The 115,343-nt window shown below is 55.1% G+C and carries 91 protein-coding genes (2 of these 91 running past the window's edge); 39 read left to right on the forward strand and 52 right to left on the reverse strand.

Going from position 1 to position 115,343, the window contains the following annotated elements; all coding sequences use genetic code 11:
- Window positions 1–414, forward strand: partial view of a hypothetical protein gene (locus tag EYC82_RS06950; protein ID WP_279248814.1) — the 3' portion only. Its footprint begins 27 nt before the window's first position; 414 of the gene's 441 nt are visible here — the last part of the coding sequence; its start codon lies off the left edge, out of view; it ends in the stop codon at window positions 412–414.
- A 272-nt stretch (window positions 415–686) separates the two neighbouring features.
- On the opposite strand, the gene EYC82_RS06955 is transcribed toward EYC82_RS06950, so the two are convergent.
- From EYC82_RS06955 to EYC82_RS07000, 10 genes are all read right to left on the reverse strand, one after another.
- On the reverse strand, window positions 687–1,901 hold the full coding sequence (locus tag EYC82_RS06955; protein WP_279248815.1) for an acyl-CoA dehydrogenase family protein: 1,215 nt from the start codon (window positions 1,899–1,901) through the stop codon (window positions 687–689).
- An 11-nt stretch (window positions 1,902–1,912) separates the two neighbouring features.
- Window positions 1,913–2,860, reverse strand: a complete 948-nt coding sequence (locus EYC82_RS06960; protein ID WP_279248816.1) for an NAD(P)H-dependent flavin oxidoreductase — start codon at window positions 2,858–2,860, stop codon at window positions 1,913–1,915.
- 27 nt (window positions 2,861–2,887) lie between these two features.
- Entirely contained in the window at window positions 2,888–3,931 is a 1,044-nt protein-coding gene (locus tag EYC82_RS06965; RefSeq protein ID WP_279248817.1) for a glutathione S-transferase family protein, read from the reverse strand.
- A gap of 12 nt (window positions 3,932–3,943) precedes the next feature.
- Complete coding sequence (locus EYC82_RS06970; protein ID WP_279248818.1) at window positions 3,944–4,546, reverse strand: hypothetical protein; 603 nt, start codon at window positions 4,544–4,546, stop codon at window positions 3,944–3,946.
- 13 nt (window positions 4,547–4,559) lie between these two features.
- On the reverse strand, window positions 4,560–6,236 hold the full coding sequence (locus EYC82_RS06975) for a sulfatase (protein WP_279248819.1): 1,677 nt from the start codon (window positions 6,234–6,236) through the stop codon (window positions 4,560–4,562).
- Entirely contained in the window at window positions 6,233–6,670 is a 438-nt protein-coding gene (locus tag EYC82_RS06980; RefSeq protein ID WP_279248820.1) for a DUF1330 domain-containing protein, read from the reverse strand. Before EYC82_RS06980 ends, EYC82_RS06975 begins: the two co-directional genes overlap by 4 nt.
- Window positions 6,671–6,903: 233 nt before the next feature.
- The gene (locus tag EYC82_RS06985) at window positions 6,904–7,980 is read right to left on the reverse strand and encodes a DUF2855 family protein (protein WP_279248821.1); all 1,077 of its coding nucleotides are present in this window, start codon (window positions 7,978–7,980) and stop codon (window positions 6,904–6,906) included.
- Window positions 7,981–8,034: 54 nt separating this feature from the next.
- On the reverse strand, window positions 8,035–8,691 hold the full coding sequence (locus tag EYC82_RS06990; protein ID WP_279248822.1) for an enoyl-CoA hydratase/isomerase family protein: 657 nt from the start codon (window positions 8,689–8,691) through the stop codon (window positions 8,035–8,037).
- A 128-nt stretch (window positions 8,692–8,819) separates the two neighbouring features.
- Window positions 8,820–9,821 carry a haloalkane dehalogenase gene (locus EYC82_RS06995; RefSeq protein ID WP_279248823.1) on the reverse strand — a complete coding sequence of 334 codons (1,002 nt, stop codon included), beginning with the start codon at window positions 9,819–9,821 and terminating at the stop codon, window positions 8,820–8,822.
- Between the two features lie 376 nt (window positions 9,822–10,197).
- The gene (locus EYC82_RS07000) at window positions 10,198–11,022 is read right to left on the reverse strand and encodes an enoyl-CoA hydratase-related protein (RefSeq protein ID WP_279248824.1); all 825 of its coding nucleotides are present in this window, start codon (window positions 11,020–11,022) and stop codon (window positions 10,198–10,200) included.
- Window positions 11,023–11,312: 290 nt separating this feature from the next.
- On the opposite strand from EYC82_RS07000, the gene EYC82_RS07005 reads away from it, so the two are divergent.
- A complete protein-coding gene (locus tag EYC82_RS07005) occupies window positions 11,313–13,526 on the forward strand; it encodes a TonB-dependent receptor (protein WP_279248825.1) in 2,214 nt (737 codons plus the stop codon).
- A gap of 78 nt (window positions 13,527–13,604) precedes the next feature.
- Here the strand turns inward: EYC82_RS07005 and EYC82_RS07010 are convergent, their stop codons facing one another.
- The 8 genes from EYC82_RS07010 to EYC82_RS07045 form a co-directional block, all read right to left on the reverse strand.
- Complete coding sequence (locus EYC82_RS07010; RefSeq protein ID WP_279248826.1) at window positions 13,605–14,744, reverse strand: glutathione S-transferase N-terminal domain-containing protein; 1,140 nt, start codon at window positions 14,742–14,744, stop codon at window positions 13,605–13,607.
- Between the two features lie 4 nt (window positions 14,745–14,748).
- Window positions 14,749–16,539: an arylsulfatase gene (locus EYC82_RS07015; RefSeq protein ID WP_279248827.1), complete on the reverse strand. Its 1,791-nt coding sequence runs from the start codon at window positions 16,537–16,539 to the stop codon at window positions 14,749–14,751.
- Window positions 16,540–16,557: 18 nt separating this feature from the next.
- A complete protein-coding gene (locus EYC82_RS07020; protein ID WP_279248828.1) occupies window positions 16,558–16,932 on the reverse strand; it encodes a hypothetical protein in 375 nt (124 codons plus the stop codon).
- A 57-nt stretch (window positions 16,933–16,989) separates the two neighbouring features.
- A complete protein-coding gene (locus EYC82_RS07025; protein WP_279248829.1) occupies window positions 16,990–17,844 on the reverse strand; it encodes a type 1 glutamine amidotransferase domain-containing protein in 855 nt (284 codons plus the stop codon).
- Between the two features lie 190 nt (window positions 17,845–18,034).
- Complete coding sequence (locus EYC82_RS07030) at window positions 18,035–18,631, reverse strand: TetR/AcrR family transcriptional regulator (protein WP_279248830.1); 597 nt, start codon at window positions 18,629–18,631, stop codon at window positions 18,035–18,037.
- A gap of 132 nt (window positions 18,632–18,763) precedes the next feature.
- Window positions 18,764–19,774: an alpha/beta hydrolase gene (locus tag EYC82_RS07035; RefSeq protein ID WP_279248831.1), complete on the reverse strand. Its 1,011-nt coding sequence runs from the start codon at window positions 19,772–19,774 to the stop codon at window positions 18,764–18,766.
- Window positions 19,771–20,658, reverse strand: coding sequence for a class I SAM-dependent methyltransferase (locus EYC82_RS07040; protein ID WP_279248832.1), 888 nt, complete (start codon window positions 20,656–20,658; stop codon window positions 19,771–19,773). The genes EYC82_RS07035 and EYC82_RS07040 overlap by 4 nt, the downstream gene beginning before the upstream one ends.
- 38 nt (window positions 20,659–20,696) lie before the next feature.
- Window positions 20,697–21,836, reverse strand: coding sequence for a sulfotransferase family protein (locus EYC82_RS07045; protein WP_279248833.1), 1,140 nt, complete (start codon window positions 21,834–21,836; stop codon window positions 20,697–20,699).
- A 241-nt stretch (window positions 21,837–22,077) separates the two neighbouring features.
- Between EYC82_RS07045 and EYC82_RS07050 the strand changes: the two genes are divergently transcribed.
- Window positions 22,078–23,319 (forward strand): DUF1214 domain-containing protein, encoded by a 1,242-nt coding sequence (locus EYC82_RS07050; protein ID WP_279248834.1) that lies wholly within the window; start codon window positions 22,078–22,080, stop codon window positions 23,317–23,319.
- Between the two features lie 5 nt (window positions 23,320–23,324).
- Here EYC82_RS07050 and EYC82_RS07055 read toward each other — a convergent pair whose 3' ends face one another.
- The 6 genes from EYC82_RS07055 to EYC82_RS07080 all read right to left on the reverse strand — a co-directional run bounded on the left by EYC82_RS07055 (window position 23,325) and on the right by EYC82_RS07080 (window position 31,261).
- Window positions 23,325–24,782 carry a flavin-containing monooxygenase gene (locus EYC82_RS07055; RefSeq protein WP_279248835.1) on the reverse strand — a complete coding sequence of 486 codons (1,458 nt, stop codon included), beginning with the start codon at window positions 24,780–24,782 and terminating at the stop codon, window positions 23,325–23,327.
- Between the two features lie 61 nt (window positions 24,783–24,843).
- Entirely contained in the window at window positions 24,844–26,475 is a 1,632-nt protein-coding gene (locus EYC82_RS07060) for an outer membrane protein assembly factor BamB family protein (RefSeq protein WP_279248836.1), read from the reverse strand.
- A complete protein-coding gene (locus EYC82_RS07065; RefSeq protein ID WP_279248837.1) occupies window positions 26,472–28,184 on the reverse strand; it encodes a class I adenylate-forming enzyme family protein in 1,713 nt (570 codons plus the stop codon). The genes EYC82_RS07060 and EYC82_RS07065 overlap by 4 nt, the downstream gene beginning before the upstream one ends.
- Window positions 28,181–28,942 (reverse strand): SDR family NAD(P)-dependent oxidoreductase, encoded by a 762-nt coding sequence (locus tag EYC82_RS07070; protein WP_279248838.1) that lies wholly within the window; start codon window positions 28,940–28,942, stop codon window positions 28,181–28,183. Before EYC82_RS07070 ends, EYC82_RS07065 begins: the two co-directional genes overlap by 4 nt.
- 4 nt (window positions 28,943–28,946) lie before the next feature.
- Window positions 28,947–29,975 carry a phosphotransferase family protein gene (locus EYC82_RS07075; protein WP_279248839.1) on the reverse strand — a complete coding sequence of 343 codons (1,029 nt, stop codon included), beginning with the start codon at window positions 29,973–29,975 and terminating at the stop codon, window positions 28,947–28,949.
- Window positions 29,972–31,261: an acyl-CoA dehydrogenase family protein gene (locus tag EYC82_RS07080; protein WP_279248840.1), complete on the reverse strand. Its 1,290-nt coding sequence runs from the start codon at window positions 31,259–31,261 to the stop codon at window positions 29,972–29,974. Before EYC82_RS07080 ends, EYC82_RS07075 begins: the two co-directional genes overlap by 4 nt.
- Window positions 31,262–31,467: 206 nt before the next feature.
- Between EYC82_RS07080 and EYC82_RS07085 the strand changes: the two genes are divergently transcribed.
- Window positions 31,468–32,100 carry a TetR/AcrR family transcriptional regulator C-terminal domain-containing protein gene (locus tag EYC82_RS07085; protein WP_279248841.1) on the forward strand — a complete coding sequence of 211 codons (633 nt, stop codon included), beginning with the start codon at window positions 31,468–31,470 and terminating at the stop codon, window positions 32,098–32,100.
- Window positions 32,101–32,320: 220 nt separating this feature from the next.
- On the opposite strand, the gene EYC82_RS07090 is transcribed toward EYC82_RS07085, so the two are convergent.
- From EYC82_RS07090 to EYC82_RS07100, 3 genes are all read right to left on the reverse strand, one after another.
- On the reverse strand, window positions 32,321–33,988 hold the full coding sequence (locus tag EYC82_RS07090) for a WS/DGAT/MGAT family O-acyltransferase (RefSeq protein WP_279248842.1): 1,668 nt from the start codon (window positions 33,986–33,988) through the stop codon (window positions 32,321–32,323).
- Window positions 33,989–34,193: 205 nt separating this feature from the next.
- Window positions 34,194–36,389, reverse strand: a complete 2,196-nt coding sequence (locus EYC82_RS07095; protein WP_279248843.1) for a molybdopterin-containing oxidoreductase family protein — start codon at window positions 36,387–36,389, stop codon at window positions 34,194–34,196.
- A gap of 279 nt (window positions 36,390–36,668) precedes the next feature.
- Window positions 36,669–37,091, reverse strand: coding sequence for a hypothetical protein (locus tag EYC82_RS07100; RefSeq protein WP_279248844.1), 423 nt, complete (start codon window positions 37,089–37,091; stop codon window positions 36,669–36,671).
- Between the two features lie 461 nt (window positions 37,092–37,552).
- On the opposite strand from EYC82_RS07100, the gene EYC82_RS07105 reads away from it, so the two are divergent.
- Complete coding sequence (locus tag EYC82_RS07105; RefSeq protein WP_279248845.1) at window positions 37,553–38,335, forward strand: bacteriorhodopsin-like; 783 nt, start codon at window positions 37,553–37,555, stop codon at window positions 38,333–38,335.
- A gap of 360 nt (window positions 38,336–38,695) precedes the next feature.
- Here EYC82_RS07105 and EYC82_RS07110 read toward each other — a convergent pair whose 3' ends face one another.
- Complete coding sequence (locus EYC82_RS07110; RefSeq protein WP_279248846.1) at window positions 38,696–40,405, reverse strand: sulfatase-like hydrolase/transferase; 1,710 nt, start codon at window positions 40,403–40,405, stop codon at window positions 38,696–38,698.
- 356 nt (window positions 40,406–40,761) lie between these two features.
- On the opposite strand from EYC82_RS07110, the gene EYC82_RS07115 reads away from it, so the two are divergent.
- Genes EYC82_RS07115 through EYC82_RS07125 form a run of 3 tightly spaced genes read left to right on the forward strand, consistent with a single transcriptional unit; the run spans window position 40,762 to window position 42,603 of the window.
- Window positions 40,762–41,349 (forward strand): TetR/AcrR family transcriptional regulator, encoded by a 588-nt coding sequence (locus tag EYC82_RS07115; RefSeq protein WP_279248847.1) that lies wholly within the window; start codon window positions 40,762–40,764, stop codon window positions 41,347–41,349.
- 30 nt (window positions 41,350–41,379) lie between these two features.
- A complete protein-coding gene (locus tag EYC82_RS07120) occupies window positions 41,380–42,258 on the forward strand; it encodes a haloalkane dehalogenase (RefSeq protein WP_279248848.1) in 879 nt (292 codons plus the stop codon).
- A 33-nt stretch (window positions 42,259–42,291) separates the two neighbouring features.
- On the forward strand, window positions 42,292–42,603 hold the full coding sequence (locus tag EYC82_RS07125) for a DUF1330 domain-containing protein (RefSeq protein WP_279248849.1): 312 nt from the start codon (window positions 42,292–42,294) through the stop codon (window positions 42,601–42,603).
- A gap of 254 nt (window positions 42,604–42,857) precedes the next feature.
- On the opposite strand, the gene EYC82_RS07130 is transcribed toward EYC82_RS07125, so the two are convergent.
- Window positions 42,858–48,425: a beta strand repeat-containing protein gene (locus EYC82_RS07130; RefSeq protein WP_279248850.1), complete on the reverse strand. Its 5,568-nt coding sequence runs from the start codon at window positions 48,423–48,425 to the stop codon at window positions 42,858–42,860.
- A 264-nt stretch (window positions 48,426–48,689) separates the two neighbouring features.
- Between EYC82_RS07130 and EYC82_RS07135 the strand changes: the two genes are divergently transcribed.
- On the forward strand, window positions 48,690–49,310 hold the full coding sequence (locus EYC82_RS07135) for a class I SAM-dependent methyltransferase (RefSeq protein WP_279248851.1): 621 nt from the start codon (window positions 48,690–48,692) through the stop codon (window positions 49,308–49,310).
- Window positions 49,311–49,389: 79 nt separating this feature from the next.
- Here the strand turns inward: EYC82_RS07135 and EYC82_RS07140 are convergent, their stop codons facing one another.
- Window positions 49,390–50,283, reverse strand: coding sequence for a fatty acid desaturase (locus EYC82_RS07140; RefSeq protein WP_279248852.1), 894 nt, complete (start codon window positions 50,281–50,283; stop codon window positions 49,390–49,392).
- 179 nt (window positions 50,284–50,462) lie between these two features.
- Here EYC82_RS07140 and EYC82_RS07145 point away from each other — a divergent pair, with 179 nt between their 5' ends.
- The 5 genes from EYC82_RS07145 (at window position 50,463) to EYC82_RS07165 (ending at window position 56,656) form a co-directional block, all read left to right on the forward strand.
- Complete coding sequence (locus tag EYC82_RS07145; protein ID WP_279248853.1) at window positions 50,463–51,521, forward strand: AraC family transcriptional regulator; 1,059 nt, start codon at window positions 50,463–50,465, stop codon at window positions 51,519–51,521.
- A 233-nt stretch (window positions 51,522–51,754) separates the two neighbouring features.
- A complete protein-coding gene (locus EYC82_RS07150; protein WP_279248854.1) occupies window positions 51,755–53,503 on the forward strand; it encodes a hybrid sensor histidine kinase/response regulator in 1,749 nt (582 codons plus the stop codon).
- A 294-nt stretch (window positions 53,504–53,797) separates the two neighbouring features.
- The gene (locus tag EYC82_RS07155; protein WP_279248855.1) at window positions 53,798–55,021 is read left to right on the forward strand and encodes an MFS transporter; all 1,224 of its coding nucleotides are present in this window, start codon (window positions 53,798–53,800) and stop codon (window positions 55,019–55,021) included.
- 133 nt (window positions 55,022–55,154) lie between these two features.
- Complete coding sequence (locus EYC82_RS07160; protein WP_279248856.1) at window positions 55,155–55,628, forward strand: hypothetical protein; 474 nt, start codon at window positions 55,155–55,157, stop codon at window positions 55,626–55,628.
- 89 nt (window positions 55,629–55,717) lie between these two features.
- Complete coding sequence (locus tag EYC82_RS07165) at window positions 55,718–56,656, forward strand: alpha/beta fold hydrolase (protein WP_279248857.1); 939 nt, start codon at window positions 55,718–55,720, stop codon at window positions 56,654–56,656.
- 153 nt (window positions 56,657–56,809) lie between these two features.
- Here EYC82_RS07165 and EYC82_RS07170 read toward each other — a convergent pair whose 3' ends face one another.
- The 8 genes from EYC82_RS07170 to EYC82_RS07205 all read right to left on the reverse strand — a co-directional run bounded on the left by EYC82_RS07170 (window position 56,810) and on the right by EYC82_RS07205 (window position 64,021).
- Window positions 56,810–57,823 (reverse strand): hypothetical protein, encoded by a 1,014-nt coding sequence (locus EYC82_RS07170; protein ID WP_279248858.1) that lies wholly within the window; start codon window positions 57,821–57,823, stop codon window positions 56,810–56,812.
- Between the two features lie 764 nt (window positions 57,824–58,587).
- Window positions 58,588–59,244 (reverse strand): hypothetical protein, encoded by a 657-nt coding sequence (locus tag EYC82_RS07175; RefSeq protein ID WP_279248859.1) that lies wholly within the window; start codon window positions 59,242–59,244, stop codon window positions 58,588–58,590.
- Window positions 59,245–59,718: 474 nt separating this feature from the next.
- Window positions 59,719–60,069 (reverse strand): hypothetical protein, encoded by a 351-nt coding sequence (locus tag EYC82_RS07180; RefSeq protein ID WP_279248860.1) that lies wholly within the window; start codon window positions 60,067–60,069, stop codon window positions 59,719–59,721.
- A complete protein-coding gene (locus tag EYC82_RS07185) occupies window positions 60,070–60,315 on the reverse strand; it encodes an AMP-binding protein (RefSeq protein ID WP_279248861.1) in 246 nt (81 codons plus the stop codon).
- Between the two features lie 60 nt (window positions 60,316–60,375).
- Entirely contained in the window at window positions 60,376–60,759 is a 384-nt protein-coding gene (locus tag EYC82_RS07190; protein WP_279248862.1) for a DUF2147 domain-containing protein, read from the reverse strand.
- Between the two features lie 17 nt (window positions 60,760–60,776).
- Entirely contained in the window at window positions 60,777–61,991 is a 1,215-nt protein-coding gene (locus EYC82_RS07195; RefSeq protein ID WP_279248863.1) for an acyl-CoA dehydrogenase family protein, read from the reverse strand.
- 11 nt (window positions 61,992–62,002) lie between these two features.
- Window positions 62,003–62,950 (reverse strand): NAD(P)H-dependent flavin oxidoreductase, encoded by a 948-nt coding sequence (locus tag EYC82_RS07200; RefSeq protein ID WP_279248864.1) that lies wholly within the window; start codon window positions 62,948–62,950, stop codon window positions 62,003–62,005.
- A gap of 30 nt (window positions 62,951–62,980) precedes the next feature.
- Window positions 62,981–64,021, reverse strand: a complete 1,041-nt coding sequence (locus EYC82_RS07205; RefSeq protein ID WP_279248865.1) for a glutathione S-transferase N-terminal domain-containing protein — start codon at window positions 64,019–64,021, stop codon at window positions 62,981–62,983.
- 170 nt (window positions 64,022–64,191) lie between these two features.
- Between EYC82_RS07205 and EYC82_RS07210 the strand changes: the two genes are divergently transcribed.
- Complete coding sequence (locus EYC82_RS07210) at window positions 64,192–64,839, forward strand: hypothetical protein (RefSeq protein WP_279248866.1); 648 nt, start codon at window positions 64,192–64,194, stop codon at window positions 64,837–64,839.
- Between the two features lie 133 nt (window positions 64,840–64,972).
- On the forward strand, window positions 64,973–65,101 hold the full coding sequence (locus EYC82_RS07215) for a hypothetical protein (RefSeq protein ID WP_279248867.1): 129 nt from the start codon (window positions 64,973–64,975) through the stop codon (window positions 65,099–65,101).
- Between the two features lie 806 nt (window positions 65,102–65,907).
- Here the strand turns inward: EYC82_RS07215 and EYC82_RS07220 are convergent.
- Window positions 65,908–67,614 (reverse strand): sulfatase-like hydrolase/transferase, encoded by a 1,707-nt coding sequence (locus EYC82_RS07220; protein ID WP_279248868.1) that lies wholly within the window; start codon window positions 67,612–67,614, stop codon window positions 65,908–65,910.
- A gap of 975 nt (window positions 67,615–68,589) precedes the next feature.
- On the reverse strand, window positions 68,590–69,636 hold the full coding sequence (locus tag EYC82_RS07225; RefSeq protein ID WP_279248869.1) for a haloalkane dehalogenase: 1,047 nt from the start codon (window positions 69,634–69,636) through the stop codon (window positions 68,590–68,592).
- Window positions 69,637–70,309: 673 nt separating this feature from the next.
- Between EYC82_RS07225 and EYC82_RS07230 the strand changes: the two genes are divergently transcribed.
- Window positions 70,310–71,119, forward strand: a complete 810-nt coding sequence (locus tag EYC82_RS07230) for an SDR family oxidoreductase (RefSeq protein WP_341475052.1) — start codon at window positions 70,310–70,312, stop codon at window positions 71,117–71,119.
- 106 nt (window positions 71,120–71,225) lie between these two features.
- Here the strand turns inward: EYC82_RS07230 and EYC82_RS07235 are convergent, their stop codons facing one another.
- Window positions 71,226–72,239: an AraC family transcriptional regulator gene (locus tag EYC82_RS07235; protein WP_279248870.1), complete on the reverse strand. Its 1,014-nt coding sequence runs from the start codon at window positions 72,237–72,239 to the stop codon at window positions 71,226–71,228.
- A 171-nt stretch (window positions 72,240–72,410) separates the two neighbouring features.
- Here EYC82_RS07235 and EYC82_RS07240 point away from each other — a divergent pair, with 171 nt between their 5' ends.
- The 3 genes from EYC82_RS07240 (at window position 72,411) to EYC82_RS07250 (ending at window position 75,884) form a co-directional block, all read left to right on the forward strand.
- Window positions 72,411–73,304 (forward strand): acetoacetate decarboxylase family protein, encoded by an 894-nt coding sequence (locus EYC82_RS07240; protein WP_279248871.1) that lies wholly within the window; start codon window positions 72,411–72,413, stop codon window positions 73,302–73,304.
- Window positions 73,305–73,425: 121 nt separating this feature from the next.
- On the forward strand, window positions 73,426–75,375 hold the full coding sequence (locus EYC82_RS07245; RefSeq protein WP_279248872.1) for an outer membrane protein assembly factor BamB family protein: 1,950 nt from the start codon (window positions 73,426–73,428) through the stop codon (window positions 75,373–75,375).
- A 122-nt stretch (window positions 75,376–75,497) separates the two neighbouring features.
- On the forward strand, window positions 75,498–75,884 hold the full coding sequence (locus tag EYC82_RS07250; protein ID WP_279248873.1) for a DUF1330 domain-containing protein: 387 nt from the start codon (window positions 75,498–75,500) through the stop codon (window positions 75,882–75,884).
- Window positions 75,885–75,980: 96 nt separating this feature from the next.
- On the opposite strand, the gene EYC82_RS07255 is transcribed toward EYC82_RS07250, so the two are convergent.
- Together EYC82_RS07255 and EYC82_RS07260 are read right to left on the reverse strand one after the other, a co-directional pair.
- Window positions 75,981–76,709: a hypothetical protein gene (locus EYC82_RS07255; RefSeq protein WP_279248874.1), complete on the reverse strand. Its 729-nt coding sequence runs from the start codon at window positions 76,707–76,709 to the stop codon at window positions 75,981–75,983.
- A 166-nt stretch (window positions 76,710–76,875) separates the two neighbouring features.
- A complete protein-coding gene (locus EYC82_RS07260) occupies window positions 76,876–77,580 on the reverse strand; it encodes a Crp/Fnr family transcriptional regulator (RefSeq protein WP_279248875.1) in 705 nt (234 codons plus the stop codon).
- A gap of 188 nt (window positions 77,581–77,768) precedes the next feature.
- Here EYC82_RS07260 and EYC82_RS07265 point away from each other — a divergent pair, with 188 nt between their 5' ends.
- The 5 genes from EYC82_RS07265 to EYC82_RS07285 all read left to right on the forward strand — a co-directional run bounded on the left by EYC82_RS07265 (window position 77,769) and on the right by EYC82_RS07285 (window position 84,207).
- Entirely contained in the window at window positions 77,769–78,584 is an 816-nt protein-coding gene (locus tag EYC82_RS07265; protein WP_279248876.1) for a hypothetical protein, read from the forward strand.
- Between the two features lie 712 nt (window positions 78,585–79,296).
- A complete protein-coding gene (locus EYC82_RS07270; protein WP_279248877.1) occupies window positions 79,297–79,983 on the forward strand; it encodes a TetR/AcrR family transcriptional regulator in 687 nt (228 codons plus the stop codon).
- Between the two features lie 19 nt (window positions 79,984–80,002).
- Entirely contained in the window at window positions 80,003–82,069 is a 2,067-nt protein-coding gene (locus tag EYC82_RS07275) for a hypothetical protein (RefSeq protein ID WP_279248878.1), read from the forward strand.
- A gap of 90 nt (window positions 82,070–82,159) precedes the next feature.
- Window positions 82,160–83,824 carry a hypothetical protein gene (locus tag EYC82_RS07280; RefSeq protein WP_279248879.1) on the forward strand — a complete coding sequence of 555 codons (1,665 nt, stop codon included), beginning with the start codon at window positions 82,160–82,162 and terminating at the stop codon, window positions 83,822–83,824.
- A 260-nt stretch (window positions 83,825–84,084) separates the two neighbouring features.
- Complete coding sequence (locus EYC82_RS07285; protein WP_279248880.1) at window positions 84,085–84,207, forward strand: hypothetical protein; 123 nt, start codon at window positions 84,085–84,087, stop codon at window positions 84,205–84,207.
- A 447-nt stretch (window positions 84,208–84,654) separates the two neighbouring features.
- Here EYC82_RS07285 and EYC82_RS07290 read toward each other — a convergent pair whose 3' ends face one another.
- The 8 genes from EYC82_RS07290 to EYC82_RS07325 form a co-directional block, all read right to left on the reverse strand.
- Window positions 84,655–85,707 (reverse strand): alpha/beta fold hydrolase, encoded by a 1,053-nt coding sequence (locus EYC82_RS07290; protein ID WP_279248881.1) that lies wholly within the window; start codon window positions 85,705–85,707, stop codon window positions 84,655–84,657.
- 17 nt (window positions 85,708–85,724) lie between these two features.
- Entirely contained in the window at window positions 85,725–87,380 is a 1,656-nt protein-coding gene (locus tag EYC82_RS07295; protein WP_279248882.1) for a sulfatase-like hydrolase/transferase, read from the reverse strand.
- Window positions 87,381–87,567: 187 nt separating this feature from the next.
- Entirely contained in the window at window positions 87,568–89,364 is a 1,797-nt protein-coding gene (locus tag EYC82_RS07300; protein ID WP_279248883.1) for a flavin-containing monooxygenase, read from the reverse strand.
- A 45-nt stretch (window positions 89,365–89,409) separates the two neighbouring features.
- Window positions 89,410–91,230 carry a sulfatase family protein gene (locus EYC82_RS07305; protein ID WP_279248884.1) on the reverse strand — a complete coding sequence of 607 codons (1,821 nt, stop codon included), beginning with the start codon at window positions 91,228–91,230 and terminating at the stop codon, window positions 89,410–89,412.
- Between the two features lie 48 nt (window positions 91,231–91,278).
- Complete coding sequence (locus tag EYC82_RS07310) at window positions 91,279–91,656, reverse strand: hypothetical protein (protein WP_279248885.1); 378 nt, start codon at window positions 91,654–91,656, stop codon at window positions 91,279–91,281.
- A 5-nt stretch (window positions 91,657–91,661) separates the two neighbouring features.
- A complete protein-coding gene (locus EYC82_RS07315; RefSeq protein ID WP_279248886.1) occupies window positions 91,662–92,513 on the reverse strand; it encodes a type 1 glutamine amidotransferase domain-containing protein in 852 nt (283 codons plus the stop codon).
- Window positions 92,514–92,619: 106 nt separating this feature from the next.
- A complete protein-coding gene (locus tag EYC82_RS07320) occupies window positions 92,620–93,978 on the reverse strand; it encodes a DsbA family protein (protein WP_279248887.1) in 1,359 nt (452 codons plus the stop codon).
- 60 nt (window positions 93,979–94,038) lie between these two features.
- Window positions 94,039–95,037 (reverse strand): NAD(P)H-dependent flavin oxidoreductase, encoded by a 999-nt coding sequence (locus tag EYC82_RS07325; protein ID WP_279248888.1) that lies wholly within the window; start codon window positions 95,035–95,037, stop codon window positions 94,039–94,041.
- 245 nt (window positions 95,038–95,282) lie between these two features.
- Between EYC82_RS07325 and EYC82_RS07330 the strand changes: the two genes are divergently transcribed.
- The 6 genes from EYC82_RS07330 to EYC82_RS07355 all read left to right on the forward strand — a co-directional run bounded on the left by EYC82_RS07330 (window position 95,283) and on the right by EYC82_RS07355 (window position 102,768).
- Window positions 95,283–96,467, forward strand: coding sequence for a hydroxymethylglutaryl-CoA reductase (locus EYC82_RS07330; protein WP_279248889.1), 1,185 nt, complete (start codon window positions 95,283–95,285; stop codon window positions 96,465–96,467).
- Window positions 96,468–96,489: 22 nt separating this feature from the next.
- Window positions 96,490–97,605 carry an acyl-CoA dehydrogenase family protein gene (locus EYC82_RS07335; RefSeq protein WP_279248890.1) on the forward strand — a complete coding sequence of 372 codons (1,116 nt, stop codon included), beginning with the start codon at window positions 96,490–96,492 and terminating at the stop codon, window positions 97,603–97,605.
- A gap of 11 nt (window positions 97,606–97,616) precedes the next feature.
- Window positions 97,617–98,819 carry an acyl-CoA dehydrogenase family protein gene (locus tag EYC82_RS07340; RefSeq protein WP_279248891.1) on the forward strand — a complete coding sequence of 401 codons (1,203 nt, stop codon included), beginning with the start codon at window positions 97,617–97,619 and terminating at the stop codon, window positions 98,817–98,819.
- Between the two features lie 59 nt (window positions 98,820–98,878).
- Window positions 98,879–101,071 carry a DUF3604 domain-containing protein gene (locus tag EYC82_RS07345; protein WP_279248892.1) on the forward strand — a complete coding sequence of 731 codons (2,193 nt, stop codon included), beginning with the start codon at window positions 98,879–98,881 and terminating at the stop codon, window positions 101,069–101,071.
- Between the two features lie 38 nt (window positions 101,072–101,109).
- Complete coding sequence (locus EYC82_RS07350) at window positions 101,110–101,985, forward strand: crotonase/enoyl-CoA hydratase family protein (protein WP_279248893.1); 876 nt, start codon at window positions 101,110–101,112, stop codon at window positions 101,983–101,985.
- 153 nt (window positions 101,986–102,138) lie between these two features.
- Entirely contained in the window at window positions 102,139–102,768 is a 630-nt protein-coding gene (locus tag EYC82_RS07355; protein WP_279248894.1) for a TetR/AcrR family transcriptional regulator, read from the forward strand.
- A gap of 22 nt (window positions 102,769–102,790) precedes the next feature.
- On the opposite strand, the gene EYC82_RS07360 is transcribed toward EYC82_RS07355, so the two are convergent.
- Window positions 102,791–104,647 carry a long-chain-acyl-CoA synthetase gene (locus EYC82_RS07360; RefSeq protein WP_279248895.1) on the reverse strand — a complete coding sequence of 619 codons (1,857 nt, stop codon included), beginning with the start codon at window positions 104,645–104,647 and terminating at the stop codon, window positions 102,791–102,793.
- Between the two features lie 188 nt (window positions 104,648–104,835).
- Between EYC82_RS07360 and EYC82_RS07365 the strand changes: the two genes are divergently transcribed.
- The 8 genes from EYC82_RS07365 to EYC82_RS07400 all read left to right on the forward strand — a co-directional run.
- Window positions 104,836–107,094, forward strand: a complete 2,259-nt coding sequence (locus tag EYC82_RS07365; RefSeq protein ID WP_279248896.1) for a TonB-dependent receptor — start codon at window positions 104,836–104,838, stop codon at window positions 107,092–107,094.
- 7 nt (window positions 107,095–107,101) lie between these two features.
- Window positions 107,102–108,526: an MFS transporter gene (locus EYC82_RS07370; RefSeq protein ID WP_279250662.1), complete on the forward strand. Its 1,425-nt coding sequence runs from the start codon at window positions 107,102–107,104 to the stop codon at window positions 108,524–108,526.
- A gap of 15 nt (window positions 108,527–108,541) precedes the next feature.
- On the forward strand, window positions 108,542–109,612 hold the full coding sequence (locus EYC82_RS07375; RefSeq protein ID WP_279248897.1) for an MBL fold metallo-hydrolase: 1,071 nt from the start codon (window positions 108,542–108,544) through the stop codon (window positions 109,610–109,612).
- Window positions 109,613–110,093: 481 nt separating this feature from the next.
- Window positions 110,094–111,443, forward strand: a complete 1,350-nt coding sequence (locus EYC82_RS07380) for a site-specific DNA-methyltransferase (RefSeq protein WP_279248898.1) — start codon at window positions 110,094–110,096, stop codon at window positions 111,441–111,443.
- Entirely contained in the window at window positions 111,433–111,852 is a 420-nt protein-coding gene (locus EYC82_RS07385) for a DUF5681 domain-containing protein (protein ID WP_279248899.1), read from the forward strand. The genes EYC82_RS07380 and EYC82_RS07385 overlap by 11 nt, the downstream gene beginning before the upstream one ends.
- Window positions 111,845–113,254 carry a phage terminase large subunit gene (gene terL / locus EYC82_RS07390; protein WP_279248900.1) on the forward strand — a complete coding sequence of 470 codons (1,410 nt, stop codon included), beginning with the start codon at window positions 111,845–111,847 and terminating at the stop codon, window positions 113,252–113,254. The genes EYC82_RS07385 and terL overlap by 8 nt, the downstream gene beginning before the upstream one ends.
- A gap of 63 nt (window positions 113,255–113,317) precedes the next feature.
- Window positions 113,318–113,764, forward strand: coding sequence for a DUF2924 domain-containing protein (locus tag EYC82_RS07395; protein ID WP_279248901.1), 447 nt, complete (start codon window positions 113,318–113,320; stop codon window positions 113,762–113,764).
- Window positions 113,757–115,343: the 5' portion of a recombinase family protein gene (locus EYC82_RS07400; RefSeq protein WP_279248902.1), read on the forward strand. 129 nt of this gene lie beyond the right edge of the window; 1,587 of the gene's 1,716 nt are visible here — the first part of the coding sequence; its start codon is at window positions 113,757–113,759; its stop codon lies off the right edge, out of view. Before EYC82_RS07395 ends, EYC82_RS07400 begins: the two co-directional genes overlap by 8 nt.

A 115,343-nucleotide genomic window follows, 5' to 3' on the forward strand; every position in this document is an offset into this window, starting at 1 on the left:
GCAACACAGGAGTTGCTGCGTCCCGATTTTGAGGCCGTGCTGAATGAAAATCTGCCCTGTAAGGAAAAGCTTATACAGCTCTTGCAGGTGGCGTTGGGCGATGTTGACACGGAGTCGAGCGCCTCGTCTTTTTTAGCGGGCGTTCCTCTGGAGATGATGCGTCACGCAGAGCTACGCACTGTTATCGATTACAAGACAAACAGAATGGCCCTGACACTACTGGCACTGTTCCGCGAGGGTCTCGACAGCGGCGAGATTATTGCCACGGCCACACCGGAGGACTTGATGATCCTCTTCATGGGCGGGCTGTTGGGTATGCGCACATTGCAACAAGGCGGCCAGATCGGGTCGATGGAGAATGCCTTTCACTTGTTCATTGCCATGTTGGATCACGGTATTTTTCCCTCCAATTGAGCGACGCTCATGGAAAGTGACGCCTTATACCGCCTACAATTCTCTGATTGATGGCACTATAGACACTCTGCGCATACGCCTCAAAAACGCAAAAATGCCGGTAGCAATGCACCTTCACCGAAGCCTTTTTGATCCCGCGGCACAATCGGGAACAACACCTAACTCACATTGACCAACAATACAAAAGCGCAACATCAAGCGAATCAGTCGATGTGACGATCGCCTGCCCGTCCTAAACGTCGCTTGCGCAATGGCGCCCATCCGGCCGACATTCAGCTGTTTATTTCTCGTGCGGTCAGCTTTCCAAGTTGCGACATATGGACTTCGTCCGGCCCATCCGCGATACGTGAAAAACGCGCCAGCGTAAACACATGCGGTATCAGCGTGTCCTGACTGACACCCATTCCGCCCAGCACCTGCATCGCCCGATCTGCCACTTGCTGCGCCATATTGGGTGCCACAATTTTAACCATGCTGATATAGGCTCTGGCCGCATTCATGCCCTGGGTATCCATGACGTGAGCCGCCTGAAATGTCAGCAGCCGGGACTGTTCTATGTCGCATCTGCATCGGGCGATTTCGTGCTGTACGCTGGTCTTCTTGATCAGGGGCTCGCCAAATGCAACACGCTCCTGCGCACGGGCACACATCAGCTCAAGACAACGCTGAGCTGCGCCTACCAAGCCCATTGCATACTGAAACCGGCCAGGACCCAATCGCCCTTGCGCGATCTCAAAACCGCAACCCTCACCCTTGATCATGTTGGCTACCGGAACGCGCACGTTGTCAAAGAGCAGCTCTGCCTCGCCGCCCGGAGAATGCAGGCTATCGAATACACGTAGCTCGCGCACCAGCTTTACACCGGGAGTATCACGCGGCACCAGGATCGTTGAGTGCTGCCGATGCCGATCATTTTCCGGATTAGACTTGCCCATGACCAACATAATTTTACAACGCGGATTGACCGCACCTGTTGTCCACCATTTACGCCCGTTCAACACGTACTCGTCGCCGTCGCGCTTGATTTCCAGCTCCATATTGGTGGCATCGGATGACGCGACCTGTGGTTCTGTCATGGCATAAGCACTGCGAATCTCTCCGGCCAGCAATGGGTTAAGCCATTGCTCCTGTTGCTCTTGCGTACCGTACTTTGCCAACACTTCCATATTGCCGCGGTCTGGCGCATTGCAGTTGAAGACACTCTGAGCCCACGTCACTTTGCTCATCGTCTCAAACAGAGGCGCGATTTCCACATTGCTGAGACCGGGGCTCCAGGGTTCATACTCTTTGGGTAAGAACAGGTTCCATAACCCTTCCGCCTTCGCCTTCTCCCGCAATTCGTCATACCACGACGGTGTCTTCCACAGGTTGTCCTGATTCAGACAAAATTCATCCCAGTCGTGCTCTCGCGGGTAGATATGCTCCACCATGAAAGCCTCTAATCTGGCATTCAACTCCATGACTTTTTCACTGATTTCAAATCCCATAAAACACGGCCTCAATCACCATAGTTAATCGCTAATTGATTCATCACTTGGTAAAAACCTTTCACTGTATCTTGCACAATATCCTCGGCACTTTTCACTTCATCGATACGTCCTACCACCTGGCCGGACAGTGGTATCGCCGCTTCCATATCGCCGCCAAAATACAACGCGGGAAGATCCGACATATGCTCGTATGCGTTGAAGGCTCCCAGCGGCAGAAGCTCTTCGGTACGTTGGGTGCGCAGCGCACGCAGCGCCGGTCGAGACTGCTGATTCAGGAACACGGTATCGGTCTCCTTCGCCGCCACCACCGCGTCCTTCCAATTGCTGTGCACGGGTGAATCAGAACAACTGAGCATTCGCGTCCCCATCTGCACGCCCTCGGCGCCCATAGCGAACGCGCCCGCCATGGAGAGGCCGTCGCACATCCCACCAGCGGCGATGATCGGTAGGTCCGTGCGGGAGCGGATCAAAGGCAGCAGAACCATTGTCGACACCGGACTGGGGTTTTTAAAACCGCCGCCCTCTCCGCCCTCAACCACAAGACCGTCTACGCCACAGTCAATGGCTTTCAGCGCCATTTCGAGCGTGGGCACCACGTGGAAAACCTTGATACCAGCTTCCTGAAAATCCTGTGTACAGACTTTGGGGCTGCCCGATGAGGTCGTGACGAACTGGATATTTTGCTTGATGACAAAGTCGACGATATCGGTACCCTTGACATAGGACAGAGCGACATTCATGCCAAATGGCTTGTCGGTGAGGTCACGCATCTTCGCGACTTCGTTACGGATATTATCGAGTTCCCCAGACGACGTTTCGATCACGCCCATCCCACCTGCATTACTGACTGCCGCAGCGAGTTGCGCACGCGCGATCCAGCCCATGGGGGCCTGAATGATAGGGTAATCAGTGCCCGTCATCTCAGTGACGCGATTCTTGATCGGTTTAGCTGGCATAGTGTTTCTTCATATTCTGAAAAAGTGTTAGTCGGTAGTCGAGAGCATTGACTCAACACCGGTGCCCTCAAGCAATGCATCCACTCTGGCTCGCGCGTCGTCATCAAGGGCGCGATAACGCTCAACAGTCCACTTAAGACACTTGGCCTGGTAAGGGAATGTCTGCTGGGTCCAGGGCACACCATCGATTTCACTTTCCCATGTTTTCTCTCCCACCTGCACCGCGCGCGCATTGGCCAACTGTGCTGGCGCATAAACACGTCCAATCTCGCTCATCAGTCCACGTAAAGTGTCTGGTTGCTCGTCCAGACTGAGCCAATCCGCCTCCTCGGGCTCCATACCGCTCTGGTCTTCCATAAGCGCTACCCACGCTACGGTGCGTGGGGATATCTCGTGCGCGATGGCCCGCGGCGTGGGGTCGAAGTGCACCAGCTGGGTCAACTGGCCGTGGAGACCAAAATCACCCGCTGCGGGCCGCCTCCCCAACAGGAACGGTTGTTGCGCGAGGTGCGCCTCCATGGCAGCGAGGAAGCGGCGATAACTGGCATCAATGACCGGCGCCGTTACATCATTGGAACCCACTACATAAAGCCGTCCAACCTGGCGGTCGGTAAAGATCGTCTTGAATTGCTCATGGGTCTCTCTCGGGAGACTGACATCCACGCCCAGTGGCAATAACGTGCCGGCGTTGTCCGCATCGTCACTACCATACCAGCGGTAGTGAAACATATATTTGGTGCACCACTCGTCCGCAAAATCTTCTATCAAGTAGTCTATAAACGCCAGCGCCGGATCGCCTGGCAGTACAGATCGCCCGGGATAGTCCTCTTCAAGTCGTCGTATTATGGGTGTGGAGTCACATACGGCAGCGGTTCCATTCTGCTCCCTGAAAAAAAAAGTAGGATGAAACGTAGGCTTCGGCTTAATGACACCCTTTGCATCGCAAACCTGCCCCGGATCTCCCCATATGATCTGATAGGGCACTCTGCGATAACGCAGAAGCGCCAACATCTTGCGCGTGTAGGGCGACCCGGTCGCACCGGCCAATTGTATGGATTCTCGCGCTGTCATCTTATCCCCTCATTAAATAGGCAGAATTACTGGCCCCTGGAAGCTGCGCAGGCCAGAACAGTTACAGAAAAAGGCAATCGTTGGCGTGGGTAGCTCCAGAACCCAGGGTTCTCTCAATACAATTTTTTGCAGTCTCGCCCCGTCAGGCAGCGGTAGTTCGTTGTCATGGAGCGGGCTACCGACTATTTCTACAAAGTCCCCATCGGGCAGGCGCATGATAGTCAGCGCCCTACCCGCCTCGAAGCCCACTACATGGGCTTTATTCACCGCCATCTGCATCATGCCCCCGGCATGTATTCTGGGTTCGCCCGGCAGAGCCACATTGATAAAGCGTCGTCCACCAATGTCGCGCTCGCGCACCGGTTCACCGTCGCCCTCAGGTGAATAGCGGAACAAGGCCGCATCCATCGAAGCTGTGCCTATCCCCACCACTTGCAGGGAATCATCCAGCCCTGACTTCAGTCTGTCAGATTCGACTCTCGTAACCGGCTGCACACTCATCCACACCTGCCCGGTCGCGACGTCGACAACCTCTATGTGTGTATTACGGCCGTAAGGTATAGCGACACCACCTTCCGGTAAGTGCGCCTGCATCATGCTCTGTAACGAAGCCAAAAATTTTCCCTGATCAGTTTGGTGTGTATACGTACTCATCGCCCGGCTCGAAACGCTCGGCGAGGGTTTTGTCGACCATCACAGGCATTTCGACAATAGACTCAAATAATGGCCCTCTGGAGGCAGCCTGATGCGCTGCCAGCAATTGGCTGAGCTCTTTGAGTTTTTCAGGACGACGTAGCGCCAGATTGTTCTGCTCGGTGGGGTCAACCGCGAGGTTATAAAGCCACTTCTGCAGACCGTCAGTCACGCGGTCATTGACCTGCAGCTTCCAGTCACCATGCCGCACCACTTGATAATGGCCATTTTGCCAAAACAGGGTTTCACGACCCCAATCCTCGTCGGCTTCGCCTGTGACCAGCGGCAGAATATCCACACCGTCAATCTCAACGCCTTCTGGCTCGGGAGCGGCCGCAGCGGCGGCCAGTGTCGGCATCACATCGATGTGGGCAACCGGCGTGTCAACCTGGGTGCCCGCGGCAATCCTTGCCGGCCACTTCACAAACAAAGGCACTCGAATGCCGCCCTCGAACATTGTGATTTTCCAACCGCGGTACGGGCTGTTCACCTCGTCAATACCGATATAGCCGGCGCCCCCGTTGTCGCTGGTAAAAATGACGATCGTGTTGTCAGCAATGCCCTCTGACTCGAGCGTAGCGAGAATACGCGTCACGCTTCGGTCCACAGCCCGAATCATACCCGCATACACACGCTTGCGATGCGGCTGTATGTCGCCCAACGCATCGTAGTCATCGCGCGTTGCCTGCAGCGGAGTGTGTGGACCCCAGTGCGCCAAGTAGAGAAAGAAGGGGCGATTTCTATTCGCCTCAATTACCTTGATCGCCTCATCGGTCCAGTAATCGGTCAGATAGCCACCGGGTTTAAAGGGATCATCGTCTCCCGAATTAAACGTGGCTGAAAAGCCCATTCCTGCCCACAGAAATTGATCAATCGGATCAAAGGCTACCCTCGCGTTTACCACAGCAGGGTCGTCCTCCGGCAGATAGAGGCCACTATGCATTAGCAGACTGTCATCGAAACCTTGCTCATTGGGCGCCATGCCATTGGTACGACCCAGATGCCATTTGCCGATGTGGGCGGTGTAGTAACCCTTCTCCTTGAGCGTTTCAGCGATGGTTACCTCTGAGGGCGGCAGACCCTTGAGTTCATAAGGGGGCTGACTCGCCTCCAGTGCCTCGTTGTACGCAGAGGGCGGCAAACCACTGTCCATACTTTCGCTAACAGCGGAAACGATCTTTATCATTCCATCAGGTGTCGGTGTGAACTCATAACCGGTGCGGGTGGGATAGCGTCCCGTCATAATCATCGCGCGGGACGGCGCACAGGTGCTCGCACCGGAATAGGATTGCGTGAATACGGCGCCTTCAGCGGCCAAGCGATCAATGCCGGGTGTTTGCATCCCGGCGACACCTCCGCCGAAGGTGGATATGTCGTTGTAACCCAGGTCATCCGCCACGATCAGAATAATATTGGGCGGCCGTTCGCTCATCGGCTCCGCCGCCGCGGTTGGCCCCTGCTGCCAGGAAACGTCGCGAGCCGGTCCGATATCCGCATACCGTTGGCTCGACTGGTATTTGGCAAGAGCCAGTATGATATCGGTACGCTTTAGCCAGGCGGCCGCACCCAGCGCTATCAGAATGACACCGAGTGAGACGATAATTTTCTTCATGAAGCCTCCCTGTCCAACCACTGCCCTTCAAATTGAGTGGTTTCTATATTGAGTTGGCCTGCGAGGCCCGCGCTTCGATGTTCGGAGATTTCCTGCATTTCCTTTGACTGCATCACCTCCAACATTACTCGACGTGAAGGCCACACAGCCAGCGCCACCAAATCCCAAAGGTCTTCGACCTCGCCCAGCGCTAATCGCTCAACCTCTCCCTCAAAGCCAATGCAGCCACCGACTCCCTGAAGAAGTTTTTTTACGCCGTGTTCGTATAAACGATACGCCTCCTCACCGGTGAGGCTGGTATCACGGCCATCTTCATACTCCGCGACTTGTTTAAACTTCAATAAATTAACCATACAGATTGGGCCCTGCGCGTCCGGCTCAAGAAAACCTTTTATCTGCGCCTCATTGGGATATACCTTGTTATTGACTTCCATAATTATGTCCTCCGCACTCGTTCGTTACAGGTGTTTCGTTCCACAGATTTTGTAGCATCGCGACGACCAGGGCCAAAACCGCAATATCCGTCACCTACGCAGATCTGCGAAAAATCTCCCGTGTTGTCATCAAGCAGCAAAAAGCCTTCATCCCTGGGAAGATCCCGTCATCTCGACGAAGATGGTCTGTAAACACGCCCGCTTGTGAAATCGTTTCGTCATCAGCTTCAACCTCACAACGAGACGATAATGCCCTGCTGACCTGAAATCTTGTTATCGAGCATGTCGCGCCACACAGAAGCACAGGCCTCGACACCACTGTGGCTCTCCATTCTCACCAGCGTCTGCAACTGCATAGCAAGCGCCGTGCTGGCGGCGTAAGCTTTCTCCGTCAGCACGCCAGCGCCCCAGTCGGCGTTGCGCTTGTCGATCTGTGCGGGTGCAAAGAAAAATACCGGCTGGCTGCCGGGTAGGTTGTCTTCGGCGGGCTTCGCCTCCCAGTGTGTCACACCAACAATCTGGCTATTTACCATGTTGTCGCCAAGGTGGTGATGCAACCGTGCTCGCAGGGGACCATCACCCGACATGTCGACATACACGGACGCGACATCAGCAAGTGTATCGACACTGTCGTAGGTCACGACCTGATCACACAGACCGAGAGCCTCTACAAACGCGCGATTATGCGCCGAGGTAAGGCCAATTACCTGGCCTGCGTAACCGTTTGCATTGAGGAATTTTGCAAGACCGTAGCCGGTTTTGGACGACACAGAGCCAATGAGTATCTGATTCGCTCCAAACCACGCATTGTCGTGCAGAAAATCGGCAATCACAAAACCCGTGGCAAATAGCGGGAAGAAGACACAGCGGGCATCTTCAATGGCTTGCAATTCAGCGGGCTCAGCTTTCGTGCGCGAATACTGATTGTACAGCGCGGGCAGCTCCTGACGGTGCGATGCAGCATCCATAAAGTACTCGTCTTTGATCCGTCCGGGTGTCAATACCACCTGGCTACTCATGGGAAAAAAGCCATACAGTCGCTCACCCACGTCGATCTCTGATGAGTTACTTTCCACCACGTCGGCCATGCCCCAAACGGTTACCTTGCCCCAGGGTTCCTCGCCCGTGGGGAAAAACCGCCAATAACCGATCATCTCGCCGGAAAATGCATAGCCGACGTTGTTGGACGTAATGGCAAACTTGTCGATGGCAACCCGCACATCACCGTCACCCAACCTAGGCTGAGCGGCCTCCACACTGCGCGTATTCCTGAAATTACTTTTATCAACCCAGAGTTCAGTCACTTTCATGGTTCGGCCCATACGCTATTAAAAATCGTGATGCTGACGTTTAAAAAAATCGTGTTAGTTCGAGATCAGGGCCTCCGCCATAGGCCCGAACCAGGTTTGCTTCAAGGTCTTGAAAATGCCGGGCTCCTTGCCGGACAGATCATTCCCCAACTGCTTTGCGTGATCCAGCAACGTGTCTGTCGAGGCCTTGCCATCTGCGATGCCCGCAGCGATTGCCTCATCCGCTGTATAGCGTTTACCCGTCAATATAGCGTCGCGAGCCGTCACGGGCGATAACTTGCCACGCAGCATTTGCATCATCGCAGCTGGAATGGGAACACCAACATCAACCTCCGAGATACAAAACCAGCCCCGGTCTTCTCGCATCAAGCGATAGTCCAGCGACAGAGCCAAAAAGGCACCAGCAGCGAACGCATGGCCGTTCATTGCTGCCACCGTAGGGCATGGCAATACCAACAAGCGGCTGTGAATCTCGTTCATTTTCAGACCAAACGGTTTGTGCTCCTCTGGCGGGAGCGCCATCAATTTTTCCAGATTCAGTCCGTTACAAAACGATTTACCGACGCCGGTCAACACCAATGCTGCACCCTGGTCACAATCACCTTCAATAGTGTCCAGAATGTTAAGCATGTGATCCTGCCACTCGGAACAAATACTGTTCGAGTGCATGATAACGAGATGAAGGTCACCCTCTTTTTTGTGTTCAATCATGTTTTATCTCTTCACTCAACAGGTCTGCACCGTGCGGGATGCACTGCGGGTGCCGAAAATAAAGCCGGTAGGACCTCCTTCCGAAGTCCGCTTTGGCAGACGCGACCGTTCGTGCCCAATCGTCGAGATCATGTTCGACCACAAATATCGAGAATCGCCTGTACACATTGCTCCGGCTGGTCCTGCTGTAAAAAATGACCCGCTGGGCCAATCGTCCTGTGCACAACGCCCTGACACCCGGGCACCTTTTCAAGAAACGGCTTGTCAGCGCCAGCCGTTACCGGATCGTCGTCTGAAAAAGCACACATAAAGGGCTTGTCGAACCGCTTGAGGACCTCCCAGGCCGCCTTATTTTCGGCCACTTCGGGCTCATCCGGGAAGATCGGTATCAGGCTGGGAAAACGTCGCGCGCCCGCCAGAAAAGACTCATCGGGGAACGGCGCGTCGAACGCCCGGCGCTCCTCCTCTGAAACAGAAGACGCACTGCCGATAGCGTCCAAAGATTTGCCAATTTCCAGCAGTTGTGGGCTCTCAGCGCAGAATTTGCGCCAAAAAAGAATACCGGGCAATCCGGACTTATCGCGAAAACGCGCATCGAGTTCAGAGGCCGCTACCACCGGCATGCTCTCGTACGCCGCGCGCAGCGGTTCCACCGCCTCTTCTGGCACAGGCCCTGCCGTCATTGTGCCGTTAGCCAAAACGACCCGCGCAAACCTGTCAGGAAAAGCCGCAACCAGACGCAATCCAATCATACTGCCCCAATCCTGAAAAAATACCGTCACGCTCGAGAGATTCAGCTGTGTCAACCAATCACTCATCCAGGCCACGTGGCGGGCGTAGGTGTAGTCTTCAACACGGGTCGGCTTATCCGAGCGACCAAACCCTACCAGGTCCGGTGCGACCACGCGGAAGCCTGCACTGACGAGCGGTGGAATCATGTGTCGATAGAGATAACTCCAGACGGGCTGCCCGTGCATCAGCAACACCACATCACCATCGGAGGGCCCCTCATCCAGATAGTGAACGCGAAGCCGACCACCCTCTGTGTCGTCCACTTCAAGATAGTGAGGCTGAAAAGGATAATCCAGCAGGTTTTCAAATCGCTCGTCGGGGCTTCGTTTAAACTGCATATTGCGGCAACATCCTCTTACAATTTACGGCGGGACTTGCCCTACCGCATGGCGTGACGCCAGCAGACGTCTCTGGGTGTTCCATAAGACAACAGACATTGCTGACGCATTTCATACCGGCATAATATGGCACAATTTATGTCAATACAATGATCTCCGGACAAAACTCAGGCGTGATGCCATGCCGCCGGCCCATCCAACACCCGCTCTCGTCCTGCAAGGATTAGCAACAATGCGGGCACCGGGCCGTACCGTTCCAATAAACAGCATAACGCGTTTCGATAGACAAAAAGGCGTTATTCACTGTGACTGCTCTCATCAATCAGGCGGGAAACAATGCCATCTGCCTGCTTATTTCGTTGACGGCTCTACAGAGTCAACTACCCGTAAATTTAGCGGGCCTTTTTTCCACGAACGCGTGCATCGCCTCGGTCAGGTCATTGGAATTGAGCGTCGTGGTCATCGTCCAAAGACCATTGAGCAACAGGCTCTGCTCCTTGGTCAGGTCTTCCCCCTGTTGCAATATAAATTTACTGCCCTTAACCGCCAGCGGTGCATTGCTGGCTATTTCAGAGGCCATCGCCTCGGCAGCCGCGAGTACTGCCGCGGCGTCGACATAAACGTCATTCACCAAGCCAATTTTTTCCGCACGTCTGGCATCGATATCTTTACCGGTGTAAACCAGTTCCGCTACTTGGCCATTGGTGACGATGCCCGGCAGCCGCTGTAATGTTCCAACGTCAGCCACAATGCCGATTTTTGTTTCGCGTACACCAAATAGCGCATCTTCGGCGGCGAGTCGAATGTCGCAGGCAGTCACCAAATCCATCCCAGCACCAATGCAATGGGAATGGATAGCGGCGATCACGGGAAGCGGACAATCCGCAATGGATGTGATGGCGGCCTGAAATGCCTGCGTAATTTCTATCTGCCTCAGATTGGCGGCCGCACCTGATTCCGGCTCTTCCCCTCCGGGCCCACTGCCGAGATCAGCCAGGTCAATACCCACGCAAAAGCTTTTGCCACGGCCCGCAATAATGACGGCGCGCACCTCTGGCTCGCTTGCGATCGCCTTCATTGCATCCGGGAAACCGCGCCACATCTCATGTGACATGGCATTGCGTTTTTCCGGCCGGTCCAGCCACAGTGTCGCAATATGCTCCTTTATTTCGATACTCAACACTGAATTTGAAAATGCCATCGTCTCTAAACTCCTTTCTCGTTATGCTCAAAAAAACCGAGTCGCTGCCCCGCGGCGTTGTTATTTACCGCGCTTGTCAGCGAAGTAAAAGCTAGGCCGGTTCAGATTGTCCTCTGGCAAACTACCTGCCAGCAACCATTAATCCTCCTGCCATCACGGCCCCACCCCTTGGACTCGCACGAAATTCAGACTTGCCGCGCATGCATTTATGCCATATATTGTGCCATAATAATATGCCACAATGTATGGCATTATAAAAACAGCATACTTTAAAGTTAGAGGAAATCACGATGAGAACGAATGGCCCCATTGCATTCTTGGCACTGGCCCTCCTCGGCACCAGCGCTCCTGCCCAAACAAGCCAGCTAGAAGAAGTCATCGTTACCGCGACCAAGCGCGCAGAAAGCCTGCAGGACGTGCCGATCTCCGTTAACGCGCTGTCTGAGACGACCATTCAGGAAGCCGGCGTCACTGATATCGGCGACGTGGCAGCGTTGGTGCCCTCGTTAACGGTCTCAACAAACGTCAACCCTTTCGCTACCGCATTGCGCATTCGCGGCTTTGGTACATCACAAAACGACCCGGCCCTTGAGGCATCCGTCGCATTTCTTGTGGACGGCGTTTACATGGGCAGCTCCGGACTGGGAATGTCCGACCTGACGGATATCGAGCGCATAGAGGTACTGCAGGGCCCCCAGGGCACGCTGTACGGCAAAAACAGCAACGCCGGCGCGATCAGCGTGACGACAAAATCACCTAACCTCGAGGAAACGGAGGGTTTCGTTGAGGCAAGCCTGGGCGACTACTCCCTGCAACGCTACGTGGGGTCCTTAACCGGTCCATTGACAGACTCGCTGGCCTACAGCGTCGCGGGGAGTTGGCACAATCGCGATGGCTGGCTAAAAAACGAGGTGGGCGATGACCTCAATGCCCTGGACGACTGGAATGCACGGGGCAAGCTGCTGTGGCTGCCCACGGACGCACTCAGTATTCAACTGACCGCCAGCCATGTTGATCGGGATACCAGCTGCTGTGGCGCAGACGCCACACAAACAGCGGCAGTGACCGATCAACTCGTGGCCCAGGGGCTGCCGGTCCTCAAAAACGACGCCTTTGATTACAAAAACAATGTAGACATAGAGTCCAATTTTGACCTCACAGCAGATGCCGTCAACATCGTGCTGAACTATGAACTTGCTCAGGCAACCGTCACCTCCCTCTCGGCCTGGAATGATTATGACTATACAACGTCGACCGATGCCGATCGTTCCCAACTCGCGATCCTTGGCCTCGTGGATGATAAATACACGGGCGAGCAGTATTCACAGGAACTGCGCCTGACCAGCGAGCTGGATGGGCCCCTGCAGTATATGGTGGGCGCATTTTACGCCTACGAAGAGCGCACCAGAGGCGGTCCTAACAGAGAACCCGTTGTTATTGGCGATGACATTATTCCTGTCGGTGGCGCGCAAACAGGCCTGGGGCCGGGGTTCGCGGCCATTGTCCAGCCTGGCGATACGGTCTTGTTTAACAATAAGTGGGAGACTGAAAGTTTTGCCGTATTTGGACAATCCACTTACGAATTCAACGAATCGTGGGCGGCCACGCTCGGGTTGCGCTACACCACCGAAGACAAGGACGCTGACCTGCTGACACAGCCCTTCTCCACCGCTGCGGCCGCCGCCGCCGGTAGTGCGCTTGTACAGATCGCTTTTGCACCCGTCGATGACAGCTTTAGCCGTAATTCCGATGGTTTTACGGGACTCGCTAACCTGACCTTTTTTGCGACCGAGGAGACAATGCTGTTCACCTCCGTGTCAACAGGCAGTAAGTCAGGTGGTTTCAACGGCGTTGCCGGTGAGGGCGCGCCGCGAGAATTTGATGACGAAGACACGACAAACTACGAGCTGGGGGTCAAGTCACAACTGTTCGACAACCGCCTGCAAGTGAATGCTACGGTGTTCTACACGGTGTTTGATGATTTACAGTTTCTCGCACAACAACCGGCAGGGGTAGGTACGTTTGTGAGCAATGCCGCGAAGGGCTCCAGCGCGGGGGTAGATTTGAATTTCTCTGCAATACCATGGGAATTCCTTATGCTCAGCGGTGGTTTGCAATACCTCGACGCAAAATATACCGATGGCCAACTTGATGAAGATGGGTTCGACGTGCCTTACGCCCCAGACTGGAGCGGCAATCTCTCGGCGACCCTGCTGTTGCCTCTTGCAGAGGGCGTGACCTACCTGCGGGCTGACTACAGTTTCATGAGTGACTACTTCACCAACCCGACCTATCAGGTCGACTCGGTGGAGCAGGACAAGAATCTGCTGAATCTCAGACTGGGCTGGCGCAATGAAACCTGGGATGCAGCCGTATGGGTCAAAAACGCCACCGATGAGTCCGACTCCCTGCTCTCTGCAGCACCTATTGCCTATTCGGGCACCGAGGCGCAGTTTCTCGAAGCACCGCGAACCTGGGGTGTTACCGCTCGCTACAGCTTCTAGTAGATCCAGGAATGGGGCCGCGCGATAATGCGTGGCCTCTTACCTTTCGGGCATTGCGCTTCTGGCCTATGCCCTTTTTTATGCCGGCTTTTCTGCCCAGACTTCAAGGTTGCCCGACCGAACTACTCGCCTGTCCAACTCAGCGGTAAGAAGTGCCGACATGCCGCAGGTCTCGAGCAACGCGTCCACCCCGGATTTTTCTTCGGTTGCCAGGGCACGGTAGGTATCCTGCACACGTTGCAACAGGTAAAACCGATGGGGCTGCGCAAGCGCTTCGATCGTATCACCGCAGGCGGTAAACTTGGCGGTGCCAATCGCCTGCCCCAATCGCCCAACCGCCGAAGAGCCAGCATCGGGCTGATTTTCCGCCAGCCATGCATTAATCCGATCGGCGGCCGCCAGCGTCTCCGGGACAAAGTCTTTAGCCAACACCTTGAGCACGGCCACCAGCGTCTCTGGCACCTCATCTGCGGACAGGAACTCCGTGCCGGCGTTGAAATACTCGGGAGCATCCTGATCTGCACGATTCATGCGTTCTACCCAACGAAATACCCGCGTGGCACGTTGTTGCATAATTTTCGCAGGGTACGGATCGCGGCCAAGATGGGCATACATCGGTGCGAGTAGACCAAAATCGCCGATACAGGGGCGCCAACCCAGCAGGTAAGGGTACTGCTCAAAATGTGTATTCAATGCATCAAGGTATTCGAGATACAGTGCCTCTACCCCGGCGCTGGTCTGGTCGGTGACACCAAATATCATGGCCGCATAGCGCATACGATCCATCATCTGCTCGGTTCTTTCCTCTCGCCTCGGCGTATCTCGCTGCGAATAAAAAAAGTGGTAACGCAGGAATTCGAGATTATCCTCGGGAAAATTCCAACGATAGTGCATGGCGGGACGCAGCAAGCCATCAGTACCGATCACGTCAAACAGAGCGCTTATTATCTGTTGCCGCGGCCCGGGGGGACGACAGGAGCGATTGTTCGCCGCCTCAAAGTGCTCGATGATGGCAGCGCCGTCACGAATAACCTCGCCTTGTGGCGTTACCAGTGTCGGGATAGTCGGCAACTCGCTCTTGGGTAACACCTCGGCTTTGAAACTCTCATGGCCCGTAGACAACTCCCGGAATGCAATGCCATGTTTGATCAGGTAGGCGCGAGCCCTTCCCGAGTAAAGCGAATGCGTGATGGCATACAGCGTGTGCGGCTTGGGCATCAAGTCAGGTCCTCTTCATTCGGAAAGCAACGTAGAACGGCAAAATAAACAGTATTGTTAAAAGCACGACCAGCAAGGGCGTTTGCAAATCCGCGTGCAGCATATTCAGTACCGCTTGCTTACGATGGTCGTAGCCTGGTGGAATCGGCAACACCCCGTTTTCCCGGGTATATCGCTCATAGGCCGAGAGCATCCGCTGTAAGCGTTGGGGCATGTCACCGGCCAGGTCACGACTCTCTCCCGGATCCTGCACGATATTAAACAGGCGCCACTGATCATCGCCCAGCGGCCCGCGGTTGTAGACAATTTTGTAATCGCCCTGGAACAAGGCCGCATGGCCGGCGAGTTCATAGCCCACCGACTCATCGGGGCGGTAGACAACATCGGCCTCTCCCAGCAGGAGAGGCATCAGGCTATGGCCAATAATCGGTTCTACACGCCGGCCGGCATAGCGCTCACCCGGCGGTTTCACCCCTGCAAAAGACAGGATGGTCGGCGTAATGTCGGTCACATAGGAGAACACGTTAGTGAGAACGCCCTCTTCCGGTAGCGGCTCACCCGCTATAATCAGCGGGACGCGCATGCCACCCTCCCCCGCATAAAATTTGTAGTAGGCCAACGGACTGGCCGCGGCACTGGCAAAAGCCGGGTGAATCGTATTGTAACTTCCCCTCAGGCCCAGACTGTCATACTCGGTTTGATAACCCAAAGAAGAGGTTATCCTGCGCGTCGCAAAATCCTGTGGGTCCGCCGGGCCGCTGGCCTCAGCGCCATTATCAGAGGTAAAGATGAAAAGCGTGTTGTCGTATTTTCCCTCCGCCTTGAGATAGCTGACAAGCCGGCCAATGTGAAAGTCCATCGCCTCGACCATCGCAGCGTAAACCGCCATACGCTTGGCCTCGTAGCGCCGCTGAGTAGCATCCAGTGCGTCCCAGTCTCCTGTGGTCGACATACGGGTCATATCGATGCCGGCGGGCACAATACCCCGTTCTGTCGCTTGCGCATAACGTTGTTCACGCAACGCATGCCAACCGCTGTCATAGACTCCCATGTAGCGATCTATAAACTCCTGTGGTGCCTGAACCGGTATGTGCACCGCCTGAAATGGCAGATAGGCGAAAAAAGGCATACCGTCATCGATGTTGCTATCGATAAACGCTATGGTTTTGTCCACCAGGAATCGGGAGGAGTAAAAATCCTCGGGTAGCTGATACTCCTTGCCGTCGGCGTACCAGTTGGCGCTGTCGTAGATCGGAATGTAAGGCCGCTGTTCCCAATTGTCCGCCCCAGAGTCGGCCAGCGCCACTGTGCGCTGGAAACCGCGCTCACTGGGCAGTTGCCCGTCACCTACCCCCAGGTGCCATTTACCCGCCATGTAGGTGTGATAGCCGGCCCCTTCCAGCAGGGTCGCCACCGTCACTACATTGTTCCCGAGCACACCCTGGTAGTGGCTGTGACGGCGTTGCTCAGGTGCCAGCATTTCAGGAATATTCGGGACACCGGCAATATGGGCATCCACTCCAGTAAGCAACATGGCGCGGGCCGGCGCGCAGTTCGCTGCCGTGTGGTAATTGGTAAATCGTACGCCTTCCAGCGCCAGAGCATCGAGCGTAGGCGTGTCAATCTCACTGCCATAGGATCCAAGGTCGGTAAAACCCAGATCATCGGCCAGCACAAGAACAATATTGGGCCGCTCTTGAGCTACGCTTACCTGTGCCCCAGCGATCTCAAGATCCTCGGCGTGCCCCCCACAGGACGAAAAAAGAAGCGGGGCAGCCAGAAGTGCGCGTAACATTGACCCGGAAAACACGCGTCACAATTCCCGAGCCAAGCGCCGCGAGGCAATCACGAGAATCACTGCGACCAGAATCTCTACAACGATCTGCGGTGCCAGCGCGGCATCATGCAACAGCCAGGCGACTACCCGTCCCATGGCCGTTAGCGACAGCAGCAGGACCGCGGGGTAATACCAGGTGCGACGGCCACTCACTAATGCAGCCAGCATGCAGATCCCGAGAGTCAGGAAAAAACCCGACATGTCCCCCACCTGCGAGCTCAGACCAAGCCCCTCGCCGAGCGCGAGACCGAACTCAGGGGCGATGCCCGCGGGTGCGACTAGCCAGCGCACGCCGGTGACAACAAAGAAGATGGCCGGCAAAAGCACCAGCAGCCCAAGTATCCTGTTCATAGTCACCTCACTTTCTTCGGGGTTGGCCGCCCTGCGCGCTTGATCGTCACCTGTCGGCTATTCAGTCCGCGCTGCCAATACCTGCATCATGACATTTGAGGTCTCGAGGCCGGAATTCTGGTTCTGGCCCGTGACAAAGCGCTCCTCGTCGTCGACGGTAACGTGAGTGGCAAAAATATCCCTGAATGCACTCTGATTTTCAAATACGACGCCCGCTTCACGCAGCGCCGTCTCAGGGTGCAGCGGTGTCATCTCGATGCCAAGCTCCTTGATCTGCTTGTCAGTGACTCCGGTCATGCGACGCCCCGCGATCAACAGTTCGCCATCGCGGGCACGCGCGTTCACCAGCCCCAGCACGCCATGGCAAACACCGCCGATCACAGCCTCCTTGTCACCGTAGTAAGACTCGCTCACCTTCTGCGCCAATGCGGGAGATTGCGCCAGATCGTAGGCTGCCCCCCAGCCACCTGAAAGGAACACAATGTCGTACTGTTCGATATCCACATCGGCAATAGGAATAGAATTTTTCACCTTGGCCTGAGCAACGGGGTCATTCAGGTAGCGCTCGTCTTCCGGCGACTTGACCGGGAACCTTAGAGTCCCAGGGTCAATGGGGATTTGTCCGCCCTCGATACTGGCGATGTCTACCTCCATGCCACCGTCAAGAAACGTATAGTAAGGGTGGGTAAACTCAGAGGCCATCACCCCGGTAGCCGGACCCTCGGTTTCCCCTGGCGCCGCCAGCACATCGTGACTGGTAGTGACGATCAGGGCTCGCATGCCCGGCAGCTTGGTCGTCGGCCCGTTGTATTCCGGGTGCAGTCCTGCCTTGTGCAGTATCGTGGGCAAGGCAAGCAGCGTAATGCCGGCGATAGTAATAATCACAACAAACGCAGTGAAGAGCTTTTTCATTGAGTGTTTTCCGAGTAAGAGAGTACGCTGAGCGCCAAACACAGCAAATTGACATAAATAGTGTCATTATATTGAGGAGCCTGTCAAGCGCAGCTGCACCCCCTTTGCACCATTGTTAACATGGCAACGACACACAGTTAACGCGATTATTCGCCACACATTATCGCGACATGCGCGTGTCGACGATAGATCATTGGCGGCCAGTCTTATCTCGAATGACTGCATGCAGCACATCGACCATCACATCAACCGCCATCGTCCTGTCCAACCCCTGATGATAGCGCAGCCGATGCCACATCTCGAAGGAGGCGATCGCATCCACGGCTTCGCGCTGGCCTCGGGTCAGCTGCTCCAGCTCGGGCAGCCAGTCAGACAGATCCTTGCGCAGACCACGCTGGTAGCGGGCATAGTTTTGACGCAGAGTCTTTGATCGCCACAGCTGGGCAGCCGTGGAGAGAATCATATTACTGCGCTCTTCATACCCATTGGCGCGTTGCTCCACCGCATGAAGGATGCGCTCCTCGACAGACCCGTCACGATCGCCACCCAGGAAGAGCGCCTCGGTTGAACCGCGAATGTGTTCATCAATCGTGGCAAACAGGGTTTCCATGTCATCATAGTGCCGAAAAAAAGACCGTATATTCACTCCCGCGCGATCAGAAATCTGCTGCGCGGTCGGTATGAGAACACCCTCCTCCATCAGCGACAGAGTTGCTTCAATGATCTCCTGTTTGCTGCGTTCGGTGCGAGCGCGACGACCATCTACTGCTTCTTTTTCTTTTGGCACTGGCCTACCCTGATAGCAATTCCGTGAGATGCGACCGATATTTTGACATATTTTGTGTTAATTTAGTATATTGCGGCATTGCACTGGAAAAATATCGCCCCGGGGAACAATGAAGCGCAACACTTTACTTCCTCAAACCATCACACGTATCGCCTGAGCAGTATCACTAATACACTGCCGCAACACGTTTTTACTCCCAAAAAAACCGTGAATGGTCCCGGGATAACCATTGGACACTACCTGCACTCCTGCCGCCTTAAGCGCGTCCGCAAAATCCTCACCCTGGTCTCTCAACGGGTCGAACTGCGCGGTCGCTACAAATGCAGGGGGAAACTCATGCAGGTTCTCGGCATAGGCCGGGCTTGCCAGAGGCTGCAGGCGAGCCGCAACGTCAGGCAGGTAGTTGTCAATCATGTCCGAGAGATCACTTGCGGTCAGCACGTAACCGCTCGCGAAATCCTGCAGTGACTCACCGGAGCGCTGTCCGGACAAGTCGGTTACCGGCACGACCAGGGCCTGCATGCTGATGGCCGGACCACCCCGCTGTAAGCTGAGCAGACAAACACCGGCGGCAAGGCCGCCGCCTGCACTGGTGCCATGCAGGACCAGACGCGCCGCGTCTCCGCCCCGGGAAGGCGACTGCTCTATTAAATAGAGCAGTGACTGGTAGCAGTCTTCCAACGCGGCGGGGTAAACGTGCTCAGGCGCCAACCGATAATCAACTGAAAGCACTATTGAACCACTCTCATGGCACAGATGCCGCATCACTGCATCATCGATAAAGTCATTTCCCATCCACCATGCACCGCCGTGAATGTTAAGCACCACCGGACAGTTCTCGACATTTTCCGGCCGATACCAACGCAGCTGCAGCGTTCGATCGGGCAGTTCCAGCTGGTCGTCCTCTACTATTACGCCCGGCGTAGCAGGCAAATTCATCAACCTGACCGTCGAGGCATTGGCAGAAGCGCGGTCACTCTCACTGTAAGTGACCGGGCTACCATAGCGCGAGGCCAGCGCAGCAGCACGACAGATGAGCGCGGGCAGAAATTCTATTCGGCCATGCGCCGTGAATGTCCAGGAGTAAATCCAGGCAGCAATGACCACTAACACGACAAACACCACAAGCAATATTTCGATCATGCGTCCCGACTCCGCTCGGCGATGATAATGCGCAGCGGCAGGCCCGGATAAAGCCCGTCGTTGCGGTCTTTAAAATAACGCTGCGTGAGCTCCGCCTCATCGGCGTGTTCGATCACATTGAAACCCCGTGACTGCAACAACTGCTCAAAGGCTTGCGGCGTAAAACGACTTACGAGCGGTTCGCCCGCTGCGTCCGTGAGTGATAAAAGACGTGTCACAAACTCAATCTGGTCTTCCGAGAGCGCCACATCGGGAGCGTAATTCAGAATCAAACGGCTGCCAGGCGCCAGCACAGTAGCGAGGTCACTGAGTGTTACATCTATCGCCTCGACGGAGAGGTAGTGCGTCGTGTTAAGCCACGTCGCGACTGAAAGTGCCGTTTTATCAAAACCAACCTCTCCCAGCGCGTCATTGAGCCCCGTGGTTTCAAAATCCACTGCGACGAATACAGGCATCGTGGCGGGCACTCTACCGGCAGCCCGAATGCGTTCAATTTTTAAGGCCTGAACATCTGGGTGGTCTACCTCATAGACAGCGACTTTTCCCTGAAGGTCGTTACGACGCAGGGCAAACGTATCGAGTCCCGCGCCAAGAACAAGGTACTGGGCACTGCCGCTTGCCAAACATTGATCAATCTCGTCTTCCGCATAGCGCAAACAACCCACATTGACAGCAAATATTGGCGATGTGTCGAAGTCGCCCATTGCGGCCATCGTCTCTGTCGGTTCTCCTTGCAGTACCTTTTCCCGGTCCTCCACAGCGAGTAGATGTATGGCCCAGTCATCGAACAACACAGGCGCGTCCGAATCGCGTGTATGCAAAGCCCGAGCGAGCGCCGCTCCCTCAGCTGTACCCGGCATCCTCTTCGAGCCAGTCTTGGCCATTAATGCGCGCCCGGATTACTGACGCAGTAGACCGCCACTCAAGTCACCTCCATGCGTGTATTGAAGAAGTTTTGGTAAGGCGCCAGTCGGTTCCGCTCCTCTTCAATATCCAGCCCCGTATCAGCAAAGCTGTAGCCGTGACTACCATGCTGTGTTGCGCTGTGCACTGCGAGGTATGCTTGCATCGCATCGCGTGTGTGCTCCGAGAATGACAAATCAAAAGCTGCGTAGATTTTCTGCACTTCGACGATCGGGTTATCCATAAATCCGTAGAAATCGATATCGATAATATTGTCCTGCGAAATAACACCCCTGCGCCGGAATTCCGCTGATGCATTCAAGCCCAGCGCATTCCACTCGGCCCACTCGCGCGCAATCTGCAAGCCATCGACACGGTTGCTCGACATTTTTCTCAGGTGAGTGACGAGGCTTGACAGTGACGCCAGCATTCGCAAAGGATCGCGATGAGTCTGGATAAAACGAGCATCCGGATACTCTGCAAGCAACGTATCCAGAGACCAGAGGTGTGCGGGCGATTTGAGCACCCAGGGGCTGCGAGGGTGCTTCCATTGCAGCATCTGCAGGAAGCGACGATGATATTGATAGGCTGGCGCCATATCCGCCTCATCCTTGAGCCACCTCGAATAGGAAGGCACATCATAGTTCGTCCAGAAAATCAGACTGAGGAACTCCCCCGTTGTAAACCGCACACATTCTTGGGGAAGAGTGGCACCGAGGCGATGAATGCGCTTGAAGTCCGGCAGCACCACATCAGTCCTGTTCAACCTTTTCTGCACATCGGCGATACGCGGATCGCTCTTGTAGCTGGCTGTTTCCGGCGGCGGAAAGGGATAGTCCACTTCCCATGTCTGGGTAACCCGAAACTGCGGATCCAATGCAAGCAATTCGTGCAGCACGGTAGTGCCACTGCGCCCCATGCCAATGATGAAAATAGGCGCAGCGATGTCTGCCTGACCAATATCGGGATAACGCTTATGATGATCTATAAGGTGAAGCCTATTGACCAGCGGAGTCAGAATTTCTTCCCCCGCTATTACTCGCCCGAGAGCGGTGAGCTGCGCTTCGGTCTCCAATGAATCGAGTAGACGGTCGAGACCCTCTTCGAATCCGGGGTCGCCAAAATCCTCCAGGCCAGTTTTTTTTCTAGCCTCATCCAACAGCCTAACCTTACTCAGGCTATATCTTTGAAAGCCTAGTGGATGCAGCGCGCCAAGAAAATTATTTCCGGCTCGTAACCACATTGGCAGAGTGGGTGCAGTGAGCATAAGTGAATGGCATACCTGTTAAATTTCCTAACCTGTTATACTGACACCACGCAGGGGAAGGCAAGCGATCAATAATTTTTTTCGCTGCACCTCGACATTCACCTCAGCAACCAGTCCCTTTTCAGGAGAAATCATGCTTCGATCCAGCCTTATTGCACTCGCCTGTATCGCTATCGGATTGTATGCCGGCTACCAGTTGCCGCGAGGCGCAGGGCTGATCACTGCATTGAGCAACCTAGCAGCTGGGGAAAACGAGCACGATTACACTGCATTAGCGTCGCATCAGGCGCTGCTTGATTTTCAATCAAGCGTCGATGGTGCACGCGAGATGGTGCTCACAGACGCGCGAAGTAAGCAGGAGGCAATAGAAGGTATGCGCTGGCTGCTGCGCGTGGCAGCCATGAGTACGCACATCATCGCAGACGCCAATCCCAATGCGCCCCGCTTCCAGCGCATGGATACCTGGGTGCGTAAAGCAGGCGGCGACAACCCTGACGCAGAGTACTACCTCGCCGCCATAGACGGCAGCAACGATTATCGTATCACAGGCAATCTGGGCACGGTTCAGCACCTGAGTTTTACAATAAACGCCGGCCAGGGCATGGAGCGTCGCAGGCAGGTGGGCTATGTCAATGAGAAGGATTTGACCACCGACGAAGACGGCAATTTCACCCTGCTGCTGCACAAATCCAAACCCAATGCAGACAACAAAGCCTCTGACTGGTTGCAGATACCGAAGGATACCTCCGCCATTCTGGTCCGAGCCTACATAGCCGACCGGGATACAGAGCGATTGCCGCAGCTGGATATCGAGGTGGAAGGGGGTAACCCGCCCTACCAGCCCCCCAGCGACAAGACCATAGCCGATGCTATAACCGGCACCAGCTTTGCTTTTTTTGTCCTCACCAACTTACACCGCACAGTGTTGCCTGAATTAATGGAGACAACCAACACATTTATCCGCGCCACACCCGAGAGACTGGGGAAGGATATCGCCGCCTCAGACAACCTGTATATGCTTGGCAGTTTTCAGTTAGAGCCTGATGAGGCTCTGATGATTAGGGTTCAGCCGCCAGCAACGCGATACTGGAACCTGACACTGGAGACCCGCTGGCACGAAATTTACGACTATCTCTCGCGGCCTACCTCTCGCACGCTCGCAGACGTCACACCAAGCCCAGATGGTTCCGTAGAATTTCTGGTGTCTCATCAGGACACGGGACACCCCAACTGGCTGGATACCAGCGGCCATGCCTTCGGCTTCCTCACACTGCGCTGGCTTGACGTAGACCACGCCGACGTCCCCATGCCTGAACTGGAACTGGTAAAACTGTCGTCACTTGCACAAGTCACAGGGTCGGCCGCGCCGCGCTAATTAGCTTAGGCTGGTTGAAAATCGCTCAGCGAAGAGGTCCCGTGAAGAGCGAGATACTCTTTGTAACCACCGGGAAACAGGAACGGCGCATGGCCTGTTTCTGTGCGGTAGTAGCTGTGGCAGCTGGAGGCACCCCAGGAATACGTCTCATAGCGATCTGACAACTCTTTGTTGTAATCCCTCACAACATCGGCCCTGACCTCTATGGCACTCAATCCCGCCGCCTGTTTTTCCTCGAGTAAGCGGACGATAGTGCTGACGTTGCACTCTATGTTTCTGAAATAGGATGCATTAATAGCTAGCCCATTTGGCCCGGCAGCAAAAAAATAGTTGGGGAATCCGGGGCTGGCAATACCCTTGTAGGCGATCGGTTCCCGCACCATCTCCTCTGCAAGATGCCTGTCGTCCCTACCCACAACATCGATACGGTTAAAGTCGAGAACCGAGTAACCGGTGCAATAGATGATGACGTCCGCCTCGATCTCGCGCCCACTTTCCGTCACGATGCCCTTGGCATCAACCCGCTTCAGACCCTCTGCAACCAGCGTCACATTGTCGCGATTAAGCGTTGGATAGTACTCATCGGACACCAACCCCCGCTTGCAACCATAGTGATCGCTTGGCGTGACCGCTGTTTGCACCGCGGGATCATCAATGCTCTCCCCAATAAACTTATGCACACGGGCCTCAAACTGTTCCATACGCTTGTGATTGAGGGTCACACCCTCAAGCACGACGCCCATCATTAACGCCTGACCTTTTTGCCAAAGCTGCAGGAAACGCGGAAACCGGTGAAATGCGCTTTTAAGAAACGGAGAGTACAGCTTGTGATTGCGCGGCATAATCCAGTTGGGTGTGCGCTGCAGCACCGTGAGGTGACCGGCTTGCTCCGCCACCTTCGGCACAATTTGCACTGCTGCCGCGGCGGAACCGACGATGACTACGCGCTTACCCTCAAGGGGGACTTCATGATTCCAATACGTCGAGTGCCAGTAATCTCCATTAAAACTTTCAATGCCATCCACCTCGGGAAAAATGGCCGTATGCTGCCCGCCCATGGCGTTAATCAAAACATCCATGACGTGGGTCTCGTGCTTCGCGGTTGTCAATAACCAGGTGCCATCGCCCTGATATCGCGCCGAGGCAATATTGGTATTGAGAGCAAGACGCGGTTCCAACCCAAACTCGCGAACACACTGCTGAAGGTAAGCCTCTATCTCGGGCTGCTCCACGAAATTGGCCGACCAGTTGGGGTTGGGGCGGTAGGAGAAGGAATAGATGTGCGCCCACAGGTCGCACGCCAGCCCGGGATAGCTATGCAGGTGCCAAGTGCCACCAGCAGCATCAGATTTTTCAAAAATCGTGAAGTTATCGAAACCCTGTTCCAGCAGCGCATGGCCAGCCGCAATACCGGCGGGGCCCGCACCAATGATTCCAATTCGTAATCCTGACTTGTCGCTCATGAAATAGACTGCCTCGCGTTTTTATCAAACCGGCGGGGCAGGTATCGCAACATAATTGCTGTCATTGCTCCTCCGGACGAAACTGAATGAAGGCATTGCCGGGAATCTGATCGACCAATCCATACCCCGAATTGAGGTATATTTCATCGCCGGCAACGTACACTCCCCCCAAATCTATTGCGCCACCCTCGGCATAGCCCCCATTGACCGCTGAAAATTGTCGAGCGGTATCGAATGTCCATATTTGGTCTCCGCTGTCAGCATGAAATGCGCGCAAGACGCCGTCCAATGTAGGGGCAAAGACGATATCACCCACGACAGTAACCGGCGCGGAGAAGCCTCGATAACATCCCTCCACGGTGCCTTCACCATCCGGAGCCAGGCAATCTGCGGGTGAATCGACTGCCCAACGTGTCTCGCCCGTCGCTATATCCAGTGCGTGCAGTGAAGGCTGCGGTGCGCCACTTCCGCTATCACCCAACAACACACCGACATCCCGGTCGCTGATCGGCACGTACAGCAAACCACGCTCCGGGTCTGCCGCCATTCCGAAGTGCACGCCACCGGCCTTGCCGCCGCCGCCCAGTGTCCTACTCCAATGCGTCGCGCCCGTTGCAGGATCAAGCGCAACCACGAGGCCGGTTTTCTGTCCGGCCAGCAGGTAGTCCACATCTCCCAGGGAGGTCAGTATGGGCGGCGCACCGAAATCCAGGTCACCGCCGTTTTCCTCCGGACAATTATGATGGCCGGGAATCACGCATGCTACGTTCCAGGCATCACTCGCGGTGAACTGCCGCGTCCAGATGCGCTTACCGGTATCCAGATCAAATGCGAGGATGGCATCACTGCTATCGGTGGCAGGCGTGGAGTAATTTTCACCGGTTCCGACATACAGGCGGCGGCGTTCGGGATCGATAGCAGGGTGCGACCAGACCGGCGCTCCGGAAGGGCCCTTATGATCCGGCAACAACACGCGTGATTGAGTGACTCGCGGCTCTTCCTCGATAGTGTGAGCTTGCCACAAGAGCGCCCCTGTAGCGGCATCAACGGCGACTAACCCGCCCCGAAATGTACAACAGGCGTAAAAAGGATTCGCCGCCCAAAATACCTCCCATGAGGAGACGCCCTGATAAAGCACGCCATCGTGCTCGGCAGTGGAACCGGAGATCATAGCGCGGGGGTGATCAGACACACGTGTGCGCCAGACCTCTGATCCTGTTTCGGGATCAAGTGCGATAAGGTCTGCATCCAATGTGCCAAAAGTGAGTAGCGCGGTATCACCCGTGTGCACCAAACGCATTGCTGTGCGCACCATGCTGCCTGCATCGAAACGCCACTTTTCGCAGGCTGTTTGCCGGTCCAGCGCGTAAACGCCGCCGTCGCCATCGGCGATAAAGACTGTATCGCGTGTTACTGCGGGCTGTGATCTGGGCGCGTCCGTATCTGGCAGCGCAAACACCCAGGCCGGGCTCCAATCCGAAATTGAGCTTGGCGTCGGGCCCGCATCCGATGGTGGCGTATAACGAAGATTACCGGGGCCGGCACTCCAACCGCTGATTACGCTGTTTGTATCTATGCCCACACTCCCCGGCGCACAGTTAGCTGCAAGTGTTGGGTTGGCTATCGCGATCAAAGGCGCCAGCAGGAGTATTTTTATCCAGTGCATCATGGTATTCCAAAACTTACTGTTCAATAGGCACCCGCGAGATAGGCTTCCTTCACCTTGAGTTTGTGTAATTTTTCGCTGGCATTGCGGGGCAGAGGCGTTTTCGCCACACGAATTGTGCGAGGCACTTTGTAGCCCGCTATACGTTCTCCAAGGAAGTTCCTCAGGTCTTGTTCCTGCAGCGAATGCCCGGGTGTAATGAAAATAACCATCACAAGTTCTTCGCCCATGGCGTCATCTGGCTCACCGAACACAACGCACTCGTGCACTTCATCCATTCCGAATGCGGCACTCTCAATTTCTCCGGGATAAATATTTTCTCCGCCCCTGATCACAATTTCCTTTATGCGGCCGGTGATATGCAGAAATCCGTCATCATCTATGTAACCAATATCACCGGATTTCATCCAGCGCTGGTCAACAAAAGTCGCTGCATTGGCATCAGGCTTCTGCCAATAACCTGGCGTACAGGTAATACCGGAAAGCTCTATTTCACCGGGTTGGCCAGAACGCAACGTCACGCCGCTTGCGTCCACCATACGCATGTCCATGATGGGCGATATCAGCCCGGATGCATCGGGCTTCATATCATAAATACAACCGCTCATCGTGCTGCCCACCGCCAGCGTTTCCGTCATCCCGTAGCCTGCGGAACGACTCGGGTTGCCGCATTTCTCTTTAATCAACTCCGGCATTCCCGCTGGAGTAGCGGCTCCCGCTCCCGTGACACGAATAAGGGAGCCTGTCTCAAAATCGTCAAAGGCCGGATTAGCGAGCAAATCCTGGACGATGGCCGGGACGCTGCTCAGGCTGGTGACTTTTTCGGCCTGTATCAGTTGCAGCGCCTTCATCGTGTCCCACTTGTACATCATGACCACTTTTTGGCCCGTCATGATCGGCAGGTGCAGTCCACTCAACAAACCGGTGGCATGAAACAGGGGCACCGTAAGCAGTGGAGTTTCTACCGTGGCACCGCCCTTGAATTCACGCGCCCCTTCCAGCGATATGACCAGCATGCCAAGGTACATCATGTTGAACACAGATTGGCACACCGCAATATGCCTGTGCGCGACACCCTTCGGATACCCTGTACTCCCGGATGTGTACAGAATAAGGCATAGGTCCAGAGGGTCGGGTTCAGCCACGTGAAAATCGAGACCGCGACCTTCGTCGACGTACGCCTCCCACTCTACAACGCGCTCCCCGGCCCGATGGTCTCGGTCGTCAGGTACCACTACGATGTCGATGTCCAAATCGTTACGCACACTGTCCAGCAAACGCCACCGCGGCGCGTCGCATATCAGCATTCTGCTACCGGAATCCTTCAGGGCATAGGCGAGTTCCTCTGTCTTACCCCAACTGTTCACGGGCACCACTGTCGCGCCGGACAGTGTAGCCGCGGCAAATGCGATGGCCCATTCGGGATTGTTGCGCATCGCAATCGCAACTCGATCACCGGCAACAATTCCAGACCGCTGCAATGCAGCGGCGCAGGCATCCACCTCACAGAAAAAACGGTTATAGGTGTAGCGCCGGCCCTCGTAGACAATCCACTCAGCATCACCATGCCCGCGAGCATTCTGCAAGATCTCTATTGAAGTGGCAGGAGCGTGCTTGTAAATCTTGTAGGGGTGACCATCAACATCTTTCTCTTCCAGCTCAAAGAAACCGCCCGGTCCGATCAGTTCCGCACGCTTGGCCAATACGTCGTCCATGGTAACTGTGGTAGCAATCATGGTCTCACTCCTCCATCTATGGTGAGGCAAGCACCCGTGGTGTAGCTGGACGCAGCTGACGCAAAATACACCACCGCCCCCACAATTTCCTCGGGATCACCAATTCGCTTCAAGGCAACAGGGTCAAGGATATGGGGCAGTATCTCTGGATTGTTAATCATGCCTGAGGCAGCATCCGTGTCGAAGGTGCCGCAAACCACGCAATTAATACGAACGCCCATTGATGCATACTCCTGCGCCGAGGCCGCGGTCAAGGCATTCAACCCCGCCTTGGCAGCGCTGTAAACCGTTGTTAAAGGCGAGGGCCTGTATGACGCGACGGAGCTGATGTTGATAATGGAGCCGCCGCCGGTCTCACTCATTTTTGTCGCCACGAGAGCGGTGAGTCGAGTCGGTCCCTTCAGGTTGACGTCGATTATTTTATCGAACAGGGCCTCGCTTGTTTCCAATAGGGATGGCGCCACGGGAGACATGCCCGCGTTATTGACTAATACATCGATACGACCATATTTCTCGATTACACGATCCACCACTGCCTCAAGGTCATCCCAGTGACCTACGTGGCAAGCGATCGCCATGGCATCACTGCCCAGTTCGATCAATTCACTCGCCAAGCGCTCGCATTCTGCAATCTTGCGACTGGCGACCACCACTTTGGCGCCACCCGCAGCGAAGGCGTGACTCATTGCCTTGCCCAGCCCTCTGCTGCCGCCGGTAATCATGACAACCTTGTCTGTTACATCGAATTGATCCGCCAATGTCCTACTCCTGATGCGCGAACCGCTGCGCACGCACCATTAATTGGTCAACAAGAAAACCAAAGAACTCGTGATTCGGGTTTTTCGATTCACCGCTAAGAAACTTTGCAAAAGACCCTTCCAGAACAATACCTAACTTCCACGCAGCAAAAGCCTGGTACCACTGAAAATTTTCCAGAGAACACCCCGTGTTAATCGCATAGCGATTCACCAACTCCTCGGGGCGCTGACAGTGCGCTGCGTCCATTCCCCCGGGACTACCGGGCGCTGCAATGGCGATCAGATTGCCCTCCTCCGGCCAGAATATCATGCACCAGGCCAAATCGATGAGTGGATCGCCCACAGTAGTCATTTCAAAATCGACCAGCGTGATAATACGCGGCGGCACCGCCCTGCTGTACATTGCATTATCCACCTTGTAATCGCCGTGCATCACGGTGAGCCGCCCCGGCGGCGGGCGATTAGCCTCTAGCCACAGGGCCACCTCATCGACACCGGGCAAATCGCGGCAACGGTATCCTTCCAACTGCGTGGTCCATCGCTTGACCTGACGTTCGAGAAATTGTTCCGGATTCGATAAATCCTCCATCGCTGTCCCGCGCCAGTCAAAAGCGTGCAACTGCACCAGCGCATCAATGAGTTCCTCTCCGATGGCTGGCTGTGTTTCCGGTTTTGCTATGTAGTGATCGGGAAGCTTGCGTCGGATGACCTCTCCATCGACGTACCGCATAATGTAGAAAGGCGCGCCGAGCACAGCATCGTCATCGCAGGCTACCAGCACCTCAGGCACACGCAGGCCATCTCCGCTCAGCGCCTGGATCACCTTGAACTCGCGCACGACATCGTGAGCCGTATCGGACACCGCTGTCAGCGGTGCCCGGCGAATCACGAAACGTTCCTCACTGCTGGTGCAGACAAACATTTCGCACGAACCGCCGCCGCGCATTGGCTCAATCTGCAGATCACCCGAACGGCCCGCCTGCTCCGAAAACCAGTCAGAGAATACTCCCTGATCGAAATCCAGCTCAGTCATCCAGTCGCCTCCAGCAGGTGCGCAAATCGCTTCAACGACTCCTCTCGACGTGAAGGGATATGCTCCGTAGGCCAGCCCTCTACACCCTCATAACGCTTGAGTTCCGCACGGGCGATACTGACGCTGTGAACTTCATTTGCGCCATCGACCAGCGGTGCCATCCGTGCTGAGCGATACATCGACTCGAGGGGCATATCACAACTGTAACCGAGCGAGCCATGCACCTGCAGGGCACGATCGATCACATTAAACAATACCTTCGCGTTGTTGACCTTCACCATGGCGATATCCTGGCGTGCACCATGGTGCCCTACCTTGTCCATTTTCCAGGCAGCACGCAGAGTCAACAATTTAGCCATTTCCAATTCCATACGAGATTCCGCAATGTAACCTTGTATCGTCTGATGACTCGCGTAGCGCTTGCCAAAGGAGCTGCGCGATAACGTTCGCTCGCACAGCATGTCATACGCGCGCTCCGCTTCTCCCAGCCAACGTGTCGCATGGTGGATGCGCCCGGGGCCGAGCCTGACCTGTGAAAGTATAAAACCCTCCCCACGCCCGCCGATGAGGTTGTCTTTTGACACCCGAACATTGTCAAGGTTGATCTCCGCGTGATTGCCATTGGCGCCGTACTCCGCGTGTGGATGGTGCATGGTAGGAATTTCGCGGAAAATATCCATTCCGGGCGTGTCCTTCTCTACAACAATCATAGAGCAACGTTTGTGCACCGGGGCATCTGGCTCGGTGACCACCATAAAAATGATAAAATCGGCTCTGGTGGCGTTGGTTATCATCCACTTCCGACCATTGAGTACCCACTCATCTCCCTCCAACACAGCACTGGATTCAATCTGCGTCGGGTCCGTTGAAGCAACAAACGGTTCGGTAATAGCAAAGGCCGAACGGATATCGCCAGCGAGATTTGGCCATAACCACTTGGCTTTCTGGGCCTCTGTACCGCCCTCCGCGAGAAGTTCTGCGTTACCGGAATCAGGGGCCATGTTGCCAAAAATCTCTTGCGCGTATACACAACGCCCTGTGATCATATTCATCTGCGCCAGCGGCAACTGCCCCATGCCCTGCCCACCCAATTCCTTCTCAAGGTGGCAGGCCCACAGGCCCTGATCTTTTACCCGCTGCTTGAGAGGCTCCTGAACGGCAATCCATTGCTCTTCGGTGAAGTCCACCATGATGGGCTCAAGCGGGATCAGCTCCTCCTCAACGAACTGTCTCACCCAGTCCAATTGTTGCTGGAATTCGGGGTCTGTCTCGAAGTCCCATGGCATGACTGATATCTCCCTGCGGTTTGCTGTGTCTTGCATTTTTACCGATGCTGCCTTATAAAACAACGGTGTGTTTTTAAAACAGGTGTCGAGAGCCATCTTGGTTGAGATTTTCAAACCGCGCAGACGCTTTTGCGCCATTGCGTCGGCGTTTTCACAGCGTGGAGTCAGCGTCGGCTGATAACCGCAACAGCGGATCTGTATCCAATATGGCCAAACCCCTGCTAGCAACCGAGAATATCTACGACACGGCTCTGCACCTTCTGGAAGTGGACGGTGTCGGCGGGTTGAGTGCACGCAACCTGGCAGCCGCGCTGAAATGCTCAACGCGCACTCTTTATCAGCAAGTCGGCAAGCGGGAGACACTCATCAGCGCCCTGGTCGCACACTACTTTGCCAGCGTAAAACTCAGCTTTCGCGAGGAAGCCAACTGGCAGGACAGTGCAAGGAGCTGGGCGTCCAATCTTCGGTCGGCGTTGCTCGCTCACCCGAACCTGTCACAGCTGATGAGCGGGGAGCACCGGGCACCCGTGGCTGATTATGTCAACCAGTTGCTCAAAGTGCTCGTAGCGGAGGGCTTTGACGAGACAATGGCACTGCGCAGCTGCCGGGTTCTGGCCAATATCGCGATTAGTTTGAGTCTTTCAGAGATCATTGCCCCAATTGAGACTGACAGGCATGCAGAGCGACATCAGCAAGGCACACACTGTAAAGACCCCATGGTCACGTCAAAAGGCAAAAACCACCGCCGCGGCAATCCCCCTGAGGTGTTTGAAAATGCCATTAACTGGGTGATCGCCGGCATTGAGGCTGAACGGTTGCGGCCCCTGCCAAACTCATAGACCATTGTGCGACTATCCGGCCTGTAAAACGACAGCCCCGGCTAATTTAAAGCGGGCCTGTGTTTATCGGACGCGATCGACGGTCATTCTGCCCCTGCATTCGCTCAACGTGAATTGCGATTACGCTTCGTCGAGCAGAGGCTGCGCGGTTTCGCGCGGCACTCCCAGCTAACAACGCGGCATCACGATGCCGCGCTGTCAGATAGTAACTTCAGGTTGTCTACTTCGACCCACTGCCTGTTTTTGCCTTCCTTCTATTCTGTGTTCCGCTCTTGGCTTTGGCTTTGGCTTTGGCTTTGGCTTTGGCTTTGGCTTTGGGGGCTGCTTTACCTTTCGTTTTAGTTTTAGCTTTCGTTTTAGTTGCAGCTTTACCCCTAGTGCTGGTATTGGTATTGGTTTTCGTTTTGGCCTTGGAATTTGCACCCGACCTCGCCCTGGAGGCGGGTTTTTTCCGACCGATTGGTCTATTCTTTCTTGTTCGAAGCCCTGCTACCTCTTCCAACTCGACCAAGGCCTGCTCGAGATAATCAATCATGCGCTGAACCTCAGGCAACGATCGTCGACAGGCAACGATGCCAAAATCGAGACTCTGGTTGTAACTCACCAGCGTGATATTCATAGCGAAGCCGTCGAACACGATGGAAGCGGGATAAATTCCGTCAAGACTGGCTCCGTTCCAATACAACTGCTCGCGCGGACCCGGCACATTGGAAATGACCGTGCTAAAAGCGGGAAACTGCGCAGCCAGCCCTAATGCCGTCGTCAGTAGCGCGGGAATCTGCGTCAATTGCATAAATATTAGCGCTTCGCGATTACTGAGCCCTTGCAGCAACGCTTTACCTGCTTGCATTGAATCCTGAATAGCACGGAATCGTTTCTCGGGATCCTCAACATTGGTGGCGAGGTTTGCGGTTATGAAACCCACTGCGTTACCTGCACCGAAGTCCCCCTTGTCCCTGAGCGAAACTGGCGCCATGGCTTTCAGTGAATGCGCTGGCAACTCATGGTGCCCCAGCAAATAGCGCCGTAACGCCCCAGAACACATTGCCAATACAATATCATTGACGGTTCCTCCAGTAGCCTCACAGACAGCCTTTACTCGCTGCAAGTCCCAGGATTGCGCCACAAATCTGCGCGCGCCGCCTACCCGAGTATTTATCGATGTACGTGGCACGTTGTGCCACGGCACAGAGAGGTTGCCGCTACGTCCAAAAAATGCCCCACCGAAGCGTCGCAGGGCACCAAATAAGTGGACGGAGGTGTCGAACTGCTGTTTCAGTGCATCCGCAACCACCCGCAATTCGTTTTCATTTGGCACGACTCGGCGCTTTCGACCAGCACCCATCGCCTCCAGATGCCGCTTGTAGGCAGTTTGTGACATCGGCAGATCAAAGCAGCGGCTGGAGGGGTCTGCAGAGCAAATACTCTGGGCAAGCTGCATAGAGGCAACACCATCTATCGCCGCATGGTGCATCTTCATATAGACCGCAAACTGGCGATTCTGCAACCCTTCGATAACATGCAGTTCCCACAATGGGCGACTGCGATCCAGGAGCGTGCTGTGAAGACGCGAAACCAACGCGAAGAGCTCGCGGTAACGCCCCGGCTTCGGTAAGGCAGAATGTCGGAAATGATAGTCGAGGTCGAAGTGGTCATCTTCCTCCCAGTACAACGGCCCAACCGGGCCGGCACGACCCGTGCTGACAAACTCGCCAAAGGGACGCCGCAGATCTTTTGCGCCAGTGGGCCCAAGCTGGAGTGCCTCGGTAAAATCCAGCTCATCGACATCGTCCGGCAACGTATACAGGCTAACCCCACCAACATGCATGGGCGTCTCGCGCTTCTCCGCATAAAGAAACGCTGCGTCGGACAGATCAATTCTTCGCATAAGCTTACCTTTAATCAAATAAAATGAGCGGCAGGACAAACAGTGTGCACACTGCCCCGCAGCTTCCATTGTAGCGCAACTAACTCACGCCTAATCAAACCCGCCGCCACCGCTGACGAAACGCTGGTCCACTCTCAACAGATACGATCAGGATCGGCCACGCCTGAAGCCCACAGTAGCAAGCAGGATATCGTCCAAACACGTTTTAAAGAGGCGTAATAGCAACCGGGATATTCCCCATCCTCGGCATGCCGGTGATGGGATCGAAGTCCTCGTCGGTACGCACAAGGCGGCCCGTATTCGCACCGTGCTCACGATAACTGCTTTCGTCTTCCACCAGGCCACCGAAGGCATGGGCGATAGCGACAACACCACGACGCAGTGTTGGATCTGACTCGACCATTGCGGAGATGCTGTCATGTTGCGTGGCGATGCGCACCATATCATCCGCTGAAACGCCGATTTCACGCATATCGTCCGGGTGTATCCAGACTGGGTTCCAGGGCCGCCCACCATTGAGTTTTTCTATAGAACGCCCCGACGAGTTCATGAAGTTATTGTGCCTGCGTGGAATATAGCGGTACGGGAAATCGGGTGTATTCTGCAATGCTCGGTAATCCTGTCGATATACCTCAGCGAGTTGATCCAGCATATCGCCATTGCCGCACTCCAGCCTGTCATCGCACCCCTCCTCTCTTGGTTGCACAATGACATCACTATCAAAAACCTGACCGTGGGGATATTTCTTGACCTCCGCAAGGGGTATCCGTGAATTAGCACAGATCGCTTCATAGAAATCTTCAATGGTGGGCTTGCTGTTTCGACTGACCGGCATTACTGCATAGGGCGACTCTTGATACCGCGAAAAACCAAACGCAATGGCAAACGTCAGATCAAGGTTGAGGTAATCGGCCATCTGATAAAAGAAATCCCACTCCTCGACCAGATCAGACCCTCGCGGGACATCGGCGACGGCGGGAGAGTACTGGGCGTACGCATTTGAAAAACCGATGCCTGTGCCAAAGTACTTGATTGCCTCACCACTCTGACTCATCCCAGGCGTTTCCAGAGTCTGCTTGCAAGCAACAACGTAATCCGCCAGCCGCGCTGTGCTGGACATTTCTACGTCCAGTGTGACGAGCAGGTCCAGCGCCTCCATCGCTTTCTGCGTCTTGCGCTGATCCGGCCAGGCAGCCATGGGGTTCCCGCCGATACAAATGAGAGCCCTGACCTGTCCTTCCCCCGCTTGCAGAATCTCGTCGGCCAGCGCAGCCGTGGGCATGCCCGCGGCAGTGTCAGTCAAGCCGTGCACTCTGAGCTTCTCGCCAAAACCCCAGGCCTTGAAGGGCGGGAATGGCTGCGCACGGGGCACATAGGCAGGCAACATGGCATTTGGACGCGTCACACGCTGTCCAGCCCGTGTGTAGGCGCCGCACACCGTATTAAGGCAAGCCAGAAGATATTCCTTCAGGTTGCAATACATCGAGAAGCTGGGACCCGTGCCGCTATTTGCGTGACGAACTCTGGCCTTTGCAAAAACACGGGCAGCATCCAGCAGTTTGCTCTCTGGCACACCTGCACGGTCGGCAACATACTCGGGTGTATAGCCCTGCACAGCGTTGGATAGTCTGTCGAATCCTGCGACGTTAGCACGCACAAAGTCGCGGTCGTACAGGTTCTCGTTAATGATGATGTTTATCAGGCCGGCAAGGATTGCGTGATCCTCTCCCGGGCGACACTGCAAGTGAATCGCCGCTTTGCGCGCCACGTCTGACACGCGGGGGTCAACGACAATGAGCTGCAGGCCCTTGTCCTGCGCGTCCTTGAGCTTTTGCGCGGGATTCTGGCCGGGAATGCCCGCGGATTTTGAAATAATGGGGTTGTTACCCAGTAACATCCAGGCGTCGGCCTGTTCAAAATCCGGCTCGCCACCTAGCCACTTGCCATGCAGCGCCATAGAAATTTGCTTACCGGGTTGATCAATTGTATTCGACGTAAAAAACATACGGGAGCCGATAGCACGCAAGAAAGCGCTACCCATAGCCGCTGCCGTCGGCTGACCCGCGTTGGGAGTGCCCACGTAGCACGCCACAGCGCGCGGCCCGTGCTGAGCAATGATGTCGCGAAGTCGCTGAGCGACCTCTCTGGCCGCCTCCGCCGAATCCAGAGGCAGGTGCGTGCCATCTGCCTGCTTGTGCACTGTCCGCAGCAACCTCCCCTCGTGATTATGGAGCTCTGGTAATGCCCTGCCCTTCGGACAGGTATAACCCCGAAAGATCGGGTTGTCAGGATCTCCCGTCACCTGCGTGACTCTGCGTCGACCGTCGTCCTCCTCAACAGTGGCAAGAACCCCGCAGTGGGCGATACACAGACGACAGATGGTGGGGACGATTTCAGTCATTTAGGGGCATCATTAATGAGCGAATGACCGGATGTTAGCCTAGACATCTTGTACATACCAGCGCGAGCAGGCGATGCAGCGCGCTGACTGGAGCAACTTCGTTTTCATGCCTATGCTATTGTCGACAGGGTCGGTGCTTTGTCAGTTTAGCCGCATGTTTCTCGCATCCAGCTGCCCATATGTATACGGAGAAGGCTGACGCCTCACCACGTTACAGATCGCATTTCATTGATGAAAGGAGCACGTTCCCGCACATTTTTCGTGGAGGACCTCAGGTTACTAGAAGTCCGAATGACGGCGCCCGGGACTTCTTCTGGCTTCGACATGCCCGGTCTGGATATGCAGGTTGTGGGACACACCGAAGATCGACCTTCGATCGTCACCACTTCGTCGATCGCCGTGGTGCACATATTTGCATTCACACTTTTCAGAACTGCAGACGGCATGCGGAAGATGCGGCGCATTATTGTCCTCGACGAGATAACGTTCGCCCTCGGTCTCACCAATAGCCACACAACGCACGGTGGCAGGTTGGATCGATACGGCGCGATAAGGGTTGGCTGGTTCGGCGCTTAAACTGAAAAATGACCTGCCGCCGTGCCTCAACGTCGCTGTTTTCGTGGTTTGCCGCCAGAGCGCGATGACTACCGCAACAGAAAGAAGCAAAGTGCTGGAGATGATTAAACCTGTTAAAAGTGACACACCGCTCACCTGACGAAACCGACCTATCAATTAGTCTACAGCACTGCACCATTTATGCCATTCAAATACCTTTGCGAGGCTAACCTCACTAGAGCACCGATGCTAGTCGCCTGCTCGGCTGTTACAGCCACAGTATCCTGTTGCCAACCTAGCGCGCTCACAGAGTGCTAGAGCACCGCTGTGTCACAACTGATTGCTTCGGAATGACTCGCTCACCCAGCAATCCAAAGAAAATACGCGGGCGGCGCATCACTCATCGATAGCGCCGCGAATTTTCCCACAAAGACTGGCTAAAACGCTTTTTGGGAGGGTTGTCGATAAACGCTGGCGCGCGCGGCTAGGGCTTCGCGAAAAAAACGCCTAAATTCAGATCTGATTGGGAAGCACGTCCGTAACAACCCATACCGCTAATCGGAATAGCGGTAAAAACTCCCTCTCTCACGAAGCTTGAGGATATAAAAATGATTCATCGAAAATTATCAATATTCAGTTTTTTCCTACTCACCCCGCTTCTTTTCATCAGTACTGGTGCCTCGGCTGCCGGTGACTCCATGATGTTGCAGTCCGGTGACTTTGTTGGCTATTCGTTTTGGCTGATCTCCATGGCCCTCGCGGCGGCGACCATCTTCTTCTTGATGGAATCGCTGCGTATCGGGGGGAAATGGGCAACATCACTCACTGTGTCGGCGCTGGTGACTTTCATTGCCGCCTTCCACTACTTCTATATGCGGGAAGTGTGGGTCTCGACGGGCGCGACACCGACTGATTTTCGCTATATCGACTGGCTATTAACCGTACCTCTGCTGATGATAGAGTTTTATCTCATACTGGCTGCGATCACAAACGTCTCAGGCGGCATTTTTTGGCGGTTGCTGATTGGAACGCTGGTGATGCTGGTCCCGGGCTACATGGGGGAAGCTGGCTACCTTAACGCCACGGTCGGATTCGCCATTGGCATGGTCGGTTGGTTTTTCATTCTGTATGAAATCTTTTTTGGCGAGGCGAGCAAAGTCGCTGCGACCAAAGCCCCACCCGCAGTACAGATGTCTTACACGCTCATGAAGTGGACGGTAACGGTAGGTTGGGCAATCTACCCCCTCGGCTACTTCTTTGGCTACCTGGCAGGCGGGACTGACGAGGGCACGTTGAATATCGTCTACAACCTCGCGGACGTGCTGAACAAGATCGCATTCGGCTTATTTATTTGGTACGCCGCAAATGCAGACACCGCCGCGAAAAGCTAAGCGCTAAACGTCGAAAACCTACTGAAGCCCCCGCTTGGGGGCTTTTTTATTTGCCTCAAACGTTTGAATGAGAACGCTCGTGTATACACTGGCAGCCTGACCGCTTCGTTCTGATGTTCCTTCCGCCCGTCACATCGCCTCCGTTCTACACCCTGGTTGTTCGATGAGTTGCGACTCGCAAATCACCCAGCGGCCCATTCGCTCTCGCCTATTGCACAAGAACGAGACTTGTCAGAACCATTACGGCTGCGAACACTCTTTATCCGCAATTAACACGCTGTCACGGTCGAGTGCTGCATGCGCATGTCAAGCGCATGTATCGTGAACCAGCCCCTATGACCAGAAGCATAGCGGAAGGGTTTAGTTCACTGCAGCGCCGTCAGGCTCGCCGAGGGTTTGCCATGACTCTGGGTTCTTCAGGTGGCCGTTTACCTTCAGCGTAATAATCGGCGGCAGCCTACTTGCAGACCAGTACTTGTGCTCCCATTTATAGTGCAGAAACTCCCGCTCACGACTTGCCTCCTCACCTACGGAAAAGACGTCCCGCACCCCGTCGGTCGCTTCAGACTCGGGTTCCAACCCGTGTGCCGCAAGAATCGTCGCGGGAATATCCCGCAGCGAAACGGGTGCCTCTGAAACGGCCATTGGTCCCCTCGAGTCAAATGGCTTGATCGCAAGCGTAGCAGACGACCGGGTCAACATGCGTTTGGTGATTCCACGGTCTTCGAAGGCCTCGATATCGAATTGATGCCCCTGCCAGTGGTCGCCGTGATCGGAAGAGAGAACGATCATCGTCTGGTCATAAATACCTAACCCCTTGAGTGTTTTCAGCAGCGTCACAAAATGACCCAGGCCGCATTTGACGAAATCTATACTGGTCAATCGGTCCTGCTCACTGTGTTCTAAAATCTTGCAACTGGCGTCCAGATCAGCCGGGGTATGCGTGACCATCGAGTGGAAAAAATGATATCGGGGACTACTATCAGGGCTGACCGTTAATTGTTCCAAATATTTTTCGAACAATAAATGAGCGATACCTGCATGCGATTTCAAATAGCTGTTACGCGCGTGCATACCTAGAAAAAACCATTGTTCATGGTTGTAGATATTCGGCTTGAAAAAATCCGGTACCGATTTAAATATGAAAATATCGAGCAATTTTAGCGCTTCAATATCGGCAACGTTTTGCTTCAAAATACGGCTATTCGTCGGTGAGCAACGAGACAAAACGCCTAGCCTACACGTGGTGTGTGAATCCATCTCATAACCAATAGCCTCAAGTCGCCTGATACCTGACTTTTTTTGCTTAAGCCTCTCCAGAAACTCTGTTTTTGGCTCCTCATTCCGGTATACAGCCCCTGTCATCAAAGCAGCGATCGACATTTCGGTAGACGGATAGACCGACAGAGTATTGTCAAAATAGGTAAAGCCATCGAAGGCACGCTTTAACTCTCTGTCGCTTTCCAAAGCGGCGAAAAAAAGATCCGATCCAAGCTCATCTAACACCACGTGCAACACGTTTTTTTCCGGTGAAAACTGTGTCAGCGATGCAGGCAACTCGGTAGTGGCGTTTTTCTTCTCTTTACTCTCTAGCGTGAAAAAATCTATTGCTGTAGTCATAAGCGAAATTAAAAATACTAATCCGACCAACCTGAAAAGAACCCCAGGCCTCATATTTACTGCCAGCAGAGTGAGTGCCAAAAAAATTACACTCTGCGCGAGCGCCAACAGGCCCCAGCGCTCTATTGTCAGCGGCGCACCATCCAGCCTGCCATACTCTCCATAAAGAAAGGTCGACAGGGCCCAGGCACCGAGGAACGCAATCGCGATGATCCTGAACAGAATATCTTTCAATCTGTGAGGCAGCGTCAGCAATAGGCACAGTAGCAAGAGAAATAAAATACCAACCACCAACAACAGCATGCCAACCAGTTCTGCGGGAGAGCTGACGAACTCTTCGCTGTTGTAGACGTAGATGTTGAGAGGTCCCAGAAGCGCGACATAAACACTGGCGATAGCCGCGTATAGCGTTAAGCGGGTGGCGCTCATAAACTGCTCATCTGTTTGCATGTATGACTAATACCCAGTGTCGCGCGGCCGCGCCGCACGCCCAATGCTCTTCGCAGAGCCAGCTTGATTCAAGTGTGTAACCCGAGGACAAGTTTTCAGCAGCGTCGCCTGCCAATCTTAATGAAGCAGTATACTTTGAGAATCATCGATTGGCTTGCAAGAGCACAGCCGCGCGTTACGAATGTGCATTGCACAGGCCGGCTCTGACAACATTGGCGAGTTTATCCCTATGACGGCACAGGCCCTTGCCAACGCGCTGCAGCGCCTGTGCTGCAAGCCGCCTTTGGTGCTTGCCTTTCTGGACTAATTGGTACAAAATCTAATTTCCTCCCAGACACCCCAGGATACCGCCGGCTATGGCCAGGCCCAAGGAATTCGATCGCACCAAAGCGCTGCAAAGCGCTATGAAGCTGTTCTGGGCACGCGGTTATACCGCGACGTCACTGCCTGAGCTTTTGACCGCCATGGGTATTGCGCGGTCCAGCTTCTATGCCAGCTTCAACACCAAACGTGCTCTCTTCATAGAGTGCCTGGCGTTGTTCGCTGACCGCACCCTGGCCATACTCAACGAAAAAGCCGCAGAAGTTCCTGCACGTGCCCTGCCCCGTGCGTTTCTTGAAGCCACTTTATTGGAGGTGTCACAGCGAAAAGCAAATCAGGGCTGCATGATGGTCAATACTGTACTTGAACTGGCTGATGTTGATCGAGAGCTCAATCAATTGGCGATAAAAAAACTGGGCATGATAGAGGATGTCTTTAAGCAAGCCTTCGAGCGCGCACAGAGAGAGGGCGAGCTCAACACCCTGCGCAGCGCACAACAACTGGCCAATCTGGTGATGACGATTAATCTGGGCCTGCGCGTGCAAAGCCGGAAAACGCAGAACCCCCTGCAACTCAAAGCCATGTTAGATAACAGCCTGTTAACGCTCGGGCTGGTTGCTTAACTCACAAATTCAAATGCGAGAATAATACTTATGTTGTCTGCAACCATGCCCTACGAAAAGAAATTTGCCGTTGTCAGCGGCAAGCGCATCGCCTATCTGGAGGAAGGCGATGGAAATCCTATCGTCTTGTTACACGGCAATCCCACCTCCTCTTTCCTGTGGCGCAATGTCGTACCGGAACTCAAGAGTTCGGGGCGCGTTATCGTTCCCGACCTGATTGGACAGGGCGATTCGGAAAAGCTGCCTGCCAGCGAAGGGCCCGGCCGCTATACGCTGGAAGCCGCTTATACCTACCTTGAAGGTCTGCTTGATGCCATCGGCGCCAACAAAAATGTGACACTGGTCATTCACGACTGGGGCAGCGCTATCGGCTTTCTGTGGGCCATGCGTCACCCTGCTGATATCAGAGGGGTGGCCTACATGGAAGCGATTGTCAGACCTGTCAGCTGGGCGGATTGGCCCAAGGATGCCGTTGGCATCTTCAAAGGTTTTCGTTCTGAAAAAGGCGAAGATCTGATCCTGAACCGAAATATGTTCATTGAGGCGGTACTGCCCTCGTCGATCATCCGCGAACTCAGCGAAGCCGAAATGGATGCCTATCGCGCGCCTCATTCCAGCGCAGACGATCGCCAACCTCTGTTGAACTGGCCGAGACAGATCCCAATCGAGGGCGAACCTGAAAACATAGCGGCTCTGGTGAACGAATACGGTGCCTTCATGGCGAAAAGCGAGCTGCCCAAACTGTTTATCAATGCGGATCCGGGCTCCATGCTGGTAGGGCCACAACGGGAGTTCTGCCGCAAATGGCCCAACCAGCAGGAAGTTACCGTTAAGGGTTTACATTTTATACAGGAAGATTCCCCCGTCGAGATCGGTCAAGCCGTTGCTGCCTGGCTGAAAACTATTTAACTCCAATGCTGCATAAACTAAAGGAACTAAGTCATGTCAGACGCACCTGCTTACGTCATCGCCAACTTCACTATTGAAGATAAAGATGAATACCGTAAATATGAAAAAGGCTTTTTTCCTATACTGAAAAAACACGGCGGCTCTTTTTTCACCTTCGACGACAACACCAAACACCTGGAGGGCTCCGACCCCCGGTCGGGCCGCATGGTCATATTCCAATTCCCTTCGGAAGCCGCTGCTGATGCCTGGTACAACGACCCGGAATATCAGGCGTTGTCCGAGCACCGTAGAGCAGGCACAAGCCTCGTTTCCTTGACTATGGTGCATGGCTTGCCGCCGCGCTAGTACACAACTGGCGCAAAAAAATAATCCAATGCAGCCAATAACGGTCTTGCGACTGGATGCAGAGCCCCGCAATTGGTTTTAGGAGTCGGCATTAAAAATGCACCAGACTTGAACCAGGGCGAATGCATTCCAGTAGCCGCTGTTCGCAGAGAAGAAAACCCGCCTAATCGCGGGTTTTTTTATTTATCCCATCAGTCTCTTCTGTCACTCACACGCCAACAGACCGAGGGTCAGTGATGACATTTCCCATTACACTACCCAGTTGTCCGCGACCGCGCCGCCATGCCCCCACCCATAGCCATTAACAAAGCTAACAGCAACAGCAAGAGCGGCGGCATTGCCGGAATAGTCGTTGGCAAGAACGGCACTGGCACCGTAATAGTGAGCGTATACGGCTGTGCAAGTTCGTTGTAGCTGATAGTAGCCGCATTGACTACGGAGGGGGCTCTGGCGGTCAGGCGCGTCTGCACAGTGAGAATCACCGCAGTCCCATTAGGGGGCAGATCGCCGATGTTCCAGGTAACCGTATTGGCATTATTGTCGATCACGCCACCGCTATCGGCAGAAAGTATCTCTAGTTCCGCAGGCAAAGTGTCCGTAATCAACACGTTTGTTGCGGTGGCATTGCCGAAATTGGTCACACCGATACCGAAGGCCAGCGTCTGGCCGACTGCCGCTTCATCAACATCGCTAACTTTTGCAAAAAGCACCAGTGGAGCGCTGGAAACAGTGACCGCTGCACTGGAGCTGTCCGGTTGACTCAGATCCGACGTCAGGGTCGCGGTACTGGGCAGGCTGGTACCATTCGCCAATGGGCTGTCGACATTAACCGTAAATTCTACCGTGCCCGTCCCGCCCGCATTCAGTGTGGCCGACGGCCAGACTACCTCACCACCCGTTGAGTTGCCGCCACCGGTCGCACTTACGAACTGTGTATTTGCCGGCAACGTCGCGCGAAGGACCGTGTTGGGTGCGTTCTCGTTCCCGTTGTTGGCATAGTTGATCTGGAACACCGCCTGACCGGCCGGTGCAACTGAAGTCGGTAACCCGATGATTGCTATATCCGGTTCTACGTGGCTGCGCACAACGGTCTGGGCCCGAGCGCTGATGGGCGGCGCATTTACAGCGGATATGCTGGATGTATTGCTGTAGATGGTTCCGTCGAGTGCACCAGACGGCGATCTCAACTCTAAAATCAGCGTTCCAGAAGCGCCCGGAGCAACATTGCCCAAAGCCCAGCTGACGACCCCCGCGCTACTGCTGCCGTTGTTGTCCGCGCTAACAAAGATTAACCCGCTGGGGATAATGTCTTCAACAACGGCGTTTTGCGCAGTCGCATTACCTGTATTTTCGTAGCTAATGCTATAAACCAGGTTATCTCCCGCATTGACACTATTGCCACCGGTCTTGGTGATAGACAGGGACGGCTGGGCGGCTACCGTCACCGAATTCGACACTGAAACCGGTGATGCGTTAGCCGCAACCGCACTCGCGTTATTTGTCCACGCGGCACCGTTCACTACACCGATAGGCACCAGTAGTTCATAACCAAGGTTGACGGAGGCACCCGCTGCCAGTGTCGGAACAGTCCAGGTAATGCTGGAACCCGACGAATTGAAGGTGCCGCCGGCGCTGATATTCGAGGGCGTTGCGCCCGTTGGTATCACATCCTCTATCACCACGCTGTTGGCTGCATCGCTACCCGTGTTCCCTAAAACAAGGCTGTAGGTCTCGGTATCACCGGCCTGCACCACCGTTCCGGGTTGACTGGTCTTGGTCAGCTGGAGATTGGGGGCACTCGTCACTACAAAAGAGGCACTGGCGGTCAGTGGTGGTGTCTCGGTACTGGTAATCTCTGCCTGATTGTCAACTTGTGTTCCATTCTGCAGCGGATCCGCCACCTCCAGGGTGACGCTGACGCTGCCACCTGTCTGCGCAGGCACATCACCCAGATCCCAGCTAAGCACATCGTTCGTTTTTGTAAACCCAGCTGATGCAGACTTAAACGTAGTGTTAGTCGGCACCTGATCGGTGAGAAGTACGTTGGTCGCGACGTCCGTGCCCTGATTGAAATAGTCTATTGTGTAAGTGACCAATCCTCCCGCGGCAACCGTCGTGGCTGAGGATTTTTTGTCCAGCGTAAAATCCGGCTTACTGGATACAGTGACCAGAACGAGCGGTGCCACCGATGCCGGGACGCCGTCGGCGCGAATGTTGGACGTGTTGGGAATGACTGTTCCATCACTGATCGGCGCGTTAACTTCTACGGTGAGGGATACACTGCCACTGCTACCTGCGGCGACTGACGGGATGTTCCAGATCACATCTGAACCGGACGAAACTCCACCCCCCGTGGCAGAAACCAGCGTCAACTCCGGTGCGAGGTGATCCACAATCTTCACGTTACTCGCATTAGCATTCCCGCTATTACTGTAGTCAAGGGTATAGGTGAATTGCGAGCCGGCAGTCACGTTCGCCTGTGACACCGACTTGACAATGTCAAGGATGGGAGAGCTGCTTACGCGGGTATCAAACTGCGCCGACACCGGTGCGGTCTCCGCGCTATCCACCGATGCCTGATTATGCAGCAATGTCCCGTTAGCCAGCGGCGCATTGACATCCACCGTCACTGTCACCGTGCCACTCGATCCAGCAGGTAAGTCAGGCAGGCTCCAATCAATCACACCAGCGGCATGAACGCCGCCGGCCGAGACCGATACAAAGGTGGTTTCCAACGGCAGATGATCCTCCAACACTATGCCTGTAGCAGTGTCATTGCCAATGTTCTGGTACCTGAGCGAGTAGGTCAGCTGTCCGCCCGCGTTGGCCGTCACCGGCCCGGTTTTGCCAAGAGTCAGAATCGGCGCACTTGACACCATTACATCAATGGTTCCCGTAGATAACGGCCGGGTTTCGGTGCTATCAATAGTAGCGGTATTGTGCAGCACCGTGCCGTTTGCCAGCGGCGAGTCGACCGTAACCTCCGTGGTAACAGAGCCAGAGGCTCCGGCCGCCACTGTGCCTATGTTCCAGTCGACAATGCCAAGGTTCTCACTGCCCATAGCACTGGCTTTTACCCAGTTGGTATCCGCAGGCAGATGATCTTCGATAGTGACATTAGTCGCCGCGTCCGTACCGGTATTGGAATAATTAATCGTATACACGATGGTGTCACCCGGTTTGGCGATCGATTTCGACGCGGTTTTGCTGATACTGAGCGATGGAGCGCTGCTTACAGACACAAGGCTAGAGTCGCTTCGGATTGCCGTCTGATCGCTCAAGATCCCGGCCAAGTTGTAAAGTTGGGTCCCGTTTGACAGCGGCGAGTCGACAATGACTGTGACTGTTTCAGCACCACTGGCACCAACCGCAAGATTGCCTACTTGCCAGTTCAGGACACCGCTCGAGGGTGTAATGCCTCCGCTGGCCGATACGAAAGTAACATTCGGTGGCAGACCATCCCCCACGACCACCCCGGTGGCCTGGTCTGTCCCATTGTTGGCATAATTGATCGTGTAGATGACGGTGCCACCCGCACTGACAACGGTTGTGGAGGGGTTTTTGCTAATCGTCAACGCTGGAGCGCTCACTATAATCGTTACTGCAGTGGCCACATCAGAATGCCCGCCGGTCTCTTTGATGGAGGAACTGGCATCCAGTCGTGTCCCGTTCGTCAGTGGGCTGTCGACTGAGACAGTGACTGAGACCGAACCTGTCGCACCTGCAGCGAGATCACCGATTGCCCAGGTTACCGATGCACCGTTCGGGACACCACCCGCGTTTGCGCTGCTGATTTTTGTTCCGGCAGGTGCGTTAAAGTTCAGGCGCGCGGCGGCGGCAAGGTCGGAGCCGCTGTTGCCAAAATTCAAGGTGTAGACGATGGTGCTACCCGGGCTTGCCTGTGTGACCGACGGAATCAAGTCAAGCGTGAGAACCGGTTCGCTGCTGACCTTGACAATTGACTGGTTGACATCGGCCGTCAGCGGAGCGGTTTCGTTTGCATCAATGCTAGCCGTATTTTTCAGCAGTGTGCCGTTGGCGATCGGACTATCTACTTCGACGGTAAGTGTCACCGAGCCGGAACCACCAGCAGCCACCGTGCCCTTGTTCCAGGTGACACGGTTGGTTATTGGATCGTAGTTTTTGTTGCCAGTAGCGCTGACGTAAATTACATCAGCAGGCAACGCATCCTGCAACACAACGCCAGTGGCATCGGTGGTGCCGGTATTCTGATATGTGATGGTATACACCACTTGGTCGCCCGCCTGCACCTGACGTTTTGAGGCAATCTTGCTAATCCTGAATGATGGAGCGCTGGATACAAGCGTATCGGCAAACGCCGTCGCAGGGATGGTGAATTCAGCGCTCTGCAGCGATGCGGTATTGTGCAGCTGAGTGCCGTTCTGAATGGGTGAATCAATATCCGCAATCAGCGTTACGCTACCAGAAGCACCCGCCGGCAACGACCCAAGACTCCAGTCGACTTGCTGATTTGTGCCGAGTACGCCGCCACTGCTAGCAGAGACATAGCTCGTTTCAGGCGGCAAGACATCCTGCAACTCGACATTGGTAGCCGTATCGGAGCCAATATTGCGATAGCTCAGGGTGTAGACCAGTTGATCACCGGCATCCGCTGTCTTCCGGGAAACTGTTTTATCGAGCTCTAGAACAGGGCCGCTGTCGACCGTGACATCCGTTGTCTGAACGGGCAAGGCGCCCGTTTCCACGCTTGCGATTGTGGCGTCATTACTGAGAACCGTACCATTTGCTATCGGTGAAGCCACTTGTACTGTCAGCGTGACCGCATGCGAGCGCCCCGGGTCAAGGTCGGGTAAGCTCCAAGTGACTCCGCCGCTGCCAGGTTGCCCATTATCGGATGCCGCTACAAAACTGAGCTCGGGCGGCAGGGAATCCGTCAGCACCAGATTGGTCGCCGTGGCTGAGCCGTTGTTGGCGTAGCCAATTGTGTAAGTAAATTGTTGCCCTGCGGATACGTGGGTGCTCGGGGCTTGTTTCGAAAAAGAGAGTATGGGCTGGCTAGTTACCACAGTGTCTGCGGGCCCCGCAGGCACAGTCGGTAACTCGGCACTAACCAGTGACGCGTTATTCGATAGAACGGCGCCGTTGGCGACATTACTGTTGACTTTCACCGTAGCCGACACGGAATTACTGGCCCCGGATGGCACTGTACCGAGGCTCCATGTCACACTCCCGCCCCCAAACGTACCCCCGCCGGTGGCTGAAATAAAGCTGGTGCCCGCAGGAAGCGCATCCGTCAAAGTAACACTCGTTGCGGCAGCGTTGCCGGTGTTCTCATAGTCAAGGGTATAAACGATCTGATCGCCGGGACTCGCGTTCTGCCGTGATGCCATTTTATCCAGCGCCAGAATTGGCGCCGTTCCGGGGGTAACATCAGGTCCGGGAACGGGGCCGCTGCTGGCGGAGCAGCCACCTGTAATCCGTGCACTGGCATTAGGCAAGGCACCAGAAGCCTGGTCTACGACAACACGCGCCCAGCGGGAGCCTCGATTATTGTGAAACCGAACACCGGACCAGGTCACCGTTCTAGCGGAAGCGTTATAACTGCCCCCGGGATTGGAGCTTTGAAAGGTAACACCGCTGGACGGCAGAGTAATGACCAGGTCACCGAAACAGGGCCTACCCGTCCCAGCACGCCACGTGGCCTGATAAGTCAGTACCTGACCGGATACGGGCTTGGCAGGGTAGCTTGTAAGATCGAGGGACAGAGTCTTCAGAGCGTAAGCGGCGGGCGACAACAAAACAAACGCCGCAGTCAAAGCAATCCAGCGAAACAACATCATAACCATACCTTGGAAAAGGTTCAGGCAAGTCTAGTCCAAAACAAAATATAGGAAAAGCTTTCAGCGCTTGATGCCTGAAGAATGACACCCGTCGAATTGCCGCACGCCGCCAGTACAGTCGAAAATTGGATATGCCTCAAGGCGCGCTTGCAGACTGCCATGCAAAGATTTCATCAATTTGGTGACTTATACCGTGTAAGCCCCTTTACACTGCCACTCCAGCGATGCGAGCATGAATGGGGCCATACCATTAGGGAAAGCGCGATGAGTTTCTACGAAAACAGAATTCTGCCACCGATGATAAGGATTGCCTGTGGCAACGACGCTATCGCGCGCCAGCGGAGGTTGGTTGTACCCGAAGCCGAGGGCCGAGTACTCGAAATCGGCATGGGCCCTGGACTCAATATACCCTTTTACAATCCAGACAAAGTAGAGAAAGTCTGGGGGCTGGAGCCAAACACAGGGATGCGCAAGCAGGCGCAGCCGAACCTGAAAGCCGCCCGCTTCCCCGTGGAGTGGCTTGACCTCCCTGGTGAGCAAATACCGCTGGAAGACAATAGTGTAGATACCGTGCTGCTGACCTACACGCTTTGCACAATCCCGGATTGGCGACTCGCGCTGGAGGGAATGCGCCGCGTCCTTAAGCCGAGCGGCAGGTTGATCTTCTGTGAACACGGCAGAGCACCAGACCCGGGGGTGCGCAAATGGCAAAACCGACTCAACGGAGCGTGGCGAAAGATGGCCGGGGGCTGCAACATCAACCGCCCTATAACGGAGTACATAGAGTCTGGCGGTTTTATTATCGGCAAGGTAGATACCGAATACATCCGCAAGACACCGCGCATTGTCGGCTATACCTACCGAGGCTACGCCGCGATTGCCTAGGGGCGTGTCGACATCGCTATGTCTCGGGGGTGGCTCGTTGACCTCACTCCATTATGTTCGACTACGTTTCCCGAAAAGCTCACCACACTTGTTTTTTTGGACCCAGCGAAAAGATATCGGTAACAGCGGAGTTTTGCGATTCGTGGTATCGCTGCCTGGACCTCCATACACTGATATAGCGGTAAAACGGCACGGTAGGATACAGGTGATGCACCAGGTGGTAGTTCTGGTAGAGCAGCACCGGCGTCAGCAACCACTCCATACCAACCCGATTTGACGTGCACCTGAAAGGATCGTCTTTACTCTGTGCTTGATGCGGATAGTGCGGTAAAAAATCAAATGTGAGTGCCAAGAAAAAAACCGTGATGCGCGTCGGGATAAAAAAAAGTAACAGGTAATAGTTCAGCCATCCCGCAAACGTCACTGCAGTAAATATGGCCAGTCCAAACAGTACCGCTAGAAACAGTTCTCTGCGCTCGCTCTTCGGCCTCTTCATAAACACCGATGGCTTAAAGTAGTAACGAAAGTAGCTCATGTCCAACGTCACCCATTTCAGAGGCAAAAGCCAGCGCGTCCCGGTACTGACATAGATATCAGGATCTCGGGCTTCATCGTTGGTGAATCTGTGATGTTGCATATGTATGTAACGAAACATACGGAAAAATGGCACCGGAGATAGCAGTGCAGTGGCGATTCGCCCAAGCCACTCGTTCAGTTGACGATTGCTACTCACTGCATTGTGCGATGCATCATGAGCAGGCGTGAAGGATAGATACACCGCAATCGTATTGAACAGAATCGCCCAAAATAGCGGCAGGACACCCTGCACATAGGCCAATGTTGATACGCTAAAAATTAAAAAGGCCGCGACAAGAAGCATCACCGTTGGCCACGCCATCACTGGGCGTTGGTTGAGCGCTTCAAAATGTTTTAAATCATCACCTTGATAAGTAAGCACCGATTCTCTGTCCATTTCTTGCCCTGCGAAAATTCGTTTATGTTCTCAGAGCCTCCTATTCTGACAAAAATTGTCAGCGGTGATAGAACAGTGCGTGACACAGGGGGGACAAATAGTGACAATATAGTGGTGGGCGATAAGTTTTTTGGGTCGACGCCTCTTTAAATGACCTCAACATCCCGGATTGCCTGCCTATGCAAAATAGGAAACACCCGTCCTCTGCCTACGCCCGCATACTGTTTCGGCATTTGCGACTGCGCGAAAAAAACAGTCGGGCGTATTTCGCGGGTACGACTATCACCTACGACGAGTTAATGACTCTGGACGGGACTATTCCTCGCGACGACCTGACCCGGATCTACCGCAATGCACTTGCCATCTCCGACCGTGAGGATTTGGGGCTGTCTGTCGGAACTCAGTTCCAGCTTTCTGCACACGGCCCCCTGGGCGTGGCTACGTTTAATAGCGCTGACCTTCGCACCGGCCTTAAACTGCTCGCCAAGTTTGGACAAACGAGGACAGATTTTTTCGATATTGCAGTGAATGAGCATATCGAGGGGTTGCAGGTCGATTTTGCTGAAACGTTCGACCTCGGCGACTTACGCGTATTTGTTACTGAGGCCGTATTGAGCGGCTTTTTTTCTGCCATTACTTTTTTCACAGGCCATAAAAGGTTTACCGGGCAGACCTGTCTTGCGTACCCGAAGCCCACCTATGCCGAAAAGTATTCCGATCATTTTGGTGAACATATAACGTTCAGTCAGCCCACGACAAAAATTATCGTGCCACAGTCTCTATTGCTCATGCCTTCTCCAACAGCTGATCCAGTGCTGTATCAGGAGGCCGTAACGATCTGCGAGCGCCAGTTGAGGGAAATGAAAACAGGTGGGGACGGAGACACTACGGTATCCGCTGAGGAGGCCGTGTCGATACTCATCCGGGATAATCCGGGCAAAATATGGACGCTGAATCAGGTGGCAGAAAAGCTGTCAGTAAGCCCGCGCACACTGATCCGGAGGTTAGCGTCGGAGGGCACGAAGTTCCAAAACATCAGAGACGAGTTGGCAAAAAAGCAGGTCGCCAACTACCTGACCGATGCAAACTTGTCCGTTGAAAGCATTGCATATTTGATGGGCTTCAGCGACGTATCGAGTTTCAGGCGCAGCTTCAAACGCTGGTTTGGAGAAACACCGTCACAGTATGTCGCCAGAACCAGAGGAGCCTCCAGCCGCGCGCCCCAAAAAGGTGCTTAGGCGCTTCTTTTAGCTGTTGTTGGCTACCGCTGCCATCGCCGAGTCAGTGCAATAAAAGCCTTCAGGTAGCGAGGGAAACACTTAACAGCGAGGCTAGATTGACGCACCCACGCGTGACTGGCGAAATGACCTGCCCCAGACGCGGCCCCTCGTATTAACAAGGCTTGTTGTTCGGCATCGCCCATCTATTTGCTCTATACTTCGCGCTCACTTATTACGGTTGATCCAGTATCTTGAAGACAACAACTACCAAACCAATGAATGACTTGCTCAGCGCTATGGCTGTCAGTGATGCACTTGTGTACCTTACGGACGCGACCGGTAACACGATTTTTGTCAGCGATCAGCTAAAACTCTGGCTGCAGAGTGACACGCAGCTGTTGTCGAGTGAAGGAATAATCAAGAGAGCGGATCGCCATTGGACTGTTCGTCACCATAATTTGCCCAACGGCCAAATCGCTCGCATTGTATGCCCCAAGGAGCCCGATGATCGAGCTCTACTGGAGAAGAGCCATATTCTCGAAGCCCTGGTCGAGGCCGCGCCTGTGGCTATCCTCACGCTCGATTTGGATATGCGTGTCACTATGTGGAATCCAGCCTGCGAAAAAATTTTTGGCTGGAGCGAACGCGAGGTACTGGGTCAACCTTACCCGCTGGTTCCAGAAGACGAGTGGAGCCGCTTCGAAGGGTTCTACAAAACGGTCATCGAGGGTCAGGGCTTTACTGGCGTTGAGGCCGAACGAACTCGAAAGGACGGTAAACGCATCTTCACTGCTATCTCTACAGCACCAATACGGAGGGGCAATAATGAGATTGTCGGTGCTATGGCTGTCCTTGAAGAAATCACGGAGCGCAAGCAGTTGGAGGCACGCGTCGAACAATCGGCACGGCTGGAATCAATCGGTCGCTTCGCTGGCGGCGTCGCTCATGATTTTAATAACATTCTTACGGTAATTTTGTCTTACGCCGAGACCCTCCTTGAACAGCCCAACGCCACCATGGTTTCGCAGGCGGGCGAAGCGATCCAGCACTCTTGCACGCAGGCCACAGCGCTTACACAACAGCTGCTCGCATTTTCCAAACGTCAGGTCATGCGGGTAGAGACCGTCGATCTCAACGCTGTCATCCTGGCCACTGTTAGCATGCTTGACCGGCTCATCGGCACTGACATCATCATTCGTACAGACCTCACCGCGAACGAAGCGTGGATACAGGCCGACCCATCGATGATCGAGCAAGTGATCATGAATTTAGCCACCAATGCGCGTGACGCCATGCCCAATGGTGGGCAACTCAGCCTGTCGACAGTGCGTAGACAAGTCGACGGGGCGCCCTGGATACAGCTCTCGGTCGCAGACACTGGCTGCGGGATGGACCAGCAGACCATTGCTCGTATCTTTGAACCTTTTTTTACCACGAAACCGGCGGAAAAAGGCAGCGGCCTCGGCCTGGCGTCTGTTCACGGCATCGTGCAGCAAAGCGGCGGTGAGGTGGACGTCGCCAGTAATCTGGGCGCTGGCACCACGGTTTATATCACGATCCCGGTCAGTGGCGCACCTGCGCAATCGGGGCGCGATCTCGACAGCCCTGTACCCATCTCCATTGGAGCCACGATTCTACTCGTCGAAGATAATCAACAGGTCCGCGACATGCTCATCAACATGCTTCAAGTTAACGAAAACCGGGTGCTTTCCGCAGGCGACGGCATTGAAGCACTGGAGATAGCTTCCGCATACGATGGTAAAATTGACCTGTTGCTTACCGATGTCGTGATGCCCAGGATGGGAGGTGGTGAACTGGCTCGCCGTCTGCGCAGACTGCGCCCGGCAACCAAAATTATATTAATGTCAGGATACGCTGACGAGGAATTGGCAACGCAAGGTATGGAAGCAGCGGATCACTTCCTTCACAAACCATTCAGGTCCTCACAGGTTCGTGAGATCATTGATAAAGCGTTGAGAACGGTTGAGCGCGCTGTTTAATTGTCTTACAGCCGAGATGCGCTGCATTAAGAGAAAGAGCTTTAAGGTGCACCGACGTGTGCGGCTATTGCCTTCGCTCTGCCAAAGCCATCAATAAAAAAGTATTTCGAACCGATATCCATCATTATCATTTCTGTTAGACAGCCGGGCTAGCCAAGATAGTTACAGGCGCAAGACATCGTATTGAGCGGGCGACTTGTGCATAATCAGGTTTTTATATGTCTTATGCTGGACCTGCAAAGGCCTGGCTTGCACGGACACTGCTTTGGGTCAGTAAGCAATGGGGGGCTGAGAATGAGAGGGAAAGCCTCGGAGAGCGGACCGAGGAACTTCAGGGCCTGGTGGCCATGGTGCGCCGCAGTCCTTTTTCTTCTTTGGCAGGTCGACTTCCAATTCGCCTATGGTTTTTTTGCCGAATCGATCCAGCAGGAATTGCGCCTGACTGCGTTTGAGACTGCGGCGATTTCATTGGCTTATCTTCTTTCCTATGGCCTGATGCAATTACCGGCAGGGCTTCTGCTCGATCGATTTGGAGCACGACGAGTCCTTCCGATTGCGGCGGGTTTTTCTGCCCTGTCGGTCTTGCTGTTTGCCCAAGCACAGGGCTTCTGGACGTTACTGGGAACACGAATTCTGGCGGGGGCCTTCATGGCCTTTGTGTTTCCTGCCACCGGAAAAATCGCGCGCAATCGTCTCCCCGCTCATCGCTTTGCGCTAGCGATGGCGATTGCCGACATGTGCTTTGGAATCGGTGCCGTTTCGGCCGTGTTCATACCAGCCTTCTTTACGGATACTCCCTGGCGTTTACTCATGCAGGGGCAGGCATTTCTCGGGCTGGGCTTGGGGGCCCTGCTCTGGGTGACCCTGTTTTTCACAAAACCTGACCACACTCTGCCGCAAGCAGCAGCAAGCGCCACGCGCAGCATTGCAGATTCGCTCAAACGCCCCTTTGTGCGTCTGGGAATAGGACTCTATATCTGGGGCGCAGGGCTAATCCTCGGCTTCGGTGGATACTGGAATGTGAAGCTTCAGCGGGCCTGCGGTTGCAGCACAGCTGAGATCTCGACACTGGAGCTGGGGCTTTTCTCCGGTCTGGCCGCGGGTATGCTGGTGGCGGGCATCCTCGGGGCGCGTGTCGAGCGTTTGCGGAACATTTTTCGCATCTCGACGACCCTAACCCTCGTATTGATGACGGTAACCCTGGGGGTTTCGACGACTGCTTCCACCGATCAGCTGCTGGTCTTGATGGTCGCCCTGGGCCTACTCATTGGCACCTGTTCGCTAAGCTTCGCGGTGGCCTGCCTTGGACTTCCAGCGAACCACGCTGCAACGGTCGTGGCAATCGTCAACGCCGGGGGCTGTTTGAGCGGCGCTCTTCTGCAGGCGCTTCCAATCTGGCTAGGCGAAGGCAACGCCACTTTTTCCACCATCAGTATCACCTATTTTGGCATTGCCATCTTCGGTGCCTGGATCGCCTGGCGCATGCCGCGTTTAACGAATCCAGCTGAGTCCCCATGAGAGGGGTGGCTGCCAGAGACGTTGGGGCATTGATTTAGCGCGACAGCGAGCATGCGAAGAGATTTACTCACAACAGCCCTTTTAATTGTCCTATACTCTGGCACCATCTGAGACTCTATATGTGGAGATAATAATGAAACGACTCTTTTTATGTACGGTTGCCGCGCTACTGTTTAGCGGTCCCGCGGCGGCAGAATCTACCTTGAGCATTACCCATGGCCCAACGCCAGCGCCTACGATTCTCGACATGGGACAAAAGGGTGATTCCGTGGGTGATGTCCGGATTTGGCGGTTTAGCGCCAGGTCGTCCGATAATCAGGATGTCATGATGGATTGGCTGATGACCACTACCGGCTATGCAGCACACACAAAGGAGCTTGAAAGTCGGGTCACACTCTCGGTTGTTTCTTTCGATGTTAAAGGTAAGGATACTATCCAGCTACAGGGCGTTGGTCTGTATCCCATTACTGGATCGACATTAAAAACTGAGGACATTTTGGAGCGTGCAGTGATTGGAGGAACCGGAAAATATATAGGCGCTAGCGGTGCCGTTACCTCCACACATCTGGCTGATGGTTCCTGGCGGCATGTCTTTCATTTAGACTAAACGTAGGCTGTGAAGGTCACCCCTGAAGGGGCAAACATCATCGCTTGACGCATGTTACGATCCGATAGAAAGCGCGCAGGACAAACATAATGAGACGACTGGTGACGTTTCTGATTTGGGCCATTATCGCCCTCCTGCTGGTAGCGATAACGGCCTACCTGCTGGCCCGTTCCGGCCTCAAAGATATGGATCAATCTGCCAGGACAGAACTGGGAGGTGACTATCTGGAGACCCCCCGCGGCATCCTCTCCTACTCTCGTCTCGGCGACGAAAAAGCCCCTGCTATCATTTTGGTTCATGGCTTCAGCACACCAAAATTTGTCTGGGATCAGATCACCCCAGAGCTTCTTAAAGCCGGTTATCAGGTTATCGCTTACGATCACTTCGGCCGGGGCTTCTCTGATCGGCCGGAAGGCCCCTACAATGCTGGCCTCTACCGGGATGAATTGTCTTCACTGATCTCCGGCCTGCAACTGACCACTCCCCTTGCTCTGGTGGGTTACTCCATGGGTGGAGCCAACGTGGTTGACTACGCAGCCACCCACCCGGACCAGATTAAACAGCTCGTACTTATTGCACCGGCGGGGTATATGGGAGCGACAGATTACGCATCGGTTCTGTTAGCTCCGGGTGTCGGCGAGTGGCTGTTTACCGTATTCGGACCATATTATGCTCACAGCAGTATCAAGGCAGAGGTAGACGCGGAACGAGCCCCCGGAAATATGCTCACGTTGTTTGATGCACAGGCTGGCTACAAGGGCTACTCCGACGCATTGCTTTCAACGTTACGCCACTACCCCATGGGCGACTTCGGCGACCGCTACCGAGCGCTGGGCGCAACGAACATTCCCGTGACCGCGATCTGGGGAACGGCCGACAGCATCGTACCCTATACCGGCGCGGCGCTTATGGCCGATGCAGTGCCGCAGATGGAACTGATCACGCTGGAGAACGGCAATCATAATATAACGTTTGGCCAGCCCGCCGCCGTCGCGGACGCACTTTTAAAGGCTCTCAAGACACCCTGAGCTCGCTGTAGACAATTGAGGTCTCTCAGCCTGTTTCTCATGGGATTCCAGATTCACCGCCGTAGTCCCCAGCTGACTGAGGCAGAGACTTTATCGCCTCAATCTTGGCAGACACTCGTCCGAAGCGAGCCGAGTGAGTACGGCCTTTGGACCTCAATCCCAGAACCCGTAACCCTGCGTCAGGAAATCAAAGACGTTTTGACTCTCAGGCAGAAACGTACAGGTGTATACCTCTTTTTCTTGCGGCGGATAGGGTACCGGCACTGCACCGCCGGCATCACCACAGCTACCCCCCTCCTGTCGCGCTGGAAAAGCGAGAATCTCCAGCTGTGGCAAATCTATCAACTTGATGTTTTTTACGATAAATTCGCGACCGGTATAGCGATCGCCGATACTTTGCTCAGACCACGGCGTACATGCGAAGGGATTAGCCGCCGTGTTGAAACCCAGGCCAACACCCGTGTTAAACGGATTAGCGTCTTGGCAAAAAGCCAGGGCAGCACGAAGCGGCCCTACCAGTATCGAGTACTCCATATTGTTCGCCAGATTGGGCGCGAGGTAGCTGTTATTAAAACCGTCAAAGCATTGCTTTGACGAGATTGCACAGTTCTGGCTTCCCACTTTGCACGCTGGCACGTTCTCACCTGTATTGAGTTGTACCGTGAAGCCCAATGCCATCTGCACCTCCGGGCTGCAGCTTCCGGGGTTCTCCGTCGACGGCCACTCTCGGTTGGGATAAGTACCCGAGCCGGAGCATCCGGTTAACTTCGTAAATACATCAACAACATCTTCCTGAACGGACATTTTTGTATAGGGCTCGACCATGAGTCGCCCCAGCTCCAATGGCACAAAAACCTCGAACTCCTCCTCAAGAATCTTGAACCATGCTTCAAAGGACGGCACTTGCACCTGCGCATCTTGTGGCAGCGTATACGCGGCAAGAATCAGCGAAGACACCGGATTGTCTGCCACGTATGGCCGCACGTAAACCGGGAAGCCAATGAAGGTGTCAATTGCTGTGAGCATTTTTATCAGAATCGACGGGTTATTAGATTGTCCCCATCGTCTATTGAGCTCGAGGTAGCGATGCGCGTTGGTACTGCCGTTGGCCCAGGCATACTGATACTGCTCTGGATAGAGCCTCTCGCCGCCCTGTAAAGACGTCACATAAAGATCAGGGGAGATGCAGTGTTCCGGAGTGGTTTGAAAACTTGCGACTGCCGCCGCATAGTCAGCGGGTGTCTCGATTCTCAGCGAGCACGCCACCGATGGTTGATCGATTGGCTGTGCACTGCAAAACGCTGGCGGACCGTTAGCGCTCGACGCGCTGGAGTTGCTATTACTATCGCATCCACACAGTAATGCCGCTGCTGCTAATACCGTGAAAGACGCAAAGCGTCCCACCGTTTGTTGATATGAAGATGAAGGAAACATGGACTTATCTCGTGTTGATGATAGTGGTGAGAAACACTTTGGCTACTGATAACTTTGGCTACTGATAACTTAGTCTATTCTGTATAAAAAATATGCACATGGCGAAAATATTTGGATGATATCCCGCCGAATATGGAAGCTGATGATCAACTTCTGGGCACGCGCAGGAATCGGTATTCGAGACGACCGCATTTGAGATACGCATCAAACTCTCGATGGACAAAGGAAGTCAGTAATCGGGCCAAGTCAGCTCCCCGACTAGTGGCTGGCGAAATCGCCGTTAGAGAAAACTGGCGACTCTCACCGTGAAAGCCCGTCTCCCCATTACTATTACGCCCATCCCTGAACGCAAAAAGCTCGCTGAATAGCGGCCTTTGCGAGGTTTTTGCGGTCAGCCTCTGTTGAAAGTCTATCATCCACAGACTGCAGGGCGATGATGGCAGCCTCAGCAAGAATTGTCTTCAGGAAATTCTCTGTAAACAGACGAATCACGGCCCCTACCTCTGTCTGTTACATCGCAGCTGCAACAGCAATGCGATGATGAGAAACAGCATGGCGAGCACCAGGCGGAGGTCGCCTAGCTGGTACCATGGGTCCAATGGAAAGGCTATTGTCTTCTCCATTGCCGCCACCTTAAACGCATGAATGCTGGATTCATTCGCGGTAATCTCTTCGAAAATCTCCAGAAGGTCACGCCGACTTCGATACCGGATGAGAGCTCCCTGATCCCAATTGTCCGCGTCTTCCAATCCCCACAGGTCTATAGCCTTGCCGGTACTGAAACCCAGCATGACGATATGCCCTGCCCGCATCAGGGCTTTGCTCATAAAGGGAGACGAGTAGCGATCCAGCACCTGCTGTGTGCTTTCTCCGGGTAACGCCCCCGCCACTGCTTTGGGTGTTTCATAAAGGCCTATCGCATTCCATACCGCAAAATCATCGCCGGTATCGCTCTGCATAAAGCCCTGCCACCGTTCCAACCGCTCCTGTCCGCCGGGAGAATTCTCTATAACACGGGAGAAGTGAGCAACCTCCTCTTCCGTCAACGGCCCCTCAAACGAGGTATACCAGAAGAAGAAAATTCCGTAGAGAACGCCAAGTACAATCCAGCTACGGGACCACCGCCTGCGGTGAACCTGATTACCCTCTGCCATTACACTCCCTCTTTCTTATTTTGCCTTGCGCACGCGTTCATCCCATTGATCATACGTATACTCGCTTCAACAAACCATGCATGCCGCTCGCCGTGTACGTCGGCACGTGACAACCTTAAACCTCGCCGGGTCCACTGTCTGCGCAAGCTGGCCTTCCTGGCCCCCGATATCATGGAGCGAATTACGCGGGTGACGTCCCCGAAACGCTCATCCTGGAGCGTTTCAAAAAGGACTTCCCTCTCGATTGGACAGCCCAGCACTCACACTTCGGATTGAGTCAACTCCCCACTAGTGACTGGCGAAATCGCCGCTGCAGAAAATGGGGAATTCTCGCACCCTGTGGGGTGGCTGCAAAAGTACTGTGCTGAGAATCCACTTGATGCCTATGTCCAAGCAAATGTAGAGCTAGCCAAAGAGCTATACCCAACCCGCACACAGACAAAGCCTAATAAATAGTGTGGGCCAGCTCGTCTTTCAGAGCTTGTAGTAATCTATCGGGGCGTTGGGACATTGGTGCGTTCTCCAGTGAATGAAAAAAGCCCGCTCCGCTGCCGGGGAGATAGTGGGCGGGTAAAGTGGCCGTGAGGTGTCGCCCGTATCTGCCTGGTGGGATGAGACACCAGACCAATCCAAAAGCCACGCGGTGGCCCCTGCAGGCAATTCGAGTAGCCGATCCATCTGGCGAGCTGGCATTGGGGATACAGACATTACGAAATCAAAGAAGCTGGCCTCGCTGTCTTTTGTTTTGTCTGCATATGCCTCCAGCACCTTGCCCATCACTGCCACCTGTCCCCGGTAAACCTGAGCCGCCAGCATTGCCAGCACTTACTCGGGGCGGTTCTCCATGAAAAGAGCCACGGTATGACCCCTGGCAACACCCTTGCTGGCCAGCACCCGGACAAACTGGTTTACCTCGGCACTAAACTCTCGGTAAGTCCACTGCCGGCCCTCGAATATCAGCATAGTATTGTCGGGGAAGCGGGCCACCGTATCTTCAAATACTCGCCCAAGGGAGGTCTTGTCGCTGTCCTCGGGCATGCGATAGCGCAGCGCTGGCAGGACGGTCGTCATCTCACCCATTACCCTGAAAATTTGCAAATCATTACGTGCCTCTGTCTATCCCGCTACTGTCTATTGCGTTGGCGCGGCAGGCACTTCATCGACGCGCACCCACTCGATGGTCCGACTCATAAAACCCACCTTCACCTTGAACTCCATCCGGTCAGGTTTCGGCAGGGATATTTCGGCCTTCTTATACTCGCCCAGTTTTTCTGCATAGACCTGGCCAAGCCACAGGTTCTCTTCAGAGCTATCGGCCTTCAAATCCTTCACAATCTCGCGCCCGACACGCTCGGGAAACTTGTCATTGCGAATCACAGTACCCCTACCCTCCTCGAGATTGATCTCGATCCAGCCAGGCTCGTAGGCATGTTTCCAGAAGCCGGAGATATCCCCGGCAAACGCATAGGGCGCCGCCAGGAATGCTGCTAACACAAACATATGGCCAAGTTTCATAGTTTCCTCCAATAGCCTCACGCGTTCAGTTCACGTGCAGTAAGCTTGCCAAGCTGAGACATGTGCACCTCATCGGGGCCATCGGCAATACGTGAGAAGCGCGCCAGGGTAAACACCTCGGGAATCAGGGTGTCCTGGCACACACCCATGCCTCCGAACACCTGCATGGCGCGATCGGCCACCTGCTGTGCCATGTTGGGTGCGACGATCTTGACCATGGAGATATAGGGTATCGCCGCTTTCATACCCTGGGTGTCCATCACGTGAGCGGCCTGCTGTGTCAGCAAGCGGGCCTGCTCGATATCGCAGCGACAGCGGGCGATCTCGTGCTGTACGCTGGTCTTCTTGATCAGCTTCTCGCCGAAAGCCACGCGCTCATCGGCGCGCGCGCACATCAGCTCCAGACAACGCTGGGACAGGCCTACCAGGCTCATGGCGTACTGGAATCGACCGGGGCCGAGACGGCCCTGGGCAATTTCAAAACCGCAGCCCTCGCCTTTGATCATATTGCTCACCGGCACACGCACGTTGTCGAACAGGAATTCCGCTTCACCGCCGGGGGAGTGCAGGTTGTCGAAGACACGCAGCTCTCGCACCAGCTTCACCCCGGGGGTGTCGCGGGGCACTAGAATAGTGGAGTGCTGGCGGTGACGGTCGTTGTCAGGGTTGGATTTACCCATCACCAGCATGATTTTGCAGCGCGGGTTAACCGCGTTGGTCGTCCACCACTTGCGACCGTTCAGCACGTATTCGTCGCCGTCGCGTTTGATTTCCAACTCCATATTGGTGGCATCAGATGACGCCACCTGGGGTTCGGTCATGGCATAGGCGCTGCGAATTTCGCCCGCCAGAAGTGGTTTCAACCACTGCTCCTGTTGCTCCTGTGTTCCGTACTTCGCCAGCACTTCCATATTGCCGCGGTCGGGCGCGTTGCAATTGAATACCGCCTGGGCCCAGGTCACCTTGCTCATGGTTTCGAACAGCGGCGCAATTTCCACGTTGGTCAGGCCCGGGCTCCAGGGCTCATATTCGTGAGGGAGGAACAGGTTCCACAGGCCCTCGGCCCTGGCCAACTCACGCAGCTCATCAAACCAGGATGGCGTCTCCCAAAGGTTGTCCTGGTTGAGCGTCCATTCGTTCCAGTCGTGTTCACGAGGATAGATATGCTCCCCCATAAATACTTCCAGTTTCGCGTTGAGCGCCATCACTTTTTCGCTTATTTCAAAACCCATGTTCCTCTTCCTCAGTTGGTATAGCGGGAGGTCAGTCCATTCACCGCCTGGTAAAATTCATTCACAGTATCCTGCACGATCTCGGCTGCGCTCTTTACTTCATCGATACGCCCGACCACCTGGCCGGACAACGGAATCGCCGCCTCCATGTCTCCGCCGAAATAGAGCTCGGGTATCCCCGCCAGATGCTCCATGGCGTTGAACGCACCTAGCGGCTCCAGCATTTCAGTACGATCCGTGCGCAGTGCACGCAGGGCAGGACGCGATTGCTGGTTGAGAAACACCGTATCTGTTTCCTTCGCCGCAACCACCGCCTGCTTCCAGTTGTCATGTACCGGCGAGTCGGAGCAACTGAGCATGCGGGTACCCATTTGCACACCCTCGGCGCCCATGGCAAAGGCACCCGCCATGGAAAGGCCATCACACATGCCACCGGCAGCAACGATCGGCAGGTCTGTCCGGGAGCGGATCAGGGGCAGCAGCACCATGGTCGACACCGGGCTGGGGTTCTTGAAACCGCCGCCCTCTCCGCCTTCAACCACCAGGCCGTCCACACCACAATCGATGGCTTTCAACGCCATCTCCAACGTTGGCACCACATGAAACACCTTGATACCCGCTTCCTGGAATGCCTGTGTGCATACCCTGGGGCTACCCGATGATGTGGTGACAAACTTGATATCCTGCTTGATCACAAAGTCGACAATGTCTGTGCCCTTGACGTAAGACAGAGCCACGTTCATGCCGAAAGGCTTGTCAGTGAGATCGCGCATTTTCGCCACCTCGTTGCGGATATTGTCGAACTCGCCCGAGGCAGTTTCGATCACGCCCAGGCCGCCGGCATTGCTGACCGCCGAGGCCAACTGGGCGCGTGCAATCCAACCCATGGGGGCCTGGATGATGGGATAATCCGTGCCGGTCATTTCGGTCACGCGGTTTTTGATCGGTTGTGGTTTCAAAACAATACTCCTGATAGGAATCGAGAACGGTCAGCTCAATGACAACATGGCTTCAACACCGGTACCCTGCAACAGAGCATCTACGCGCTCGCGATCTTCATCACCGAGGGCGCGGTACTGCTCATTGGTCCACTTAAGGCACTTGGCCTGGTAGGGGAAAGTCTGCTGAGTCCAGGGCGCACCTTCGATCTCGCTTTCCCAGGTTTTTTCGCCAGCCGCAACCGCGCGGGCGTTGGCCAGTTGCGCAGGAACGTAAACGCGCCCGATTTCCCGAAGCAGGCCACGCAGACTCTCGGGCTGGTCCTCCAGCCTGGTCCAGTCTTCATCGCCCGGCTCCAGCCCGCTCTGGTCATACAGTTGATCAACCCACGCCACGGTACGTGGCGACACCTCGTGGGCGATAGCCCTTGGCGTCGGGTCGAAACCGACCAGCTGGGTTAACTGCCCGTGAAGACCGAAATCACCAGCACCGGGCCGATTCCCCAGCATAAATTTCTGGTTGGCGAGATGCGTCTCCATGGCTGCGAGGAAGCGACGATAGCTGGCATCGATTACCGGGGCGGTGGTGTCATTTGAACCCACCACATAAAGACGACCGATCTGGCGGTCCGAAAAAAATTGCTTGAACTGCTCGTGGGCGTCTTTCGGCAGGCTCACCTCCATACCAAGGGGCAGCAAGGTGCCAGCGTTGTCCGCGTCCGTTTTCGGGTACCAACGATAGTGAAACATGTACTTGGTACACCATTCGTCGCCAAAGTCTTCGATCAGGTAATCAACAAAAGCCAGCGCCGGATCTCCCGGCAGCACCGATCGGCCTGGGTGCATTTCCTCCAGGCGACGGATAATGGGCGTGGAATCACATTCGGCCTTGAGGCCGTCATCACCCTCGAACAGGAAGGTGGGCATGAAAATGGGCTTTGGCTTTTCGATGCCAAGGTCATCGCAAACCTGGTCGGGCTGCCCCCATTTCACTGCGTACGGAATTCGCCGATACCGCAATAATGCGACCACCTTTTGCGTATAGGGCGAAGCGGTGGCACCGACTAATTGAACCGGCTTCTGTGTGGCCACGGCAGTACTCCTTTCAGGGTAATTGATTTGTCGCTGTCGCAGCGGATAACAATATTGACATAATTAGTGACATTATGTAAACCTGTCTACAGCCTGCTTAAAACTCGGGACAGACCACAATTTTTCCTTGGTGGCCTGCCCCCGGTTTTATTACTCAAAAGGAAATCACCATGTCCACGCGCTTCAAAATCTGGCTGTTCCCCACCCTGCTCTACGTTGTCTTCATTTACTGGTATACCGACTTCGGCGGCGCCCTGAGCAACACTGAGGTCGATCAATTCATGGCCACCATGAAAACCAACGGCAGTGACGCCGAAGTGATCGCCTTTATTGAAAACTTTGCCCGGCAAGACAGCGGACGCCAGTTCCTGATGGTGAACAATATTGATATGAACGAGAGCCCACCGCATGTCGAAGGCGCCGAGCCCGGAGAAAGCGCCTACGACCTCATGGGGCGCTACATGGAACACATGTTTCCCGCGCTACTGGCCCGCGCCTCCCACCCGGTACTAATGGGCCCTGCTGTCTATCCCGCCATAGACCTGGTCGGCATTGAGGGGGCTGAAAACTGGGACCAGGGCGCATTGTTTCGCTATCGCAGCCGCCGCGCCTTCCTCGAAATCGTCACCAATCCAGCCTTCATGGGAAAACATCATTTCAAGGCCGCGGCGCTGGACAAAACCATCGCCTATCCGATTGAAACTGACCTCTATCTCGGTGACCCCAGGCTACTGCTCGGGCTTATTCTACTGGCAGTGACCGCCTTGATCGACAACCTCAGGATGTCCAAAAACCAGGGACAGACTACTGTTAAATGACCGCAGCATATTTGGGGTCAGAGTAAAAACCAATCTCACGTCCAAAAAGGAACGAGAAATGATCGAATCGTTATTATCCATGCAGGATAAGTTCTGTGTTGTCACCGGTGGCAGCCGGGGACTGGGAGCCTAAATGACACAAGGCTTTCTTGAAGCCTGGGCCAGGCGCGTGCACATCACTGCGCGCAAGCGCGATGCCTGTATCAGTGCTGCAGAAGACCTGAGTCAGTACGGTGGTCTGTCCCCCTTTTATTTTTCGTAGCGCTGCAGTATCTCGGGCAGGGTGCGGCTGATCCGGGTCTGCAGGCGTATCATTTCCAGCTTTGGCCAGGTACAGCGTTCGCCTCCTGAATAAACGCGGTTACTTGCAGGTTAAGCCCTCCTGAGTGGTTGGCGTAAATGAGGATAGCGCTCAACTAGATGGCTATTATTTAACCAGACCGGGATGCCTCGCTGCCGTGTCCGGGCATCGGCTGATCGCCCTCATCATCGACACCAAGATCTAGGCTTTCATTTCGCCCTCTCGTAAGTGTGGGCGGCATCATACGGATTGAGCATGCCCTGACACCCCTACCCCGGTCTGCCAACGTGCACACACGCACAGAGGTTGGCGTCCGAAAATTCTGTAACAGCGTGCGAGAAGAAGCGGATGTGAATCTGCTACAAAGCGTTGCTACAAACCAGGGCGGCTTCAGCTCTCGATGAGCGCTAATATGCTTGTATTTAAGGGGGGTTTGGCGGGGCAGAATATATGGCGGTGGTGGCAGTCTGGGCAGGGATTGTCTCCAGGGAATTTCCCTGAAGACGGGAAATCTACAGGGATTTTATCCACTTGCGCGGCTATTCCAGTACCCACAAGCGCCCTCGCTCTGTGTTTTCTTTAGGTTTTTCCGGAATCTGATGCATTCTCGGGCTGATTAACAGGGAGATATCAGGGAATTCACTCGCATTTAATTCATAGATGGATTCAAACTGGCGATACTTACCAGCTTACAAGTACAAGTGACAGTGTTTGCGCCGAAGTTCAGCGGAACATCGTAGCCAAGGGAATTCTGCAGCTTTAGCAGGTCAGTTCGACATGTAGGCGAACTCGTCTTCCGGCTGATCTTCCTGGGACAGGTCCCGATCTATGTTGGTGGCCTTGGTGGTTATCCAGGGCCAGAGCGGTTCAGCCTGCGCCTCTTGGTGGGTTTGAAGTACACCTCTCAATCGACTTGCCACCTGTGGATGCTTGGCCAGAAGGTCAACCCGCTCGCCTTCTGCGGTGAGATCGAATAACCACTCTTTACGAGGCGGCTGCGGCGTGCGTGCGGGGGCGGGAGGCGCGCTGACCACCAGCTTCCATCGCTCATCCCTTACTGCCTGAGCCGCGCCGCCACTGAAGAACAGATACTCATGCGGCGAGTCCATGGGCTTGCTGCCTGTCACAGAAGGCGTCACATAAGGCATCAGATCGACGCCGTCCATGATGCGGTCAGCCGGCAGATCCACGGATGCTGCCGCAGCCGCAGTGGCGTAAATATCGACGTGGTGAACGGGGGCATCGTAGGCAACACCGGCCGGTAGTTTCGCCGGCCAACGGGCCAAGAACGGGACCCGGATGCCGCCTTCGAACAGGGTAGACTTCCACCCTCGATAAGGGGCATTAATGTCCGGCAAGCCAATGTAACCCGCGCCACCGTTGTCCGAGGTGAATATCACCAGGGTATTGTCATCCAGGCCATTGGTTTTGAGTGCCTCCATGACCCGACCAACACCCCGGTCCAGCGCGCGGATCATCGCTGCATAGACCCGTTCCCGATGGAGCTCGATATGCGAAAGCGCTTCGTAGTCTTCGCGTGACGCCTGTAACGGTGTGTGTGGCGCCCAGTGAGCCAGATACAGCAAAAAGGGGCGATCCTTGTTCGCTTCGATCACCTTCACTGCTTCATCCGTGTAGTAGTCCGTCAGGTATTTCGGCGGTTCGAACCAGGGGCCTCCATTGAAGCTCGCTGCGAAGTCCAGCACCCGCCACAGAAAGCGGTCTATGGGATCGAACTCCTGCCTCGCTTGAATAACGTCCTCATCATCCAGGCGTCCGTACAGACCACTGGCCATCAGGATGCTCTCGGCAAAGCCCTGATCATGTGGGGCCATCCCATTCTCCTCGCCGAGGTGCCACTTGCCTATGTGAGCCGTGTGATATCCCTGATCGGCCAGCAGTTCCGCCAGGGTGATTTCTGACGGGGGCATGCCCAAGCCGCCGAATTCGAGGCTGTCGAGGCTATCGGCTTGCGGATTAGTGAACGCTGGCGGTTGCAATGGCCGATCCATCATGTCGCTGAGCATACCAACAACCGGCTCGAATCCCGGTGGGGTGGGAGTGAACTCGAAGCCGAAGCGAGTCCCGTAGCGGCCCGACATGAGCGCGGCCCGCGACGGTGCGCAGCTCGCGTGAGCGGCGTAACCCTGGGAAAAAATGACACCCTCCGCTGCGAGCGCGTCAATATGGGGTGTCTGGACAGTAGGGTTCGCACCGTTCATCGAGATATCGTTCCACCCCATATCGTCGGCGACAATCAGAACGATGTTGGGTGGACGGTCTACCGGCCCTTTGACAGCGGTAAGGCCCTGGCTATCTGCGCCAGTGGACCACTCAATCTCGATGGTTGGGCCGACTTCGGTCACCACTGACTTCATCAGTGCAACGCCGAACAGTACGAACTCGGCCCGGAATATCCAGCCTATGCCCAGAATCGCCACAAACGTCAGAGTAACTCCGCCAATCCACCTCATGTTGTCAGTCCTGCTTTTGTATCAGCCAACACCTTCATGGTCCAAGCCACTCTCCAATGTCAGTACCTGTACTCTACACCGGAACAATGATGCCCGATGGAACAATTTCGGCCATAGGGCGCCTCATCCTATAACCCGCGCTCTTATAAAACGCAGTACTCACGTGGAGATTCCTTCTCTGACACATGAAGGCACGGATGAAAGGCTCTGGTCAGCAACCTGTAGTCACGCATTGCTTTTCATCATGCTCACATAGGCGGCGGGAAGGTAACGCCTCAGCCGCCAGATTATTCTTTCGCTACAGCGAGTCCCGGCGAGCATGCAGCGCTTACCCTTGCGGGAATCGTCAAAACGGCTGTCGTAGTGCACTTTTCGCTAGCGTGTGTTCCGGCATGAAGTCTGGCAGCTATTTTTCGGCGTCAGGATTATCACTGCGCAGACCTTTGGCTAAAAGGGTGATTGATAGACGATACTTTCTCCGGTATGGGTGTGATTAATACATCCGTGGTAGAGGTCGAATACTTCTTTGCTAGTGGAATTTGTGCGGGCGTCTGACTATCACAGCTCGTCCAAATTGTATTTCTCTATCATGCTATGGCACTGATCCAGCATCTGAGCATCGGTAATTCCGTCTGCGTCCGACACGTCTCTGGAATGCGCTCTGCAGTGCCCATAATCAATCAGCTCCTGCCTCGCCTGTTCGCAGGCTCGGGGTAATCGTATAGCCGATGCCGCGCGAAGCGCCGATGACCAGAGCAACCTTGCCCTCCTGCGAGAGCAAGCTTTGAATATCGAGGCTCTCTCTGACAAAGGTCTTCTACCCGGGAGTTATGGCTTAGTGGGTGACTATTGTGCGTTAGAGACTGAGCTATCGAGATCTATTCGGACAATGTGCATAAACACGGACAAACCACGGTTAATTCGTCAATCGAAATTAATCGGGGCCTACCCTCTGGCTCCTTGAAAAAGCGGGCACTAGCGCTCGCTTGCCGCGGAGAAGCCGCTGACGGGTCGCCCCGCAATGAAGTCATTGATCAATGCTGCCAGCTCGGGGCCCACTTCTTCCTGAACGAAGTGCCCCACCCCCTTGATCATCACCTGCGTAACACCGGGAACGCGGTCGACAAACTGTTGTGCGAAATCTGTCCTGCTTGTAACCGGGTCGGAATCGGTGAACGCGACCAGAAAGGGCTTATTCCATTTTTCATAGACGTCCTGCCACGCCTCTTCATTCTCCCTCAGCTGGGTTGGAATCAGGTAGGGGAAGACTTGAGCACCGGCCTTATAGCGTACATCCGGATAGGGTGCTTCATAGGCTTTTACTACCTCCGGGTCTTGTATATCGCCCAGATATTTCATCACATGGCCTACGTCTAAATCGTCTCCATAGTAGCTGTAGGCTACCCAGTACTGGAACTCACCGGCCTCCACTAGCTCTTCAAAGCTTACCGGTTTGACCCACCAGGCGAGGAACTTGAATCCTGTCTCCATCGCATATGCTCGAAATCCTGTGGCAGCAGGTAGACCCGTATTTGAGATCACCACGCGCGCGAAGCGCTCGGGTTCAGCGGAGACAACTCTAAGCCCCACCAGGCCACCCCAATCCTGCCCAAAGAAAGTCGCTTTCTGAAGATTCAAGCGGCGGACCAGTTCTACCATTGTGTCGATATGGAGTTGGTAGCTGTAGTCGTCCTTTGCGGCTAGCTTATCCGAGCGCCCAAAGCCAATCATGTCGGGTGCGATCACCCGGTGACCCGCCGCAGTCAGTACCGGGATCATTGTCCTGAACAAATAGCTCCAGGTAGGTTCGCCATGCAGAAGAAAAATGGGGTCGCCGTCGCGCGGCCCTTCGTCCAGGTAGTGAACACGCAGGCCATTAATCTGCAGGTAATTTGGCTGAAACGGGTAACCGCTGAGATTCTCGAAGTCGCTGTCAGGCGTACGGAAGACGCCTGGCGCGACTTCATCAGCCTTAACCAGAGGTGCGAGCACGAACAGCAGTGTCACCAGTAAGCGAATCATATTTTCCCCCTGGCCCGTTAGGGTTCGTATTACGAGTTAAGCGGGAGATTACTGTGCTCCCCCGGCCTAAGGCAACAGTGACGTGATCTGAGACCGGCACCCTTTGGTGTCCATGTTGTCACTCACAAATTTTAATATCATAATATATGCTATATTATTGGCTTGATGTAGCGAAATCAAAAAGTGCAGCTATTGCTCTACTGCGCTCGCTGGTATCGCTGCCATACCCTCAAAGAGCTGGACGCCACCGCCGGGCAAAAGTGCGTGTATTCGGAGATCGTTGATGACGCTTTTAGATTATCAACTGCCTCAGACGGTCTATTACGAACATTCAAATTTTCCCTGTGAGTATGGCGCTGGACGCCGTCAGAAACACGCTCGCACGAGCGGGCTAAATATCCAACCTGGAGAGAAGCTTTGCGCCACTACACGGAGACTTGAATCCGTCAAATGGGTCATTTTTTCGTTGAAACAGATACGGTTGAGTCGAATCGGTAGCGCGATCGATTTCCAGTTGATTCGCAGTGCCCTGCGGCTTAGTGTGTGGCGCTTGCGGGCAAGCCTGCAGAACGCAGTAACAACAGAATCACCAGCAGAAATACTGACAGAAATACTCAGCTAAAACAGCAAAAATACCCAACTACACCATTAAACCCGTAACGAGGGAAAACACATGACAATTGATTTTTCGCAACTGTTCAGCATCTCAGGAAAGACCGCGCTGGTAACCGGCGGGTCCCGCGGCATCGGTGAGATGATTGCCGCCGGTTTTCTGGCCAGTGGCTGCAAGGTGTATATCAGTTCGCGCAAGGCGGATGTCTGTGAAGCGACGGCTGCGCGCTTGGCACGGGAGTATGGTGGTGAGTGCATAGCGCTGCCGGCAGACCTGTCCACCGTCGTCGGCGCGCAAGCCTTGGCTGCTGAGCTGGCGAAGCGCGAGCAGCGGCTGGACATTCTAGTTAACAATGCCGGTGCCTCTTGGGGTGCTCCCATCGACGAGTTTCCGGAGAACGGCTGGGACAAGGTGATGGATACCAATGTAAAGGGCGTATTTTTCCTGACCCAGAAGTTGTTGCCACTGTTGCGTGTCGCCGGGGACGCCGACGACCCCGCCCGGGTGATCAATATCGGTTCAGTGGATGGTCTGCAGTCTTCTCAATTTGATGTGTTCAGCTACGGCGCCTCCAAAGCAGCTGTGCATCACCTGACCCGCTTTCTCGCGGCTCACCTGACCCGTGAGAACATCATCTGCAACGCTATTGCCCCTGGCCCATTCCCCACCTGGATGTTGAGCACTGGCGTGGGCTTTGGCGGTGCCACCGAGGACGTAGATTGGGAGAGCGTGGGGAACGCAAACCCCAGGGGACGTGTGGGCACGGCAGAAGACATAGCCGGCCTGGCCATCTATCTCTGTTCGCGCGCGGGAGCCTACGTGGTGGGCGAAACCATTTGCTGTGATGGTGGTTCAGTAAACACCGCTTGAGGAGAGAGGAAGGAAATTTGGTCTTTGCCAGTAGCGCGGCAATCGACTGGGTAGCGGCGCTGGAAATGTTCTCACTCGCAGAGAAAATCGGCTTTGAATCGGCCATTTACTGCTGGCGATAACGGTTAGGCGTGATCCCATTCCAGCGCACAAATGCTCGGCGAAAGCTCACCGTCTCGGAATAGTCCAGCAGGTGTGCGATGTCGGCGATGGTCAACTCGGTCTTGGCTAGATACTCTCTGGCAAGCAAATCCCTGATTTCGTCGAAGGCAGATCTAAAACTGGTCGATTCAGCCTCCAGCCGGCGCCTCAATGTACGCTCGCTGACGTGCAGGCGCTTGGCTACCTGTGCGATATCGAGGAAGTGTCCTGCGGATTCAATGAGCAACTGCCGCACAACGGCGGTAGTCTCCAGCGCGCTGTCCAGCCCGCGCAACCTCTCCTCGCATTGTTGCTGAAAGAGCACATGTTGTGTCCGGTTTGCCGTTCTAACAGGTGTGTTCAAAACCTGCGCCGGGAGAATTAACTGACTGAATTCACAGTCGAACGTCACAGGTATGTTAAACGCGTCTTTGTAAGAGGCCGCATGTGCAGGCCTGGGGTAGCTCAGCTGTATCTCAACGCCCTCCGCGCGCCCTACTGTGCTTCCATGCAGCGATCTTCCAACAGCAATCAGATTTGAGAAAACCAGCTCAGTCACCAATTGCTGCTGTGCAGCAGTGCCTATCGATACTGCAGCGCGTAGCGACAAACCCCTATCATGCTCATGCTCATGCGCAGTCCAGCTAGGCTGAAAAAATACCTGCCCATATCGAAGTAACAGTCGAAGGGCCTCACGCTGGTTCGCAGAGCTCATCAAAGCAAATCCAAAAATACCGAAACTGGCTATGTCGAACTGTTGCCCCACACGGAGCATCAGGCTGGAATCTTGGGTAAGGTCGACCGCGGCTTCGAGCAAAATCAACCGGTCGGCAGCTGAACTAACATCTTGGATGGCAGGGGAAGCGACGACACCTCGCCGGGCGAGTTCAGCGACCAATTTCGCAGGGCTGATCCCAGCCTCCTCCAGCAGGTGCCGCAGCTCCACTATAAATGCGTGATGTGCTTGATCCACTTTCATCGGCTGTAGACGCCGCCGGCAGTGCGAAGGCGCTCCAAAAGATCTCTAAGCAAGCAATGACCAAAACAAGATTGGCCGAATATGCTCCCATGAAATACTAGTTGCTCAATATAATCAAGTCCCCAGATCGCTGAAACGCAGCGGTAACGACACCCACAGAGATTGATTGATATGAAGCTCGCCCGAGCCCTGCAGTTATTGTCGAGACCAAAGCTGTTGTTGAAAATCAAGAATTCGAAGTCAGCGGACACCGGCAGTCCTTTTGTAAAAAGTTACAAGGACTTGATGAAAGGCGGTAGGCCGACCGCCGATTTTTACAATGCCGAAATGCTGAACCTGTTTTGGGAAACGAGCCCGGAGGCGATTGCAACGTTGTTGCCGCCCCCGCTACAACCCGCTTCAAAACCGGTGGTAGCTGCGTTTATTGCCCATTATCCCGAGACGAACTTTAGTGTTCCGTATCACGAATCCGCCGTTCTCATAAGAGCAAGCTATAAGGGTGAGGAAGGCTGGTATTGCCTGTCCATGCCAGTCACCGATGACATGGCGATGGCAGGTGGACGAGAAGGTTGGGGCTACCCGAAGAAAATGGCAGACATTTCGTTTTCACGCGAAGACGATACGGTAACCGGATATACAGAGCGCCACGGCATTAAATTTATGCAGGTGAAAGCGAGGCTTTCGGGCAAGGTGAATAACGACAATGCGGCGTTGGATGAGATTCGCGCGCTGGGCGTTAATGCCGAGGGCTTTTCTGATAAGAGTTTCTTGTTTAAACACTCTCCCTCGCCGGTGAAATCTGGAGTATTTGACTACCCTCCCCTGTTGGTTGAAGGCGTGACGCGCTTCAGGCCAAAGACATTTACATGGGCAGAGACGGAAATCGATCTCACGGAGTCAGCGTATGATCCGTGGAATGAAGTCCCTGTTAAGCGCATGTTGGGCGGATTTTATACGGTTGGTGATAACTCGATGCTACACGGGCGCGTACTGCAAAAAGTAAACGAACTTGAATTCCTCCCTTACGCCTTTTTGAAGTGGGAGTTTGACCAGAACAGACCTTGAAGCAGGTCTTGAAACTAATCTTGAAAAAAGCGATGAAGACCAGTGTATTTTTTAAATGCCAGGCAGCTTGTCGAGTCGACAGTAACCTTTTACCCATGAATTGATACGGGATTTGATTCACATGACAAAGAGCAAATTCAGAAGCAAGAAAGTTTTCGTTCTCATAATAGTTGCCGCGATAAGCGTCGCCTTAATGTGGGCGTTCTTTGACGACACTCGCCCACACAATCCCAAGGTGTTTGGCCCACCAGCAAAAACCGAATGGAAACCCATTGGTGCACGGTCAGCCGGGCAGCATAGCTACGATATCATTCCGGAGCCCACCACCTGGCATGCTATTCATGTGGATGTAAGCAACGCCGACAGTGTCTGGGGCGTCGCTGCCCCCATGTTCGAGCTCGACTGGGTAGCGGAGCCGGCCTACTTCGTAGGTAGCGGTCCACTACTGGATAACCAGGGGAACCTTTACTTCAGCGCAAATTTTTATCACGGTGAGCGTGTTGATCTGGTGGCAATTGATGCCAAGACTGGCGCGAGGCGCTGGACGCTGCCAGAGATAGGTAAGATGTCAGCGGGTGGCCCAATCATACTCAATGATCCTGATAATCCAGGAGCCCAAATTATCTATCTTGCGGGCCCCGAACAAATCACGGCTGTGCGGCAAGACGGCTCCATACTATGGAAGAAAGCCACAGGCATTAAGATCGCGAATGCCGAGGACCCGGACACAACCAAATTCCAAAACTTTAATTACCACCCAGCTACCGATTCACTGGTTACGGCAACCAAATCGGGAGCACTGCACGCGTTCAGCCGCAAGACCGGCGAGATCGTGGCGCCCGCTGGCCAACTACCGGGAGCACCGGCCATCAGCGGCAATCGCACCAGCATACCGGGTTTTATTGTCAATAGAGTCGACCCACTGATGGATAAAGCGTTTGGAAAAACGGCTGACGGTTTGAGTTTATTTTCTTCTGCGGTGAACTATATCTATGGTGGTGGCGGAGTCATAACTAATTATTTCAGTATCGACCCTGATAGCAGTCGTATCTATATCGCAGCAACGGCGCCGGACGCAGAAGATGGCACCGAAGATGGTCGCTCGGAAATCGGCGCCATTTACTCGTTAACCCTGCAGGATAACGGTAACGGAGGCCTTGAATTCGAAGTGCTGAACCGCAACACGTTTCAAGGGGGTACAGGCTCGACGCCGGCACTCAGCGCTGATGGCAGTCGGGTCTATGTTTCTGATAATGAAGGACATGTGATCGCACTGGATCATGAATTAAACGAGGTGTGGCGTGTCGATGTGGGCGAACCCCTGGTCGGTTCGATTACCGTCGCCCCTGACAACAACGAAATCTACGCTGTCACCGCCAAAGACGTTTTCCAGTTAATTGACCGCGGCGATCACGGCACTTTGACCTGGACTGCTGAGCTAAACGGTTTTGATGGCTATGCCAATGTCGATGTGCAATCCAATGGATTAACCGCGACGGTCACCGCTAATGGTGTGGTGGTTATGATTGGTGGGGGTAAAGAAATTATCGGCAGGACGGTCATGCTCCATGTAGGCATGGGGCTGCTGGATCGTCAAACGGGCCGGCTTCGCTACTTTACCGAGGGCCGGGAGGATTCGCTAGCCATGAGTGTGGTCGCGGCTGATGGCAGTATTTATGTTGGCCACTCCCCGCTAAGGCGCGCCGTTGGCAAAGCCTTCTATCCTGACTTAACACAGGATGTTATCGGCGGTGTAGCACGCTTTAAGCCTGTCCGCCTGGATCTTTTGGCACGTGATGCCCTCTGTGCCGCTGGAGCACGCGCTGTTAATGCCAACACGCTGAATCAGGTTGCCGAGGCCGCTGCAGTGAGCACTGATATTCGCCAGATAGCTTTTTTGATCACACAGGCTGAGAGCGCGATCGAACAGGCAGTCAGTGATAGCGATATGCCACAGGCTGATGCCAACCCACTGCGCGATCTACTGGCGCAAAGTTCGGCCAGCTTGGCTACAGGCGACTTGATCGAGTCAGCCACTGCTTTGACGTCGGCCTGTGCGATGTTCGACTGACGTTGAAATGATTTGATAATACCGGTGAGAACGTGATGTTTCTCTCACGCTGACAACGCAATCAGATTGGGCAGACCCAATTAGTCTATTTCAAGGCCTTGTAAGATTGAATGGAGAAAGAGATGGCAACACAACCCAGAAAGGAACAAATAGCGGCCCTGCTAGCCAATGATAAAGAGGGGCCGATTCGCATGCTAAATCTGCTCAAATTCAGAGCGGTTGCCAAATATAGTGAGGGCACTGAGGCGGCGCTCTCGGGGGCTGAAGCCTACCAGCGGTATGCCGCGGAAGTCGTTCCAATCATCCATAAGACGGGTGGGGAGATTGTTTTTAACGGCCAGGCCAATACGCTGGTGATCGGTGATGGCGAGCTCCAATGGGATATGGTTTCCATCGTTCAATACCCTTCGGTGGCAGCATTCATTGCGATGACATCCAGTGACGAGTACCAGAAAATTCATATTCACCGAGATGCCGGCCTGGAGCATCAATTACTCGTGGAGTGCTAGAGAACTGCGCTAATACGCCGCGATCGGAACCAGCTACAGGAATAGTCCGCAAAGCCTGCTCAAAACACATTGTTAAGCGCAACTGTGCTGCGAATTTTATGGCGAAGTTTCAAGGGTCACCGCCCTCTGGTAGGTATTGGTCAGTTCGTCTTGCACGATAGTTGCAATTCCCTCGACATCTTCAACGAAAAGGTGTTCTTCCAGCACCCTTGCTGTAAACGTCCAACCTTCAGGCAACGCTAAACGACTTCCCAGCTCGGACAAGCTGTCGGAGGTCTGGGTGTCATCAACAATATGGCTGTAAGACTGCATGACATACTCCCGGCCGGCGGGGCCACTTAACTGATAAATCTCTGAGCCCTCATTAAAGGTAAATAGCGTATCACGCGCCACAGAGCGCTCGGAGTACTTACCCGTAGAAGGCGTAGCGCCAAGTAATACCTGCGCGGCTAATCCCATTTCCAAGGCATCGAAAAAACGAATTTCTTCATAACTGCCCCTGTTACTCAACAATTCATCCATCAACCAAAAACGTGGGCCATTCTTTGTGACTCCGGCTACACCCAACTCATCGGCATAACGCTGCAAGTCATCTTCATCGACAGCATCCCAATCCTGAGCCGGGCAGTCATTCAGTCCGAAGCTGTTATACGCCGTGGCAATGATTCCTTCGGCAGTGAGCTCTATCGCCAGGAACTCACAGTAGCGGACGTCGCGAACCGAATCTGAAGGGTTATCTGTATCCGGGCTCCCATCATTGCTGTCACTGCACCCTGCTAGCAACACGAGGGGAATCGCTAGCATTGAAAGTACTATTTTTTTCATCTCCTCCACATTTCCTATTTTATTGAGCCCGCATTTCGATGCAGTAAAATAGAAAAATCAGAAATCTACCTGTCAGCTAGGTGACAGCTACAAGAAAAACCCAGGTCACTGTCATGCGGCTTTAGTAGTTACCGACCTTGTCACTCAGGTGACTCAATGGCAGCTCCTAGGGAGCTGTTGATTTGGATTCAACAAAGAGCCTCTTGACAGAGGGTATGTGGTATTGACCGTCAGCAAAGTTAACAATACCTTCATCATTCCACTGACGAAAAACCCGGTTCACCTGCTGTCTCGAGCCGCTGACTAGTTTGGCAAAATCGCTCTGGGATAGGGTTGTTTCCAAATAGGCAGCACGCCCTTCCCGGCGACCATCTAGCACTATCAGCATGAGTAACCGGTTCGCCAATCGGGCTTTTAGTGGGAAGAAAAGCATGGATGCCATCAGGTTGCACAGCAGACGAACGTAAAGAGATTGCTCGGCGAAAAGGTTTTTGTATATCCGGGGAAACTTCTCGGCCGTTTCCCTCACGACTGACGCTGGAATTTCAACGATTTCAGTATCAACCAGAGCTAGTGCATCAGCGGTTCTCGGGGCGTTCTCGGTCAGAGAAGTCCCGCCGAACCACCTCCCTTTGGTCACATCCATTATTATGAATTCATCACCGGTTTCCGCTGGAATGGTCAAGCGCACTTGCCCGGACAGTAGACCATAGAAGCGACTAGAGGGGTCTCCAAGGCGGAAGATGTGACTTTTGCGAGAGTCTGATCTGAATGTGGCATGCTCCAACATGCCATCCAGAGCTTCATCGCTGACTTTGCGAGCCCAGCGTGCTTTTTTAAGTGAAGATTTTGCTTCTTTTATTTTTTCCATGGCCAGCGCATTTTACGAAGCTGTCATCCAGGTGACAAGACAGCTGCTGCTCAACCTGTGCCTGGCGAATTGGTAACTTTCTAGGGAAATACCAATCTCAGTACCAGCGGGCGTTAACAACTGTAATAATGGGTATCAAAGACTCTGACCCCTTGATCTTACCTCTTGATCTTCAATTGGATCGCAATATGACGTTCTTCACTAAGCTCATTTCCGCACTGACCATCATGCCTACAGTGTGCCTCCTTCTCGCATGCTCCGACAATAACGATCTAGCGTTAGAGGAAGCTCAATCCAAAATCCTCTCTGCCTACCACGGGCTCGACGCCCTGCCTGCAGGAGCGGGTGTACTTTGCCCCATTGCAGTTGAGGGCGAAGACGGAATGCCCGTGGTATTCAGCGTGCAAATTGATTTGAATAGCGTGATGGCGGACGTATTCCAGGTGGAAACGGCATCGGGAGAAATGGTGACGCCCATTTGTGCCACACTTGCTCCAGCAATCGAAATACTGGAGCAGCGTACCGTATTACTCGTTGGCTCTTTCGGCACTCGTAATGCTCCGCCGCTCGCCGTGGAAGTGGTTGGTGCTCTGGAAGATATAAATGGTCAGTCGCTTCAAGGTGAACGGTTCACCAACATCACGCCGCTCGAAGCAGGCCCAAGCTTGGTGTTAGCTGAGCGATTTGAAGTTGATGCACCAGGGCTTGTAGGAGACTGTCCTACCGCCACGCAGCAAGTCTTGCAAATTACTTGGGAAGGTGGCGTATCTGGCCCAATGGGTTCTAGACTGGGGGAGCCTCAGCGCCTTGGTATATCCGTGCGACTTCAAGACGGCCAGACCGTTACCCCTATCGCGTTAGCGGATGATGACCCGGATAATCATGTACTGGTCTGTTTGGACGTAGCAACCGCAGCTGTTTCCGTTGCCGTTGCACCAGGACTTTTCCACGACCCGGGTGACGACTCTAATCCTGACACAAGAATCGATGTTAATCCTGGTTAACCGGGGACAGACTCATTTTTCTTCTTAATGTTGATAGAAAGGTGCCGAAAATAAATCTGTCCCCTTAATGCTTAATGCCCCAGTAAGATCGACATCCAATTCTTCCGCCAACTCCTTTTGATACAGCAATGCCATGGGCACTCCACCGAGCCCGGTCGACGTACTGAGTCAAGACCCCCACTAGTGACTGGCGAAATCGCCATTAGAGACAACTGGCGATTCAGGACCTGACAGCCCCGTCTCCCAGTCACCGTTACGCCAATCCCAGAAATGCAAAAACCCGCTGAATAGCGGGCTTTGCGGGGGTTCTGCGGTCAGTCTCTGTTTAAAGTCTCTGATCCGCAGACTGCATGGCGGTGGAGGCAGTCAGAGCAGGGATCGTCTCCAGAAAATTCCCTGAAAACGGGAAATCTACAGGGAAATATCCAGACTGCGGGCCTGCATTCAACCCAGTGACTGCCCTACCCCTCTGTTTCTATTGTATTTCCTCTCTCATCACAGATCCCTCGGCCAGATTAACAGGGAAATATCAGGGAATACGCATAAGCAGGGTTAAGTTAAATATCCCCCAGCATTCTAACCAAATTTGCCTGACTGAATTGCGAATTCGCCAGAGACACCTGCCGAAAACCTCTCTTGCCCCCGCTCTGAACATATGTTCTAATCATCCGTTCTGAACATATGTTCAGAACAGATATCGGAGCCTGCAGTATTGAGCACAGCTAATGTCGAGGAACGACCCCAAGAGTTGAGCCAGGGGCAAAATACTCGTGAGCGTCTGATGGATGCTGCGGAGTCGTTGATGGCTGAAAACGGCCTGGATGTGGTTTCGGTGCGCAGTATCAACAAGGCCGCGGGTACCAGCGTCGGCGTGATGCACTACCATTTCCGCTCCAAAGAAGAGCTGATCGAGGCCATCGTACTGCGGCGGATGGAAGTATTGCAGGAGGCCCGCCTTGAGCGTTACACCGAGCTGTTGAAGACGGATCAGCCAACAGTCGAAGAGGTGGTCGAGGCGATGGTTGCACCCTATGCCGCCATGGCCATCTCCGATGACAGGACCGAGCGACAATACATTCGCTTCATGGATCGGCTGTTTGTTGCGCGCTCCCCGGTTCTCGATGACCTGGTGGTCAAGCACTTCGGGCGAGTGAACCGCAGGCTCTTCGTGCTTATGAAGCGAGCATTACCGGAGCTGTCTGACTCGGTACTGACCGCCCGTTCACATCAGGCGTTTCTCGCGCTGACCTCCACGTTGGCAGAAATTGCCGCCCGGGGAGATGCCCACAGGGCGTGGCAACAGGCCGTACTGCATCCTGAACAACAAATACAAGCATTGATCGATTTTATTGTCGGGGGACTAAAGGCCACCAGTCACGTGGTGGAAGCCATTAATTAGTATTCGAAGGTACATTCCTATGATCACATTCAGAAAATTGACAGTAGCCTGCGCTGTCTCATGGCTGCTGGGCCCGGCGCTGGCGTCTGCGCAAGTCGCATCCTGCCCGGCCCTTCCGGCCTACGACTGTAATCGCGGTGACGCGGGCCTGCTGCAACTGCAGGATTCGAACCCCACCGCACCGTTCGTCTGGACCCTGAACCAGGGTGAGGCGAACGACCTTGCCGATTTCGGCGACCCCAAGACTACCACCGGCTACGCCGTATGTGGTTACGCGGGGACCCATAGCGATCTCGTGTTCGAGGCCTCGATCCCGGCTGATGCCACCTCCTGGGCACCACTGACTGCTCCGGCTTCCGGGTGGCAGTACTCCAATACCCTGACGCCCTCCGACGGCATTCACCAGATTGACCTTGTTGCCGGTGCCGAGGGTCAGGCGTCCATAGGCGTGATGGGCGGGGGCGCCGGTCTTCCGGCACTGCCGCACAACCCGGACTATCCGGTGCGCTTCCAACTCATCAATAACGAGACCGGGGTATGCTGGGAAGACAGCTTCGACGGGGTAGACATTCTGGTCGACACGGCGACCGAATTGCACTTGGCGTCCGGGCCCGAGGACCCTAACGCACCGCTGGCCGTTTATCGACAGCGGGTTCCCATCCCGAAGCTCTCGGCCGCGGACCTCGGAGTTCCCAGTTACACTGGTGCACAGGCCGCAGCAGACCCGATTGCGCCCCTGTTGATACCCGACCACCCTTTCCTCAACAACGAGGGCGATTCGCGCATCCACAATGACCATTACAGCTCCGGCGTTTACAACCGTGCCGGTCCACTGGGCAAGACTATTCTGGGGCTGGGGACCACTCTTGCGATAACCAGCTCGGATCTCAAGCTGGCGCCGGATGATCTCGCCTATATTTGTGCGATGAGTGCCTTCACTGAAGATGGATATCCGATTTCAACGTGCTTTACCTTTGGTGCGGCGGGTGGAAGCGCCCGGCTCAATATGTTCCATCCGACGACGTTGGACGTACTCGCGGAAGTGGAGACCGCCCCGCGCGGTTTTGTACAGGGGCCAGGCGGTGGTGCGTACTTCAGTATCCTGCATGATGGCCGCATTCTGGTCGGTCCGCCCACCAATGCAGTGGAAGTCTGGGCGGTCGAGGTCAACGGTGGCACCGCCAACTTCGTACGTTACGAGTCCTTTGACGTCAGTGGACAGGTGGTTGGGGGCGGCCTGCTTCCCGACACAGTGGTCGACTTCGAGGGGCGCCTATGGTGGGTGGCCTCCTCTGGCGAAATCGGTTATGTCGATCCCGACACCGGCCAGGTTTACGCGTCGACTACCGGGGAATCGCTGCAGAACTCTCTCTCCGTTGATGAGACAGGCGTCTACGTCGTAACTTACGAGTCGTTGCAGAAGTTCTCGGTGGATGAGCCCACTGGCGAAGTTGTGCAGGTCTGGCGCACACCCTACGACAACACCGGGCCAGGCATCATCCAGCCAGGTTCCGGTACCACTCCGACACTGTTTGGTCTGGCGGATGATTTGGTGGGTATTGCTGACACCGCAATACCGCGGGTTAATGCCATGGTGTACGACCGTACCGATGGAGCAGTAGTGTGCCAGGTGCCGCTGTTCAGGGATGACGAGAGTGGTGCCGAAAACAGCTTCATCGGTTATGGCGATGATTTCGTCGTAGTCAACAACGGGGGTTTCACCGGTCCTTTTAATCCCCAGCGAACAATATATCCCGGAATGGAGCGCCACAAGGTTCAAGCGTCCCGCACGGGTTGTGACCCGGTCTGGATCAACCAAGACAATATTGCGAACAGCGCACAGTTGTCCACGACAAACGGCATCATTTACGGGTATGCCACTGATCCGGATGTTGCAGATAACGATGTGCACTATCTTACTGCAACTGACTGGGATACCGGCCAAGAACTATTTCGCAGTTACGTAGGTAACGACGGTCCCTACAACGCCATTACAGGCCAGTTCCACATTGGCCCCGATGGCTCGGCGTATGTAGGAACGGTCAGCGGTATAACCCGGGTCGCTGACGCACCTCCCGGCTGCTAGCGTTATCACAACATTCACACCTCACCCGAATAATCTGCCCAGCCCTCCCCGGAGGGCACACTGATTCAAACTACATATTTGGAGGTAGCTATGCTGGACTCTTCTTTTTTACGCAATAGCCTGGTCGTGGTTTCCGCCACCATGGTTTCCGCCGCCGTACTGGCCAGTAGCGTGCCACCGCCGGCTAACCCTTTCTTCGCGGATTCAAACGTGCCCATTGGCCACGGCAACTCCGCGCAGACAGACTCTATCAATGTTGCGGGCCCGGCCGGCCCGACGGAGATCATCCTCCCGCAAACGGGAGACGTGACCTACCAGCACCTCGGTCCGGGTCACTTCGGTATCGCCATCTCCCCCGTTTACCCCAACGGCAAACGCGCGATATGGAGTAACGGCGGCGACCGCATCTCCAAGCTCGACTATGATTCACTCACTGTCATCAGTGAATATGCGCTCAAGCCGAGCCTCCAAACATCCGCCGAGGCCGATGCCGACATCGCAATGCTGGACAGCCTGAGCGGCTCGGACCTGGCCTTTGGCAGTATACCACTGGCGGCCCAGTACCTGACTGGACTCGCTGGCGTCTACTACCTGCTCGACTCGAACAACACCCTGTTCGTGGGTGCCTCCGACTCTATCATCGCCTACGGTGACGTGGACGACGCCCCGACAGACCACAACTCCGCGATCACCAAGACGGGTGAGTGGTTCAAGCCTGCTGGAATCGGCGGTACCTTCGCCGGCGCCAACCTGATGTTCGACGGGCGCATCTGCATGGTCACCAACGAGGGCTGGATCGTTATTCTCGAACGTGACTTCTCTAGCTATAAAGCCATCCAATTGCCGGGCGGGGAAGATGCTGCCGCGCATAACCAGATGATGCTTGACAACGGCGTTCGCCCCGGAGCCGGAGACTGGGTAAGGAATGCGCCCGCGGTCGATAAAAACGGCGGTATTTACGTACCCTCCTTCGAAACCATGCACAAGGTCGTGTGGGACGGCACCAACCTCTCCATCGGCGAGGCAGACGGCGCATGGCACGCGCCCTACAGTAACACCAGCGGACTCGGCTCCGGTGCGACAGCGTCACTGCTGGGATACGGCCCGGATGAGGACCACCTGGTGGTCATTACCGACGGCGACACTGTGATGAATGTAGAAACATTCTGGCGCGGTAACATTCCGGCGGGTTGGACAGCTCCCACGGGCGCACTCAGCAACCGGACGGCGGGCAAGATCCGCGTAGATATGGGTGACCCCAACATCGCGGCAATCCAGTCGCAGCAATCGGTAGTTGTTGGAGGCACTGGTATTTTGGTCGTCAATAATGAGCCTGCCAGCATCCCGAATGGCTGGCCCGCGGCAGCAACGACGCTTTTAGTCGGATATGCCGGTAACGATCCGCTGTTCAAACCCAGCGGCGTACAAAAGTTTAACTGGGACATGGTCAATGACACGCTGACCGAGGACTGGGTGAATTCGGAAGTCTCCTCCGTAAACGCTGTGCCCATCGTATCGACTGCGAGCGATATCGTTTACACCGTAGGCGCTCGCAATGGAAACTGGACCGTGGAAGCCGTGGATTGGACGACTGGCGATTCGGTGTTCACCTACACTACCATCTCAGCCCGGTACAACACCCTGTTTTCCGGTATGAACCTTGACCAGGATGGCAGGATCATCCACACAACTGCCTTCGGTATTGCGCGCTACGAGCGGTTACCGGGAGTCACATCACCACCGCCGGGCTGCTGAGTCGGCGGCACCTGACGAATAATAGGTACTGACAAGTTAAGTGTTAGAGGCGGCGAAAATCCGATCGGTGACTATCAGGCCACCGCTCTTTCGACCGGTCGGTCAAGGCGCTTTAGGAAGCGCTACTGAAATCCCTCCAATGGAATGAGGACCTGGTCACCGGTGCAATACGCTCCATCGATGCCCTGATCGAGCGGGACAATCTCAATTCCAGGCAGGTCCACCGCCTCAGAAAGCTCGCCTTCCTGGCTCCAGATATCATGGACCAAATCATCACTGGCAACGTCCCTGAAACCCTCACCCTTGAGCGCCTGAAAAAAGACTTTCCCACCGACTGGGAAGCCCAGCGCTCACACTTTGGACTGAGTCAACTTCCCCACTAGTGACTGGCGAAATCGCCGTTAGAGAAAACCGGCTATTTCGAGCGAAGTAAGCCGTCTCCCAGTCACTGTTAGCCCACCTCCAGAAACGCGAAAGCCCGCTAAATTAGCGGGCTTTGCGGGGGTTCTGCGGTCAGTCTCTGTTTACAGTCTCTGATCCGCAGACTGCTTGGCGGTGGAGGCAGTCTCAGCAGGGATAGTCTCCAGGAAATTCCCTGATAACGGGAAATCTACTGGGAATTTTTCAACTTCCAGACGCTATGCCACCGCCCTCCCCTATGTAACCACCTGTATTTATTGCGATTACTGCGCACATCGCGAGTCAGGAGCAATATCTAGCAGGGAATTATCAGGGAATACACATAAACACAGTTTCGGAAAATTCGATTCACACATTAAATTACGAATGCGCCAGGGACAGGCTAGAGACACAATCCCGTATAGACATCTCTATTCGGAAGCATTGGGCGTCGCAGTCTCAAGCTTATCAACAACACGGACAATGGCCTCGGCGATAACTTCGGGGACTTCTTCCTGCAAGAAATGACCCGCTTCAGTTTCAGTTACCGGGGCGTTCGGAAAACTCCGCTTCATTAAAGCTACCGATGCTCCCAGTATCGGGTCGTTGTTACCCCAAACGATCTCGGCAGGAATATCGAGCGTATCAACATAGGCTTCGATGACTTGCATAGCCGGCGTGCTAGGGTGATCTGGTCCGTCCGCTACCATCCTCATGAGCGCAACTGGCGCCTTGGCATTACCACTTTCGAGGACGGGCCTGGCATAGAGAGATTTGACTGATTCATTCATTGAATCTGGATCACCCTGCGCCCCATGCAGTTGATCGAAAACAGTGGTAAATACCTCCATTATCAGCTCGCCAATGACGGGCGATTTAACGGCAGCATGTGCAGTCGATAGATCAGCTTTTTTGGTCGGCGCTTTTAATGCCGTGTTCAGCAATACGGCACCTTTCAACAGGTCCGGTGACATGGCCAGTGCTCCCATACCGACAGGGCCACCCCAATCCTGACCGACATACACAAGCTCCGTGAGGTCGAGCTGCTCAATAACGCTGTTCATCCAACGGACGTGGTTCTCGAGTTTGTGTTCACTCACCGGGATTTTGCTGGAGAAACCCAGGCCAACCATCGTTGGCATGATGACCCGTATCCGTTCAGTCGGTAATTTGGCCGCGACCTTTCGATAGAGGAGACCGGAAGTCGGGTTACCGTGCTGCAGGTAAACTGGATAGCCAGTGCCGACCTCCAACACATGAATCTTGATGCCGGATTCCACTTCAACGAGATAGCTTTTGTAGTCCTCGGTAAGAACCTCAGTGACATATTCGGGTAGTGGATAAGCTTCAAATTCGCCGGCATCGAGCGTTACCGTGCCAGCACCCTCTGGTGTGATTAGTTCACCGTCCCGGGTGATCCAGATGGCCAACAGAACAGCTAATGCCAGAATTGAGGCAGCGATTAGTAATAGTGTTTTTAGCATGAAGAATCCTCGATAAATTAGTTTGACCAATAAATGAATTCATCATTGGCTTGAACGGCTTGACTACCATCACGGTCAAGATTAATGGGAACGCTAATCATTGCCGGCCACGCGGATGACGGCTGCTCCTTATTGTGTTGAGACAGAGCTGTTTGCAACTCGCGTAACTTTTCTGGATGAGATTGCGCAAGGTTGTTTTGTTCGGTTGGGTCATTCGCCAGGTCATAGAGCCAAGCGTTCCCTGGCGGGTCGGAGATATTCAACTTCCAGCCGTCAATAAGCGCACTTTGTGAAGCTCCCGAACGCCAGAAGAGCCCACGGTGTTGGATGCTCCCTGTGTTGCCATGAACTATGGGCAGAAGGTCAACACCATCGATCTTGCGATCTGTCGGAAGGCTGGCTCCGGCGGCGTTGGCGATGGTCGTGTAAATATCAAAGTGATGGACCGCTTCGTTAACCGTAGTGCCTGGTTCGATTTGGTCTGGCCATCGCAAAAAGTAGGGTACGTGGATACCACCCTCAAAAAAGCTCGATTTCCAGCCGCGATAGGGCTGATTCAGGTCTGGTAATCCCAGGTATCCGGCGCCACCATTGTCTGATGTAAAGATGACTATCGTGTTATCTTCGAGACCATTGTCTTTGAGTGCTTTCAGTACCTCTCCTACACCCCTGTCTAGTCCACGAATCAAACCTGCGTAGACGCGCTCCCGGTGGAGCTCGATATCTGGCAAAGCATCATAGTCTTCCCGCGAGCTTTGAAGCGGTGAGTGTGGCGCCCAATGAGCGAGATAGAGGAAAAACGGGCGATCCTTGTTGTTTTCTATCACCCTGACAGCTTCCTTGGTGAAATACTCGGTTAGATGGCCGTTCGGTTGAAAGGGCGGCCCGTCATTAAAACGAACTGCGTAACGCATAACTTTCCAGAAGAACTGATCGATAAAATCAAAATTTTGTTTTGCGTTAACAACGTGTGGGGAATCTTCGGGCAGGTATAGACCGCTTGCCATGAGTAGGCTTTCCTCAAAGCCCTGGCTGTTGGCATCCATGCCATTGTTTTCGCCAACGTGCCACTTGCCGATGTGTGCGGTGTGGTAATTTTTCTGCTTGAGCAGCTCCGCAATTGTAATCTCGGTGGACGGCATGCCCATGTCTTCATAAGCTAGGGCTCTGTCAGCAGAGTGGGAGATGGTTTGAAGGTGACGAGTAGGATCACGGGGTGCGAGCCTACCGATGGCCATCATGCCCGAAGGAGTCGGTGTGAATTCGAATCCAAATCGGGTGCTGTAGCGGCCCGAAAGCATTGAGGCTCTGGATGGTGCGCAAGTGGCATTTGCCGCGTAACCGTTGGTGAATGTTACACCGCCCGCTGCGATGGAGTCGATATTGGGCGTCGGCACCTTGCCATCTGCGACACCACCTCCGTTGAAGGTGATGTCATTCCAACCGAGATCGTCGGCGAGAATCAGGACGACGTTAGGCGGGCGTTGTTCTTTAGGGCGAGGGTCTTTTCCTGAAGCCCAGGCGATTTTTCGGTTTTCCTCCGGCTGCATTTTCGTGTCAAAGTAAAGACTGATGAGTTGCAGGACAATCGGTATCCGATATGCGTAAACCGCACTAGCGAGCAGGACTGTCACAATAACAATCGAAATACATTTTTGTATCCAGCCGGGCATTACTTAGACCTGAAACGAGCGCTAAAGGAAATTGCATGTTGTGCCGTCAAAACCGACTGCCTGAAAAGAGCGGCCGTCACCTCTGGCGAGCAAGCATTCGACGCAAAACCTGCGAGATCGGCCGTTCCCTCTCGAATCATGCCGCTGCAGATTTTTAGGCTCTCGATCGCCGGGCTACGGTGTATCATCAACCGAGCTCCAACCCATCAAATTTCCCCTCCTCGCGCCATGCCTTGAGCAGCGCGAAAAAGGCAATTGGGCCATCGCCATACGGCATGCCCTGACGTATCCTGTCGTTGGGCTTGCCCTCGTTGTTGTAATAACTCGGTGTACAATCTTCGCCACCCAGTGCCCCGCCATTCATTCCCTTGTCGATAATAGTCTGTACCCATTGGCTCTCCGCGGACTCGGTAGCCTCAATCCTTTCAATATCGTGATCCTGCGCATGACGAATAACATGGGCGATATGGGCTGCCAGTTCATCCAGCATGTGCGGATAGTTCACCGTAAACCCCCCCTGTGTCTGACTCATGATGAAACAATTTGGGAAGCCATGAACAAACATACCGTGCAGTGTGCGAGCACCATCTTCCCATTTTTCGGACAGACTCTGGCCACCCTCCCCATAGATTTCATAACCGGTGCGACTGGCATAGCTGGTCCCCACCTCATACCCCGTGCTATAGATTATGCAGTCCACCTCGTATTCCACGCCATCAACCACCAGGCCTGATTCGGTGATACGCTCAACGCCCTGACCGTCCGTGTCCACCAACGTCACGTTGTCGCGGTTGAATGTCTGTAAGTACTCATCGTGAAAGCAAGGCCGCTTGCAGAACATGCGGTAGTAGGGTTTGAGGGACTCCGCCGTGACGGGATCGCCTATCAGTTCATCAACGCGGGCGCGAATCTCGTTCATCTTCTCAAAATTGACCGCCTCCATGATTTCGCTGATAGCCTTGCCATCCAGGTCCTGGCGACGACTCTCCCTGAATACGCGAATCATTTTGCCGATGAGATCCGTCCAGCCATCGTTGACCAGATCCTCCGCCTGAGGGACACCACATATCAACGCATTGAAGTTTTCCATACGCTGGCGCTGCCAGCCAGGCTTCAGTGACTCAGTCCATTCCATGTCAGTCTGCGCATTGTTGCGGACATCAACACCGGATGGAGTGCGTTGGAACACGTACAAGTGCCCGGCTGCCTCACCGAGGTGCGGAACGCATTGCAATGCGGTGGCACCAGTGCCTATCAGTGCAATGCGCTTGCCCGCCAGCCTGTCGAGGCCGCCATCGGCATCACCGCCTGTGTAATCATAGTCCCAGCGGCTGGTGTGAAAACTGTGCCCGGAAAAATCTTCAATACCCGGAATGCCAGGAAGCTTCGGTTTGCTCAATGGCCCATTAGCCATGGCAATAAAACGAGCACGTAGGGTATCGCCACGATCGGTGCTGACTATCCAACGGTTAATCGTCGCATCCCAGCGGGTCTCGGTTACCTGGGTCTGGAAAAGCGCGTCTTCGTAGAGGTTGTAGTGCCTGCCAATGGCCTGGGCATGAGCAAGGATCTCTGCCCCCCGAGCGTACTTCTGTGTCGGAATATAGTTGAGCTCCTCCAGTAGGGGCATATAGATATAAGATTCCACGTCACACTGAGCCCCAGGGTAGCGATTCCAGTACCAGGTGCCGCCGAAATCGCCGCCTTTCTCAACTATGCAGATATCCTCGACTCCAGCCTCACGCAAGCGGGCGCCTGCCTGTAAACCGCCGAAGCCACCGCCGATCAGAACCACATTGACATCTCTCTCTAACGGCTCCCGGCTAAATCCGGGCTCTGAATACGGATCGTCAATAAAATGAGCATACTCACCAGAAATTTCGATGTACTGCTCGTTAGCATCGTCACGCAGTCTCTTTTCCCGTTCCAAGCGATACTTTTCGCGCATCGCCTTGGCATCAAATTCCATCACATCGTCGTTCACTATTCGTTTCCTCACTTATCTGAAAAAAAAATTGCGCCATCAACGCTATCTGGCTGTCCGGTGAATTGACGCCTTTTTCATCCGGCTAGCCACATAGAATGGGGACAGCAAAAGCATCAGCAACACCAGAATCAGGAAAGGTTCACGCACACCTGCGTACAACGTATTCAATACCAGCTGTTTACGGTGGTCGTAGCTTTGCGGGACCGGCAGTACCTTGTTGGTCTGGGCATAACGCTCATAGGCCGAGAGCATCCGCTGGAATCGCTGCGGCAATTCGCGTGCCAGGTCGTGACTCTCGCCGGGGTCTTTCAAGATGTTAAACAGCTGCCAACGATCGTCCCCCAGCGGGCTGCGATTGTAGACAATTTTGTAGTCGCCCTGAAAAAGTGCAGCGTGACCTGCCAGTTCATAGCCCACGGTATCCGCCGGGGCGTAAATTTGCTCGGCTTCATTCAGCAATACAGGGGCAAGACTGCGACCAATCATCGGTTCTACCGGCCTGCCACCGTATCTATCACCTGGCGGAGTTACACCGGCAAATGACAGAATGGTCGGCGTGATGTCCGTGACGAATGAGAATGCACGGATGAGCACTCCTTGCCGCGGCAGCGCTTCACCCGCCACGATCAGGGGCACGCGCATGCCCCCCTCTCCTGCATAGAACTTGTAGTAGGCCAGTGGGCTGGCCGCAGCACTGGTGAAGCTCGGACTGATGCTGTTGTAGCTGCCTTTAAGGCCCAGCGTGTCGTAATCGGTGTTGTAGCCAAGCGAAGACGTCAATCGCCGTGCGGCAAACCCATCCGGGTCTGCAGGACCACCGGCCTCGGGGCCGTTGTCGGAGGTGAAGATAAACAGCGTATTGTCATACTCACCACTAGCCTTGAGGTAGTCGATCAACCGGCCGATGTGGAAGTCCATCGCCTCCACCATGCCGGCGTAGACCGCCATGCGCTTGGCCTCATACCGCCGCCGTTCATCATCCAGCACCTGCCAGTCTGCCGTGGTCGCCATACGCACCGTACCGGCTCCTCCCGGCACAATGCCCAGTTCTACTGCACGAGACAGCCGTTGTTCCCGCAGCACGTCCCAACCGCTGTCGTACACTCCCATGTAGGGATCGATGAACTCCTGGGGCGCCTGCACGGGAATATGAACCGCCTGGAACGGCAGGTAGGCGAAGAACGGCTGCTCATCATCGAGATTGCTGCCGATGAACTCGATGGTCTTGTCCACCAGGAAACGCGAGGAATAGAAGTCTTCCGGTAGTTCGTACTCCTCACCATCTGCATACCAGTTGGCCTTGTCATACAGAGGGATGTAAGGACGCTGCTCCCAGTTATCAGCACCGGAATCAGCCAGTGCCACGGTGCGTTCAAATCCACGCTGGCTGGGTAGTTTGCCCGGCCCGGCACCCAGGTGCCACTTACCCGCCATGTAGGTGTGATAGCCGGCATCCCCCAGCAGGGTCGCGACTGTTACCACGTTGTTGCCCAGTACGCCCTGGTAGTGGGCATGGCGCCGTTGCTCCGGCGCGAGCATTTCAGGAATATTCGGCACACCGGCGAGATGAGCGTCTACACCGGTCAGCAACATCGCCCGCGCGGGCGCACAATTGGCTGCCGTGTGGTAATTGGTGAAACTCACCCCCGATTGCGCCAGTGCCGACAGGGTCGGTGTACTGATTTCGCTACCATAGGAGGCGATGTCGGTATACCCGAGATCATCGGCGAGGATTAAGACAATATTGGGACGCTTTGACGGCGCTGCCTCTTCGACCGCGATGGGCTCCACATCTACTGGAGACATCCCCGCCGCCACAGCCTCACCAGCTAACAGAGTGCCGGCCAGCAAAAGGCCGCTCATTGAGCACATTTTCAAGGGTTCAGGCACGGCTAGTTCAGGCACGGCCAGTCAGGCCTGTTCGGGCAGGCGGCGGGACGCCACCAGCAGAATAACCGCCACGGTCACCTCAGGGGCGATCAGGTCTACCGCCAAAGCTGCATCATGCAATAGCCAGGCAAGGATACGACCCAACGCGGTAAGCGATAGAAGAATAATCGGCGGGTAGTACCAACTGCGGCGTTCGCTCACCAGCGCAGTGAGCATGCAGATACCGAGCAACAGAAAAAACGCGGACAGGTCACCCACCTGTGAGCTGAGACCCACGCCCTGCTCCAGGGTTAGTCCGAACTGCGGCGCTACTCCTGCGGGGGCCACCAGCCAACGTAGCCCAGTAACGAGAAAGAGTATGGCGGGCAGCACTACCAGTACCTTGAGCAACCTGTTCATAACGATTACTCCCGTTCCGCGAGTATCTGCATCATTCGGTGTGATGTTTCCAGCCCGGAGTTCTGGTTCTGGCCAGTCACAAATCGCTGCTCCTGATCGACCACCACATGAGTGGCGAGGAAATCGCGAAAAGCGGTCTGTTTCTCATACAGCGCACCCGCCTTACGCAGTTCCGTTTCAGGGTGCAGTGGCGTAATCTCGATACCCAGTTCCTTTACCTGCTTATCTGACACCCCGGTCATGCGGCGCCCGGCAATGAGCAGGCTACCCTCCCGGTCCCTGGCATTCACCAGCCCCAGCACACCGTGGCACACGCCGCCAATAATCGCGGCCTTGTCACCGTAATAGGACTCAGTGACTTTCTCAGCCAGTACGGGAGTCTGCGCCAAGTCATAGGCGGCGCCCCATCCTCCCGCGATGTACACGATGTCGTACTGGCTGATATCGACATCATTCATGGGGATGGAATTCTTCACCTTGGCCTGGGCGACGGCATCATTGAGGTAGCGCTCATCTTCCGGCGACTTGATCATGAAACTCAAAGACTGGGGGTCGATGGGAATTTCCCCGCCCTTTATACTCGCCACATCTACCTCCATGCCGCCGTCGCTGAAGGGGTAGTAGGCATGGGTCAGTTCGGAGAGAGCGACACCCGTCGCAGGCCCCTCCGTTTCCCCCGGGGCGGCCAGTACGCCATGGCTGGTAGCGATAACGAGCGCACGCTTACCGGGAAGTTCGACGGTTGCGCCATGGTATTCGGGGTGCAGACCGGCGCTATGCAAAATGGTTGGTAGTGACAACATGAAAATGCCAACAACGACAAAGAGCACAACAAAACCTTTGAGCAAATTCTTCATGAAAAATATTCTCCGAAGTGGTGTGAGGTTCGCCACAACCTCATGATTCGTGCGGCACAGGTGTAATGTAAAAATCCACCGCTGGGTTACTCATCGAGCATCAGCGCTAGTTTGTAGAGAGTTCGGCCCTGCGGCGAATTTCCGCCGCCACAAGCCATAATCTGTCCTGCCCCCAGACCTCGAGATCGGGTTCCCCATCGGGGCCGGTGAGCCGGTAGGAAGGAACCCCCCACAGGCCCATCTCCTCTACCATCTCGTCCTGGTTTCGCTCGACAATTTCCTTCCATTCATCGCTTCCCAGTCGTTTTTGGGCCTCGTTCCAATCCAGGCCGGCCTCTTGCACAGCCCGTTTCATATTTGAAGTTCGGTGTAGCCCCCTGCCCTGGGCCCACGCGTGCCGCAAAAGCGTGCTCAGGAGTTGGCGATCCTTGCCCTGTAAAGCGGCCCACGGCAGGAGCGAGTAGGCAAGTCTGGTAGGTGTACCTATGGGGGAGACATGATTTCCAAATGGGACACCGAAAAAATCTGCCTCGCGCTTGGTATCGAAAAAGATATATTTCGCCTTTGCCCGGGTAGCAGGAACACCGCGCATGATCATCGGCAGGACCGGCTTGTGATGGAATTTGATGTTACAGGCATCGACAAGCGCAATCGTCCTGTCGTAGATGATCGAGGTGTAGGGGCTGTTGAGAGAGGGGTAGAAATGCAGTTCGAGGCCACTGGCATCGACACCTGTGACGTCGATGTCCGGGCGCGACACAATATAGGGCTCTTGAGGCACCTCGCAGGCGCCGAGTTCCCGCAGGCGTTGCTCCAGGTGGAACAGCCTGTCGACGCCCCAGTACCACTCACCGCCATAATAGAATGTAGCTCCCGAATAGTGTCCCAACTCCGCCAACCGGGCCGAGCCCTTGTCCAGTGCCTCAATGGCGTCAGCATTCGATGACTCGCTGTGCGCCGCTTCTTCATCGAACCACAGGTCGGTACTGATTCTCTCGATCTCCGAGAGAAAACCATCGCTGTCCAAACCCGCCAGTGCTAGTGTGGCCGAATGCTGGACCTCCGGCTTGGGAACCACACCAGCAACCTCGGGGAACCGCAAGCCATAATGGGGCGCGATGCAAGCAGCATCCCGGCGCGCCCAGGATGCAAGCTTTTCCTTTTCCGGCTGGTTCCTGCCACCCCTGGCGCGAATCAGGTGTGGAATGATTTCTACATCGTAACGTTCTGCAAAACGAGCAACGACCTGCGCCGTCAAATGGGAGTAAGGGTCATCAAGCTGGTGAAAATACTCAACCACATGTGGCCGCTTCTGGGCCAGTCGCTTGTTCTCGAACTTCGCCTTGTTTTTCTGAATCTGTTTTGTGCTCGCGATTCGACTCAGATACCTCGCCATCAGCAACCGCCTGAACGGGGAAGGGTCAACTATGCCCGGCGGATTGGGGTTATTTTCTGGCTCAAGCATGTATTTTTTCCTTGTGATCCCCAGGCTGGTTGAACACGTGCCTGCTTCGTCTTGCCAGGATCAGGCCGCCGTGGACGCATCGACCGCTCCCTCGGCGACGATAGAGACCAAGCGATCGCTGATGATCCTCTCGGCATCCCCAACGATGTTCTGCACTAATTCCTGGCAGGTGGGAATGTCGTTGATCAGGCCGCCGGACATGCCTACGGTGACCATACCGGCGTCTATATCACCGCTGGTCCAGGCTTTGTATTGGTTGCCGCCGGAAACAAGCTCGTGAACCTCACTGAAATCACCACCCGTCGATTCAATCTCAGCGACCTTGTCGGCCACTGAGTTGCGGTAGACGCGAGCGGTGTTCTTGAAACTGCGGAAAATCAGGCGGGTCTGGGTTTCGTCCATATCCACCACCGCTCGCTTGATGTCCGCATGCACGAGTGACTCTTGCGTCACCAAAAAGCGTGTGCCCATATTGATGCCATCGCAACCCAGTGCCAGAGCGGCGGCAAGCCCGCGGCCGTCGGCGATGCCACCAGAAGCTACCACGGGAATCTTGAGGGCCTGGGTTGCCGCCGGAAACAGGACCAGTCCACCCACGTCCTGCTCACCCGGATGGCCCGCGCACTCAAAGCCGTCAATGCTCACTACATCAACGCCTATGCGCTCTGCTTTAAGGGCATGACGTACGGCCACGCACTTATGAATGACCTTGATACCCGCGGCCTTGAAGCGGTCCATAAACGGCTCCGGGCTGCGCCCGGCGGTTTCAACAATCTTGACACCACTGTTGACAATCACATCGACATAATCGTCATAGTTAATCTCGCTGGCCACCACACCCACTGTCAGGTTTACTGCAAACGGTTTGTCCGTCAGCGAACGGCAACGGGCGATTTCGGCCTCCAGCTCCTCGGGTGTTGGCAGGGTAAGTGCGGTCATTACGCCCAGTGCACCAGCATTGGACACCGCCGCTGCCAGATCCGCCGTACCCACACGCATCATGCCGCCGCAAATGATGGGGGACGCGATACCCAACAATTCAGTCAATCTAGTCTTCATTCTCTGTATCCCCTGGTTACGTTTAAGAACTTACGGATTCCCCTGCTCTTTCTTCGCCGAATCCATCCAATATAGACACCGTCAATATTTGTGGTATTCTAGGCCGCTATATTGACACTGTCAATGGCGGACCGAGAGGAATGCGAATCTGTGAGGAAACCCCTGCTCTTCAGGCGGGACACTTTCCAGCAGGAAATAAATTAGCCACCCCCGTGTGTATATCGACTAAATAGAGGACCCATCCCATGAGCGCAAAAATCCCACGCAGCAATGAAAACGACTACAGCCCTGAAATCATCGCCGAGCGCCAGGCCTTCCTCGAGGAAAAGTCAGGCACTCAGCTGAGCCATACGAAGCACTTCTCCTACGATCCGGAGAGTATGGAGGGCAACTGTGAGCACCTGTTTGGCGTGGCACAGCTGCCAATAGGCGTGGCGGGGCCATTGGTAGTCAATGGCGAGCATGCCCAGGGCGAGTTTTACGTTCCCATGGCCACGATTGAGGGCACCCTGATCGCCAGCTACAACCGCGGTATGCGCGTTATTCGAGAGAGTGGCGGTGTCACAACCACTGTGGTGAGCGAAGCCATGCAACGGGCACCTGTGTTCATGTTCAAGAATGCCCGAGACGGTCGCGACTTTTGCCAGTGGTTGAAGGACAACTTTGACGAGATCAAGGCCCAGGCCGAGTCCACAACCTCGGTAGGCAAGCTACTCGAGATCGAGCAGTACCCGGTTCACAATATGGTCTACACACGCTTCGACTACAGCACGGGCGATGCGGCGGGCCAGAACATGACCGGCGGTGCCACCTTTGTGGCCTGCGAGTGGATTCGCGCCAACTATCCCAAGCTGCGCACCTATGGACTGTCCGGCGGCATGGACAGCGAGAAGAAGACCTCCTTTGTAAACTCACTGAAGGGTCGTGGTCGCAAGGTCACCGCAGAAATCACTCTTCCGAAGGAAGTGCTGGCCAGTGTATTGCGCACAACGCCCGAGCTGCTGCGCAACTCCCATAGCATCGCCTCTCTGGCGGCGTTCCTCACCGGCGCGTCAAACAATGCGGCCCATCCAGCCAACGGCCTGGCAGCACTGTACATGGCGACAGGGCAGGATATGGCAAACATTGGTGAGGCCAACCAGTGCAGCGTCTACAGCTACGTCACCACCAAAGGTGACCTTTACTACTCGATCACCCTGCCCGCGCTCATCATGGCCACCTACGGCGGTGGGACGGGGTTGTCTACCCAGCGCGAATGCCTGGAACTGATGGGATGTTACGGCAAGGACAAAGCCTACAAGCTGATCGAAATTGCTGCAGGCCTTGTCGTGGCCGGTGAACTCTCTCTGGTATCCGCAGCACGCACCGATAAAGCCAGTAGCACCAATGAGTGGGTTGACGCCCACGAAAAACTCGGCCGTAACCGATAAATCAAAGTGGAGCAATGCGACAGTGAACACGCAATCCGGCGAACGACTCTTTGACCTGACTCGCGATGATGACCAGCGGATGAACCAGGACACCATGCAGCGCTTCGCGGCCAACGAGATACGCGTGGTCGCCAAGGACGCTGACGAAGCTGGCGTCACACCCAAAGGCTTTTACAACAAGACCGCGGAACTGGGGCTCACCCTGCTGCCAATACCGGAAGCACTGGGGGGCGCAGGTATGGCACGCTCCCCCGTTTCCAATGCGCTTAATGCCGAGGATCTAGCTTGGGGCGACATGGCCCTGTCCCTGGGCGCCCTCACACCTCAGGCCTTTGTGAACACTCTGCTGGACCAGGGCTCGGACGCCCAACGGGAAAGATTCCTGCCGCGGTTCTGTGAGGGCACCTTTGTCTCGGCCACCACTGCCCTGATGGAGCCCCGCGCCACCTTCGATCCCATGGAACCGCAGTGCACAGCCAATGCCATCGATGGCAGCTACAGACTGAACGGCAACAAATGCATGGTGCCGCTGGGTGAAAGCGCTGAGCTGACGATGGTGATTGCACAGTTGGACGAAGAAGGCCCCGCCGCCTTTATTGTCGAGGGCACTCCGGAGGGTATGACTGTTAAGCGCGAGGAGCACATGGGCCTGCGCACACTGGAGCTTGCCACACTCACTTTCGATAACGTGCAACTGCCAGCTGAAGCTCTTCTGGGTGGTCGCAGCTTCGATCTACAGCGCTTTGTGAACCTGTCGCGCATCGGCCTTTGCGCCCTAGCAGTGGGGTGCTGCCAGGGTGTACTGGATTACGTGACGGAATACGTGAACGAGCGCGTTGCCTTTGGCGAGCCCATTAGCAACCGCCAGGCGGTGGCGTTTATGGTGGCGGATATGGCCACCGAATTGGAAGCCATGCGACTGATGACCTGGCGCGCAGCGTCCCGGGCCGAACAGGGCCTGGATTTCCACGAGCAGGCCTACCTGGCAAAAGTCGCCTGCTCTGAACATGCCATGAAGATCGGAACAGACGGCGTGCAACTGCTGGGAGGCCACGGCTTCTGTCGCGAGCATCCGGTGGAATCCTGGTACCGCAACCTGCGGGCGATTGCAATTATGGATGGCGTAGCGAGCGTCTAAGGAGAACAACGATGATTCAGCTGGAAATTTCAGACAAGCACCAGGAAACCTACAACAACGCCCGAATGTTGGCAGAACACATGATGCGCCCCTACTCGCGCAAATACGACAAGGCGGAGCACGAATACCCCAAGGAGATGGAGGAAGTGGCCAAACTGATGGCCGGCTCCCGCGATACCTCCTCAGAGGGCAAAAAACCTGAAAGCGAATCGGCGGCTGTGAAAAACAGCGGCAACATGGGCGCGGTGATCGGCATGCAGGCGCTGGCCTGGGGTGATCTCGGCCTGTTCATGGCTATCCCGGGCAGCGGCCTGGGCAACGCTGCCATCAACTCGGTGGGCACGCCGGAGCAGCGCAACAAATACGCCAACACTTACGCAGCCATGTGTATCACCGAACCCGGTACCGGTTCGGATTCCGCCAATATCAGCACCACCGCCGTACGCGAGGGCGGCCAGTGGGTAATTAACGGGGAGAAAATCTTCGTTTCTGATGGAGAGCGTTGCGACACTCTTGTGGTGTGGGCCACCCTCGACAAATCCCTGGGCAAGGCCGCGATCAAGTCATTCATCGTGGAAAAGGGAACGCCAGGCTGCGAGGTCACCCGCCTGGAGCACAAGATGGGCATCCGCGCTTCCGATACCGCCTCCATCAGTTTTAATGACTGCCGCGTCTCACTGAATAACATCCTCGGCAGCCCTGAGATCGCCACCGATGAAGAAGGCCGCAAGAAAGCCTTTGGGGGCGTTATGCAAACTTTCGACAACACCCGCCCACTCGTGGCTGCAATGGCAGTGGGTATCGCCCGGGCCGCGCTTGATATGGCCCGTGAAATGCTTGCGGAGGAAGACATTCAACTGGATTTCGGCAAGAAGCCCAGCAATACATCGGCTATCGAGGCAGAGCTATACAGGATGGAATCGGAGTGGGAGGGCGCGCGACTTCTGACCCTGAAGGCAGCCTGGATGGCGGATAATGGCCAAGCCAACTCCAAGGAAGCCTCGATGTGCAAGGCCAAGGCCGGAAGGATGGGTAACTACGTAACCCTGCGCTGCGTAGAGCTGTGCCAGAGCCTGGGTTACAGCGAGGCCCACCTGCTGGAAAAGTTTGCCCGGGATTCAAAGATTGTCGATATCTTCGAGGGTACGCAGCAGATCCAACAGCTGATTGTCGCGCGTCAGGTGCTGGGCAAATCCTCGAGCGAGCTGAAATAACCCGTGTTGTTAATCGAATGGACTGACCGCCGGCAACCATTCCAAAAGGGAGAATAATAATGCTTCAAAAAAAAAACTTGTGCTTCCACGGTAGGCGTCGCATTGCCGCGATACTAGTACCACTCGCGATACTGCTGGCGTCTTGCTCTGGGGAGACAGTGGAGCAGTCCGGCGACAGCTTCAGTACAGCAGCGGATGTACACAATGACCCCGGGGTCATCGCCGAAACTGCCGAAATCGATATCGTTATCGCCGAGATGAACGAGAGTGGCTTGTGGTCAAACAAACTGTTCGAAACGGAGACGGAACTGCTTATCCGTGGCGCGGCACAGGCAAGCGACAGCGCTACACAGGAGATCTCTGGCACTAAAGCGGTCGAGCGACGGGCCTACTTCGGAGACTTGCACGTACACACCACCTATTCCTTCGATGGCCATTCTATGGGGACGCTGGCGACCCCGTACGACGCCTACCGATTTGCCATGGGCGAGGCGATTGACCACCCCGGTGGCTTCACGATGCAACTAAACCGGCCTCTGGATTTTTATGCCGTAACCGATCACGCCGAGTTCCTTGGTGTCTTCCCTGCAGCCTCAGATACTAGCACGGCGTTCGCGAAGAATGCCTTTTCCCAGCCCTATCATGACTTCAACGCACCGGATAAAAATGGCACGGACATAGTCTCCAGCCTGCGCAGGGGGGCGAGGTTCGGAACCTTCTTCCCCAATGCGAGTGAGATGATTACTGCCGGTGAGTTGGACAGGGTCGAAACCCTTGGGGTGGTCCATAGCGCCTGGATGGACACTGTCGATGCGGCTGACCAGTTCAATACACCAGGGGAATTCACCACCTTTGCGGGCTTCGAATACACCTCAGTCTCCCCGGATTACGGTAATCTGCATCGCAACGTCATCTTCAAAGGCAGTGAACGGCTACCACGGGAACCCTTTTCCCGCTTTCACTCGCAGAACCCGGAGAACCTGTGGCAGTGGATGGACGAACTCAGGGCAAAGGGTGTTGAAAGCCTTGCCATACCGCATAACTCCAATGGCTCTAACGGCCAGATGTTCAAGCTGGTGGACTGGGCCGGTAACCCGCTGGACGATGATTACGCGCGTCAGCGAATACGCAATGAACCCATTGTTGAGATTACCCAGATCAAGGGCACCTCAGAAACTCACCCACTGTTGTCGACGCGGGATGAGTGGGCGGGCTTCGAGATCATGCCCTTTCGGGTGGCAACCAATGCGTTAAGTAAAAATAAGGGTTCCTACGTACGTGAAGCCCTACGCAACGGGCTGGCGCTTGAGCGCAGGGGCATTACCAACCCCTACGAGTTTGGTTTTATAGGCTCGAGTGACACCCATTCCGCCGCGAGCCAGCCCGACGAGTCCACCTACGTCTCCAAGCTGGGTTTGCTGTCAGCGACTGCAGCGCAACGCGGTTCAGTACCACTAGAAGGATTGGAAGGAGAGTTTGCCTACTACCTGACGAAAGTTGGGATGGCCCTCAATCCCTCGAGAGCAGGCTCTTCCGGCATGTTCAAGCGGATCAACGGGAAGATCTACGACAGGGGAGCCAACGCGCTTTATGGCGCTTCCGGCCTGGCTGCGGTCTGGGCCGAGGAGAATACGCGAGAGTCGATCTACCGCGCTTTTCGCCGCAAGGAGGTCTTTGCCACGTCGGGCCCGCGCATAGCTTTGCGCTTTTTCGCCGGTTATGGCTTCGACAAGACAATGCTCGATAGTGCGGATGGCGTCCAGCGTGCCTATGCAGCAGGTGTCAGCATGGGTGGGAATCTCGAAGGCGCCGGCGGTGACGGAGAAGCGCCCGGCTTCATCGTGATGGCATCCGCCGATCCGGAAAGTGCACCCTTGCAGCGCCTGCAGGTCATCAAGGGATGGATCGATGGCGACGGTAATACGCACGAGGATGTGATTGACGTGGCCTGCGCCAGCGGCGCCACTGTCAACCCTGACACAAAACGTTGTCCGGATAACGGGGCCAGGGTCGACCTTACCGACTGTTCGATTAACCCTGACACAGGGGCCGGGCAGCTGTCCGTCCTGTGGCGTGATCCGGATTTCCAGCCCGAGCAGCGCGCGTTCTACTATGCCCGCGCCATTGAGAACCCAAGCTGCCGCTGGTCGACCTGGGACGCCTTGCGCGCCGGGGTCGAACCCCGGCCCGATCTTGCCAGGACCCTGCAGGAGCGGGCCTGGTCCTCACCCATCCATTACCGCGGGTACTGACGAGTTAACTCGGCCCGCCACATATCCGGAGAATTCCCATGCCCTACAACACCCTGCGCTACGAGGTCGAGGACCACATTCTGACCTTGACCCTGGACCGTCCCGAACACTTGAACGCCTTTACCGTTGAAATGGCGCAGGAACTGATTGATGCGTTCGATCGCGCCAGCAACGACGACAAGGTGCGCGTGGTGGTGGTGACCGGAGAGGGCAAGGCCTTCTGCGCAGGCATGGATCTGAGCGTTGGCGGCAACGTCTTCGGCCTGGATGAGAGCCAGCTGCCGGACATGGCTGATATGGAAGCATGCTGCGCGGGTGACGGTAAGATCGACAGCGTACGCGACACCGGCGGCCTGGTGGCGCTCGCCATCTACGAGTGCAACAAGCCGGTCATTGCTGCGATCAACGGCGCCGCCGTCGGCATCGGCGCCACCATGACCTGCGCCATGGATATCCGCCTGGCCTCCGAAAAGGCGCGCATCGGCTTCGTGTTCAACAAGATCGGCATCACCCCGGAGGCGTGCTCAAGCTGGTTCCTGCCGCGCATCGTCGGCATTTCCCAGGCCCTGGAATGGGTGTACACGGCAGAAATTCTCAGTGCCACCGATGCATTGGCCGGCGGCTACGTGAAAGCCATCGTGTCCCCCGAGCAACTGCTGGACGAGGCTTACACGCTGGCGCGGCGCATCGCCAAACACAGCCCCGTGGCCATCGCAATGTCGCGCCAGATGATGTACCGCAATGCCGCACAGCCTCACCCCATCGAGGCGCACAAGGTCGACTCGCTGGCAATCTTTTACGCCAGCCAGAAAAGCGGCAAGGAAGGCGTGGCCGCGTTCCTGGAGAAGCGGGAGGCGGTATTCGAAGACCGCACATCCACCGATATGCCGGCGTTCTATCCCTGGTGGAAGTGAACTAGCGCGGGGGCGATCGGTCTGTTCGCCGGACGACGAGTTCATCTACTGATCTAACTAGTGGTCCGGCTTTCGATCATCGAATCTTGTCATAAATTTGGCAAAGTCAATGGGACGCGATAGATTAGGGCGCTGAGTATTCGAGAATTACGCATGGCGAAGCAATCAAGTTCTGAAGCAAAGAAATATCATCACGGCGCGCTGAAGCAGGCACTGTTGGACGAGACCGCCCGCATACTGGCAGAAGAAGGTGAATCTGCACTCTCTCTGCGTCGACTGGCGTCTAACCTGGGTGTCTCTAGAACCGCTCCTTACAACCATTTCGATAATAAGGACGCACTGTTGTCGGCGGTGGCAGAAGAAGGCTTCAGACGCTTCGAGAAGACCATGGATGCCACTCGTCGCAAGCACCGAAACAGCACTGGCAATGAAATGATGCGTGCGCTGGTACAGACTTACGTCAAGTTTGCACTCAACAACCGGCAGTACTATGACCTGATGTACGGCAGCAAGTCCTGGCACGAGGGCGCAAAAACTGAGTCACTTGCGATTACCTCGAGAAGAGTACTGCGGCAAGACACTGAGCGCCTGCAGAGAGCCCAGGAGAAGGGCCTGATCTGTGCAGATGTAGATGTCGTTTACTTCGAGCGCTTTATGTGGGGCGCCCTGCACGGAATCAGCCGATTATGCCTGGATGGCGTCTACGCAGACCATGTATCAATCAAAAAACTCTGCACTAGTACGGGAGACATGCTGTGGCAGTTAATGGACCCGGCGAAGTAAATCCTGCCCGGGTCTTTCCAGGCTAGTAACCTGCGCTGCCATCGGCAATGCACTTATAGAAACCGACGTCCAATCGCTCGTAGGACTCGCCTTGAGGCCTGCGAACATAAATTTCATCATCCCCAACGTTATCCAGGTGATAAGCTTGCTCGCGTAGTTCACCCTTGAGTAATTTAAACGTCCCGGTGGTAGCCATTGATCGCTGAATGCGCAGGAATACCGGCCTGGCATATACGGGCAACTCGCCATCCACGATACGCACAAACGTCTCCATATCAAATGGGACACTCTCCTCGAGGGCAAATGCTACCATGCCCGCACGGCCTTCCACGCCCGGAACCTCAACGCCATAGACATTTGCCATATTGATTTGCGGATGCCGGTTCAACACCTCACCTACCTCGTTAGTCGAGACATTTTCCGCGCGCCAGCGGAAGGTATCGCCCGTTCGGTCCACGAACTGGTAGTGCTTCAGGCCCAACGCGAAGCCAACATCGATCTCACGTATTAGATCGCCGGTATTAAACCACTGGTCTCCCTGCTCGATAACGTTCCGGACAATCTTCTTTTCGGTGGCAGCCGAATCAGTGTAGCCGTCAAACCGCGTTCTACTGCTGATTTTCCCCAGCAACAGGCCAGGCTCTCCGACGGGCGCTTCGATACAGACACCCGACTCATCCCGCAGTATCTCCGCCTCATCGTGGTTATACTTTACGAGCGCTATCTTGGAACTGGGAAAGCCAATCGTGCTGTCCTTGTTCAATAGATTCATAAAGCTGACATTGCCCTCGCTGGAGCCGTATATCTCGCAGATTCGGGAAACACCAAAACGATCCTTAAACTCTTTCCAGACATCCGGACGGAGACCATTGCCCAGAATTTTTTTCAGCGGATTACCTTTCTCTTCCGGGCACCTTGGCTGCATTAGCAGGTAGCGACACAACTCGCCGACGTAGATAAAGCAATTCGCCTGGTATTCCTGTACTTCCGACCAGAAACTAGATGCGGAAAACTTCCGGCGGAGAACGATGGAGCCACCCGCGCTAATGAATCCGCAGACGCCCGGACCCATTCCGGTAATATGGTAAATGGGCAGGCACAGGTAAAGCCTGTCTTCGGGCTTGAGCCTGAACCCCGTACCCCCAATAGCTTGCCCCGCGGCGAGGATCTTTCGATGCAGGATGACCGCAGCCTTGGGCAATCCCGTCGTCCCGGAAGTAAAGATATAAAGCGCCGTCTCTCCAGCAGTGATAGTGCTCGTGACCGTCAGGTTTTCCCCTGACATCGACGCCATTTCTACCCGTGCATCAATAGCCCAATGAGGCGGCTCTTTCGAATCGGCGTCAGAAAACCACAGCAGCGGCTCGGTATCTGTCCAGCTGAGTTCGTCGCGTATCGAGTCGAAAGCTGCCGATCTCTCTTCTCCGACGATACAGCCCTTGGCATTCGTAGCTGAAAGACAATGCAAGAGAGCCCCCCCTGTGAGGCTGTTATTGATGAGGCTGGCGCTGGCCCCCAGCTTGACCAGCGCCAACATGGCAAGGATGTACTCCGCGCGGTTCTCCATGAAGATCGCCACGGTATCCCCGCGAGAGATCCCCTTGCCGGCGAGTACCCGGGCGAGCCGGTTAACCTCAGCATTGAATTGGGCATAGGTCCACTGTCGACCCTCGAATATCAGCATGATGTTGTCAGGATAGCGTGAGACAGTGCCTTCGAAGACCGAGCCCAGCGACGTCTGTTCATCTTCCTCGGGCATCTGGTACTTCCTTGCGGGTAAGATGTGGGCGAGCTCTGTGAGCACCCGGAAATACTCCCGGATTCGCGCCAGACCTATCATTGCGCCGGACTCTGGAAAACCGACAGTATGTGCTTTCACCTCATTCCCCCTGCTTAATAGCGTTTTTTCAGCGTGTACCCATGTGAAGGAGCAACAATTTATGCGCATATATTGACGTTGTCAATATTAGGATGTAATGTTGAGCCCAATAGCAATAACGACAAGCTGGGGTTATCTGCATCAGCCAGTACGTATGCGCCCTTAACCTGCAAACCAAGGTAACTACGATGACTGCACAAACACTTTGCGCAGAAAAGCACACTCTACACAGCACAATTCTGGCTGTAACGATCGGCATTCTTCCTGCTCATGCTGTTGCCCAACATGCCGTTTTGGAGGAGGTTATCGTTACGGCGACCAAGCGTGCCGAGAGCCTGCAGGATATTGCCATGACGGTGAACGCTTTCGATGAGCAGACTATCCGGGAAGCGAATATCACAAATGCCGACGATCTGGCCATCCTCGCTCCCACCCTGACCATTACCACGAATACCCAGCCCAACACCGCAGCGTTCCGGATTCGCGGCATCGGCACTTCCCAGACGGACATTGCCCTGGAACCCTCGGTGGGCATATTCGTAGACGATGTCTACCTGAATCGCTCCGGGCTGGGCATGTCCGACCTTACCGACATCGAACGCATCGAGATATTGAATGGACCACAGGGCACCCTGTACGGCAAGAACACTAACGCTGGAGCCATCAGCATTATCACCAAGGCCCCCAACCTCGAGGAATACGAGGGCTACGTGGAGGCCACACTGGGCGATTATGACCTGCAGAAATACGTAGCGGGGGTCAGCGGACCGATTACCGAATCGCTGGCGTTCCGCCTGTCCGGCTCCGTCCACCAAAGGGATGGCTACCTGGAGAACAACGGGATCGGGGATGACATGAACAACGCCGACGACTGGAATGTCATCGGCAAACTGCTGTGGGAGGCCACCGATAATCTGAGCATCAGTCTCAAAGGCACCTATGTGGATCGCAACCCGCGCTGCTGCGCCCCCGATGCCACCGCCGGCGATTCCGTGAATGAACAGCTGGTAGCCGAAGGTTTTGAACCGGACAAAAACAACCCCTTCGATTACGAGACCGCGGTGAGCGTCGAGCAGAACTACGAAAGCGAGTTCTACAGCTTTTCAATGGTTGTCGACTACGCTCTTGAATGGGGCTCCTTCAAGTCGATTTCAAACTATACCGATAACGAGACCAGCAATAGCTACGATCCCGACCGCTCCCAACTGGACGTCATGTCGTATATTGGGGGCTATAGCGAGAGCGACACCCTGTCCCAGGAGTTTCGAGTCTCCTTTGATGCAAGTGATCGTTTTCAACACATGCTCGGTTTTTTCTACTTCGAATCCACCATCCAGGGCGGTAACGGCAACCCCTTTGTATTCCTTGGGGAGGACTTCCTGACCCAGGCCAACCAACAGCAGGACTTCATCGACACGTTACCAGCACCTCCGAACTTTATTGCCCGGCCAGGCGACAACCTGCGCGCTGATACATCGATCGACACCACCAACGTGGCAGTCTTCGGCCAGAGCACCTGGTATATTACTGACGCCTGGCAGGTCACCGGCGGCCTGCGCTGGACCGACGAGGAAAAGGACGCCGACCTGTTCACCGAGATCGACTCCACGGCGCCGTCAGCGGCGCTTACCGGCCTGTCCTTCCTCACCACGGTCTCCACCCCTATCGACGACTCCTTCACTCGAAGCACTGACAACGTCAACTGGCTGGTCAACACCCGCTATGACATCCTGGACGACACCATGCTTTACGCCAGCGTGGCGACGGGTTCCAAGTCCGGTGGCTTTAACACAGTCAACGGCACCCCCGAAGAACGGGAGTTTGATGACGAGGACACCATTAGCTATGAGGCCGGGGTCAAATCCACCCTCCTGGAATCTCGCCTGCGCGTGAACGCTGCACTGTTCTACACCGAGATCGACGATTACCAGTTCCAGCAGCAGTTGGAAGCGGGCATCGGCAGCCGGGTATCGAACCAGGCCGAAGTGGAAACCCAGGGACTTGATCTGGAGATCCAGGCGCTGCCCCTGCAGAACCTGACACTGGGTGCCAGTCTGCTTTACATGGACAAGTATGAAATCACCGCCGGCCCCCAGAAGGGGGACAACCTGCCCTTCACTGCCGAGTACAGCTACACCCTGTCCGCCACACTGGTCTTTCCGCTGTACGATGGCGGCATCTACCTGCGGACGGACTACAGCTATATGGATGACCATGCCATCAGTGCTGGTGCGGACCTTCGCGATGACCAGTTTGATGACCGGGAAGACTTGAGCGCCAAACTAGGCTGGCGGAACGACAACTGGAATGTATCGGTCTGGGGCAGGAATCTGACCGATGATACATACGTATCCTTCGCCGCGGCGACATTCCCCGTCACATCCACGAACGCCTTCTGGCTGGCACCGCCGAGAACTTGGGGTGCCACCGTGCGCTACGATTTCTGATTTGAAAATGCAGGCCAACCGGCCACTACCACTCAGTACCAAAGTCGCTTACGGCTTTGGTGCGGTCGCCTATGGCGTAAAAGACAATGCCTTCTCGGTGTTTCTTCTGTTCTTTTACAGCCGTGTCGTTGGCATGCCTGCAGAGCAGGTCGGGCTCGCTATTATGCTGGTACTGATCATCGACGGGATTTCCGACCCGCTGGTTGGCCACATATCCGACAACCTGCACTCCCGCTGGGGCCGTCGACATCCGTTTATGTATTTCTCGGCGCTACCGGTGTCTGTAAGCTTCTTTTTCCTGTGGAACCCGCCAGTTTTATCCGCTGACGCCATGTTCTTCTATCTGCTGGCTATGGCGGTACTCGTGCGCACCTTGATCACGCTGTTTGAAGTGCCCAGTACCTCGCTCATTGCTGAGCTCACCCCTGACTACGATGAGCGAACCAAGGTGATCGGATATCGTGGCTTTTTCGGTTACCTGGGTGGGATAGGACTCACTATTGTTGCCTATGTGTTTTTCTTTCCGCAGACACCGGAGTACTCGGTAGGCTTAATGAACCCGGAGGGTTATACGAAGTACGCCTTGGTGGGGTCAACGATGATGTTTATCGCAATTATCGTTTCATCCATTGGTACTCACAATCGCATCCCAACCTTCAAGTCACCCCCGCCGAAGCGACCTTTTAACGCGCGGCAGACGACAACAGAGTTAAAACAGACACTCTCCAACCCCTCCTTCCTGGTAGTGATGGGCGCGACACTATTCGCCGCCACCGCCAGCGGGCTAGGGCTTTCGTCCGCCAACTTTCTGTTTACGCTGTTCTGGGAATTTACCTCTGAACAGATCGGCCTTCTGAATATGTTCCTGATTATCAGTGTATTCATTGCAGTGATCATTGCGCCAGGGCTGTCGCGCCGAATCGGTAAGAAGAAAGCGGTGATCTTTTTTTGGTTTACGGCAGCATCGCTGGCGCCGATGCCCTATCTTCTGCGCGTGTTTGGCTGGTTCCCGGACAATGGCTCTCCTGCACTGTTGCCGTCGGTGCTCGCAATCTACACCGTTGACATGGCTCTATTCATATCCGCAAACATCACGATCTCGTCCATGTTCGCCGATGTTGTGGAAGACAGTGAGAAAACGACAGGACGGCGTTCGGAGGGTATCTTCTTTGCCTCGCGCAAATTCCTCGAGAAATCCGTTTCGGGGCTCGGGATATTTATGGCCAGCAGCGTGCTGGTTATGGTGGGTATTTCAGAAACTGCTACACCGGGGTCACTGGATCAAGCGACCTTGTCTCGCTGGATATTTATTTACGCCCCCACGTATGTCTTCCTGTACATGCTCGCAGTTACGCTGGTGTTTCGATACCAGATCGACAGAGAAGTACACGAGAAAAATCTGCGCCAGTTGGCCGAAGAATCGTCACCCTGAAGGAGAAAAAAACCTATGAAAAAAGTACTTGTGATGATTGGCTGTCTGGCACTCGCAGGCGTAGTCACCTACAGCCAGCGCACAACCCTCGTCGCACGCCTGATGGAACGTGGGTTGGAAGCACGCATGGGCGCCGACGTCGTTGCGGAAATGGAGGACGGCCTGCACCTGGCACTGTGCGGCGCCGGTGGCCCGATGCCCGCCCCCAACGCCTCCGGCCCCTGCGTGGCAGTCGTTGCGGGCAAGCAGTTGTTCATCGTGGATGCGGGTACGGATGGGGTACGTAACCTGGGCCGCATGGGCTACCAGGCCGGCAATATCCAGGGCGTATTCCTCACCCACTTTCACTCAGACCATATCGACGGCCTGGGTGAGATGGGCACCCTGCGCTGGGCCGCCGGAGATAACGACTCACCGCTGCCTGTCTACGGACCACACGGTGTAGAGCGTGTCGTCAACGGCTTCAACGAGTCCTACGCACAGGACTTTGTTTACCGACACGAGCACCACGGAGACATGGTCGCCCCCATGAGCGCGGCCGGCCTTGAGGCCATGCCCTTCACGGTACCGCAGATGGGGGAACTCGAACTCGTATACGAAGGTGGCGGACTGACAGTGAACGCACTGGCCGTGGAACACTCTCCGGTCGAGCCAGCAGTGGGCTACCTGTTCAGCTACAAGGGCCGCAAACTGCTGATCACCGGCGACACCACCAAACAGGACAATATTCAGAAATTCTCCGAGGGGATCGACCTGCTGGTACACGAGGCCCTGGCGCCAAACCTGCTCATGATGATGCACGAGGCGGCAAACAAGATAGGCAACAAGATCATGGCGAAAATCAGTGTCGATGTGCTGGACTACCACGCCAGCCCGGTAGAGGCAGCAGAAACCGCCCGTGATGCCGGCGTCGGTCACCTGCTGTACTACCATATCGTGCCACCCCTGGTCATTCCCGGGCAGCAAGAACTTTGGCTGGGCGGCGCGGGGGAGATATTCCCCGACTACACCGTCGGCCAGGACGGCGTCAGCTTTTCGCTGCCTGCCGATAGCGATGAGATCATCCTGACCCGAAAGAGCTTGTAACCAACGCCGGAAACGTGCCACAAGCTGTGACGAAGAGCTCAAACACTAACCATAGTAACTTTCGACGGACGCTTTGAAGGACATACGGACTAGAGGAAAAGGATTATGGACCTCCAGATTCGAGGTAAAAGGGCTCTCATGCCAGGCGGTAGCGCTGGTATGGGACGAACTGTAAGTATCTCGTGGCTAGCTCCATGCATTAGTTAGTGTTTCTGCCGAGCCCAATGCAAATCTGTTACCCGTCTTTGAAGCTTGTTTTCTCAATAAATTTGTATATATTTGAAGCTACCTGAAGCCGAGAGCGCAGTGGTGACGAGAGGTCAGATGCTGTAGCAGGTAGGTTTCTAAGTGAGGGCGGGACGCCCGATGGGTTCATTTTCTGTACGAGAGGTACAGCGAATGAAACATCGAGGAGTCGCGCCTTTGCCATTTCTGAAAGTTGTGTTTCTCCTCAGACCTTAACTGGCTTAGGAGAGACACCATGTCCTCACACCAGGTTGCAAACACACCTATCCACGCGCTGACGCCTTTCGAGCACAACGCGCGCACCCACTCCAGGAAACAGATCCAACAGATTGCCCGGAGTATCGAACAGTTCGGGTTCAATAACCCTGTCCTGGTAGACAACGATTACCGCATCATTGCAGGCCACGGGCGGGTTCAGGCGGCCCAGCTCCTGGGTATGCAAGCCGTCCCCACGATCTGCCTGGATCACCTGTCCGAGGCCGAGACCCGGGCTTATATCCTCGCCGACAATCGCCTCGCAGACCTTGCGGGCTGGGACCAAGAGATTTTGGCTATCGAGTTTCAGCACCTGATGGCAATGGACATCGATTTTGATATCGAAATCACCGGTTTCGATCTGCCGGAGATCGAGATCATGATCGACCCGCCCGGCGACGAGGACCGGGAGCCTCCGATCCCTGATCTGCCCGGTGAAAACGCCGTCGTGTCCCAAGTGGGTGATCTCTGGGCCCTCGGCGATCATCGCGTCATCTGCAGCGATGCGCGGAATCCTGAGACCTACTCAGCCCTGTTGGGCAACGAGCGTGCACGGCTCCAGTTCACTGACCCGCCCTATAACGTGCCGATCGATGGCCATGTCTCGGGTCTTGGCGAGGTACGCCACGAAGACTTCGTCATGGCCTGTGGGGAGATGACCGAGGTCGAGTTCACGGCATTCCTTATCACGGTACTGAGCCTCGGGGCACGGTACAGCGTCGACGGTGCCCTTCACTACATCTGCATGGATTGGCGCCACCTGTTGGAGCTGTTGAATGCGGGACACTCTGTCTTTGACGAGCACCTCAACCTCTGTGTCTGGAACAAGACCAACGGCGGCATGGGTTCCCTGTACCGCTCCAAGCACGAGATGGTATTGGTCTTCAAGCACGGTACCGCCGCCCACATCAACAATGTGCAGTTGGGTAAGTACGGTCGCTACCGTACCAATGTCTGGGATTACGCCGGCATGAGCAGCACGGCGGCCGATCGCGCAGACAATCTGGCCATGCACCCCACCGTCAAACCGGTGGCCCTGGTGGCTGACGTACTGCGGGACGCATCCCACCGGGGGGATATCGTGCTGGATGCCTTTGGCGGTGCCGGCAGCACCCTGCTTGCCGCCGAGCTGACAGGCCGCAAGGCCCGACTGATCGAGATAGACCCGCGCTATGTTGATGTAACCATCCAGCGCTGGCAGCAGGAGACCGACGGAAACGCCGTGCTCCTTTCCACGGGGCAGACTTTTTCCGAGATCAGTGAGGCCCGCCTCGCGGGTGACGACGCCTCTACCTCCGTCGATATCGAGGAGGACCCCCATGTCGGATGACACTGATGACTACGAGGTGGGCTACGGCAAGCCTCCGAAACACTCACAGTTCAAGCCGGGAAAATCGGGCAATCCCAAGGGCCGCCCGAACCGGACCCGAAACTTTAAGACCGACCTCCAGGAGGAGCTCCAGGCGAAGGTCACCGTCACTGAAGGTGGACAGACGCAGACCATCTCCCGCCAACAGGCCATGATCAAGCGGACCATTGAAAAGGCGCTGAAGGGCGACCTGCGGGCGGTCCAGTTATTGGCTCAATGGGTAGCCACCTACCTCGTGGATGATCCCGAGGCACTGACCGCGGAACCGTTGACCGGTGAAGATCTTACCCTCCTCGCACGCTACGGCCTGGACCGGGAACCCGAACCTGACAAACCCGAAACGATTGAGGGAGGACAGGAGGATGACTGATCAAGCCCTTGTATTGAACGCGCTGCTGCGCCAGCACCTGAGCGCCTTCGTGGAGCGTGTATTTGCGGAGCTAAACCCCGGTGTGCCCTACCTGCCGAACTGGCACATCGAGGCGATTGAGGAACAACTGATAGGTTGCCTGCGGGGTGAGGTGACCCGGCTGATCATCACGATGCCGCCGAGAAGCCTGAAGTCCATCTGCGCCTCGGTGGCCTTCCCGGCCTGGGCGCTGGGTAACGCACCGAACACAGAGATCATTTGTGCCAGCTACGCCCAGCCGCTGGCGTCTGAACTGTCCCGCGCCACCCGCCGGGTCATGCGCTCTCCCTGGTATCGCCGTGCGTTTCCCCGCGCCCGCCTGGAACGGGCCACCGAGGACCGGCTGATTACCACACTGAACGGGGGCCGCATGGCTACGTCCGTTGGCGGCGTCCTCACCGGCGTCGGCGGCGATATCATCATTATTGACGACCCCATGAAGGCCCAGGAGGCAAACTCCCAGCCCGCTCGTGACGCGGTGATCAACTGGTTCGATACCACGCTGCTCACGCGGCTGAACAACAAACAGACCGGCGTCATTATCCTGGTGATGCAGCGTGTCCACATGGATGACCTGGCCGGACACCTGCTCAAGCAGGGTGACTGGGTGCATCTCGACCTGCCCGCCATCGCAGAGCTTCCCCAGACGATCTCACTGCCAGGCGGCCGGTTTTACCAGCGCGTTGCCGGAGAAGTACTGCATCCGGAACGTGAGCCACGGGCGCTGCTGGAACAGCTCCGGGAGGAGATGGGTACCCAGATGTTCTCGGCGCAATACCAGCAACGGCCGGTCCCAGCAGAAGGTAATATATTCCGCTGGGAATGGATTCAATTGCTGGATGAGATGCCGAGCCGCCGTATCGAGGACGGTGTCTACCAGTCGTGGGACATGGCCGTCAAAGAAGGCGAGACTAATGACTACTCCGTCTGCACGACCTGGCTGGTACGCGATGGCGAATACTACCTGCTGGACCTTTTCCGCGGTCGCCTGACCTTTCCCCTGCTTCGACAGAAGCTCTGGGAGCTCGCCCAAGAGTGGCGGGTGGACCGGGTCCTCATCGAGGACGCAGCCAACGGCTCTCCACTGCTTCAGGAACTCACGCGCGACAAACCCAGGGACTTCAAGGTTCATGGTGTTCAACCAGAGCGTGACAAGGGCTGCCGGTTTGCAACGGCGACCCCCGTCATGGAGCAGGGCAAGGTCTTCATGCCTGCCAACGCCCCCTGGCTGCGCACCCTGATGGAGGAGCTACTGGTCTTTCCCAATGGCAAATATGACGACCAGGTGGATTCCGTCAGCCAGTTCCTGAACTGGCACCGGAACCGGAACACGGTCAGGGTGGTACGCCTGCACGGGCTGTAATTCGGTAAGAAGTCAAATCGAAAAGGACTGGATGCCAGGGGCACAGTATGGATCCATTGGGGTATGGCACAGAGAAAACGCAATACCCCGGCACCCAGTCTGGAGACACTGGAATCCGCTGATCGTAATGAGCTGGCCAGCTTGTTTGAAACAGAGTTCGGTCGGGCGCCTGCCCCAAGGACCAGCCTCGAACTGATGCGCCAGAACCTGGCCTGGGCGGCACAAGCTAGAGCCTCCGGGCAAAAGCCCCAGAAACGCCGTCAGCAGCTCATCAAGGCGCTTGACCGACAAGTTAATGGAAAACCCTCTCGGGGCTCCCTGCCCTACCGCCCCGGCACACGCCTGATCCGGGAATGGCAGGGCACCGTGTACGAAATTACCGTGCTGGAGAACGGCTTCGCCTGGGAGGGACGCACCTATCCCAACCTGTCGCGGATCGCCACGGAAATAACCGGAACCAGGTGGTCAGGGCCGCGCTTCTTCGGCCTGAAAGGAGGTAAGGATGGCTAACGCAGACCACAAGGCACTGAATTGCGCCATCTACACCCGCAAATCCACCGAAGAAGGCCTGGACCAGGCTTTCAACTCGCTGGATGCCCAGCGAGAGGCCTGTGAGGCCTTCGCCAAAAGCCAGGCCCACGAGGGCTGGCAGGTATTGCCTGAGCACTACGATGATGGCGGCTTCTCCGGCGGCACCATGGAGCGCCCTGCCCTCACCCGCCTGCTGGCTGAGATTGAATCCGGGCAGATTGATGTCGTCATCGTCTACAAGGTCGACCGTCTATCACGAAGCCTCGCCGACTTCGTCCGGCTGATTGAACTGTTCGACCAGACAGGCGTGTCATTCGTGTCGGTTACCCAGCAGTTCAACACCTCCACCTCCATGGGGCGACTGACCCTGAACGTCCTACTATCCTTCGCGCAGTTCGAGCGCGAAGTCACCTCGGAACGGATACGCGACAAGATTGCGGCATCCAAGAAGAAAGGCATGTGGATGGGCGGCCTGGTGCCCCTGGGCTACGACCGAGTGGAAAAACAGCTGGTCGTGAACGAGAGCGAAGCCGAACTCGTCCGGCATATCTACCAGCGCTACCTGGACCTGGCCTGTGTCCGTGAACTCAAGGCCGAGCTGGATCAGGAAGGCTATCTCAGCAAGCCGAGGCCGGAACACCATAAATCACGGGGAAGCGTGCCGTTCTCGAGAGGTGCCCTCTATACCATCCTGAAAAATCCGGTCTACATCGGCAAGGTCCATCACAAAGGGGAATTGCACGACGGCAAACATGCGGCGATCGTCGATAAAGCCCTCTGGGCCAGTGTGCAATCAACACTGGCCAGGAACCGGAGCAACAAAGCAGCACGAGCCAGTGCAAAATACCCCAGCCTGCTGGGCGGTCTGGTCTGGGATGACAAGGGCAACCGGATGAGCCCTACCTATACCCGCCGCAAGAATCGACACTACCCCTATTACATCAGCCAAGCGGTGCTCCAGTACAAAGAGGACGAAGCGGGCAGCGTCTTGCGTGTACCAGGCAAAACACTGGAAACGACTGTCAAAGATTTACTACTGGATTACCTGAACGGCGCCGACAACATCCTGAACCTACTGGCAGATAAAAGACTCCCCAGCGACTTACTCGACCGCGCTGTTAAGGCCGGGGCTACTCTCGCCGAGAACTGGCAGTATCAGAATATCAGTGAGCAGATACCAATCATCAGCGACCTGGTTGTGAAGGTGATCGTGGCCAGGGAGTCCGTTACCGTCCAACTGGATCGTAACCAACTGATACGACGGCTGACAGGCATCACGGAAAACGAGGCGCTGGAATCGGACAAGCACCTGGAACTAACGGCCAGCGTCAAACTGCGTCGAAGCGGGATTGAATCAAAGCTGGTGTATCCAGCAGGTAAACAGCCCAGAACACACGACCGATCAATCAAAGCGCTGCAGGAAGCACTCCTGAAATCCCTGTACTGGAACGAGGACCTGATCTCGGGGAATGTCCGATCTATCGATGCCCTCATCGAACGAGATAATCTTAACCCCCGCCAGGTTCACCGCCTGCGCAAACTGGCCTTCCTGGCACCC

The organism is Candidatus Marimicrobium litorale (assembly GCF_026262645.1).
Lineage (GTDB): Bacteria > Pseudomonadota > Gammaproteobacteria > Pseudomonadales > Halieaceae > Marimicrobium > Marimicrobium litorale.

Bases quoted from the DNA above. Each gene is read 5' to 3' on its own strand.
- EYC82_RS06955 (WP_279248815.1), bottom strand. From the start codon at position 1,901: ATGGGATTTGAAATCAGTGAAAAAGTCATGGAGTTGAATGCCAGATTA.
- EYC82_RS06960 (WP_279248816.1), bottom strand. From the start codon at position 2,860: ATGCCAGCTAAACCGATCAAGAATCGCGTCACTGAGATGACGGGCACT.
- EYC82_RS06965 (WP_279248817.1), bottom strand. From the start codon at position 3,931: ATGACAGCGCGAGAATCCATACAATTGGCCGGTGCGACCGGGTCGCCC.
- EYC82_RS06975 (WP_279248819.1), bottom strand. From the start codon at position 6,236: ATGAAGAAAATTATCGTCTCACTCGGTGTCATTCTGATAGCGCTGGGT.
- EYC82_RS06980 (WP_279248820.1), bottom strand. From the start codon at position 6,670: ATGGAAGTCAATAACAAGGTATATCCCAATGAGGCGCAGATAAAAGGT.
- EYC82_RS06985 (WP_279248821.1), bottom strand. From the start codon at position 7,980: ATGAAAGTGACTGAACTCTGGGTTGATAAAAGTAATTTCAGGAATACG.
- EYC82_RS06990 (WP_279248822.1), bottom strand. From the start codon at position 8,691: ATGATTGAACACAAAAAAGAGGGTGACCTTCATCTCGTTATCATGCAC.
- EYC82_RS06995 (WP_279248823.1), bottom strand. From the start codon at position 9,821: ATGCAGTTTAAACGAAGCCCCGACGAGCGATTTGAAAACCTGCTGGAT.
- EYC82_RS07000 (WP_279248824.1), bottom strand. From the start codon at position 11,022: ATGGCATTTTCAAATTCAGTGTTGAGTATCGAAATAAAGGAGCATATT.
- EYC82_RS07005 (WP_279248825.1), top strand. From the start codon at position 11,313: ATGAGAACGAATGGCCCCATTGCATTCTTGGCACTGGCCCTCCTCGGC.
- EYC82_RS07010 (WP_279248826.1), bottom strand. From the start codon at position 14,744: ATGCCCAAGCCGCACACGCTGTATGCCATCACGCATTCGCTTTACTCG.
- EYC82_RS07015 (WP_279248827.1), bottom strand. From the start codon at position 16,539: ATGTTACGCGCACTTCTGGCTGCCCCGCTTCTTTTTTCGTCCTGTGGG.
- EYC82_RS07020 (WP_279248828.1), bottom strand. From the start codon at position 16,932: ATGAACAGGATACTTGGGCTGCTGGTGCTTTTGCCGGCCATCTTCTTT.
- EYC82_RS07025 (WP_279248829.1), bottom strand. From the start codon at position 17,844: ATGAAAAAGCTCTTCACTGCGTTTGTTGTGATTATTACTATCGCCGGC.
- EYC82_RS07035 (WP_279248831.1), bottom strand. From the start codon at position 19,774: ATGATCGAAATATTGCTTGTGGTGTTTGTCGTGTTAGTGGTCATTGCT.
- EYC82_RS07040 (WP_279248832.1), bottom strand. From the start codon at position 20,658: ATGGCCAAGACTGGCTCGAAGAGGATGCCGGGTACAGCTGAGGGAGCG.
- EYC82_RS07050 (WP_279248834.1), top strand. From the start codon at position 22,078: ATGCTTCGATCCAGCCTTATTGCACTCGCCTGTATCGCTATCGGATTG.
- EYC82_RS07055 (WP_279248835.1), bottom strand. From the start codon at position 24,782: ATGAGCGACAAGTCAGGATTACGAATTGGAATCATTGGTGCGGGCCCC.
- EYC82_RS07065 (WP_279248837.1), bottom strand. From the start codon at position 28,184: ATGATTGCTACCACAGTTACCATGGACGACGTATTGGCCAAGCGTGCG.
- EYC82_RS07075 (WP_279248839.1), bottom strand. From the start codon at position 29,975: ATGACTGAGCTGGATTTCGATCAGGGAGTATTCTCTGACTGGTTTTCG.
- EYC82_RS07080 (WP_279248840.1), bottom strand. From the start codon at position 31,261: ATGCCATGGGACTTCGAGACAGACCCCGAATTCCAGCAACAATTGGAC.
- EYC82_RS07085 (WP_279248841.1), top strand. From the start codon at position 31,468: ATGGCCAAACCCCTGCTAGCAACCGAGAATATCTACGACACGGCTCTG.
- EYC82_RS07090 (WP_279248842.1), bottom strand. From the start codon at position 33,988: ATGCGAAGAATTGATCTGTCCGACGCAGCGTTTCTTTATGCGGAGAAG.
- EYC82_RS07095 (WP_279248843.1), bottom strand. From the start codon at position 36,389: ATGACTGAAATCGTCCCCACCATCTGTCGTCTGTGTATCGCCCACTGC.
- EYC82_RS07105 (WP_279248845.1), top strand. From the start codon at position 37,553: ATGATTCATCGAAAATTATCAATATTCAGTTTTTTCCTACTCACCCCG.
- EYC82_RS07110 (WP_279248846.1), bottom strand. From the start codon at position 40,405: ATGCAAACAGATGAGCAGTTTATGAGCGCCACCCGCTTAACGCTATAC.
- EYC82_RS07115 (WP_279248847.1), top strand. From the start codon at position 40,762: ATGGCCAGGCCCAAGGAATTCGATCGCACCAAAGCGCTGCAAAGCGCT.
- EYC82_RS07120 (WP_279248848.1), top strand. From the start codon at position 41,380: ATGTTGTCTGCAACCATGCCCTACGAAAAGAAATTTGCCGTTGTCAGC.
- EYC82_RS07125 (WP_279248849.1), top strand. From the start codon at position 42,292: ATGTCAGACGCACCTGCTTACGTCATCGCCAACTTCACTATTGAAGAT.
- EYC82_RS07130 (WP_279248850.1), bottom strand. From the start codon at position 48,425: ATGATGTTGTTTCGCTGGATTGCTTTGACTGCGGCGTTTGTTTTGTTG.
- EYC82_RS07135 (WP_279248851.1), top strand. From the start codon at position 48,690: ATGAGTTTCTACGAAAACAGAATTCTGCCACCGATGATAAGGATTGCC.
- EYC82_RS07140 (WP_279248852.1), bottom strand. From the start codon at position 50,283: ATGGACAGAGAATCGGTGCTTACTTATCAAGGTGATGATTTAAAACAT.
- EYC82_RS07145 (WP_279248853.1), top strand. From the start codon at position 50,463: ATGCAAAATAGGAAACACCCGTCCTCTGCCTACGCCCGCATACTGTTT.
- EYC82_RS07155 (WP_279248855.1), top strand. From the start codon at position 53,798: ATGAGAGGGAAAGCCTCGGAGAGCGGACCGAGGAACTTCAGGGCCTGG.
- EYC82_RS07160 (WP_279248856.1), top strand. From the start codon at position 55,155: ATGAAACGACTCTTTTTATGTACGGTTGCCGCGCTACTGTTTAGCGGT.
- EYC82_RS07165 (WP_279248857.1), top strand. From the start codon at position 55,718: ATGAGACGACTGGTGACGTTTCTGATTTGGGCCATTATCGCCCTCCTG.
- EYC82_RS07175 (WP_279248859.1), bottom strand. From the start codon at position 59,244: ATGGCAGAGGGTAATCAGGTTCACCGCAGGCGGTGGTCCCGTAGCTGG.
- EYC82_RS07185 (WP_279248861.1), bottom strand. From the start codon at position 60,315: ATGACGACCGTCCTGCCAGCGCTGCGCTATCGCATGCCCGAGGACAGC.
- EYC82_RS07190 (WP_279248862.1), bottom strand. From the start codon at position 60,759: ATGAAACTTGGCCATATGTTTGTGTTAGCAGCATTCCTGGCGGCGCCC.
- EYC82_RS07195 (WP_279248863.1), bottom strand. From the start codon at position 61,991: ATGGGTTTTGAAATAAGCGAAAAAGTGATGGCGCTCAACGCGAAACTG.
- EYC82_RS07210 (WP_279248866.1), top strand. From the start codon at position 64,192: ATGTCCACGCGCTTCAAAATCTGGCTGTTCCCCACCCTGCTCTACGTT.
- EYC82_RS07215 (WP_279248867.1), top strand. From the start codon at position 64,973: ATGACACAAGGCTTTCTTGAAGCCTGGGCCAGGCGCGTGCACATCACT.
- EYC82_RS07220 (WP_279248868.1), bottom strand. From the start codon at position 67,614: ATGAGGTGGATTGGCGGAGTTACTCTGACGTTTGTGGCGATTCTGGGC.
- EYC82_RS07225 (WP_279248869.1), bottom strand. From the start codon at position 69,636: ATGATTCGCTTACTGGTGACACTGCTGTTCGTGCTCGCACCTCTGGTT.
- EYC82_RS07230 (WP_341475052.1), top strand. From the start codon at position 70,310: ATGACAATTGATTTTTCGCAACTGTTCAGCATCTCAGGAAAGACCGCG.
- EYC82_RS07235 (WP_279248870.1), bottom strand. From the start codon at position 72,239: ATGAAAGTGGATCAAGCACATCACGCATTTATAGTGGAGCTGCGGCAC.
- EYC82_RS07240 (WP_279248871.1), top strand. From the start codon at position 72,411: ATGAAGCTCGCCCGAGCCCTGCAGTTATTGTCGAGACCAAAGCTGTTG.
- EYC82_RS07245 (WP_279248872.1), top strand. From the start codon at position 73,426: ATGACAAAGAGCAAATTCAGAAGCAAGAAAGTTTTCGTTCTCATAATA.
- EYC82_RS07250 (WP_279248873.1), top strand. From the start codon at position 75,498: ATGGCAACACAACCCAGAAAGGAACAAATAGCGGCCCTGCTAGCCAAT.
- EYC82_RS07255 (WP_279248874.1), bottom strand. From the start codon at position 76,709: ATGAAAAAAATAGTACTTTCAATGCTAGCGATTCCCCTCGTGTTGCTA.
- EYC82_RS07260 (WP_279248875.1), bottom strand. From the start codon at position 77,580: ATGGAAAAAATAAAAGAAGCAAAATCTTCACTTAAAAAAGCACGCTGG.
- EYC82_RS07265 (WP_279248876.1), top strand. From the start codon at position 77,769: ATGACGTTCTTCACTAAGCTCATTTCCGCACTGACCATCATGCCTACA.
- EYC82_RS07275 (WP_279248878.1), top strand. From the start codon at position 80,003: ATGATCACATTCAGAAAATTGACAGTAGCCTGCGCTGTCTCATGGCTG.
- EYC82_RS07280 (WP_279248879.1), top strand. From the start codon at position 82,160: ATGCTGGACTCTTCTTTTTTACGCAATAGCCTGGTCGTGGTTTCCGCC.
- EYC82_RS07285 (WP_279248880.1), top strand. From the start codon at position 84,085: ATGGACCAAATCATCACTGGCAACGTCCCTGAAACCCTCACCCTTGAG.
- EYC82_RS07290 (WP_279248881.1), bottom strand. From the start codon at position 85,707: ATGCTAAAAACACTATTACTAATCGCTGCCTCAATTCTGGCATTAGCT.
- EYC82_RS07295 (WP_279248882.1), bottom strand. From the start codon at position 87,380: ATGCCCGGCTGGATACAAAAATGTATTTCGATTGTTATTGTGACAGTC.
- EYC82_RS07305 (WP_279248884.1), bottom strand. From the start codon at position 91,230: ATGAGCGGCCTTTTGCTGGCCGGCACTCTGTTAGCTGGTGAGGCTGTG.
- EYC82_RS07310 (WP_279248885.1), bottom strand. From the start codon at position 91,656: ATGAACAGGTTGCTCAAGGTACTGGTAGTGCTGCCCGCCATACTCTTT.
- EYC82_RS07315 (WP_279248886.1), bottom strand. From the start codon at position 92,513: ATGAAGAATTTGCTCAAAGGTTTTGTTGTGCTCTTTGTCGTTGTTGGC.
- EYC82_RS07320 (WP_279248887.1), bottom strand. From the start codon at position 93,978: ATGCTTGAGCCAGAAAATAACCCCAATCCGCCGGGCATAGTTGACCCT.
- EYC82_RS07325 (WP_279248888.1), bottom strand. From the start codon at position 95,037: ATGAAGACTAGATTGACTGAATTGTTGGGTATCGCGTCCCCCATCATT.
- EYC82_RS07330 (WP_279248889.1), top strand. From the start codon at position 95,283: ATGAGCGCAAAAATCCCACGCAGCAATGAAAACGACTACAGCCCTGAA.
- EYC82_RS07340 (WP_279248891.1), top strand. From the start codon at position 97,617: ATGATTCAGCTGGAAATTTCAGACAAGCACCAGGAAACCTACAACAAC.
- EYC82_RS07345 (WP_279248892.1), top strand. From the start codon at position 98,879: ATGCTTCAAAAAAAAAACTTGTGCTTCCACGGTAGGCGTCGCATTGCC.
- EYC82_RS07350 (WP_279248893.1), top strand. From the start codon at position 101,110: ATGCCCTACAACACCCTGCGCTACGAGGTCGAGGACCACATTCTGACC.
- EYC82_RS07355 (WP_279248894.1), top strand. From the start codon at position 102,139: ATGGCGAAGCAATCAAGTTCTGAAGCAAAGAAATATCATCACGGCGCG.
- EYC82_RS07365 (WP_279248896.1), top strand. From the start codon at position 104,836: ATGACTGCACAAACACTTTGCGCAGAAAAGCACACTCTACACAGCACA.
- EYC82_RS07370 (WP_279250662.1), top strand. From the start codon at position 107,102: ATGCAGGCCAACCGGCCACTACCACTCAGTACCAAAGTCGCTTACGGC.
- EYC82_RS07375 (WP_279248897.1), top strand. From the start codon at position 108,542: ATGAAAAAAGTACTTGTGATGATTGGCTGTCTGGCACTCGCAGGCGTA.
- EYC82_RS07380 (WP_279248898.1), top strand. From the start codon at position 110,094: ATGTCCTCACACCAGGTTGCAAACACACCTATCCACGCGCTGACGCCT.
- EYC82_RS07385 (WP_279248899.1), top strand. From the start codon at position 111,433: ATGTCGGATGACACTGATGACTACGAGGTGGGCTACGGCAAGCCTCCG.
- terL (WP_279248900.1), top strand. From the start codon at position 111,845: ATGACTGATCAAGCCCTTGTATTGAACGCGCTGCTGCGCCAGCACCTG.
- EYC82_RS07395 (WP_279248901.1), top strand. From the start codon at position 113,318: ATGGCACAGAGAAAACGCAATACCCCGGCACCCAGTCTGGAGACACTG.